The sequence below is a fragment of the Streptomyces sp. NPDC127100 genome (assembly GCF_042724095.1).
In the GTDB taxonomy this organism is placed as follows: domain Bacteria; phylum Actinomycetota; class Actinomycetes; order Streptomycetales; family Streptomycetaceae; genus Streptomyces.
This window is the reverse complement of the sequence record NZ_JBHXFL010000022.1, coordinates 1-108,664: the sequence shown is the minus strand read 5'-3', so window position 1 is coordinate 108,664 and position 108,664 is coordinate 1. Positions and strand designations below refer to the sequence as shown.

At 69.6% G+C, this 108,664-nt stretch carries 93 protein-coding genes and 7 pseudogenes; 58 read left to right on the top strand and 42 right to left on the bottom strand.

Annotation, left to right across the window (positions count from 1 at the left end; all coding sequences use genetic code 11):
* Window positions 1-151 precede the first annotated feature (151 nt).
* The 4 genes and pseudogenes from ACFWJB_RS20880 to ACFWJB_RS20865 all read left to right on the top strand — a co-directional run bounded on the left by ACFWJB_RS20880 (window position 152) and on the right by ACFWJB_RS20865 (window position 3,674).
* Window positions 152-1,750, top strand: coding sequence for a family 20 glycosylhydrolase (locus tag ACFWJB_RS20880; protein WP_386923914.1), 1,599 nt, complete (start codon window positions 152-154; stop codon window positions 1,748-1,750).
* 28 nt (window positions 1,751-1,778) lie between these two features.
* Window positions 1,779-2,141, top strand: a pseudogene (locus ACFWJB_RS20875) (GNAT family N-acetyltransferase); the annotation flags it as partial.
* A 483-nt stretch (window positions 2,142-2,624) separates the two neighbouring features.
* Window positions 2,625-2,831, top strand: coding sequence for a hypothetical protein (locus tag ACFWJB_RS20870; protein ID WP_386923912.1), 207 nt, complete (start codon window positions 2,625-2,627; stop codon window positions 2,829-2,831).
* Between the two features lie 54 nt (window positions 2,832-2,885).
* On the top strand, window positions 2,886-3,674 hold the full coding sequence (locus ACFWJB_RS20865; RefSeq protein WP_386923910.1) for a hypothetical protein: 789 nt from the start codon (window positions 2,886-2,888) through the stop codon (window positions 3,672-3,674).
* A gap of 54 nt (window positions 3,675-3,728) precedes the next feature.
* Here ACFWJB_RS20865 and ACFWJB_RS20860 read toward each other — a convergent pair whose 3' ends face one another.
* The 5 genes from ACFWJB_RS20860 to ACFWJB_RS20840 all read right to left on the bottom strand — a co-directional run bounded on the left by ACFWJB_RS20860 (window position 3,729) and on the right by ACFWJB_RS20840 (window position 12,069).
* Entirely contained in the window at window positions 3,729-5,891 is a 2,163-nt protein-coding gene (locus tag ACFWJB_RS20860) for a cellulose binding domain-containing protein (protein WP_386923908.1), read from the bottom strand.
* A gap of 282 nt (window positions 5,892-6,173) precedes the next feature.
* Window positions 6,174-7,376 carry a cellulose-binding domain-containing protein gene (locus ACFWJB_RS20855; RefSeq protein WP_386923906.1) on the bottom strand — a complete coding sequence of 401 codons (1,203 nt, stop codon included), beginning with the start codon at window positions 7,374-7,376 and terminating at the stop codon, window positions 6,174-6,176.
* 122 nt (window positions 7,377-7,498) lie between these two features.
* Entirely contained in the window at window positions 7,499-8,887 is a 1,389-nt protein-coding gene (locus ACFWJB_RS20850) for a cellulase family glycosylhydrolase (protein WP_386923904.1), read from the bottom strand.
* A gap of 465 nt (window positions 8,888-9,352) precedes the next feature.
* Entirely contained in the window at window positions 9,353-9,481 is a 129-nt protein-coding gene (locus tag ACFWJB_RS20845) for a hypothetical protein (RefSeq protein ID WP_386923926.1), read from the bottom strand.
* A 137-nt stretch (window positions 9,482-9,618) separates the two neighbouring features.
* Window positions 9,619-12,069 (bottom strand): Hsp70 family protein, encoded by a 2,451-nt coding sequence (locus tag ACFWJB_RS20840; protein WP_386923902.1) that lies wholly within the window; start codon window positions 12,067-12,069, stop codon window positions 9,619-9,621.
* Window positions 12,070-12,473: 404 nt separating this feature from the next.
* Here ACFWJB_RS20840 and ACFWJB_RS20835 point away from each other — a divergent pair, with 404 nt between their 5' ends.
* Window positions 12,474-12,977: a hypothetical protein gene (locus ACFWJB_RS20835; RefSeq protein WP_386923900.1), complete on the top strand. Its 504-nt coding sequence runs from the start codon at window positions 12,474-12,476 to the stop codon at window positions 12,975-12,977.
* Window positions 12,978-13,132: 155 nt separating this feature from the next.
* Complete coding sequence (locus tag ACFWJB_RS20830; protein ID WP_385464543.1) at window positions 13,133-13,507, top strand: hypothetical protein; 375 nt, start codon at window positions 13,133-13,135, stop codon at window positions 13,505-13,507.
* A gap of 161 nt (window positions 13,508-13,668) precedes the next feature.
* On the opposite strand, the gene ACFWJB_RS20825 is transcribed toward ACFWJB_RS20830, so the two are convergent.
* A complete protein-coding gene (locus ACFWJB_RS20825) occupies window positions 13,669-14,175 on the bottom strand; it encodes a hypothetical protein (protein WP_386923898.1) in 507 nt (168 codons plus the stop codon).
* Between the two features lie 102 nt (window positions 14,176-14,277).
* On the opposite strand from ACFWJB_RS20825, the gene ACFWJB_RS20820 reads away from it, so the two are divergent.
* On the top strand, window positions 14,278-14,412 hold the full coding sequence (locus ACFWJB_RS20820; protein ID WP_386923896.1) for a hypothetical protein: 135 nt from the start codon (window positions 14,278-14,280) through the stop codon (window positions 14,410-14,412).
* Window positions 14,409-15,437, top strand: coding sequence for a hypothetical protein (locus ACFWJB_RS20815; RefSeq protein ID WP_386923894.1), 1,029 nt, complete (start codon window positions 14,409-14,411; stop codon window positions 15,435-15,437). The genes ACFWJB_RS20820 and ACFWJB_RS20815 overlap by 4 nt, the downstream gene beginning before the upstream one ends.
* Window positions 15,438-16,152: 715 nt before the next feature.
* Here ACFWJB_RS20815 and ACFWJB_RS20810 read toward each other — a convergent pair.
* Window positions 16,153-16,596 (bottom strand): Rrf2 family transcriptional regulator, encoded by a 444-nt coding sequence (locus tag ACFWJB_RS20810; protein WP_385464552.1) that lies wholly within the window; start codon window positions 16,594-16,596, stop codon window positions 16,153-16,155.
* A gap of 161 nt (window positions 16,597-16,757) precedes the next feature.
* On the opposite strand from ACFWJB_RS20810, the gene ACFWJB_RS20805 reads away from it, so the two are divergent.
* Window positions 16,758-17,222, top strand: coding sequence for a nuclear transport factor 2 family protein (locus ACFWJB_RS20805; protein ID WP_385464555.1), 465 nt, complete (start codon window positions 16,758-16,760; stop codon window positions 17,220-17,222).
* A 134-nt stretch (window positions 17,223-17,356) separates the two neighbouring features.
* On the opposite strand, the pseudogene ACFWJB_RS20800 reads toward ACFWJB_RS20805, so the two are convergent.
* Window positions 17,357-18,512 (bottom strand): annotated as a pseudogene (locus tag ACFWJB_RS20800) (ISAzo13 family transposase); the annotation flags it as partial.
* On the opposite strand from ACFWJB_RS20800, the gene ACFWJB_RS20795 reads away from it, so the two are divergent.
* The 3 genes and pseudogenes from ACFWJB_RS20795 to ACFWJB_RS20785 all read left to right on the top strand — a co-directional run.
* Entirely contained in the window at window positions 18,423-18,611 is a 189-nt protein-coding gene (locus ACFWJB_RS20795) for a hypothetical protein (RefSeq protein WP_383146762.1), read from the top strand. The pseudogene ACFWJB_RS20800 and the gene ACFWJB_RS20795 sit on opposite strands and share 90 nt — an antisense overlap.
* 106 nt (window positions 18,612-18,717) lie before the next feature.
* On the top strand, window positions 18,718-19,281 hold the full coding sequence (locus ACFWJB_RS20790) for a hypothetical protein (RefSeq protein WP_385464558.1): 564 nt from the start codon (window positions 18,718-18,720) through the stop codon (window positions 19,279-19,281).
* Between the two features lie 201 nt (window positions 19,282-19,482).
* A pseudogene (locus ACFWJB_RS20785) lies at window positions 19,483-19,800 on the top strand (IS5/IS1182 family transposase); the annotation flags it as partial.
* Here ACFWJB_RS20785 and ACFWJB_RS20780 read toward each other — a convergent pair.
* Window positions 19,797-20,942: an FAD-dependent oxidoreductase gene (locus ACFWJB_RS20780; protein WP_386923891.1), complete on the bottom strand. Its 1,146-nt coding sequence runs from the start codon at window positions 20,940-20,942 to the stop codon at window positions 19,797-19,799. The pseudogene ACFWJB_RS20785 and the gene ACFWJB_RS20780 overlap by 4 nt on opposite strands.
* 241 nt (window positions 20,943-21,183) lie before the next feature.
* Here ACFWJB_RS20780 and ACFWJB_RS20775 point away from each other — a divergent pair, with 241 nt between their 5' ends.
* Both ACFWJB_RS20775 and ACFWJB_RS20770 read left to right on the top strand, forming a co-directional pair.
* Complete coding sequence (locus ACFWJB_RS20775) at window positions 21,184-21,777, top strand: TetR/AcrR family transcriptional regulator (protein WP_386923889.1); 594 nt, start codon at window positions 21,184-21,186, stop codon at window positions 21,775-21,777.
* 317 nt (window positions 21,778-22,094) lie between these two features.
* A complete protein-coding gene (locus tag ACFWJB_RS20770; RefSeq protein WP_386923887.1) occupies window positions 22,095-22,421 on the top strand; it encodes a hypothetical protein in 327 nt (108 codons plus the stop codon).
* Window positions 22,422-22,468: 47 nt separating this feature from the next.
* Here ACFWJB_RS20770 and ACFWJB_RS20765 read toward each other — a convergent pair whose 3' ends face one another.
* The 3 genes and pseudogenes from ACFWJB_RS20765 to ACFWJB_RS20755 form a co-directional block, all read right to left on the bottom strand.
* Entirely contained in the window at window positions 22,469-22,885 is a 417-nt protein-coding gene (locus ACFWJB_RS20765; protein WP_386923924.1) for an HIT family protein, read from the bottom strand.
* A gap of 339 nt (window positions 22,886-23,224) precedes the next feature.
* A pseudogene (locus ACFWJB_RS20760) lies at window positions 23,225-23,719 on the bottom strand (DUF6228 family protein); the annotation flags it as partial.
* Window positions 23,720-23,909: 190 nt separating this feature from the next.
* Entirely contained in the window at window positions 23,910-24,575 is a 666-nt protein-coding gene (locus ACFWJB_RS20755) for a maleylpyruvate isomerase family mycothiol-dependent enzyme (RefSeq protein WP_386923922.1), read from the bottom strand.
* Window positions 24,576-24,994: 419 nt separating this feature from the next.
* On the opposite strand from ACFWJB_RS20755, the gene ACFWJB_RS20750 reads away from it, so the two are divergent.
* On the top strand, window positions 24,995-25,585 hold the full coding sequence (locus ACFWJB_RS20750; protein ID WP_385464579.1) for an SMI1/KNR4 family protein: 591 nt from the start codon (window positions 24,995-24,997) through the stop codon (window positions 25,583-25,585).
* A gap of 70 nt (window positions 25,586-25,655) precedes the next feature.
* Here the strand turns inward: ACFWJB_RS20750 and ACFWJB_RS20745 are convergent, their stop codons facing one another.
* Window positions 25,656-26,426 (bottom strand): SDR family NAD(P)-dependent oxidoreductase, encoded by a 771-nt coding sequence (locus ACFWJB_RS20745; protein ID WP_386923885.1) that lies wholly within the window; start codon window positions 26,424-26,426, stop codon window positions 25,656-25,658.
* Window positions 26,423-26,845 (bottom strand): VOC family protein, encoded by a 423-nt coding sequence (locus tag ACFWJB_RS20740; RefSeq protein ID WP_385464585.1) that lies wholly within the window; start codon window positions 26,843-26,845, stop codon window positions 26,423-26,425. The genes ACFWJB_RS20745 and ACFWJB_RS20740 overlap by 4 nt, the downstream gene beginning before the upstream one ends.
* Window positions 26,846-26,982: 137 nt before the next feature.
* Between ACFWJB_RS20740 and ACFWJB_RS20735 the strand changes: the two genes are divergently transcribed.
* The 8 genes from ACFWJB_RS20735 to ACFWJB_RS20700 all read left to right on the top strand — a co-directional run bounded on the left by ACFWJB_RS20735 (window position 26,983) and on the right by ACFWJB_RS20700 (window position 42,483).
* Window positions 26,983-27,660, top strand: a complete 678-nt coding sequence (locus tag ACFWJB_RS20735) for a GntR family transcriptional regulator (protein WP_385464588.1) — start codon at window positions 26,983-26,985, stop codon at window positions 27,658-27,660.
* Between the two features lie 499 nt (window positions 27,661-28,159).
* Window positions 28,160-31,561, top strand: coding sequence for a CARDB domain-containing protein (locus ACFWJB_RS20730; protein ID WP_386923883.1), 3,402 nt, complete (start codon window positions 28,160-28,162; stop codon window positions 31,559-31,561).
* 228 nt (window positions 31,562-31,789) lie between these two features.
* The gene (locus tag ACFWJB_RS20725; RefSeq protein WP_386923881.1) at window positions 31,790-36,073 is read left to right on the top strand and encodes a discoidin domain-containing protein; all 4,284 of its coding nucleotides are present in this window, start codon (window positions 31,790-31,792) and stop codon (window positions 36,071-36,073) included.
* Window positions 36,074-36,146: 73 nt separating this feature from the next.
* Complete coding sequence (locus tag ACFWJB_RS20720) at window positions 36,147-37,193, top strand: LacI family DNA-binding transcriptional regulator (protein WP_385464597.1); 1,047 nt, start codon at window positions 36,147-36,149, stop codon at window positions 37,191-37,193.
* Window positions 37,194-37,370: 177 nt separating this feature from the next.
* Window positions 37,371-38,783 (top strand): ABC transporter substrate-binding protein, encoded by a 1,413-nt coding sequence (locus ACFWJB_RS20715; RefSeq protein ID WP_386923879.1) that lies wholly within the window; start codon window positions 37,371-37,373, stop codon window positions 38,781-38,783.
* Window positions 38,784-38,897: 114 nt separating this feature from the next.
* Window positions 38,898-39,857 (top strand): carbohydrate ABC transporter permease, encoded by a 960-nt coding sequence (locus ACFWJB_RS20710; RefSeq protein WP_385457721.1) that lies wholly within the window; start codon window positions 38,898-38,900, stop codon window positions 39,855-39,857.
* 16 nt (window positions 39,858-39,873) lie between these two features.
* Window positions 39,874-40,749 carry a carbohydrate ABC transporter permease gene (locus ACFWJB_RS20705; RefSeq protein ID WP_385457719.1) on the top strand — a complete coding sequence of 292 codons (876 nt, stop codon included), beginning with the start codon at window positions 39,874-39,876 and terminating at the stop codon, window positions 40,747-40,749.
* 111 nt (window positions 40,750-40,860) lie between these two features.
* A complete protein-coding gene (locus ACFWJB_RS20700) occupies window positions 40,861-42,483 on the top strand; it encodes an alpha-amylase family glycosyl hydrolase (RefSeq protein WP_385457717.1) in 1,623 nt (540 codons plus the stop codon).
* Between the two features lie 67 nt (window positions 42,484-42,550).
* Here the strand turns inward: ACFWJB_RS20700 and ACFWJB_RS20695 are convergent, their stop codons facing one another.
* The 4 genes and pseudogenes from ACFWJB_RS20695 to ACFWJB_RS20680 all read right to left on the bottom strand — a co-directional run bounded on the left by ACFWJB_RS20695 (window position 42,551) and on the right by ACFWJB_RS20680 (window position 45,467).
* Window positions 42,551-43,759 (bottom strand): DUF2235 domain-containing protein, encoded by a 1,209-nt coding sequence (locus tag ACFWJB_RS20695; RefSeq protein ID WP_385457715.1) that lies wholly within the window; start codon window positions 43,757-43,759, stop codon window positions 42,551-42,553.
* A gap of 114 nt (window positions 43,760-43,873) precedes the next feature.
* Window positions 43,874-44,476: pseudogene (locus ACFWJB_RS20690) on the bottom strand (N-acetylmuramoyl-L-alanine amidase); the annotation flags it as partial.
* Between the two features lie 162 nt (window positions 44,477-44,638).
* A complete protein-coding gene (locus tag ACFWJB_RS20685; RefSeq protein WP_385457713.1) occupies window positions 44,639-44,842 on the bottom strand; it encodes a hypothetical protein in 204 nt (67 codons plus the stop codon).
* A gap of 4 nt (window positions 44,843-44,846) precedes the next feature.
* Window positions 44,847-45,467: a BTAD domain-containing putative transcriptional regulator gene (locus tag ACFWJB_RS20680; protein ID WP_386923875.1), complete on the bottom strand. Its 621-nt coding sequence runs from the start codon at window positions 45,465-45,467 to the stop codon at window positions 44,847-44,849.
* Between the two features lie 563 nt (window positions 45,468-46,030).
* Here ACFWJB_RS20680 and ACFWJB_RS20675 point away from each other — a divergent pair.
* Window positions 46,031-46,570 (top strand): EF-hand domain-containing protein, encoded by a 540-nt coding sequence (locus tag ACFWJB_RS20675; protein ID WP_386923873.1) that lies wholly within the window; start codon window positions 46,031-46,033, stop codon window positions 46,568-46,570.
* A 7-nt stretch (window positions 46,571-46,577) separates the two neighbouring features.
* Here ACFWJB_RS20675 and ACFWJB_RS20670 read toward each other — a convergent pair whose 3' ends face one another.
* Window positions 46,578-47,519, bottom strand: coding sequence for a TIGR01777 family oxidoreductase (locus tag ACFWJB_RS20670; RefSeq protein ID WP_385457707.1), 942 nt, complete (start codon window positions 47,517-47,519; stop codon window positions 46,578-46,580).
* 235 nt (window positions 47,520-47,754) lie between these two features.
* Between ACFWJB_RS20670 and ACFWJB_RS20665 the strand changes: the two genes are divergently transcribed.
* Entirely contained in the window at window positions 47,755-48,240 is a 486-nt protein-coding gene (locus ACFWJB_RS20665) for a hypothetical protein (protein ID WP_386923871.1), read from the top strand.
* A 77-nt stretch (window positions 48,241-48,317) separates the two neighbouring features.
* Here ACFWJB_RS20665 and ACFWJB_RS20660 read toward each other — a convergent pair whose 3' ends face one another.
* The 6 genes from ACFWJB_RS20660 to ACFWJB_RS20635 all read right to left on the bottom strand — a co-directional run bounded on the left by ACFWJB_RS20660 (window position 48,318) and on the right by ACFWJB_RS20635 (window position 55,033).
* Window positions 48,318-50,054: an Imm49 family immunity protein gene (locus ACFWJB_RS20660; RefSeq protein ID WP_386923920.1), complete on the bottom strand. Its 1,737-nt coding sequence runs from the start codon at window positions 50,052-50,054 to the stop codon at window positions 48,318-48,320.
* Window positions 50,055-50,238: 184 nt separating this feature from the next.
* Window positions 50,239-51,201: an NEW3 domain-containing protein gene (locus ACFWJB_RS20655; RefSeq protein ID WP_386923918.1), complete on the bottom strand. Its 963-nt coding sequence runs from the start codon at window positions 51,199-51,201 to the stop codon at window positions 50,239-50,241.
* Window positions 51,202-51,272: 71 nt separating this feature from the next.
* A complete protein-coding gene (locus ACFWJB_RS20650) occupies window positions 51,273-52,709 on the bottom strand; it encodes a Gfo/Idh/MocA family protein (RefSeq protein WP_386923869.1) in 1,437 nt (478 codons plus the stop codon).
* Window positions 52,710-53,026: 317 nt separating this feature from the next.
* A complete protein-coding gene (locus ACFWJB_RS20645) occupies window positions 53,027-53,446 on the bottom strand; it encodes a TspO/MBR family protein (RefSeq protein WP_386923867.1) in 420 nt (139 codons plus the stop codon).
* Window positions 53,447-53,669: 223 nt separating this feature from the next.
* Complete coding sequence (locus ACFWJB_RS20640; RefSeq protein WP_386923865.1) at window positions 53,670-54,254, bottom strand: hypothetical protein; 585 nt, start codon at window positions 54,252-54,254, stop codon at window positions 53,670-53,672.
* 200 nt (window positions 54,255-54,454) lie between these two features.
* Window positions 54,455-55,033, bottom strand: a complete 579-nt coding sequence (locus ACFWJB_RS20635; protein WP_386923863.1) for a 1,4-alpha-glucan branching protein — start codon at window positions 55,031-55,033, stop codon at window positions 54,455-54,457.
* A 496-nt stretch (window positions 55,034-55,529) separates the two neighbouring features.
* Between ACFWJB_RS20635 and ACFWJB_RS20630 the strand changes: the two genes are divergently transcribed.
* Window positions 55,530-56,402, top strand: coding sequence for a trypsin-like serine protease (locus ACFWJB_RS20630; RefSeq protein ID WP_385457691.1), 873 nt, complete (start codon window positions 55,530-55,532; stop codon window positions 56,400-56,402).
* A gap of 243 nt (window positions 56,403-56,645) precedes the next feature.
* The gene (locus tag ACFWJB_RS20625; protein WP_386923860.1) at window positions 56,646-57,218 is read left to right on the top strand and encodes a S1 RNA-binding domain-containing protein; all 573 of its coding nucleotides are present in this window, start codon (window positions 56,646-56,648) and stop codon (window positions 57,216-57,218) included.
* A 197-nt stretch (window positions 57,219-57,415) separates the two neighbouring features.
* Here ACFWJB_RS20625 and ACFWJB_RS20620 read toward each other — a convergent pair whose 3' ends face one another.
* Window positions 57,416-58,036: a TetR/AcrR family transcriptional regulator gene (locus ACFWJB_RS20620; protein ID WP_386923858.1), complete on the bottom strand. Its 621-nt coding sequence runs from the start codon at window positions 58,034-58,036 to the stop codon at window positions 57,416-57,418.
* Window positions 58,037-58,087: 51 nt separating this feature from the next.
* Here ACFWJB_RS20620 and ACFWJB_RS20615 point away from each other — a divergent pair, with 51 nt between their 5' ends.
* Window positions 58,088-59,059 carry a GNAT family N-acetyltransferase gene (locus tag ACFWJB_RS20615; RefSeq protein ID WP_386923856.1) on the top strand — a complete coding sequence of 324 codons (972 nt, stop codon included), beginning with the start codon at window positions 58,088-58,090 and terminating at the stop codon, window positions 59,057-59,059.
* A gap of 77 nt (window positions 59,060-59,136) precedes the next feature.
* Here the strand turns inward: ACFWJB_RS20615 and ACFWJB_RS20610 are convergent, their stop codons facing one another.
* The gene (locus ACFWJB_RS20610) at window positions 59,137-60,405 is read right to left on the bottom strand and encodes a PP2C family protein-serine/threonine phosphatase (RefSeq protein WP_386923854.1); all 1,269 of its coding nucleotides are present in this window, start codon (window positions 60,403-60,405) and stop codon (window positions 59,137-59,139) included.
* A 181-nt stretch (window positions 60,406-60,586) separates the two neighbouring features.
* On the opposite strand from ACFWJB_RS20610, the gene ACFWJB_RS20605 reads away from it, so the two are divergent.
* Window positions 60,587-61,003, top strand: coding sequence for an ASCH domain-containing protein (locus ACFWJB_RS20605; RefSeq protein WP_386923852.1), 417 nt, complete (start codon window positions 60,587-60,589; stop codon window positions 61,001-61,003).
* Between the two features lie 108 nt (window positions 61,004-61,111).
* Window positions 61,112-61,471 (top strand): helix-turn-helix transcriptional regulator, encoded by a 360-nt coding sequence (locus tag ACFWJB_RS20600; protein WP_385457680.1) that lies wholly within the window; start codon window positions 61,112-61,114, stop codon window positions 61,469-61,471.
* 145 nt (window positions 61,472-61,616) lie between these two features.
* On the opposite strand, the gene ACFWJB_RS20595 is transcribed toward ACFWJB_RS20600, so the two are convergent.
* Entirely contained in the window at window positions 61,617-62,255 is a 639-nt protein-coding gene (locus ACFWJB_RS20595) for a DUF998 domain-containing protein (protein ID WP_385457678.1), read from the bottom strand.
* Between the two features lie 186 nt (window positions 62,256-62,441).
* Entirely contained in the window at window positions 62,442-62,894 is a 453-nt protein-coding gene (locus ACFWJB_RS20590) for a DUF5959 family protein (protein ID WP_386923849.1), read from the bottom strand.
* A 454-nt stretch (window positions 62,895-63,348) separates the two neighbouring features.
* On the opposite strand from ACFWJB_RS20590, the gene ACFWJB_RS20585 reads away from it, so the two are divergent.
* Window positions 63,349-63,921 carry a hypothetical protein gene (locus tag ACFWJB_RS20585; RefSeq protein WP_385457672.1) on the top strand — a complete coding sequence of 191 codons (573 nt, stop codon included), beginning with the start codon at window positions 63,349-63,351 and terminating at the stop codon, window positions 63,919-63,921.
* A 137-nt stretch (window positions 63,922-64,058) separates the two neighbouring features.
* On the opposite strand, the gene ACFWJB_RS20580 is transcribed toward ACFWJB_RS20585, so the two are convergent.
* Window positions 64,059-65,156, bottom strand: coding sequence for a LacI family DNA-binding transcriptional regulator (locus ACFWJB_RS20580; protein WP_386923847.1), 1,098 nt, complete (start codon window positions 65,154-65,156; stop codon window positions 64,059-64,061).
* 232 nt (window positions 65,157-65,388) lie between these two features.
* On the opposite strand from ACFWJB_RS20580, the gene ACFWJB_RS20575 reads away from it, so the two are divergent.
* The 10 genes from ACFWJB_RS20575 to ACFWJB_RS20530 all read left to right on the top strand — a co-directional run bounded on the left by ACFWJB_RS20575 (window position 65,389) and on the right by ACFWJB_RS20530 (window position 77,082).
* Complete coding sequence (locus ACFWJB_RS20575; protein WP_385457668.1) at window positions 65,389-66,561, top strand: ABC transporter ATP-binding protein; 1,173 nt, start codon at window positions 65,389-65,391, stop codon at window positions 66,559-66,561.
* A 16-nt stretch (window positions 66,562-66,577) separates the two neighbouring features.
* Window positions 66,578-67,849: a spermidine/putrescine ABC transporter substrate-binding protein gene (locus tag ACFWJB_RS20570; RefSeq protein WP_386923844.1), complete on the top strand. Its 1,272-nt coding sequence runs from the start codon at window positions 66,578-66,580 to the stop codon at window positions 67,847-67,849.
* 50 nt (window positions 67,850-67,899) lie between these two features.
* Window positions 67,900-68,727, top strand: coding sequence for an ABC transporter permease (locus ACFWJB_RS20565; protein WP_385457727.1), 828 nt, complete (start codon window positions 67,900-67,902; stop codon window positions 68,725-68,727).
* Complete coding sequence (locus ACFWJB_RS20560) at window positions 68,724-69,569, top strand: ABC transporter permease (RefSeq protein WP_386923842.1); 846 nt, start codon at window positions 68,724-68,726, stop codon at window positions 69,567-69,569. The genes ACFWJB_RS20565 and ACFWJB_RS20560 overlap by 4 nt, the downstream gene beginning before the upstream one ends.
* An 89-nt stretch (window positions 69,570-69,658) precedes the next feature.
* Window positions 69,659-70,660 (top strand): SIS domain-containing protein, encoded by a 1,002-nt coding sequence (locus ACFWJB_RS20555; RefSeq protein WP_385457663.1) that lies wholly within the window; start codon window positions 69,659-69,661, stop codon window positions 70,658-70,660.
* Window positions 70,661-70,775: 115 nt separating this feature from the next.
* Window positions 70,776-71,660 carry a PfkB family carbohydrate kinase gene (locus ACFWJB_RS20550; protein ID WP_386923840.1) on the top strand — a complete coding sequence of 295 codons (885 nt, stop codon included), beginning with the start codon at window positions 70,776-70,778 and terminating at the stop codon, window positions 71,658-71,660.
* Between the two features lie 178 nt (window positions 71,661-71,838).
* Window positions 71,839-72,633, top strand: a complete 795-nt coding sequence (locus ACFWJB_RS20545) for a nucleotidyltransferase domain-containing protein (protein WP_386923838.1) — start codon at window positions 71,839-71,841, stop codon at window positions 72,631-72,633.
* A gap of 257 nt (window positions 72,634-72,890) precedes the next feature.
* On the top strand, window positions 72,891-75,107 hold the full coding sequence (locus tag ACFWJB_RS20540; protein ID WP_386923836.1) for an MMPL family transporter: 2,217 nt from the start codon (window positions 72,891-72,893) through the stop codon (window positions 75,105-75,107).
* A gap of 95 nt (window positions 75,108-75,202) precedes the next feature.
* Window positions 75,203-76,402: a sensor histidine kinase gene (locus ACFWJB_RS20535; protein ID WP_386923834.1), complete on the top strand. Its 1,200-nt coding sequence runs from the start codon at window positions 75,203-75,205 to the stop codon at window positions 76,400-76,402.
* Window positions 76,399-77,082, top strand: coding sequence for a response regulator (locus ACFWJB_RS20530; RefSeq protein ID WP_386923832.1), 684 nt, complete (start codon window positions 76,399-76,401; stop codon window positions 77,080-77,082). The genes ACFWJB_RS20535 and ACFWJB_RS20530 overlap by 4 nt, the downstream gene beginning before the upstream one ends.
* 51 nt (window positions 77,083-77,133) lie before the next feature.
* Here the strand turns inward: ACFWJB_RS20530 and ACFWJB_RS20525 are convergent, their stop codons facing one another.
* Complete coding sequence (locus tag ACFWJB_RS20525; protein WP_386923830.1) at window positions 77,134-77,772, bottom strand: TetR/AcrR family transcriptional regulator; 639 nt, start codon at window positions 77,770-77,772, stop codon at window positions 77,134-77,136.
* Window positions 77,773-77,913: 141 nt separating this feature from the next.
* Between ACFWJB_RS20525 and ACFWJB_RS20520 the strand changes: the two genes are divergently transcribed.
* Together ACFWJB_RS20520 and ACFWJB_RS20515 are read left to right on the top strand one after the other, a co-directional pair.
* Entirely contained in the window at window positions 77,914-79,416 is a 1,503-nt protein-coding gene (locus ACFWJB_RS20520; protein ID WP_386923828.1) for an aldehyde dehydrogenase family protein, read from the top strand.
* A gap of 332 nt (window positions 79,417-79,748) precedes the next feature.
* Window positions 79,749-80,600, top strand: coding sequence for an NmrA/HSCARG family protein (locus tag ACFWJB_RS20515; RefSeq protein WP_386923826.1), 852 nt, complete (start codon window positions 79,749-79,751; stop codon window positions 80,598-80,600).
* Window positions 80,601-80,687: 87 nt separating this feature from the next.
* Here the strand turns inward: ACFWJB_RS20515 and ACFWJB_RS20510 are convergent, their stop codons facing one another.
* On the bottom strand, window positions 80,688-81,329 hold the full coding sequence (locus ACFWJB_RS20510; protein WP_385457644.1) for an MBL fold metallo-hydrolase: 642 nt from the start codon (window positions 81,327-81,329) through the stop codon (window positions 80,688-80,690).
* Between the two features lie 85 nt (window positions 81,330-81,414).
* Here ACFWJB_RS20510 and ACFWJB_RS20505 point away from each other — a divergent pair, with 85 nt between their 5' ends.
* Window positions 81,415-81,840 carry a MarR family winged helix-turn-helix transcriptional regulator gene (locus tag ACFWJB_RS20505; RefSeq protein WP_386923823.1) on the top strand — a complete coding sequence of 142 codons (426 nt, stop codon included), beginning with the start codon at window positions 81,415-81,417 and terminating at the stop codon, window positions 81,838-81,840.
* A 129-nt stretch (window positions 81,841-81,969) separates the two neighbouring features.
* Here ACFWJB_RS20505 and ACFWJB_RS20500 read toward each other — a convergent pair whose 3' ends face one another.
* Window positions 81,970-83,211, bottom strand: coding sequence for an MFS transporter (locus ACFWJB_RS20500; RefSeq protein ID WP_386923821.1), 1,242 nt, complete (start codon window positions 83,209-83,211; stop codon window positions 81,970-81,972).
* A 475-nt stretch (window positions 83,212-83,686) separates the two neighbouring features.
* On the opposite strand from ACFWJB_RS20500, the gene ACFWJB_RS20495 reads away from it, so the two are divergent.
* From ACFWJB_RS20495 to ACFWJB_RS20465, 7 genes and pseudogenes are all read left to right on the top strand, one after another.
* Complete coding sequence (locus ACFWJB_RS20495) at window positions 83,687-84,691, top strand: FecCD family ABC transporter permease (RefSeq protein ID WP_386923819.1); 1,005 nt, start codon at window positions 83,687-83,689, stop codon at window positions 84,689-84,691.
* A gap of 1 nt (window position 84,692) precedes the next feature.
* Entirely contained in the window at window positions 84,693-85,466 is a 774-nt protein-coding gene (locus ACFWJB_RS20490) for an ABC transporter ATP-binding protein (protein WP_385457636.1), read from the top strand.
* A 14-nt stretch (window positions 85,467-85,480) separates the two neighbouring features.
* Window positions 85,481-86,491, top strand: a complete 1,011-nt coding sequence (locus tag ACFWJB_RS20485; RefSeq protein WP_386923816.1) for an ABC transporter substrate-binding protein — start codon at window positions 85,481-85,483, stop codon at window positions 86,489-86,491.
* 105 nt (window positions 86,492-86,596) lie between these two features.
* Complete coding sequence (locus ACFWJB_RS20480) at window positions 86,597-87,349, top strand: methyltransferase (RefSeq protein WP_386923814.1); 753 nt, start codon at window positions 86,597-86,599, stop codon at window positions 87,347-87,349.
* Window positions 87,346-88,149 (top strand): annotated as a pseudogene (locus tag ACFWJB_RS20475) (Rossmann-like domain-containing protein); the annotation flags it as partial. The gene ACFWJB_RS20480 and the pseudogene ACFWJB_RS20475, both read left to right, overlap by 4 nt.
* A gap of 212 nt (window positions 88,150-88,361) precedes the next feature.
* Complete coding sequence (locus ACFWJB_RS20470; protein WP_386923812.1) at window positions 88,362-89,156, top strand: GHMP kinase; 795 nt, start codon at window positions 88,362-88,364, stop codon at window positions 89,154-89,156.
* On the top strand, window positions 89,114-90,217 hold the full coding sequence (locus ACFWJB_RS20465) for a pyridoxal-phosphate dependent enzyme (protein ID WP_386923810.1): 1,104 nt from the start codon (window positions 89,114-89,116) through the stop codon (window positions 90,215-90,217). Before ACFWJB_RS20470 ends, ACFWJB_RS20465 begins: the two co-directional genes overlap by 43 nt.
* A 150-nt stretch (window positions 90,218-90,367) precedes the next feature.
* Here the strand turns inward: ACFWJB_RS20465 and ACFWJB_RS20460 are convergent, their stop codons facing one another.
* Both ACFWJB_RS20460 and rsgA read right to left on the bottom strand, forming a co-directional pair.
* Window positions 90,368-91,114: an SAM-dependent methyltransferase gene (locus ACFWJB_RS20460; RefSeq protein ID WP_386923808.1), complete on the bottom strand. Its 747-nt coding sequence runs from the start codon at window positions 91,112-91,114 to the stop codon at window positions 90,368-90,370.
* A 17-nt stretch (window positions 91,115-91,131) separates the two neighbouring features.
* Window positions 91,132-92,040, bottom strand: coding sequence for a GTPase RsgA (gene rsgA, locus ACFWJB_RS20455; RefSeq protein WP_386923806.1), 909 nt, complete (start codon window positions 92,038-92,040; stop codon window positions 91,132-91,134).
* Window positions 92,041-92,657: 617 nt separating this feature from the next.
* Here rsgA and ACFWJB_RS20450 point away from each other — a divergent pair.
* From ACFWJB_RS20450 to ACFWJB_RS20440, 3 genes are all read left to right on the top strand, one after another.
* The gene (locus tag ACFWJB_RS20450; protein WP_386923804.1) at window positions 92,658-93,038 is read left to right on the top strand and encodes an RNHCP domain-containing protein; all 381 of its coding nucleotides are present in this window, start codon (window positions 92,658-92,660) and stop codon (window positions 93,036-93,038) included.
* A gap of 19 nt (window positions 93,039-93,057) precedes the next feature.
* Window positions 93,058-93,483: an RNHCP domain-containing protein gene (locus ACFWJB_RS20445; RefSeq protein ID WP_386923802.1), complete on the top strand. Its 426-nt coding sequence runs from the start codon at window positions 93,058-93,060 to the stop codon at window positions 93,481-93,483.
* Between the two features lie 545 nt (window positions 93,484-94,028).
* A complete protein-coding gene (locus ACFWJB_RS20440) occupies window positions 94,029-94,805 on the top strand; it encodes a hypothetical protein (RefSeq protein WP_386923800.1) in 777 nt (258 codons plus the stop codon).
* Window positions 94,806-95,099: 294 nt separating this feature from the next.
* Here the strand turns inward: ACFWJB_RS20440 and ACFWJB_RS20435 are convergent.
* Window positions 95,100-95,252 (bottom strand): annotated as a pseudogene (locus tag ACFWJB_RS20435) (IS110 family transposase); the annotation flags it as partial.
* A gap of 156 nt (window positions 95,253-95,408) precedes the next feature.
* Here ACFWJB_RS20435 and ACFWJB_RS20430 point away from each other — a divergent pair.
* The gene (locus ACFWJB_RS20430; protein WP_386923798.1) at window positions 95,409-95,978 is read left to right on the top strand and encodes a hypothetical protein; all 570 of its coding nucleotides are present in this window, start codon (window positions 95,409-95,411) and stop codon (window positions 95,976-95,978) included.
* 94 nt (window positions 95,979-96,072) lie between these two features.
* Here ACFWJB_RS20430 and ACFWJB_RS20425 read toward each other — a convergent pair whose 3' ends face one another.
* From ACFWJB_RS20425 to ACFWJB_RS20410, 4 genes are all read right to left on the bottom strand, one after another.
* Window positions 96,073-96,897: a DUF1963 domain-containing protein gene (locus ACFWJB_RS20425; protein WP_386923796.1), complete on the bottom strand. Its 825-nt coding sequence runs from the start codon at window positions 96,895-96,897 to the stop codon at window positions 96,073-96,075.
* A 1,076-nt stretch (window positions 96,898-97,973) separates the two neighbouring features.
* Complete coding sequence (locus ACFWJB_RS20420; protein WP_386923794.1) at window positions 97,974-99,149, bottom strand: zinc-dependent alcohol dehydrogenase; 1,176 nt, start codon at window positions 99,147-99,149, stop codon at window positions 97,974-97,976.
* Window positions 99,146-100,084 (bottom strand): SRPBCC family protein, encoded by a 939-nt coding sequence (locus ACFWJB_RS20415; RefSeq protein ID WP_386923792.1) that lies wholly within the window; start codon window positions 100,082-100,084, stop codon window positions 99,146-99,148. Before ACFWJB_RS20415 ends, ACFWJB_RS20420 begins: the two co-directional genes overlap by 4 nt.
* Before the next feature lie 285 nt (window positions 100,085-100,369).
* Window positions 100,370-101,542, bottom strand: coding sequence for a glutathione-independent formaldehyde dehydrogenase (locus ACFWJB_RS20410; RefSeq protein ID WP_386923790.1), 1,173 nt, complete (start codon window positions 101,540-101,542; stop codon window positions 100,370-100,372).
* 611 nt (window positions 101,543-102,153) lie between these two features.
* Here ACFWJB_RS20410 and uvrA point away from each other — a divergent pair.
* Together uvrA and ACFWJB_RS20400 are read left to right on the top strand one after the other, a co-directional pair.
* Window positions 102,154-104,622, top strand: a complete 2,469-nt coding sequence (gene uvrA, locus ACFWJB_RS20405; protein WP_386923789.1) for an excinuclease ABC subunit UvrA — start codon at window positions 102,154-102,156, stop codon at window positions 104,620-104,622.
* A gap of 174 nt (window positions 104,623-104,796) precedes the next feature.
* Complete coding sequence (locus ACFWJB_RS20400; RefSeq protein WP_386923788.1) at window positions 104,797-105,459, top strand: SDR family oxidoreductase; 663 nt, start codon at window positions 104,797-104,799, stop codon at window positions 105,457-105,459.
* A gap of 617 nt (window positions 105,460-106,076) precedes the next feature.
* Here the strand turns inward: ACFWJB_RS20400 and ACFWJB_RS20395 are convergent.
* Window positions 106,077-107,501 (bottom strand): NAD-dependent succinate-semialdehyde dehydrogenase, encoded by a 1,425-nt coding sequence (locus ACFWJB_RS20395; RefSeq protein WP_386923786.1) that lies wholly within the window; start codon window positions 107,499-107,501, stop codon window positions 106,077-106,079.
* A gap of 380 nt (window positions 107,502-107,881) precedes the next feature.
* A complete protein-coding gene (locus ACFWJB_RS20390; RefSeq protein WP_386923916.1) occupies window positions 107,882-108,013 on the bottom strand; it encodes a hypothetical protein in 132 nt (43 codons plus the stop codon).
* Between the two features lie 83 nt (window positions 108,014-108,096).
* On the opposite strand from ACFWJB_RS20390, the gene ACFWJB_RS20385 reads away from it, so the two are divergent.
* On the top strand, window positions 108,097-108,486 hold the full coding sequence (locus ACFWJB_RS20385; protein ID WP_386923784.1) for a hypothetical protein: 390 nt from the start codon (window positions 108,097-108,099) through the stop codon (window positions 108,484-108,486).
* Window positions 108,487-108,664: the final 178 nt, after the last annotated feature.

Genomic DNA, 108,664 nt, shown 5'->3' with positions numbered 1-108,664 from the left:
TGGCGGGCCGCCCTACGCTCCCTGGGAAGTGACCGGCGCCGGGGGCCCGCCCCCATCTGGCGGGGGGGGGGGCCCGGGCGGGGGGGGCGCAACGCCGCACCCGGCTCCGCGGGCGGCACCGACAACGGCACCAGTCGCGTGGAGGAGAACCATGGACGTCGTCATTCCGGGACTCGCGGGGCCGACGGCCGCCACCGCCGGCGGGGTACTGAGCCTCGCCGGAACCTGGCGTGTCGCCGGTACGGACCCGCGGCTCACCGCGGTCGCCCGGACGGTCCGCGCGCTGCTCGCCCCGCACCTGGGCGACCGCCTGCTGCCCCCCGAGGAGGCCGGCACCGACACACGCACGCTCGAACTCGTCCTCGACAGCGCCCCACCGGCCCCGCCACGGCCGCCTGTCGGCGTGTCGCCGCGCGGGGCCGCGGCACCGGGTGACGAGTCGTACCGCCTCACGGTCACCGAACGCGGCATCAGCTGCCGGGCGGCCACGCCGGAGGGCGTGTTCCGCGCCGCCACCACGGCGCTTCAGACGATCGCGACGGCCGCGGACCACATCCGCTGCGGGGAGGTGACGGACGCACCGCACTACGCATGGCGCGGGCTGATGGTCGACCCGGCACGCGCCTACCTCACACCTGCCGAACTGCGCCGCGTCGTCGACCTGGCGGCCCTGTACAAGCTGAACGTCCTGCACCTGCACCTCACCGACAACGAGGGCTGGCGTCTGCCGCTGCCCGCAGCGGCCGCCGAGCGCGCGGACGGCACCGCCCGGCAGCACTACACGACCGAGGACTACCGCGACCTCCAGGACTACGCGGCCGAACGCTTCGTCACGGTCGTCCCCGAGATCGACCTGCCGGGGCACTGCGCAGCCCTGCGCGAGGCCGTACCCGGGCTGCCCGCCGCGCCCGCGCCGGAGGGCCTGGCGGGCCGATTTCCGTACGTCCCGCCGCTCGACCTCGCCGACCCCGCCACCCGGTCCCTGGTCGCGTCCGTCCTCACCGAGGTGTGCGACTCGACGGACGGTCCCTACGTACACATCGGCGGCGACGAGGCGCTCGGCATGACCGCGGACAGCTTCGCCCTCGCCGTACGCGAACTGCGCGCCCTGGTGCGGTCCGCCGGCAAACGCCCCCTGGCCTGGCAGGAGGCGTCACGCGCCGGGATGACATCGGACGACATCGCACAGTTCTGGGTGGACGTGCCGATGATGGACCTGCCCGACACACAGGAGGAACTCGCCCGCCGCCCCGAACTGCTCGCGGCCGGCTACACCGGCGACGTCGTCAAGGCCCTCAAGCGGTTCTTTGCCCCCACCGACCACGACCTCGCCCGTGTCCTGGACGGTGGCGGACGCGTGCTGCTCTCCCCGCAGTCCCACCTCTACCTCGACCGCCCCTACGCGCCCGACGTCGCTCCGCCCGACCAGGCCGAGACCGCCGCCCGCCTCGGATTCCCCGCCTACCGGCCACGCGACGTGCGGCACACCGCCGGCTGGGACCCGGCCGCCCACGGGATCCCCGAGGAGAGGATCGCCGGGATCGCGGCGACCGTGTTCGGGGAGTCGATCGACGGGTTCGACGACCTGGCAACCTTGATGCTGCCGCGCCTGCCCTCCGTCGCGCACACCGCGTGGACCGGCCGGGCACCGGACTGGAACGCCCACCGCGACCGCCTCGCCCACCACGGCCGGCTCTGGCGCGATCGCGGCCTTCGGTACCTGGCCTCCACCGAGATCCCGTGGAGCTGACGGCACCGCCGGTTGCCCTGACCAGACCGGCTTCGACCCCGCGAACAGCCTCCTGCCCGACCCGAGTCAACTGCGCCCGCCGCGCGGCCTGTTCCTCGTCGCCCGGCTGCACGGCGAGCCGGTGGGCCGCGGCGGGGTCAAGCTGCCGGCCGGAGCCCCCGCGGAGATCAAACGGCTCTGGGTCTCGCCCCGCCTCCGAGGGCTCGGCCTGGCCCGCCGCCTCCTGGCCGAACTCGAGGAACGCGCCGCCCAGTACGGCAGCGATCTGATCCGGCTCGACACCAACAAGGCCCTGGAAGCAGCCACCCGCCTCTACCGCAACAGCGCGTCCTGGCGCCTTCCGCACCCATTTTCCACGGCGGCGAGCATAGGGCCACACCATTCGGCGTAAGGTCCGGCGTGCACTTTTGCCCAGTGACCCCCTCGGGTACACCATTGGACGTCGAGGTCAACTCCTCATGCGGCAAAGCCCCTTGCTCCGCGGATGGCTGGACACCGAGCGGCGCAAGGGGCTTCTGACGGAAGGACGAAATATGTCGATCCAGATCCACGATCCCATACGACTGGGTACAACGCCACGCGGTGGCGGCTCGTCTGCAGTCGTGGTCGTGGTGATCGTAGCGATGACCACTCTCCTGAGTGCCGATCAGGTCACGGCTGTTGCCGCCCTGATCACAGCTGCAACCACTGCTGTGACGACCCACAACTGGGGCAAACACCTTCTCCCGCCCGCTGTGAGGCTGCACCGGCAACACAGCTAGCGCACCGCTTGCTGATTCCCGGGGCCTGGCCGCCACAGCGGCCAGGCCCTTCGTCGCCCAGGTAGTTCGGAGAATGCGAAGATGTCGCAGACCTCACAACGAAGAGGTGTGCGGTGGTAGAACCGTCCGACTTCGAGCCCACCGGGCCGAGGCGCGAGTTCATCGCCCTCATTCGGATCGATGGCCAACGGGAGAAGGCGCAGCCGCTCCGGCTGATGGGAACGTCGGCGCCAGAAGCCCGGGCCCTGGCCATCGAGCAGTACGGCGAGGGGCACGTCATCTCGGTGTGGAACGAGGAAGACGCCAGACGCCCCAGGTAGACGTCACCGCGGCCTCCTCGGGGTTTTCCCGACGGCGCGACTGAACCGCTGCGGGTGGCACAACCGACGGTGCGGCGTACGGCCCATGCGCCGGCGTCCGCGCCGCACGTCCTGACCCGGCGCCGTGCCGTCCCCCGCCTGACGCCTGCACAGTTTCGGCGGCTACCAGCCTCACCACCCGCTGGCCGCCGCTACTACGCCGTCGACTACCGCGCCCTGCGCAACCTCGCGATCGTCGAGGCCGGTGAGGCGGCCCGGAGTTCGTCCGGGGTGCGTACGTCACCGGGGTTCGCCGAGCTGTGCAAGCGGCGGGCGGCGCAGCTCCAGCCGGGCGTGGACAGCGGCGCGCGGAACCGCTCGGGCGGCGGCTCCTGGGTCGCCGCGAACGGCACGGTGATCGAGCAGGCACAGATCCTTACCACGCACAACCTGGCCACCTTGGTGCACCGGGTGGGCATCGCCCCCGAGGCTGGCTGGGACGACCTGGCCCGGCGGTCCTTCACGACCGTGTGTCGGCTGACCGCGCGCCTGCACCACAACCCGCGGCCGCTGGGCGGGATCAAGGACGTCGCCTACGCCTGGCGGCAGATGCTGTTTCATCTGTCGCTGTGCACGCCGGGTGGGCGGTCCCGCCTCCTGGCATGGCTGCCGGAGGAGGCGGCCCGCCACCCGTGGCATGTCGCGGCCCGGCTCGTCCCCGCGCTCGCCGGCCTGCGCCAGGTCGCGGAGGGCGGCTCGGCGCGCGAGGGCGAGGGACGGATGCTGCTGGGCTGGAGCACCGGCGGTCACTGGCTGCGGCCGGACCCGGTGCTTCCGGCGCAGGTGCCGGTCAGGTCCAGGTGATCAGAGGCCTGGGCTGCCCCAGAACCGGAATGCGGGCCGGGCCGCGGGTGGTGGTCAGAGGGTGCGGCAGACCGTCCCGTTGAGGGTGAACGTCGTCGGCGTGGGGTTGGCGCCGTCGTTGGCTCCGACGAAGCCGAAGGTGGCGGTGGAGCCACCGCGCGGAGCCAGCTCGGCGTTGGCGCCGTTGTCGGTCACATGGACGCGCGTGCCCGAGCTGGTGACGTTCGCGTTCCAGGAGCTCTGCACGGACTGGCCGGTGGACGGCCAGGAGAAGTCCAGGGTCCAGCCGTTGATCGGGGCGTCACCGACGTTGGAGACCGTGACGGTGGCGACGAATCCGCTGCCCCAGCCGCTGTCCACCCGGTAGTTGACCAGGCAGCTGCTGTCGTGCGGAGACGTGGTGGCGAAGGTCAGCGGCTCGGAGGGGCGCGAGAGGCGGCCGTCGGTGTCCCGGGCGAGGACGTTGACCGTGTGCTCGGAGCCCGGCGGCAGGTTGTGCAGCGTCGCCGAGGTGGAGGTCGAGGTGGCGAGCAACTGGGAGTTCGCCCCCAGGCGTTCGTACACCTCGTAGCGCACCGCCTTGCCGTTCGCGGGAGCCGTCCAGCTCACCGTGGCGGTTGAGCTGCCCACGGCGGTGGTCTTCGGTGTGCCGGGTGCGCCGACCGAGGCCGTGGCGGCGTGTGGAGCGACGGTGATCGTGGTGATCGAGTACGGCGGCAGGACCTGATTGCCCCCGGCGGTGGCGGGCACCCGGGTGACATCGGTGTCGCCGCGGCCGTAACGGTGCACGATCGGTGCCTGGGCATTGGGCGCGTATCCGCTGTAACTGATGTCCGCAGTAAGGGAGTTCAGCGGGTCCTTGTTGATCAGCATGACGCTCAGGGTGCCGTCGGCCCGGTGCACGGCGTGCGCGGAGACCTGGTCGCTGTCGGTGGAGGAGGCGACCATCGTGTCACCGGGACGACCCAGCTTCGTCAGCGACTTGATGCCGAAGTACGGGTGGAACGGCGTGTTCACGGCCGGCTGGCAGACGTCGCCGACGCAGCCGCCGCTGGAGAGCAGGCCGAAGTCGTTGAAGTCGGTGTCGCCGTCCACCGTCTCCACCTTGGTGGGCCCGTTGTGGACGTTCCACCAGTCGACGTTGAAGACGCCGTTCTCCAGCGCCGTCATGTAGGTGTCCGCGGCGAACAGGCCGTTGGGGCGACTGTTCATCTGGACATTGGAGTTGACCTCGGTGAGCGCGATGCCGATCTCCGACGAGCGGTCGCCGGCGTACCGGTCGATCTGCCGACGGACCTCGCGGAGCTGCCCGGGCAGCCGGGCGGTCCGGTCCAGGGCCTCGTCGGCGGTGGCGCCGCCCGGGTAGGAGTGCACGATGGCGAAGTCGATCGTCCCGGCGACCGCGGACAGCACGGTGTGGTTCCAGTCGGCCGAGTCACCCGGGCCGACGATGCCGTCCGGCCAGTCGCCCGGCGTGGTCAGCACGGCGCCGATCTTGATCGTCGGGTCGACTGCCTTCATCGCCTCGGCGTAGGCGAGGACGTTGCGGGCGTACTCGCGCGGGTTCTTGTCCGGGTGGTCGTCGGCCTCCCAGCCGCTGCCGTAGTGGCCGTTGCCGTAGATCTCGTTGCCGATCTCCCAGTACTTCGCCGCGTAGCCGCGGGTGACGTTGGCGTACCGGACCCAGTCGGCGGCCTCCTGTGGGGTGCCGGTGCCGTAGTTGGCGATGATCATCGGCTGGGAGCCGGAGGCGCGGACGCTGCCCATGAACTCGTCGAAGGTGGTGCCGGGCGCCACGTAACCGCCGGGGGCGGTGTGGTCCTTCCAGTGGTAGATGTCGCCGTAGGAGCCGCCCGGGTAGCGCATCATGCCGACGCCCGCCTGGCCCAGCAGGCCGGTCACCTCGGGGTCGTTCATATGCGAGTCCCAAAGCGCGTGGTTGACGCCGAACGCCGCCTTGTCGATGGTGCCGAGCCCCACCCCGGCATTGACGGCAACCTTGACGGTCGACGCCTCGCCGGCGGCCGTTGCCGTGGCGGCCGGGTCCGCGGCGGTCCGGCCGGTCGCGGCAACGGCCGCCGGGGGAGCGGCGGCGAGGGCGGCGGCGGTGGCCAGGGCGCAGACGAGCGCGGCGGCGGGGCGTCTGTCCGCGGTTCTTCCGGCTCTGCGAGGCGATCGGATCAACCGGCCGGTGGCGGGTAGGTGTGCGAGCGGCATGAGGTGTCCTCCTCGGGCGAGCGCCGCGTCGGTCGGCAGGCCGCCCGGTGTGAGTGGTCGGTGGGGTGCCTTCGGCGGAACATGTATGGGAGCGCTCCCATGATGATGCGAGGGAGGCATGACCACGTCAATGGTGCGGACGAGGGTGTTCTGATCCCCCGTCACCCCTGCCGCCGTGAGCCATCGGCCTGCGCGCTTCGAAGTCTCGGCCGGGCCCTTCCTGCATCGGATCTTGGGGGAGCCGTCCGTGGTCGGATCGGCTCCCCCTTCCGGTTGGTCGTGTCAGCAGCCGATCGGTGACGAGCCGACGGCCACGTCGTCGAACCACAGGGTGTCGTCGCCCGTGCCGTAGCTCTCCCAGCCCAGGCGGAAGGCGGTCGGACGGGGCGGGGCGGTGCGGGCGAGCCACTGCTGGTCGATGTCCTGGTCGGGGACGCCGTCGGCGTGCAGGCCCGGGACCTGTTCGTCGCCGAGCCACGTGTCGAGCCTGGGTGCGGACGTGTCGATCGCGAACCGCAGACACTGCCAACTGCCGGTCGGCAGCGGCCTGCTCAGCGCCACGCCTGCCGGGCTCTGCGCGGGCAGGGTGGCGTCGTCCGTCTCCCGGTTCCACTGCAGGGCGCCGTTCTGGCCCCCGACGCGCAGGCTCCGCCCGCCCTGGGAGGAGTCGGGCATGGAGACGAACGTGACGTGGGCGGCCGGTAGCGCGGTGGTGTGCCGTACCCACAACCGTACGTACATCACCGGGCCGACGGAGGACAGATCGGCGGTGGCCGCCACGAGAGCGTGGTTGCAATAGCCCGCCCTGCCGTCGACCCGCAGCGACCGGCCGCCGCTGTGCGCGACCGCGGTGTCGACGGCGGCCGTGCCCGTGCCCTGGCAGTCGGGTGCGGTGAAGCGCCATGCGCCGGACGGGGTGGGGCCGGTCTGGTCCTCGAAGCCCGAGCAGATCACGGCCGCGCCGCAGTCCCCGGTCGGCGGCGGGGTGGTGGGCGCCGGTGTCGTCGGGGGCGGGGTGCTCGTCGGTGGGGTGGTGGGCGGAGGGGTGCCGGTGCCGCCGCACGATACGCCGTTGAGGGCGAAGTCTCCTGGTGCGGGGATGGAGGAGCGCCAGGTGCCCTGGAGACCGAAGTCGGCGGTGCCGCCCGTGGCCAGCGAGCCGTTCCAGTTCGTGTTCTCGGCGACGACGGTGTTGCCGGTCTGGGTGACGATGGCGTTCCAGGCTGCGGTCACCTGCTGGTCACCGGCGTAGCTCCAAGTCAGACGCCAACTCGCGACGGTGGGGCCGAGGTTGGTGATCTTGATTTGTGCCGTGTAGCCGCCCGTCCACTGGTTCACGGTGTAGTCGACCCGGCAGCCGGATTCCGCGCCGCTCGCGGACAGGACGGTGAAGCCGGACGCGAGGAGCGCCACGGTCATGAGGAACACCGCGGCGGTCCAGGGACGGCGCGGGCGGCGCAGTATGCGACGGAGAAGGGTGGGCATGGGTACCTCCGGTGGGGCGAAGGGAGGGGAGCGCCCCATCTCGGTTGCGCTCTCCGTATGTCGGTGCCTCGCTGCCTCGGTGCGTGAGCGCCGAGTACCGGTCTCCCGGTACTCGGGCGGGGTCAGTTGGTCGGGAAGTTGTCGGCGGTGCTGATCCGGTTCTTGACCAGCGCACCGGACTCGGTCAGCACGCCACTGCCGCTGTAGTCGCCGCCGTCGCAGGTGCCCGGCTTGAACGCCGCGCTGTTCTCGTCGGCGTCCGAGTACGTCCAGTTGGCGTAGCTGATCTTCAGTTGGTCAAGGAGGTCCAGCCAGGCCGTGGTGCTCGTCCGGTCCAGCGCTCCGTTACCGGTGGCGCTCACCGTGCCGAACTCCGTGACGAACAGTGGCAGTTTGGCGGCCGCCCGGCTCACCGTGGCGCGGTAGTTGTCCTTGTGGCTCGCGGCGTAGAAGTGGAACGCGTACATGATGTTGGAGGCGTTGACCGGGTTGTTGACGACCTCGGTCTCGTTGGAGCCGTCCGAGACGCCCAGTGAGGACCAGCCGCGTGTGCCGACGATGACTACGGCGTCGGGGTCGGCGGCCCGGATGACCGGGATGACCTGCTCGGCGTAGTTCTTGATGGCTGTCCAGCTCACGCCGTTGGGTTCGTTGGCGATCTCGTAGATCACGTTCTTCTTGGCGGCGTTGCGGGCGGCGACGGACGCGAAGAACGTCTTGGCCCGGTCGATGTTGAAGTTCGGGTCACCCGGGGTGAGGGTGTGGAAGTCGATCAGCGCGTACATGCCGCGGGCCTCGGCCATGTCGACGTAGCTGTTCACGCGGCTGGTGAAGCCGGCCGGGTCGGTCTCATAGCCCTGCTCCTGCACGTACATGGCGATGCGCAACAGGTCCGCCTTCCAGTTGGTCGCCAGGGCGTCCAGGGAGGCGCTGTTGTAGCACTTGCTGAACCACTGGATGCCGTGCGTGCTCATGCCGCGGAGCTGGATGGGACGGTTGTACTGGTTGCACAGGTTCACACCGCAGACCTTGAGCTGCCCGTTGACGTCCACGGGGGCGCCGGCGCCCGGGTCGCCCGGGTCGGGCGGGGGCTCGTCGCCGCCGCCGACGGAGCCCGTGCAGGCCACGCCGTTGAGAGTGAAGGTGGCGGGCTTGGGGTTGCTGCCCGTGAAGGTGCCGGTGAAGCCGAGGTCGGCACTGCCGCCAGTGGCCAGTGTGCGGTTCCAGTCCAGGTTGGTGGCACTGACAGCCGAACCCGACTGCGACCAGGTGCCGTTCCATCCCTGGGTGACCTTCTGGCCGGCGTCCGACCAGGTCCACTTGAGTGTCCAGCCGTTGACCGGGTCGCCCCGGTTGGTGACCTTCACCCCGGCCTGGAAGCCGCCATGCCACTGGCTGGTGATCGTGTAGTCGACCTTGCAGCCGGTGGCGGCCACCGCCTGGGGGCCGGCCAGAGTCATCAGGCCCAGGGCCGTCGCGGTGGTGGCCAAGAGGGCCAAAGTGCGTTTCAACGTTCCTCCTTGTGCTCGTACGAAGCGAAGCGAACCGGAGACGTCACGAGGGAGCTCTATGGGAGCGCTCCCATAGCGCGTCGGCGTGAGAACGTACACCGGTGCGTCGATCGCGTACAGGGATTGGACCGTCGAACGGTTTCGACTTCTGGCCGGCCGATCCCACCCGGGGTGGGGCGAGCGGATGCGCGCGGTGCCGTGCGGGCGGTCAGCGAGATCCTCGTCAGCCTCATCGACGAGTTTTCTCGCCGTGCGGGACGGCAAGCCGGCCTGGGGCTATGGCGGCACCGCCGACGTTGTCGCCTACGCGACACGGCAGGGCATTCCCGTGCGGATCGTGAGGCCCGAAGGAGCCGGCGGTGGCCCTGTTCGTCACGGCGGGATGTGCCCGGACCGGCACAGGGAGACCTTCGCAGTCCGAGACGAGCGGGAACAGGCCCCTCGACGGGGGTGGCTTCGCCGCGTTCAGCGCATACGGCAAGCACAGCCACAGCCTCCTGCTGGGCCCGCGGCCGCCCAAGGACTCGCACCCCGCAGATGGTGATCCTCAGCTACGGCGTGGTGCAGAAGGCGGTCGAGGATCGCGGTGGCCAGGATCTCGTCTCCGATGACTTGGTGTGCTGGTGGTGAAGGGGTGGGTGCCGGTCAGCTCGTCATAGACCGACAGAGGTCGGCGACCGCCCATCGACGTTCGCCGCCACCGACCACCCAAGCGGATTGAGAACAGCCAGTCAGGAAGCCGAGTGGGTCGCGGGGGTGAGAGCGCGTAGGCCGGCCCAGCGGGGAGAGCGAAGGAGGGCGGCAGCCCGTTCCATCGTCGCCTGGTCGACGGTGGCGACCGTCTTGTTGCCCGTACCTAGGTCCTTGGCCGTGATGTGGACGATGTTGTTGGGATCGCAGTCGGCCGTCACCTCGACCTGCGGCACGCCGCGGGGAGCGGGCGGCAGGGTGAGTTCGAGGATCGCAAGGGTCCGGTCGCGCGCCGGGTCCTCCCGCTCGCCCTCAACGACGTGGAGCACCACCGTGGTCTGGTCGTCCGTGTGTGTGGTGAAGATCTCGGAGCGCTTCGTGGGGATCGTCGTGTTCCGCTCGATCAGCTTCGTAGTGATCCCCCCGTCGGTGTCTATGCCGATCGAGTAGGGGGTGAGATCGAGGAGCAGAACGTCTTTTATGTCGCCGGTCATGATGCCCGCCTGAAGAACGGCGCCGCTTGCGACGGCTCCGGGGAGCAGGCCCCGGTAGGGCTCACGGCCGTCCGTGAGCCGGCGGATCAGGTCGCCAACCACGGGCATCCGGGCGGCGCCGCCCGCCAGGACGACCCGGTCGATGTCGGCCGACGTGCGGTCGGCGTCGGCGAGGACGCGTTCGACGGGCGTGCGGCAGCGTTCCAGCAGATCCCTGGTGAGCGCCTCGAACTCCTCGCGGGTCAGTTCCTCTTCGAGGTGGACCGGGCCATTCGGTCCGGTGGCGAGGTAGGGCAGGCGGAGGGTCGTGGTGCGCACCGCCGAGAGTTCGATCTTCGCGGCCTCCGCCGCCTCGCGCAGCCGCTGGGCTGCCACGACGTCGGCGGTGAGATCCACGCCGTGCCGCAGTCGTACGCGGTCGGTCAGGTGCTCGACGATCCGCTGGTCCCAGTCGTCGCCGCCGAGCCGGCTGTCGCCGGCGGTGGCCCAGGTCAGCACGGTGCCGTCGTCAAGGTCAATGAGGGAGACATCGAGGGTGCCCGCGCCGAGATCGAAGATCAGGACGGTGCAGTCGTCCCGGTGCGGGCCGTAGGCCATCGCCACCGCCGAGGGCTCGTTGATCAGCCGCATGACCGGGAGCCCGGCCCGTTCGCCGGCCCGGAGCAGGGCGGCCCGCTGGTTGCGACGGAAGCCGGCGGGCACCGCCAGCACCGCGGCGGTGAGCGGCCGGCCGAGGTGGGCCTCGGCGTCCTCGCGCAGGCGGGCGAGGATCAGCTCGGCGACGTCCTCGGCGGCCAGCCAGACGCCGCCCCGCGTGACATGCCAGCCGCTACCCAGCTCCAGCTTGGCGGCGCGCGGGGTGTGCCCGGGGTTGGTGAGGGCCTGCCGCTCGGCGGCCGTGCCGACGAGGACGTCCCCCTCGGCGGTGAGGGCCACCAGGCTGGGAGTGGTATGCGTGCCCTGGGCGTTGGGTATCAGCCGGACTCTGCCGGCTTCCAGGACGGCCACGGCCGAGTTTCTCGTGCCGAAGTCGATGCCGACGACGGCCGGACGCACCGCGTCCGGTTCGCCGTCCGGCGGCGCCATGGCCTCGGTGGCTTCGGTGTACGGGGCGGTCGGGGGCGTGGCATGCCGCTGGATGAGGGTGGTGACGGCATCCGGCCAGGGGGAGACGCCGGGGAAGTCGTCCGCCGGCTCCCAGTGTGCGCTGACCTGCTCCAGCAACGCTGTGAGCGTGGGCCGTTCACCGGGGGCCTTCGCCAGGCACCCGTCGACCAGTTCGCGCAGCGCTCCCGTGAGCCCGTCCAGCCGTGGCCGTCCGCTGACCACCCGGTGGAGCACCGCCAGCGGCGGACCCTCCCCGAAGGGCCCGGCCCCCGTGGCGGCGAAGGCGATCACCGCCCCGAGCGCGAACACATCGCCGGCCGGGCCGACTTCGCCGCCCTCGGCCTGCTCGGGCGCCATGAACCCCGCCGTCCCCACCACCAGACCGGTCGCCGTCAGTGCGGTGTCCTCCAGCGTCCGCGCGATCCCGAAATCGATGACCCGCGGCCCGTCGGCGGCCACCAGCACGTTCGACGGCTTCAGATCCCGGTGCAGCACCCCCACCGCGTGAATGGCCTGCAAAGCCTCCACGAGCCCTGCCGCCAGCCGCCACACCGCGCCCTCGGGTAACGGCCCCGCCGCACCGACCGCTTCCGCCAGATCGGGCCCCGGAATGTAGACAGTCGCGATCCACGGCAGGTCGTCCTCAGGCCCGGCGGCCAGCACCGGAGCCGTGAACGCCCCGCCCACCGCCCGCGCCGCCGCCACCTCCCGCGCGAACCGCCGCCGGAACTCCCCCTGCCGCGCCAGATGCGGATGCACCACCTTCACCGCCACCGCCCGCCCACCCGGTGACCGACCCAGGAACACCTCGCCCATCCCGCCGGCACCCAGCCGGCCCCGCAACCTGAACCCACCCACCTTCTCCGGGTCCCCGGCCCTCAGCGGCTCCACCCCGGCCCCCTTCCCCACCCCGGCGCCGACGACCGGCGCCCTCACGCAGGTTACGTGCTCCCGGCCCCACACCATCACCGCACCGAGAACGGTGCACGTTCCTCCGTGCGAAGTGACGCACCTGCACTTGTACGCCGACATCCCCGGCCGCCGCGCCCCCCAGGCAGCCGGGGCCGTCCCATGCCCACACCCCACCGCGAACACGCCCGCTCACCCCGACCACGCCCCGCCCGCACCCGGCGCCCCGCCCCTCCCCGCACGCAGACGCCACGCCCGCCAGGACAACGGCCCTCGAGGAAGCGCGCGGCCCAGATGAACCCGATGTAGCCATCGAAGGCAGCAGGATCGATCTGACCCGATGCCGCCGACCCCTCCACGCGTCGCCGCCCGACGCTCCCGCCACGGTGCTGATCGACGCGGCCCTCACCCACCTCGACACCTCACTACCCTCCGGCCCCCTGCCCGACCACCCGGCTCCCCGCGACCCGTTCGGCGTCACACCCCTGGCCTACGGAGCCCTCGACGCACGCCTCGCCCGCCGCGCCCTGGCCGCCGTCCTCTCCGGCGAACCGCTGCCCGATGCGTGGATGGAAGAGATCACCGCACCCGGCGAGGACGACGAGGATGAGCAGCGCACCCGGCTCCTGACCGTCATCGGCGACTACCGGCGCCGCCACCATCGCGCCGGCCCCGACATCCTCGGACCATGCCCCGCAGGCCTCGACGCCGACGAGTGGGACCACCTCACCGACGCCATCGACCTCTACACCCACGTCCGTGTCGCCCGCCGCCTGGAACAAATCAGGGCCCGCACCGAAGCCGAACGCGCTGCGGTGCTGCCGCCCATCTCACCGCTGCGCCGGCAGCCGTCCCCGGCGCCCCGGTCCCGGTGGCCTCCGGCCCGCTGACCTGCCCGGCACGGCTCGATGCGACGACGGAGCAAGCCGGGCGCCGCATCCCAGCAAGGGCAGCTCTGGTGAGTGGGGGGTTCCGCTTGATGGCCGTGACATGTGAGTAGCTGTACTCAGGCGGGCGGCTGTCCGTGCGTTTCAGCATGGTGAACATGCTGAAGTGGGTGCTGGATCTTGGCGTGGCGGTCCTGTTGTCAGGACTTGAGGTGGCGGCACTGGCTGCTTTCGTATTTGCCGAAGGCATGAAGAAGTGGGCGCGCAATGGAGGTTCGGTCCCGGGTGAGACGCGTCGGTTCCTCCTGGTCCTGGGCGGAGGCTCGGCTTCCTCGGCGCTGATCAGCTGGGGCTTTTTCCGACTTGATCTGCCGGTGGCCTGCGGGACTCAAGCCGTTGTGTCCGCGCTTCTGGCAGCGCTGCTGATCCTCGGAGCGGGGACTGAGGGTGCCAGGCGGATCAGTCGATACCGATATCGGCGCCGCCTTCGTCGAGAGCGTCGTCGGTGGCACGGTGCCCAGCACGAAAGCTAGGCCCTGTCCGGCTGGCGCCGCACGGCGTTGTGGTGACGGTCGGGGCTGTGGCCGGGTCCGTGAATCTCAGCGCGGACATGGAGCACGGGTACCGGAGCCGGCGGCACGACCGTGCCGACGACAAGCGAAAGCCTGCGTTTCTTCCACGCCGCGCACTGGGTTCAGGTGTGATGCAGTGCGGTGTGGATGCGGTCGATGGCCCGCAGTACCTCGTCGCGGTTCTTGGCGTGCTGCATCCATGCGGGCAGGCGGGCCACCACGGTCATCTTCCGGCCGTGGTCGTGCCAGGGAATCCCCTCACGTAGCGATGCCTGCACGAAGCGCTTGATCAGGTCGAGGTGTTCCAGGTTGTAGGCCCATACCCATCCGTGCCGGGTCTCGGTCTGCAGCCACAAGGGGAGGCCGAAGTACGGGTCGGTGGCCGGCGCGTGCCGGTCACGGTGAAGGGCCACACCTCGACCGCTCCATTGCTTCGCCGTCCCGCAGCTGCGGCAGACGAGACGTCTTGGAGTGAAGAGGCCGATGTCGTGCCCTGCTTCCGGGGCCGGGGCAGTGACGACGTGCGCGGTCTTCGCGCAGCCGGGACAGCGCACGAGGACCGAGACGAGGAAGTCGTACTTCGTGCTGCGCGGATCCCGGAACCGATGGCGCGTGGAGAGCGGACGCATCGGACCAGTATGCGAGCCAGGCACCGAAGGCTCCCACGGGATAAAACTCTGGCTGGCATCCGGCCACCGATGCAGCGCCAGCGAGAATGCCGCCTATGGGTGATGGGGCTGCGGCGAAACGTCCTGTGGGCGCTCGTGGGAGAAGCAGAGACCGAGGCGCTCGCGGGAGGCCCGGACGACGTGCAGCGTTTCACCGTCGGTGGTGCGACCGTGGTGCTGGGCACGTCGGGAGCGTGATCATCACGGCGGCGGGTGACGCGCTGGGCGGCAGCGGCGTGTGGAGCGCGGAGGAAGTCCGTCTGATCGGTGAGGCGCCCGCGCCGGTGACCAAGCGGCTGCTGGGCGACCTGGAGGCGTGGGGCGCCGACGAGTCCTCGCTGCCGATCCACCTGGCCGTCCGCGTCGCCGAGGGACTGCTGTATCTGGGCACGGGCCGACGTGGGCGCGCGCACATCATGCAACCGCCGGACGGCGGCGAGCCCGCACTCACGAGCTGTGGGTTGCGGCTCGACACACGACTGAGCAGACCTGTCCTGGACAGGGTTCGCCCCACCGCGTCCGCACCGGGCCTGCCGGGCCTGGGGTGGCTGGAGCACGTCGACGGGGACCGGGCCGTAGCGCTCGAGCAGTTCGTCACCGGCTGGTACCCGGCCGCCGACCAGCCCCAGCCCCAGCCCCGGCACCCGTCATCCGCGCCGGCCGGGTCGCGGTCGACGCCCGGCCGCTTGCAGCAGCTGTACCTGCTGGCCGAACAACGGCCCGGCGTGCTCGGACACCACAACCACATCCTGCCCTGGCACGAGGTCTCCACCGACCCCCTTGGAGAGCTGCTGGTCTTCGGCGCCGAGAACCAGGGATCCTTCTACTGGAGTCTGCCCTGGACCCTGGACGAGCCAGAAGACGATCCGGACGTCTGGTTCTGCGTGTTCGACGAGACGCCGATAGCCGAGCAGGAGCCGCTCAGCGGATTCCTCCTCCAGTTCTCCCTCTTCGAAGCCGCCATGAGCGCCGACTACGTAGGCCTCCTCCACAGCCTCAGCGACCGACGAATAGCCCAGCTCACCGCACCCCTGCAGCACGTCCCCCTACGACCCTTCCGGCCCCGGGCCCCCACATGCTTCTACGTCGCGCCAGGACTCGTCCTGTACGTAGCCGATTCCCTGGACGACGGCAAGTTCGACCTGTGGGCCGGCGCCACACACCGCAGCGCTCTGCAGACCCTCCCGGAGTCCGACGTCGAGTGGATCAGCTTCGACGGCTGACAGCCGCGCCGCTGCACCGGCAGCCGCCGTCCCGGCGCCCCGGTCCCGGCGGCCTGCGGCCCGCTGAACCGGAGGCGAGAGGCTACCTACCGGCCCGGGCGGCTGTCCCTGGCGCAGGACTGCTTGCTCCCTCCGGCGTACTGAGCACCAGCGGATCGGTCTGCCAGACCGGCTCGAAGCCCCGCTGAACAGGGCGGAGCAGACGAGGTCAACGCCAGCGAGGGGGAGTGTTGGCGAGTTGACGCAACACGTCCCAGTAGGCCGGCCGCGCCTCCGGCTCGTGCCACGGAGCACCGCTGGCGACCACCGTCCTCCTCCGGCCGCCCATGCCGACGCCGGCCGAGCCGCCGACGTCACCTGAGGAACCCGGGGCCTGAGAAAGTGCGGCAGCAGATGGTCTGTCCGGCTGTCCGGCTGGGTGGGCGGTCGCAGCCTTTTGGGCCTGGCGGGGGACGGTCTGGGCTTGTCGAGGTGCCCGTGCACCGTTAAACGGGGCACGCCGAATCTGTCGGGGATCTGCTGGACGGTCTTCTCCCGCTCGTCGTCGTAAAGCCGCTGGACGAGCACGGCCTGGTCCGCGGGTGAGCTCGGCCTGCGCCCGCCGTCTGTTCCGGCGGCGGATCCAACGCGTTCGGCGCGGGATTCCAGCTCCACGCTGACGTCACTCCGCCCCGGTGGGCGGAACCCATGCCGAACCCTACGGTCGCCCAGCTGATCAGAGAGGCTGGCGAGGTGCCGCGAGTACGTCCCTGAGTACCTTCTCGAGCGTGACGCGGGCCAGTTCGTGTCTCAGGGTCTCCTCGATGTCCTGGTAGATGCCCCGCATTGCCGGCTGGATGCCGTGACCCACCACGCATCCCTGGTTCGGGGTGGTGCGGTGCATCGCGAACAGCGGGCCGGGTTCCACTGCCTCGTACACGTCGAGCAGGGTGATCGAGCCCAGCTCGCGCGCCAGCGACCAGCCCGCGCCCGCGCCCCGCCGGGACTCCACGAGCCCGGCCCTGCCCAGCTCGCCGAGCAGCCGCCTGATCACCACGGGGTTGGTGTTCGCGCTGGCTGCGATCTTCTCGGAGGTGGCGACCTCGTGGCCCTGGCGCTGGTAGAGACCGATCCAGGCCAGCGCATGGGCGGCAATGGTCAGCCTGCTGTTGGCGCTCATGATCCCTCCTCCGGTCGCAACGCTCCATGTTACGACAGCACAGTCGTAACAGTGCAGGTTGCGACAAGCTGTCGTAACGATTATTGTTACGTCAGCCGTTAAGGGTCAATCAAAGACAAGCGCGGACCGTGAGCGTGTTGCGAACTCAAAGGAGAACAGGAATGGAAGCTAACGAAAAGACCATTCGCGAGGCTTACCGGCTCGCGGAAGGGGACGTTCTCGACGGTGACGGTTTCCTGGCCTTGTTCACCGAGGACGGGTCGTTCAACGACATGTCGACCTCACAGAGCTTCCGCGGAGAGCAGATTCCTCAGGTGATCGCGGGCCTCGCCCGCTCGTTCCCCGATGTACACCGTGAGCTGCTCGAGGTGCATGCGTTCGGTGATGTCGTCGCCGTCGAGTTGCGAATTCAGGGCACGCATCTCGGAGGGTTTCCGACTCCGGTCGGCGAGATTCCACCGACCGGGAACCGGATCGACGTGCCGGCGGCGGACCTCTGGTACCTCCGTGACGGAAAGATCGAAAGGTTCAATTGTTACAACTTGATGAGTGTGTGGCTTGATCAAATCGGGGTCCACCCCGACTTCAAGTCAGCAGTCGAAGCCGCCGAGACAGCGACGGCGTAACTCTTCCGGTCAGCGCCGAGTATGCGACAAGACACTCCCTTCTTCGAGCCGCATACCCGGCGCTGCTTCTTGAATGAAGTTGTCGTTCGCACCCACCCGCCGACACGACGTTGTTGACAGCCGTCGTGTCCCGTGGGTGCTGGGGTGTAGTTCCAGTCGCCGTGGAAGCGGTGCGGGTGATCGGGAGGGCGGCAAGTTCGTCACCGCTGACCTGGATGCCGGTGGGGTAGGGGTTGGTGTCGAGTTCGGCGTGAACGGTCAAGCCGGTCTTCGTGGTGGTCGCGGCGACGCTCTGGACGATGACTTCGTGGCTGGTCAGGGGCCTGCCTCGCCAGTTCATGGTGATATGGGAGAACAGCCGGTGCTCGATCCGGTTCCACTTCGATGTGCCGGGAGGCAGGTGGCAGACGGTGATCGTCAGCCCGGTCTCGGCGGCGAACCGGGCAAGTTCAGTCTTCCAGGTGCGGGAGCCGCCCGCATCGGCGGTGATCAATAGCCTGCCGGCTGTCGGATAGGTGGCTCGTCCGGCGCCGTTCCACCAGCGGCGGATGGATTCGACGGCGAACGCGGCGGTGTCGTGGTCGGTGCCCACGTTGACCCAGCCGGTGTTCGCGACGACGACGTAGATGCCGTAGGGCACCGCCCTGCCCAGCTCAGGGTCGGGGAAGTTGTGGGTATCGACCCGCACCGGCTCGCCTCGCGGCTCCCACTCACGGCCATTCTTCTTGAACGGGCCGACCAGTTCCTTCTTTCTCGTGTCGACGCTGATCACCGGAGACCCGTCGTCCTGATGATCGCGGGACTGTTCATTGAGGTGGTGGAACTGTGCGTCCCGGTCGGAGTGCTGCCTGACTTCAAGGGTCTTGGCGTTGCTCTGCAGGCTGAAGCCCTCCTCGCGCAGAAGGTTGCCCACCGTATCCGTACAGATCCTGTGGCCCTGCCGGGTCAGCTGCTCGGCGAGCTTGCGGGTGGATTTGGTGGTCCAGCGCAGCGGCGACATGGGATCTCCGCGGACGTCGGGCTCGACCAGTGTGAGCAGTGCCTCCCGCACGGCTGGGTTTGGTCTACGACGCGTTTGCGGCCGGCACCGGGCCGGAGGATGCGTCTCAATGGAATCTCTCCGGAGTCGAGTTCCCGCACTCCGGCAGGCGCAGTGGCCTCACGGACACCGGCGGCACGGGCGACCGCTCTGATCCCGCCGTGGCCGAGGGACTGGGCCTCCACCCGTATCAGCAGGCGACGCTGCCGCTCGTCGAGGTGCGGCAGAATCGCCTCGAACTTGGTGGCCAACACAACCCGCTGCCCATCCAAACCGTGATCTGCACGCTCAGGGCTTGTCCGGCCGATCATGTCCGGAGCGGGATGACCCAATCGCTGCGATGGTGGTAGGAACGCATAGCCGCGTCTGCCGTGACGGGCGGCAACGGCCCAGGCTCGAACCCCAAGCACCGCCCTGCCCCGCGTGCTGATCAGCGAAGACTGAATGATGGGGTCTATGAAGTCTCTCACCGCGGCGGGGCTGCGCATCGTGGAGGAGTGGACCGCGCCCGACGGGCTCGTTCCGCCAACCGTTACCGGACAGGCGCCGAGCGTCCCGTTCGAGGACGGGCGCGTCGAGGTCTTGAGGGACTTCCTCGATCCGCTCCTCCAGGAGAAGGCGAACGCCGACTGGTACCGGCTGGCGGTCGAAGGAGGACTCTTCTCCGAGACCGACCGCAGGTTCCTGATCGCCCTCAGCCCCGGCCGCGACCGCCTCTCGCGATGGCACTGCGTCGAACTGCAGAGCGAGTGGGACATCATGGGCAAGGGCGCCGACGGGCTGCTCGGCAGCGCCCCCTACCGGCCCGAGTTCAGCATGCTGTCGCTCGACGGGGACGTGCTGTGCTTCGCCACGACGTGGGAGTACGCGATCAGCACCTCGGTGCTGAAGGCGCCGCACCGTTCGCATGTCCTCCGCCACTGGGCGGAGGGGCTGACGGACGGCTCCATGGATGACATGGGCGATCCGAACGACCTGCCGCTGAGCGTGGCGGCACGCCGCTGGCTCGACCACCACTAGGAATTCAGTTGCGTGACCTGCCCGGCCGAAGAAGGGGAACACCAGGACGAGACGCGTGGCAGAGCCTCGTCGGCCGCCTGGTGGAGGTGGTGCTGGAAGTGAGGGTCTGGGCCGCTCGCGCGGCGGGTTCACCAGCAAGCTCCACCTGAGCGCGGACGGCCGCTGCCGTCCGCTGTCCCTGATCGTCACTCCAGGTCAGCGCCGCCGATCCGTGGCAGGAGCGGCCGACCCCTGCGCCGCCCCCGCCGGGTCTACGCGGACCGCGGCTATGACCACGATGTCTACCGCGACAAGGTCCGCCGGCTCGAGATCACCCCGGTCATCGCCAGACGCGGCGCCGAACACGGCTCTTGCCTTGGCGTCCACCACTGGGTCGTAGAGGGCGCCATCGCGCTGCTGCACTGGTTCCGGCGCCTGCGCATCCGCTGGGAGATTCGCGACGACATCCACCAAGCCTTCATCACCCTCGGCTGCACCATCATCTGCTGGCGACGGCTGAAGACCTCGGTCAGTCCCTAGTGCTGGGCGTCGTTGTCGCTGCCGAAGCCGGGTGCGTCGGTGGACAGCAGGTGTTGGGCGCCGCCTTCGAGGGCCTTGGCCGTCTCGGTGGAGCGGGGGAGCATGGTCTTCTCGTAGGTGCGGATCGCGTCGGCGACGGTGGTGGCGTTCGCGAGAGCGAGGGCGATCTCGCTGGCGTCGAGCATGGCGAGGTTGACGCCGACGCCGAGCGGGGGCATGAGGTGGGCGGCATCTCCGAGCAGGGTCACCGTCGGGTTGTGTCCCCACGTGTGCGGGACCGGCAGGGCGAAGATGGGACGGTCGACGTAGGGGCCGTCGTTCTCGGTGATCATCCGGCGTAGGCGGGGCGACCAGTGGGCGTACTCGCCCAGGAGCAGGGCGCGGATGCCGTCGGTGTCCTCGACTGTCAGGCCGCTCGTGCTGATCCAGTCGACCGGGACGCGTTGGATGATGTAGACGCGGATGTGGTTTCCGCTGTTGCGCTGGGCGAACAGGCCGCGCTCGCCGTCGGCTGCGTGGGCGCTGCCCTGGCCGACCAACTCGGCCAGGTCCGGGTGTCGGTTCTCGACGTCTGAGAACCATGCTTCCAGGAAGCTCACCCCGGTGTATTCGGGGACGGCGGGGGACACGGCCGGGCGGACGCGGGAGAAGGCGCCGTCGGCGCCGATGACCAGATCGGTCTGGATGGTCGTGCCGTCGGTGAAGTGCAATTGCCGCGGACCGTCGTCGGGTCCACTGACCTTGTCGATGGCGCGGCCCCAGCGCACGGTTCCCGGTTGCAGGGAGTCGAGTAGCAGGTTGCGCAGCTGGCCACGGTCGATTTCCGGCTTGAAGAGTTCGTCGGGCGCCGGGACTTCATGGGACGTGATCGTGCCGGTCGGGTCCATCTGGCGCATTTCCTGCCCTTCGGGGCGGGCGAGCTTGAAGAACTCGTCGAGCAGACCGGCTTCGCGCAGGGCGATCTGGCCGCTGTCGGCGTGCAGGTCGAGGGTGCCGCCCTGGTTGCGGGCGTCGGGGCCCCGGTCGCGGTCGTAGACGGTGACCGCTATGCCGTGCTGCTGGAGGATGCGGGCGCAGGTCAGTCCGCCGGGGCCGGCACCGATGACGCTGATGCGTGCCCGGGTGGGTTCTGAGGAGTTCATGGTTGTCCCTTTCAGTCGGCGAAGAGAGGCGAGCAGGCCGGGCGTTGTCGACCTCGGCACCAACACCGGATGTGCCCCGTGGAAGGTCTTTCAGGTGAACAGGTCGGCGCGGTGCAGACGATGACCAGGCCGACGAGGGTGTGCCGCTCAGGTGCTCGCGCATATTCATAGAATCAGAGCCAGTCGAAAAGTGCAACGACTCTACTTAACGACTGATTCGACTATCGAGTACGCTGTAGTCATGACCGAGCCCTCTGTCAGCCGCCGCGACCGCAAGAAGGCGGCCACCCGGCAGGCGATCGCCGACGCCGCACTGCGACTCTTCCTGGAGCGCGGCTACGATCAGGTGAGCATCCGTGACATCGCCGACGCCGCCGACGTGTCGACCGCTACGGTGTTCAAGCACTTCAGCGGCAAGGAAGCACTGGTATTCGACCAGGACGAAGACCGGGAGTCACAGCTGATCGCCGCGGTGCGGCAGCGCCGCTCCGATCAGAGCATCCTCGATGCCCTTCGACAGCACGTCCTGGACACCTGGCCGTCGATCGAGGCGCATCCTCAGGCTGCCGAGTTCACCAACCTGGTGAACTCAACGCCGGTGCTGCGCGCCTACGCCGAACGCATGTGGACCCGGTACACCGACAGCCTCAGCGCAGTCATCGCCGACGAGTTCGGCGTGGGGCACGACAACCTCGCATGTGTGGCTCTTGCCCGATTCGTACTCGAGGTCCCGGTGCTCGCTCGCGGCCGGCAGGACCGCCGGGCCGCCATCGAGGCAATCTTCGACATCCTCATCCACGGCTGGGAGCCACCGAGCAAGCCGCCCGCGCCGTAGCACCTGGACCGCTTCCCGGGCCCGTCCTCGACCAGCCTCGGCTTGACTCACTACACCTATCGGTCGCACTCACCCCCTGCCTGGCAAACGAGATCTGACGCCCCGTTGTTCCAAAACGGCAAGCACCTCATTTCTGATCCCCGTCCTTAGGGCCTGCAGATCAAGGCGGGCCGCGGGGGAGAGCGGCCACCGGTCGCCTTCAGCGGCGTTCACTCCTCCCTGCCCGCGTGGACGGGCGCCCGTGCTGGAGACGAGGTGTACGCGCTGCATGTCAACCGGCGCGAGGTTTTTTGGTGAGTCGGCTGCGGGTGATCGACATGGATCGACGCGACTGCCGCGGTGCGGCACCCGCAACCTGGGAGGGTCCTGCGTATCCCGGGCACGGTGACTGGTCGATGCTCGGCGCCGGCGGCTGTGGCGCCATGGCGGTGCACGTGGACGCGACGCCCGTACGCTTCGACGTGGCCATCCCCGGTGAACTGCTTGCCAGACTCACCTGGCGCAACCGCCGAGGTCAGACCCGCGGTCTGAAGTACGTGGTGGAGGGCCGTCCTGAGAGCTCGGTCAGCCTCCAGGGGTTCTACCGTCTGACCCCCGAGGCAGCGTGCGAGTTGGCGGAAGTCGTCGGCAGCTCCGCCCCCTGAGACTGAGGGACGAGCGAGGCATGAGCGTCCGGCAGCGTCGCGCCCCCCTACCGCTGAGCACGAGTGAGTGCGGTTGCCAGTTGCGTGCCTGGATCGCCGGTGAAGCAGCGGCGGGAGTGACCGGTCGGCCATGTCGAGATCCCGTCGTCCACCCACCGAGGAACGACGTGGAAGTGCAGGTGAGGGACGGACTGTTCCGATCCCGGTCCGCTGGCGCTCAGGATGTTGACGCCCGAGGCGTCCAGGGCCGTGCGCATGGCCGCTGCCACGCGCTGGACCAGCATCATCGACGCAGTCAGGACATCGGGCGGGGTGTCGAACACGTCCGTGAAGTGGCTGGTGGGGATAACCAGTGTGTGCCCCGGCGCGAGCGGGTTCAGTGGGGTGAATGCACAGGTCTCAGCCTCGCGGGCTACCCAGCGTGCGGTGCCCTCACGGATGAGTTGGCAGAAGACGCAGTCCACGCCGCCTACCCTGTCACAGTCCGCCCGGGGCTCCGGTCCCGGCGGGCGTGATTTACCGGTCTTGGACCTGCCTTCCTGTGGGTTGATTACACAGAAGTTGAGCCAGAGCCCGTTCTCATGGACAAAGCCATCCCGGCCCGGCCGGCCTCTCAACCCGCCTCCCGGGCCTCCACGCCGCCGGCAAGCCACGACACTCGCCGCCGTCCCAGGCGCCCGCGGGCGGGCGGCCTTGGGCCCGCTGAACCCGAGGCGAGAGGCTGCCGGCCCAGGCGGCTGTCCCTGGTGCAGGAATGCGCGCAGGTCTTCAGCGACTGCCGTCATCCCTTCCCCGGCCTCGATCATGGTCGTCACCGTGCACGTCCAGTCTGCGGATAGGGGGTCGGGCCGAAGCGTCCAGCCCAAAGACACGTGACCACCCGAGCCGAAGACCGCGGTCACGACCAGGTGATTGTTGCTCCAGACGCGTTCGCCTTCCCAGCCGCGGAAGTCCCGTGCGAGGCCGTCGAAGAACGCACTCATGTCGTCCCAGACGGTGACGGTCACGGTCTCGAGCCGAGCCCGCATGCCGTCAGCAACGGCCTCGACCGCGAAGGCCGACTCGTACTCATCCGCCCGCGCCCAGTCGAACAACCGGACACGGGGCGCCAGCGCCCCGCCCTCACCGCGGTGATGCTGCCCGGCGCGTTGTTCGTCCCGGTGCTGACGGTGGCCGGTCTGACGGTCACAGCGCTGGCCCCGCCGGGGACGACGACCGAGGCGGTCGGCTGGATGTTCGGCGCGATCCGTCTCGGGCTGGCCGCATGAACGGCTCTGGCCGGTCCCCTCGGCGGCCACTTCGCGCTGCCGCTCATGGCCGCCGCCCTGGGCGTGCTCATACTCACCGCCTGCACCCACACCCGCGCGCCTGCCACCGCGTGAGCACCGTAGTAGGGCCCGCCATCACCAAGATGAATACTCACCCCGGGTCAGCCCTGGCGCACGTTGGCTGCTGCTCCGGAGCCGGGCTGGAGGTCACGACACCGTGTCACGCTGTTCCGCAGCGACTGCGAAGCAGTTCCACACCGTCGCCTTCGAGATCGTCCAGGTACGTGGCGCGCCCCGTCATGGCCATGATCAAGGCTACGGTTCGGCCGGACACGAGGGGCCCCGAACCGCTGGTGAACGGGCTGTCGTCGGCCACGAGTCGCAGGCCGCTGACGCGGCCTTTGGCGACGACTACAAGGTCTGATCCCTGGTAGTACCCGGCCGCCTTCGCCACGGCATCGATCGGATAGTCACGGCGGATGCCCAGTGGGCGCCGGATGTCTTCTGCGTGCACGATCGCCTCGCCCAGCATGGCGATGGCAGGCAGGGGAGGCTTGGTCGTGCTCGGGACGGTTCGACGGAAACGTTCAAGAGTCGCGCCCGGGGTCGTGCCGAGTTGCTGGGCCAGCCGCATGGCCACCTGTTTGTCGAAGTCGAACCGGCAGCGGATCACACCTGCCAGCCAGCGCATCGTGTTGAGGCTCGCGCCCGCGGTCAGGTGCGCCAGCACCTCACGCACTGTCAGGCCAGTGCAAAGCGATGGCGTCGCCCACTGCTCGTCCGTCAGATCTGCCAGATCGGCTGCCAGCGCCGCTCGCTCAGCGTGGATCAAGGGCCACACCCCGGCCTCACGCCTGCGGTTCGCTGTCAGTGCCGCATTACTCATATGGGCTGTACTCCTGTCCAGAATCGTGAACTGCGTGCCCCGGCGCAGGACTCCGACAGGGGTATTCATGAAAGAGACTGTTGCTCCCGAGGAATGTCATCGCCGTTGAGTAATCTTTCTGCCGCCTGAATCCGGATGGCACCCGCACGGCGGCTACCACAACTTCCTCCGCCATCCGCTGGGCGGTCGGAAGCCGCCGGGGACTCGGCGACGGCTACCTCCAGCTCGACTGGGACAACGACGGCAAGGGCCACCGCTCCTACCGCTTCACCGCATCCCCCGCCGTCTGGGCCAGGCCGTCAGTGGGGGCCGAGCCGGGCACGGCACGCTCCGCTGGTAGCCTTCCAGGCCGCTACCGCACGGAGCAGCAGAGCGTCAGGAACCCAACGTCTGGATGCAGCACAGTCAAAGGAGTGGACGTGGGCGGGAACCCTCGGACAGCGGCACTGGAGCAGGTCGTGCCGACGGCGCACGGAGTGGATGAGCGGATCGACTGGAGTGAGCTCGAGGAGATCTGGGGGACCCGGTTTCCCGCCGACTACGTCGCCTTCATGCAGGTGTACGGGGCAGGGCGGCTCAGTGGAGAAGTCGGCATCGTGTTGCCGGTTCCGCGGCCCGACGCCTATTCGGACGGCACCGGCCTGCGGCAGGAGACGGCGAACGCCCGGGGTACCTGGGAGATGCTCGGCGGCAGAGCGGCCCTGGACGTGGACCAGGATTCCATCCTGGCCTGGGGCGTCACCAGTGGCGCGGACATCTACTGCTGGCTGACCACGGGCGACGATCCCGACCTGTGGCCCGTGCTCGTGTGCGGGCGGCACACGAATCCCCACCTCCAGGTCCACCCGTTCGGAATGGCCGAGTTCCTGCGCAGACTGCTCACCGACGAAGAATTCCAGGAGGAGACGATCAGCGTCGGCCTCCCCGACGAGCCCTCCTTCGTCAACTGGCGTGAGGAGCAACGCCGTTTTGATGCGGGCCTCGACCCCTCCACAGGTGAGCCCTGGTAGGGAGCAGGCCCTTCGGAGCGGCCGATGGACGCGAGGCCTTGGGTGTGGCCGTCCTTGCCCGGTTCGTGCGTCAGGTGCGCAGATACGACGCGCCGTTGAGGTCGACGACACTTCCCGAGGCCCACGCCGCCGCCGGGGAGGCGAGGAAATGCACAGCGGCGGCGATCTCTTCCGGGGTGCCGACCCGCCCGAAGGGACTCTCCCCGCGCAGGCGCTCGCCCTCCGGGCCGGACAGCTTGGCCGTCTGCCGTTCCGTGGCCACGAATCCAGGTGCGACGGACGTGACCGTGATGCCGTGCGGGGCCAGCGCCACGGCCAGCGACTGGCCGAGAGCGTGCAGAGCTGCTTTGGTCGCCCCGTAGGCGGGGAAGTCCGGTTCGCCGCGGAACGCGCCGCGCGAGCCGACGTTCACGATGGCACCATAGGCGCCCCGGTCGACGAGGTGGCGGGCCACGGCCCAGCTCAGGTCGGCCGCGCCCAGCAGGTTGACGTCCACCATGCGCCGCCAGACCTGCTGCCAGTGGTCCAGCGGGGTCTGTGCGATCGGATGCCGGGTGTCCGCCGCGGGCGCCACGGCCGCGTTGTTCACGAGTACGTCCACGGTGCCGAGCGCGGCCACCGCCTCGGTCACCACTCGCTCGGCCGCTCCGGGTTCGCCCAGGTCGGCCTGGAGCAGCGTGTGCCCGGTGCCGGGCAGTTCCCGCAGAGTCCGTTCGGCGTCCGCACGACGGGCGGCGTACTGCACCGCGACTCGGTCGCCGCCGGCGGCGAAGGCCATCGCGACGGCGCGGCCGATGCCGCGCGATGCGCCGGTGACCAGTACGCCCCTCACCTGGCTCATCGGGCGAACACCATCGACTCGTCGCGGAAGGCCTTGAACTCCAGGGCGTTGCCCGCGGGGTCACGGAAGAACATGGTCCACTGCTCACCGGGCTCGCCTGGAAAGCGACGGTGCGGCTCGATGTCGAAGGACACGCCGGCGGCTCGCAGCCGCTCGGCGAGCTCGTGGAACTGCTCCTCCTCCAGCAGGAGACCGTAGTGCGGGATCGGCACCCGGTGCTGTCCGACCAGGCTGGTACCGGCCGGTTGCGGCGCGGTCGGCACGAGGTGGGTCACCAGCTGGTGCCCCTCGAGGTTCCAGTCGACCCAGTGGTCGGTGCTGCGTCCCTCCGGCAGGCCCAGCACCTGCCCGTAGAAGCCGCGGGCGGCGGCCAGGTCGTCGACCGGAATGGCCAGGTGGACAGCGGGTCGATGAGACATCGGGGGTCCTCTCCGGCGGGCTCGGCGTCCCGGGCAGCGTGTCCCGGCCGTGCCCCAATGTCAACATCAGGACAAGGAGGTGCCCAAGGCGGGGACGGGGGCTGGCGCCAGAGTTGTCCGGATGTCAGCATCGGGGGATGTCCTCTGCACTGCCGAAGGCGGCCCGGCGCGGTCTGGCCGACGAAGCCGCCGACTTGGTGCGGGCGGCCATCTTCTCGGGTCATTTCCCGCCTGGAGCCGCACTGCGGGAAGTGGAGCTGGCCGAGCGCCTCGGGGTCAGCCGTGGCTCGGTCCGGGAAGGGCTGGCCCGGCTGGCGCAGGAAGGCCTGGTTCGCGGCGGCTGGCACCGCGGCACCACCGTCATCGAGGTGACGGCCGAGGACGTGCAGGAGGTCTACGCGCTGAGGGCCGCGCTGGACCGTCTGGCCGCGACCACCGCGCGGCGGACCGCGACGGCGGAGCAACTGGCCGGCCTCGATCGGCTGGTGGCCGAGATGGCGACCGGGATCGCCGGAGGCAGCGAAGCTCGCCGACTGGTGGCACTGGACATCGCCTTCCACGACCAGATCTACGCAGCCGCCGGAAACGGCCGGCTCACCACCGCCTGGCAGGCGATCCGCTCCCAGCTGCACCTGTTCCAACTACGTCGCGTCGACGCGGATTACGACCATTACCGTGCGCGTGTGGTCGACGAGCATCGTGAACTCGCCGTTCTTCTGCGCTCCGGCGACAGCCGCACCCTGGCCCGCCGGGCCGAAGAGCACGTGGAGTCCGCACGGCGCAGCCTGCTGACCAGCTTGCCGGCCCGCGCGTGACGGAGGGCGCCGAGGTCTCAGGCCATCGGGTCCGCATCGGCTGAGGTCGGATGCCGGCCCGGGAAGAGAGGCCGGCGCTCCGGACGTACTCCATGGGCGAACTCCGTCGCGCCGAGGCGGCGTTCCTTTCCTGTCGCAGACGGGCAGGTGGGTGACCTCTGTGACCGAAGTGCCACCGGCCGCGACGGCCCGTCGGTGCCGGTAACCAACTGCTGTGCCGTCCCGAGCCGTTGACAAAGTCGATACGCGGTAGAAACCTGTCACCTCAGCGCTGCAAAAGATTGACGAAATCACTCAACTTTTGGATTTGAGAGCGGGCCTGGCTTCTCCTCGGCTTCTTCCGGGCCTGCCGACCACCACCGCCCACCAGGCGCACCGGCCCCTACTGCCCGACGCTCACCGCCGCTCGGCGCTCCCGTGCCTCGGCGTGCGGTGTGCGCCGGGCCACGCGCGGCGGGCCGGTGGCCCGGGCACTCAGGGAAAGGAACGAGAGAGCCTCATGAGAGGAAGACATCCGGGCCGGCGGGTATCCGTCGGCCTCGTGACGGCGGGTCTGCTCACGGCGGGCGCGCTCCCCGTGACCGCCCACGCGGCCACGGCGGAGGGCCCGAACCTGGCGCTGGGCCGACCGGTGACGACAGGCGGGGCCCTCGGCGGCTACCCGGCGAGCAATGTCACCGACGGCAGCCAGGCCTCGTACTGGGAGGGGCCCACGGGCTCGTTCCCGCAGTGGGTGCAGATCGACCTCGGGACCAGATCCGAGCTCGACGACGTCGTACTGAAACTCCCCGCCTCCTGGGAGGCCCGCACCGAGACCATCAGCGTCCAGGGCAGCACCGACGGCCAGGCGTTCTCCACCCTCTCGGCGGGCGCCGCGAGGAACTTCTCCCCGAACGCCGCGGGCACCGTGGCCGTCGGCGTCGACGGGGAGGCCCGGTACGTCAGGGTCCAGGTGACCGGCAACACGGGCTGGAACGCGGCCCAGTTGTCCGAGGTGGAGGTCCACGGCGACGCCGGGGGAGGGGATCCCGGGACCCCGCCCGCCGGCACCAACCTCGCCCTGCGCAAGCCGATGGAGGCCTCGTCGACCACCCAGAACTACGTCGCCGCCAACGCCAACGACGGCAGCACATCCACCTACTGGGAGGCGAGCGGCCAGCCGTCGACACTGACCACCCGGCTCGGTGCGGACGCCGACCTGAGCGGGGTCGTCGTCAAGCTCAACCCCGACCCGGTCTGGAGCACCCGCACGCAGAGCATCCAGGTACTCGGCCGACGGGCAGGCGCCACCGATTTCACCTCCCTGAAGAGCCGTGCCGACTACACCTTCAGCCCGGCGCAGAACAACAACACGGTGACCATCCCCGTCTCCGGCCGGTACGCGGACGTGCGCCTGGAGTTCTCCGGCAACACCGGCGCCGGCGGGGGACAGGTCGCGGAGTTCGAGGTCATCGGCGCGGCCGCTCCCGCACCCGACCTGACCGTGACCTCCCTCACCTGGTCACCCGCGGCGCCCTCCGAGTCGGACTCGGTCACCGTCGAGGCCACGGTCCGCAACGACGGCAGTGCCGCCTCGCCCGCGACCACGGTGGACGTCAGCCTCGAGGGCACCGTCGCCGGCAGCGCCGCTGTCGGCGCGCTCGCCCCAGGCACGTCGGTGAAGGTGCCCGTGCACGTCGGCAAGCGGCCCATGGGCAGCTACACCGTCTCCGCGGTCGTCGATCCCTCCGACTCCGTCGCCGAACTCGACAACAGCAACAACAGCCGCAACGCCGGCTCGAAACTGGTCGTCGGCCAGGCACCGGGCCCGGACCTCGAGGTCACGGGCATCACCACCAACCCGCCCAGCCCCGCCGTCGGAGCCAAGGTCGGCTTCACCGTCGCCGTGCGCAACCGGGGCACGAGCCCCGTGCCCGCCGGATCGGTCACCCGGCTCACCGTCGGCGGCACCACCCTGAACGGCACCACCGGCGCCATCGCGGCCGGTGCCACCACGAACGTGGCCATCAGCGGCGACTGGACCGCGACCAGCGGGGGAGCGACACTCACCGCCACCGCGGACGCCACCTCCGTCGTCCAGGAGACCAACGAGGACAACAACACCTTCGCCCGCTCGCTCGTCGTCGGCCGCGGCGCCGCCGTGCCGTACGTCGAGTACGAGGCGGAGGGCGGCCGTTACAACGGCACCCTGCTCAAGGCGGACGCCAAGCGGACCTTCGGGCACACCAACTTCGCCACCGAGTCCTCCGGACGCCGGGCGGTCCGGCTCGACTCGGGCGGACAGTACGTGGAGTTCACCTCCACCACGCCGTCCAACTCGGTCGTCGTGCGCAACTCGATCCCGGACGCGGCCGGCGGCGGCGGACAGGAGGCGACGATCAGCCTCTACGCGAACGGCGAGTTCGTCCGCAAGCTCAACCTGTCGTCCAAGCACAGCTGGCTCTACGGCACCACCGACGACCCGGAGGGCCTGACCAACCGCCCCGGCGGTGACGCCCGGCGCCTGTTCGACGAGTCCCACGCCCTGCTCACCGAGACCTACCCGGCGGGCACCACGTTCCGCCTCCAGCGCGACGCCGGCGACAACGCCGCCTTCTACGTCATCGACCTCGTCGACCTGGAGCAGGTCGCCCCCGCGGCCGCCAAGCCCGCGGAATGCGTCTCCATCACCGACTACGGAGCCGTGCCCAACGACGGCCTCGACGACGCGGACGCCATCCAGCGTGCCGTCACGGCGGACCAGAAGGGGGAGATCCCCTGCGTCTGGATCCCGGCGGGCCAATGGCGCCAGGAGAAGAAGATCCTCACCGACGACCCGCAGAACCGGGGCCAGTACAACCAGGTCGGCATCCGCGACGTCACCCTGCGCGGCGCCGGCATGTGGCACTCCCAGCTGTACTCGCTGATCCAGCCGCAGGACGCGGGCGGCATCAACCACCCGCACGAGGGCAACTTCGGGTTCGACATCGACGACAACACCAAGATCTCCGACATCGCCGTCTTCGGCTCCGGCACCATCCGCGGCGGAGACGGCGGTGCCGAGGGCGGCGTTGCGCTCAACGGCCGCTTCGGCAGGAACACCAGGATCACCAACGTGTGGATCGAGCACTCCAACGTCGGAGCCTGGGTCGGCAGGGACTACTCAAACATCCCCGAGCTCTGGGGCCCCGCCGACGGCCTGGAGTTCAACGGCGTACGCATCCGCAACACCTACGCCGACGGCGTCAACTTCTCCAACGGAACCCGCAACTCGACCGTCTACAACTCCTCCTTCCGCAACACCGGCGACGACGCGCTGGCCGTGTGGGCCAACAAGTACGTGAAGGACACCTCCGTCGACGTCGGCCACGACAACCATTTCCGGAACAACACCGTCCAGCTGCCCTGGCGGGCCAACGGCGTGGCGATCTACGGCGGTCATGGCAACACCGTGGAGAACAACCTGATCTCCGACACCATGAACTACCCGGGGATCATGCTGGCCACCGACCACGACCCCCTGCCCTTCTCCGGTCAGACCCTCCTCGCCAATAACGGCCTGTACCGCACGGGCGGGGCGTTCTGGGGCGAGGCCCAGGAGTTCGGCGCGATCACCCTCTTCGCCCAGGGTCAGGACATCCCCGGCGTGACGATCCGCGACACCGACATCCACGACTCCACCTACGACGGCATCCAGTTCAAGACGGGCGGCGGCGCCATGCCCGACGTGCAGATCAGGAACGTCACCATCGCCAAGTCCAACAACGGGTCCGGAATCCTCGCGATGGGCGGGGCGCGCGGCAGCGCCACCCTGGCCAACGTGACGATCACCGACTCGGCCCAGGGCGACCTGGTGAAGGAACCCGGATCACAGTTCACGTTCAACGGCTCGGCCGACGGATCCGCCGCCTCGCGCGGCTGACCACGGCATCACCGAGGTGGGGGGGGGGCCGCCCCCGCCCCCCCCCCCCCCCCCCCCCCCCCCCCCCCCCCCCCCCCCCCCCCCCCCTGGGTGCGCCGGGGGACCGCCCGGGGGCGCTGGAAGGACCGGACCACGCCCGGCGGCGCCCCCCCCGCCCCCCCCCACCGCACCCCCCACCCATCCCACCGCCGTGCCCCGCCGCCCCGGCGGGGCCGAGATCGGGGACGCATGACAACCCGCAGACGACCGTCACGGAGCCTGTGCGCCGTGGTGACCACCGGCCTCCTGCTCCTGGGCGGCCCCCTGGTGACCTCCGCGTCGGCGGCCGGCGGCCCCAATGTCGCCGCCGGCGACCCCACCGCCGCGAGCAGCTCGCACAGCGAGTACGGGGCCGCGAACATCACCGACGGCAACCAGGGCACCTACTGGCAGAGCGCCGGCAGCGAACTCCCCCAGTGGGTCCAGACGGACCTCGGCACCACCACCCGTATCGACGAGGTGGTCCTCAGACTGCCCGCCTCCTGGGAACGGCGCAGCCAGACCCTGGCGGTGCAGGGCAGCGCCGACGGCATCAGCTTCACCACCCTCAAGGCGTCCGCCGCCTACTCCTTCGAACCCGGCTCGGGCAACACCGTCACGGTGAGCTTCCCCGCCACCCGGACCCGGTTCGTGCGGGTGGCCGTCACCGCCAACACCGGCTGGCAGGCCGCCCAGTTGTCCGAGCTGGAGGTGCACTCCGCCGGGGAGTCATCCGTCAACCTGGCCCGCGGACGCACCTTCACGGCCAGCAGCCGGACGGAGGTCTACAGCCCCGCCAACGCCGGCGACGGCAACAAGGCCACCTACTGGGAGAGCCGCAACAACGACCTCCCCCAGTGGCTGCAGACCGACCTGGGTTCCGCCGTGCGCGTCGACCGCGTCGTCCTGCGCCTCCCCGACGGCTGGGGCGCGCGCACCCAGACCCTGAAGATCCAGGGCAGCACCAACGGATCGGACTTCACCGACCTGACCGCGAGCGCGACCCACACGTTCGCGCCGTCGGAGGGCAACTCGACGACCATCTCCTTCGACGCCGTCACCACTCGCCACGTCCGCGTCCTGGTCACCGCCAACAGCGTCCAGCCCGGCGCCCAGGTGTCCGAGCTGGAGGTCTACGGGCCCACGACCGGCGACACCCAGGCGCCCTCCGCGCCGCCGCGCCTGACGCTCACCGAACCAGGCACCGGCCAGATCCGCCTGACCTGGGACGCGGCCACGGACGACACCGGCGTGACCGCCTACGACGTCTACGCCGACGGCGACCTGCTGACCTCGGTCGGCGGGAACGTCACGACGTACACCGACACCCGGCCCGCGGGCACCCGTGTCAGCTACTTCGTGCGTGCCAGGGACGCGGCGGGCAACCAGTCCGCGAACAGCGACACCGTGACCCGCGCGGCCGACGACGGCGACACCGAGGCCCCCACCGCCCCCGTGAACCTGTCCCTCACCGAGCCCGAGGCCGGCCGGATCCGGCTCACCTGGGGCGCCTCCGCCGACAACAGGGCCGTGACCGGCTACGACATCTACGCCAACAACATCCGGCGCGCCTCCGTCGCCGGTGACGTGACCACCTGGACGGACACCCAGCCCGCCTCCGCGACCGTCACCTACACCGTGCGCGCCAGGGACGCGGCGGGCAACCAGTCACCGCCCGGCAACCAGGTGACCCGCAACGGCAGCGGAGCCGACGCCGACCTGGCGGTGGGCAAGCCCATCGAGGCCTCCTCCGTGATCCACACGTACGTCGCGGCCAACGCCAACGACAACAACACGGCGACGTACTGGGAGGGCGGCGCGGGAACCTACCCGAACACCCTCACCGTCAAGCTGGGCGCCAACGCGGACGTCGACCGGCTGGTGCTGCGCCTCGACCCCGACTGGGGCGGCCGCACCCAGACCATCGAGATCCAGGGCCGGGAGCAGAGCGCGACCGGCTTCACCCCGCTGGTCGCCGCCAAGGACTACGCGTTCACCCCGGCCGGGCGGAACACCGTCACCGTCCCGGTGGGCAAGCGCACCGCCGACGTGCGGCTGCGCTTCACCGCCAACAGCGGCGCGACGGCCGGACAGATCGCCGAGTTCCAGGTCATGGGCGTCGCCGCGCCCAACCCCGACCTGGAGGTGACGAAGCTGACCACGTCACCGGCGGCGCCCGTGGAGTCGGACCACATCACCGTCTCCGCGACCGTCCGCAACAGCGGGGCGGCCGACGCCCCGGCCAGCAGGCTCGCCGTGCGGCTCGGCGGCTCCACCGTGGCCACCGCGCAGGTAGGGGCGCTGGGAGCGGGGGAGCAGACCACGGTCACCGCGTCCCTCGGCAACCGCGAGGCGGGGACCTATCCGCTGAGCGCCGTGGCCGACGACGGCGACGCGGTGATCGAACAGAACGAGACCAACAACACCTACACCGGCCCGGACGCGCTGGTCGTCAAACCGGTCGCCAGCTCCGACCTGGTCGTCGCGGCGGTGAGCACGTCTCCGTCGTCCCCGGCCGCCGGGGACGACGTCACCTTCCGCGTCGCCCTGAAGAACCAGGGCACGGTGGCCTCCGCGGGTGGCGACCACCGGATCACCCTCACCCTGACCGACAGCAAGGGCGCGATCGTCAGAACCCTGACAGGCACCCACACCGGCGTCATCGCTTCCGGCGCCACCACCACCGCCGTCACCCTCGGCTCGTGGAAGGCCGTCAACGGGTCGTACAGCGCCAAGGCCGTGGTCGACCCCGACGCGGCGGAGATACCGGCCAAGCGGGACAACAACACCTCCACCAAGCCCCTGTTCGTCGGGCGCGGCGCCAACATGCCGTACGACATGTACGAGGCCGAGGACGGCTCGCTCGGTGGCGGCGCCAGGGTCGTCGGGCCCAACCGGACCGTCGGCGATCTCGCCGGCGAGGCCTCGGGCCGCAAGGCGGTCACCCTGACCGGCACCGGTCAGTACGTCGAGTTCACGACCCGGGCCACCACCAACACCCTGGTCACCCGCTTCTCGATCCCGGACGCGCCGGGCGGCGGCGGCATCGACTCGACGATCAGCGTCTACGTGGACGGCGTCAAGAAGAAGACGCTGCCGCTCACGTCCCGCTACGCCTGGCTGTACGGGGCGGAGGCCGCGCCCGGGAACTCGCCCGGCTCCGGGGCGCCGCGCCACATCTACGACGAGGCGCACCTCATGTTCGACCAGACCGTGCCCGCGGGGTCGAGGATCCGGCTCCAGAAGGACGCCTCGGACTCCACCACGTACGCCTTCGACTTCGTGAACCTGGAGCAGGTGGCGCCCGTAGCCAACCCGGACCCGGCCACGTACGCCGTACCCGCCGGACTCACCCACCAGGACGTGCAGAACGCCCTGGACCGGGTGCGCATGGACACCTCGGGCAAGCTCGTCGGCGTGTACCTGCCGTCCGGGGACTACCAGACGTCCAGCAAGTTCCAGGTGTACGGCAAGGCGGTCGAGGTCGTCGGCGCCGGGCCGTGGTACACCCGGTTCCACGCTCCCGAGGGGCAGTCGAACACCGACATCGGCTTCCGGACCGAGGCCACCGCCAAGGGCTCGTCCTTCGCCAACTTCGCCTACTTCGGCAACTACACCTCGCGCATCGACGGGCCGGGCAAGGTCTTCGACTTCCAGAACGTGTCGGACATCGTCATCGACAACATCTGGAGCGAGCACATGGTGTGCCTGTACTGGGGTGCCAACACCGACCGGATGACGATCAAGAACTCCCGCATCCGCAACACGTTCGCCGACGGCGTCAACATGACCAACGGGTCGACGGACAACCTGGTCTCCAACAACGACGCCCGGGCGACCGGCGACGACAGTTTCGCGCTGTTCTCGGCGATCGACGCCGGCGGCGCGGACATGAAGAACAATCTCTACGAGAACCTGACGACCACGCTGACCTGGCGTGCCGCCGGTGTCGCCGTGTACGGCGGCTACGACAACACCTTCCGCAACATCCGTATCGCGGACACCCTGGTGTACTCCGGCATCACCATCTCGTCGCTGGACTTCGGCTATCCGATGAACGGCTTCGGGACCGCCCCGACCACCTTCGAGAACATCTCGGTCGAACGGGCCGGCGGGCACTTCTGGGGCGCGCAGACCTTCCCCGGCATCTGGGTCTTCTCCGCCTCGAAGGTCTTCCAGGGCATCCGCGTCAACCACGTGGACATCGTCGACCCCACCTACAGCGGCATCATGTTCCAGACGAACTATGTGGGCGGGCAGCCGCAGTACCCCGTCAAGGACACCGTCTTCACGGACGTCACCATCACGGGGGCGCACAAGAGCGGTGACGCCTACGACGCCAGGTCCGGTTTCGGCCTGTGGGCCAACGAGATGCCGGAGCAGGGGCAGGGCCCGGCGGTCGGCGAGGTCACCTTCAACGGGCTGAAGCTCGAGGACAACGCCGTGGACGTCCGCAACACGACCTCGACCTTCAAAATCAACATCAACACTTAGCCGAGCCGTCCCCGTCGCAGATCGGCCATGTGTAGCGCAAACCCTTGCGGGGGTTTGCGCTACGCTTGCGTGTATGACGCGACGACTTGCTCAAGTGGCGAAGAAGGTGGGAGTCAGTGAGGCCACGGTCAGCCGGGTCCTCAACGGCAAGCCGGGGGTGTCGGAGGCGACACGGCAGTCGGTGCTGACGGCGCTGGACGTCCTGGGGTACGAACGTCCGACGCAACTGCGGGGGGAGCGGGCCCGCCTGGTGGGGCTGGTGCTGCCGGAGCTGCAGAACCCCATCTTCCCGGCGTTCGCCGAGGTGATCGGCAGCGCGCTGGCGCAGCAGGGGCTGACGCCGGTGTTGTGCACGCAGACGAAGGGGGGTGTGTCCGAGGCCGACTACGTGGAGCTGCTGCTCCAGCAGCAGGTCTCGGGCGTGATCTTCGCGGGTGGGCTGTTCGCGCAGGCGGACGCGCCGCACGAGCACTACCGGCTGCTGGCCCGGCGGCGCATCCCCGTCGTCCTGATGAACGCGGCCATCAAAGGGCTCGACTTCCCCAGCGTCGCGTGCGACGACGTGGTGGCGACCGAGCAGTCCTGGCGCCATCTCGTGTCGCTCGGCCACGAGCGGATCGGGCTGGTGCTCGGCCCTTCGGACCACATCCCCTCCCGTCGCAGGCTCCGGGCCGCCGCCCGGGCCGCCGGCGGCTTCCTGGCCGACGAGTTCGTGCAACGGTCGATGTTCTCCCTGGAGGGCGGCCAGGCGGCCGCCTCGCGGCTGCTGGACGAGGGGGTGACGGGCATCGTGTGCGCCAGCGACCCCCTGGCCCTCGGAGCGGTCCGGGCCGCCCGCAGGCGGGGTCTGAGGGTGCCGGAGGACGTGTCCGTGGTGGGGTACGACGACTCCGCGTTCATGACGTGCACCGAGCCGCCGCTGACCACGGTGCGCCAGCCGATCGAGGCGATGGGGCGCGCCGCGGTCGAGTTGCTGGCCACTCGGATCCAGGGCGGCGACGTGCCCCACGACGAGTTGCTGTTCGAACCGGAACTGGTGGTTCGTGCGTCGACCGCCCAGGCCGCGGGTCTGCGGGCCGCCACCACCCCTGCCGTCGTCGACCTGGTGGCCGGTGACTGACGGGCTTTTCGTCCGGTTGAGCGTCCGTTCTGTCTCGGTGCACCGAGGTCTTGTCAAACAATTACGACATCAGCGTGAGATCTTGCGTTCACTTGTTCGTGGTGGTTGAGTGAGCGGCGCCCCGCAACGCATCGGCGACGGGGCGCCTTCCTCGTTCATGCCCGAAGGGGTCCACCCATGAGAAGTGCTCGGCTGTCCGGTGTCCGCAGTGTCGGCGCCATGACCCTTGTCTCCACGCTCATGCTCACCGCGCTCGCCGCCTGCGGAACGAGCAGCAGCGACGACGGCAACGGTTCCTCGAGCGGAGGGTCCTCGGACCCGGCAGCTCCGCTGGACCCGAAGACCAAGGTCACGCTCACCATCGACTGCATGCCCCCGACGGCCAAGGCGGCCGAGCTCAAGGAGTGGAAGGAGGACGTCGAGGAGTTCAACAAGACCTACCCCAACGTCACCATCCAGGGCCGCTCCACCCCGGGCCAGTGCCTGGAACCCCCGCGGTTCACGGCCATGCTGAAGGCCAAGTCGCAGCCGGACGTCTTCTACACCTACTTCACCGACCTGCCGCAGGTGCTGGACAACGACGGAGCGGAGGACATCACCGCGTACGTCAACGACAGGACGGTGCCGCTGCTGAAGGACATCGACCCGGACGTCCTCGCCTCGCTCAAGAGCGACGGCAAGCTCTACGGCCTGCCCACCAGCAACTACACCATGGGCCTGCTGATCAACCGCAAGCTCTTCGAGCAGGCCGGCCTCGACCCCGACACACCTCCGCGCACCTGGGAGCAGGTCCGCACCGCGGCCGGGAAGATCGCCGGCCTCGGCAACGGCATCGCCGGCTTCGGCGAGTACAGCGCCGGAAACACCGGCGGCTGGCACTTCACGGCGCACATGTACAGCCTGGGCGGCGACGTCGTCGACGCGAGCGGCAGGAAGGCGGCCTTCAACGACGCCCTGGGGCACCAGGTCGCGCAGAACCTGCACGACATGCGCTGGCAGGACGACAGCATGGGCAAGACGCAGCTGCTGAAGTGGGGCGACCTGCAGAAGCAGATCGCCACCGACAAGCTCGGCATGTTCCTCGCGGCGCCCGACGACATCGCCTACATGGTCCAGCAACTCGGCGCCAAGTACGAGAACTTCGGCATGGGCCCGATCCCCGGTGAGAAGAACACCCTCGCCGGCGGCAACAGCTACATGATCAAGAAGGGCATCTCCGGCGACAAGGTCAAGGCCGCGATCGCCTGGCTGAACTTCAAGAACCTCTCCGTCGGCAAGGGCCAGTTCGACTGGGAGCGCACCAAGGCCGACAATCTGCCGGTGGGCATCCCGCAGCCCAACTTCTGGACGGGTGAGTCGAAGACCAAGGACGACGCCGCCCGCAAGCAGAACGCCACCATGCCGGTCGCCAACTTCAAGTCCTTCATGGACAACCCGGTCGCGGGCAAGGCCGAGCCGCCGAAGGCCCAGGAGATCTACAAGGTCCTCGACAACGTGATGTCCGGGATCCTCACCAACGAGGACGCCGACATCGACAAGCTGCTGGACACCGCCGAGAGCCAGGTCAACCAGGTGCTCGCCCACCAGTGAGCGCACCCCGGCGGGGCGGCGCGACCGCCCCGCCGGACGCCGCCCCCAGGGGCGCGGACCCGACCACCTGTGGCATCCGGGGCGACGCCCCGGCGGACCAGTCAAGGAGCGACGATGTCGGCCCCCAGCATGACCCCGAGCAAGGCGGCCAGTCACCGCCGCACCCCGCCGCACGCGGCGGCCCCAGAGCCACCGGGCGGCCGCTTCGCCAAGAGCCTGCGGCGCAACCTCACGGCCCACGGCTTCCTGATCGGCGCGGTGCTCTGCTTCGCCGTGTTCTCGTGGTACCCGATGATCCGCGAGTTCTTCCTCGCCTTCCAGAAGACGGACAACGGCGACGTCAGCTGGGTGGGGCTGGACAACCTCACCACGGTGTTCAACGACCCCGCGTTCTGGCAGGCGTGGCGCAACACCCTGCTCTTCACACTCCTCGCCCTGGTCTTCGGCTTCGCCGTACCGTTCGTCGTCGCCGTCGTGATCAACGAGTTCCGGCACGGCAAGGGATACCTGCGGCTGCTCGTCTACCTGCCGGTGATGCTCCCGCCCGTCGCCTCGGTCCTGCTGTTCAAGTACCTGTACGACCCGGGGTACGGGCTGCTCAACGAGGTGTTCGGCTTCCTCGGTCTGCCCGCGCAGCAGTGGCTCCAGGACCCGGACACCTCGATGCTCTCGATCGTCATCGCCTCCACCTGGATGAACATGGGCGGTGCCGCCCTCATCTACCTCGCAGCCCTCCAGGGAATTCCCGGGGAGCTCTACGAGGCGGCGGAGCTGGACGGGGCCGGGGTGCTGCGCAAGATCTGGCACGTGACCATTCCGCAGACGCGGCTGATCCTCTCCCTGATGCTGCTGATGCAGGTCATCTCCACCATGCAGGTCTTCGTCGAGCCCTTCCTGCTCACCGGCGGAGCCGGCCCCGAGGGGTCCACCACCACCGTCGTCTACCTCATCTACCAGTACGCCTTCAACTTCAACGACTACGGCGCCGCGGCAGCCCTGGGGCTGCTCCTGCTCGTCATCCTCGCCGGCTTCTCTGCGGCATACGTCAAGCTCAACCGCGCCGAGAACGAGTAGGAACCGGAGCCCCGGCATGTCCACACGCACGCTCATCTCACCGGCCCAGCTCGCCAGGCCCCGCGGCAAGGCCGTCTACTGGGTGACGTTCACCGTCGTCGTCGCCGGCTTCACCCTCGTGTTCCTCGGACCGCTGTACTGGATGATCTCCAGCGGCTTCAAGGACACGCAGGAGGTGATCCAGACCCCGCCGACACTCGTCCCCGGCTCCTTCGAGCCGGACAACTACTCCAGGGCCTGGGAGGTCATGGACCTGGCCAAGCTGCTGTTCAACACCCTTTACTACGCGTTCGGCGCCCTGGCCTTCCAACTGGTCCTCGACGTCGCCGCGGCGTACTCGCTCTCCAAGCTCCGTCCCGTCTTCGGCAAGGCCGTCCTCGGGGCGATGCTGGCGACGCTGATGATCCCCGCGACCGTCCTGGTCGTCCCCCAGTACCTCACCGTGCTCGACGTGCCCGTCGTCGAACGCAACCTCCTCAACACCCCCTGGGCCATCTGGCTCCCGTCGGTCACCAACGCGTTCAACATCTTCCTGCTGAAGCGGTTCTTCGACTCGATCCCCAAGGAACTGCTGGACGCGGCCGCCATGGACGGCGCGAGCCCGATGCGCACGCTCCGGTCGATCGTCCTGCCGATCTCCCGCCCGATCCTCGGCGTGGTCTCCATCTTCGCGATCGTCGGCGTCTGGAAGGACTTCCTCTGGCCGATGCTCACCCTGCCCGACCCGGCCATGCAGACCCTGAACGTCGGCATCTACTCGCTCTCCAACGGCGTACCGATGAACGTGCTGATCGCCGCGCTCACCATCGCCTCACTGCCGACGCTCCTGATCTTCCTGATCTTCCAGCGCAACATCATGAGCGGCCTCACCGCCGGCGGGCTCAAGGGCTGACCCATCCGGAGCCCCGCACCCCGCCTCTCCCAAGCCTTCGCCGCCGACCCGTCCGCCGCCCCGCTTCCGGGCCGGCGGCGAAGACCCACCCTGCCCGAAAGGACCGCACCCGTGGCAGCCCCTCTTCCGCCCCGCACCGACGACTGGTGGCGCGACGCCGTCATCTACCAGGTGTACCCACGCAGCTTCGCCGACGGCGACGGCGACGGCACCGGGGACCTCGCGGGCGTCCGGGCGAGACTGCCCTACCTCGCCGGTCTCGGCATCGACGCCGTGTGGTTCACCCCCTGGTACGCCTCCCCCCTGGTCGACGGCGGCTACGACGTGGCCGACTACCGCACCATCGACCCCGCCTTCGGCACCCTGGACGAGGCGGAGAAACTCATCGCCGACGCCGCCGAACTCGGCATCCGCGTCATCGTCGACATCGTCCCCAACCACGTCTCCGACCAGCACGCCTGGTTCCGCGCCGCCCTCGCCGCCGGCCCCGGCAGCCCGGAGCGGGAGCGCTTCCACTTCCGGCCAGGCCGGGGTGAGAACGGCGAACTCCCGCCCAACGACTGGCCCTCGCAGTTCTCCGGCGCCACCTGGACGCGGGTGCCCGACGGCGAGTGGTACCTGCACCTGTTCACCCCCGAGCAGCCCGACCTGAACTGGGCCCACCCCGACGTCCGCCGCGAGCACGAGGACATCCTCCGCTTCTGGTTCGCCCGGGGCGTCGCCGGCGTGCGCATCGACTCGGCGGCCCTGCTCGTGAAGGACCCCGCGCTCGCCGACTTCGAGGAGGGCGTCGACCCCCACCCGTACATCGACCAGGACGAGATCCACGACATCTACCGTTCCTGGCGGTCGATCGCCGACGAGTACGGCGCCGTGTTCGTCGGCGAGGTCTGGCTGCCCGACGCCGAGCGCTTCGCCCGGTACCTGCGCCCCGACGAACTGCACACCGCCTTCAACTTCAACCTCCTCACCTGCCCGTGGGACCCCGACCGGCTGCGCGCCACCATCGACGCGACCCTCGCCGAGCACGCTCCCGTCGGCGCCCCCGCCACCTGGGTCCTCGCCAACCACGACGTCACCCGGACGGTCACCCGCTACGGCCGCGCCGACACCGCGTTCGACTTCGCGACCAAGGCGTTCGGCACCCCGACCGACCTGGCGCTCGGCACCCGCAGGGCACGCGCCGCCGCCCTGCTGACCCTGGCCCTTCCCGGCTCGGTCTACCTCTACCAGGGGGAGGAACTGGGGCTGCCGGAAGCCGACATCCCCCTGGACCGCATCCAGGACCCCATGCACTTCCGCTCCGGTGGCACCGACCCGGGACGCGACGGCTGCCGGGTGCCGTTGCCGTGGACGGCCACGGCACCCTGGTGGGGATTCGGTTCGGCGACGGAACCGTGGCTGCCGCAGCCCGGTGACTGGGCCCGCTACGCCGTCGACCGGCAGCTCGACGACCCGGGGTCGATGCTCACGCTGTACCGGGAGGCCCTGGTGCTGCGCCGGACCGGCAAGGGCTTCGGAGACGGCCCCATGACCTGGCTGCCCGCCCCGGAGGGCGTCCTGGCCTTCAGCCGGACGGACGGCCTGGTCTGCGTGGTCAACCTGTCCGGCGAACCGGCCGGCCTGCCCCCGCACGAGCGGATACTGCTCTCCAGCGCCCCGCTCGCCCCCGACGGCCTCCTGCCGTGCGACACGGCGGTGTGGCTGCGGACCGGGCGCCGTGCACGGACATGAGGGCACCGCGCGAGGGCACCGCGCACCGCCCGGCCGGCCTCCGGCCGGGTCGCCTGCGGGTACGGCGTCATGTGGAGCGGTCGAGTCCGTCGTGCGCGTCGGCCGCCGCTCCCCGGCCGGACACGGCCGACGGCATGGGCGGCAGGCCCGCGGAGAGGCCCGGCAACAGGACGGGTTCCAGCCGTACCCGCTCCTGCCTGCGCAGGTAGCGTTCCAGCTCCGGTGGCCGGTAGTCCGCGTTCCGGTCGTGACGCTCCTTAGCGGGCACCGAGAGGAACTCGTTGCCGTCGGGCTGGCCGTCCTCGCCCACCGCCTCCCCGAGGGGCCGGTGCAGCGGCTCGGCCAGTCGGTACATACCCGTCCGCGAGACGTGGAGAGTGTCCGAACCGTCCGGCCGCACGCGGAAGTCGACGCATTCCGAAGGCCGCATCACCCGCGGCCCGTCCGTGCTCAGCGCCTCGGTGTCGAACTCCAGCCCATGCCTGCGGGCCTGGTCGACCATCCACAGCAGGGCGACGTCGGACAGTCCCGTCTCCCGGTAACCGCCACCGACGTCGCAGTGCACTCCGGCGAACCACACCTGCTTCAGCTCCTGACCCGAGGCGGCGGCACCGGACTTCTGATGCCACAGCGTCGGCCGGAACGCCGAGCGCTGCTCGTCGACGGCCAGCGCGTGGAAGGCCGCCTTGACCCAGCCGCTCAGTTCGGTGTTGTGGAACGCCCAGCGGTGGTTGAAGCGCTCCGCCGCCGGCTGGAGCCATGCCGCGTCCGGAACCGGGACGCCCAGGGCGCCGACCGTGTCCCACACCCCGACGAAACCGATCTCCGTCTCGCGCGCGTACGAGCGGCGGAACAAGGTGGCGGCCGCGCCGTTCGGTTGCTCGATCCGGTCACGGTACAGAGCCCAGGCCTCAGGAATCCGGTCCGCGTGGTCCCGACGCACGATGCCGCTGTTGCGTACCAGCCCCGCGAGGCTGCGGGCCGTGAACGCGCCGCGGCTGAAGCCGAACAGGAACAGTTCGTCGTCGGGCTCGTACGTCTCGACAAGGAACCGGTAGGCGTCGAGGATGTTCCGGGACAACCCCACACCGAACGCGCCGCCCCGCAGGCGCTCTCCCCGCCGGCTGCCGACACCACTGTGGTAGTAGACGCGTTGCTCCGTCCCGGCGACGGGCCCGGGGAGCACGGACAGGGCGACCTTGGCGACGTTCGTCTTGCTCGGCTGGTCGGCGACATTCCATGTCCCGTCGCAGCAGACGACCAGACGCTTGGCCATGACCATCCCTCCTCGCGAAAGCTCGGAACGGCACACAACGCAGCCCCCGTCACGCGTTGTGCGCCGCCTGGTTGTTGCCGTCTCAGGGCCCCGGCCCTACCGCATCACATGGGTCCCGGCCAGAGCGGCGCTCAGACGGTTCTTGATCCGGCCCCGCATCGAGGCCATGGTGAAGCCCTTGGGGTCGATCTTGCCGGGCTGCCATTCCAGGTGGCCGATCACGCTGCGCTCGGTCCAGTGGTGAGCCCGGCAGATGGCGGCGGCCGCCTTCTCGATCGCCTCCAGCTGCTCCTGGGGCCAGGGGTCGACGCCGTCGCCGAGGTTGATCGCCTCGAAGCCGTAGAAGTGCTGGTTGCCGTCGGTGTTGGCCTCGTTGTCGGGCGGCAGGGCGACCTCGTCGATCACCGCGCGCAGTACGTCGTCGTCACCGAGCCCGGCGTGGTTGGCGCGGCCGTTGCCGACCATGTGCACGGTGCCGTCCTTGGCGATGACTCCGTGGCACAACGGCCCGGGCAGGGCGGCGTGGCCGTCGTAGCAGAGCTGGACGCTGCCCGTCGTGCCACTGGTGACCGTGTGATGGATCATCACCCCGTTCACCGGGCCCCAGGGCCCCTTGTGATTGCGGTTGTGGGTGCGCCACGACCGGTGCTCGACGACGGTGAGTCCTTCGGCGCGCAGCGCGTCGAGGAGCCGATCTGCTGACATTGGGGTGGCCATGGCTGTCCTCCTCGGGTTGCCGTGCACAGGAGATCTCCTCGACGGACGGCTCCGCGAGGAGCCCCCGTGACATGAGAGGGTTCCTGTCGACCCCCTGATGGTTCGAGTGTCCCGGCCGAGGCGTCACCGACGTGTGACGGCCGCGTGGCCCGCCGCCGATCGTCACCCTCCGTCGGGGTCGACCAGCATCTCCTCCAGCCATTCCCGGACCACCCGGCACACGGCGTCGACCCGGGTGAGCGTCATGTCGCGCTCGACGCCCGAGGCGATGTCGGCGGTCGCGCGGACGTGCGCGCGCAGGGGGCGGGCGGAGCCTTCCTCCACCCAGACCCGGAGGATCATCACGCCGGTGCTCGAACGTGTCATGCCTTCACCGTGCGGGCCGGCCGTCACCGCGGCGTGACGGGGTGAGACCGGCGACCAGCCGGTGCAGCCGCTCGGTCGGCTCCAGCCCCAGCTCGTCGTGCAGACGGCGTCCGTAGCGTTCGAACGCGTGCAGGGCCTCGGACGGGTTGCCCTGCGCCAGGTGGGCGCGGACCAGACACACCTGGCCGCTCTCGCGCAGCGGATCGGCGTGCACGGCGGCCTGCGCGGCGGTGACGGCGTCGGCATGACGTCGTGCCGTGATCAGCCGTTCGGCCAGCGTCTCCAGGGCGTGCAGTCGCAACTGCCGCCAGTCCTCCGCCTCCAGCAACGCCCAGTCGTCGTACCAGCCGGGCAGCAGGTCCGCCGAGAGGGCTTCGATCGCTTCCAGGACGGAACAGCCGGGGAGCCGGCCGGCCTCGGCGGAGGCAAGGATGTGGAGGGCGGTCCGGCGGGCTCCGTGGAGGTCGACGGTGGTCTCGGGGGCCAGACGTACCTTGGCCGTGCCGATCTCCAGGGCCTGCCGGCCGGCCTGGTGCAGGCGTGCCAGGGCCGATCGGAGATTGGCGTGCGCACTGTGCTCGGGCGACGCCGGCCACAGAGTGCCCGCGATGAGAGGGCGGGGCACTGCCGCACGGGCGCACAGGGCGACGAATGCCAGGACGCGCTCCGACCCCGCCGGGACGGCAGCCGGCTCCCCGCCGACCCAGAGACCGAAGCCGCCCAGGACACCGATGCACGCTCCGGGCCCGGCTCGCCCGGACGGCTCGGCAGCCGCGGCGGGAGCCGGGGAGGACGGAACCGGGAGGACTCGCCGCGGTGCCCGCCGGTCGACCGAGCCGCGATCATCCCGGTGCCCGTTGCCCATAACCTTCCTCTGCCGGAACACAGTTCCGGCACCGCCGGAACGACTGGCGGAGGGCACACCCGCACCGGGTCGGGCGAGGCCCGGGCCTCCGGGCCGAACGTCCCCCGGTCCACGGGCTAGCCCGCGGGTCATAGGTCCAGTCTCCGCTCGGCCAGGGGGCGCGGCAACTCGGGCCCGGGGCGCACGCCTGATCAAACCGGCGCTCGGTGCGTTCGTACGGGGCGTGGTGTCACACGTCGGGCCTGATGCGCTCGAGAGCGCTGTTGGGTGGCGGGTGGAACTGGACAGCCTGTACCCGAAACAGTGCGTCGAGGGGGTTCGTGGTGGCCAGTGGGTTCCAGAGGACGAAGATCAAGCCGATGTTCGACGTCTTCGACGTGGACGGCAACGGCTGTCTGGAGGAGGGGGACTTCGAGGCGCTGGCGGCGCGATGGGGCCGGTTGCCACGGGTGACGGCGGATCCCGAGCTGGCCGCGCGTGTGCGTGAAGTGATCATGGGGTGGTGGCAGCATCTGTCGGTCGCCGCGCACCGGGGCGAGCAGGTCGGCATGGACGAGCTGATGACCGTGGTCGACCGGCTGCCGTCGATGCCGGAGGCCGTCATGGCGACGGCCGACACCATTTTCGACGCGGTGGACGAGAACGGTGACGGGCTTATCTCCCGTGCCGAGCACCAGCGGCTCATCGACACCTGGCACGGCCGCAGGATGGCGACGGGGGATGTGTTCGACCGTCTCGACCAGGACGGCGACGGTTACCTCGGGCGCGCGGAGTTCGCGCTGCTGTGGACGCAGTTCTGGATCAGTGACGATCCGTCCGAACCCGGCAACGTGATGTGCGGGCCCCTGACGCCGGTCGCCTGAGGGCGACTCACCGTCCCCCGGCGCGGCGCCGTACGAGGGACCTCGCCGCCCCCCGCCACTCTGGATGGGCGAAGGTGAACCCGGCGGCGCGCAGCCGACCCGGCACCACCCGACGGCTCTTGAGGAGCAGCTCCGTGTCCGAGCGCAGCGCGAGCGCCCCCAGCTCGGCCATCCAGCGCGTCGCCGGGAGTCCCACCGGCATCCCCCACGCCGTGCGCAGTGCCCGCATGAACGCGCGCTGGGGGAGGGGCCCGGGCGAGGCTAGGTTCACCGGCCCCTCGAGGTCGTCCCGGTCGATCAGGAACTCCACTGCGCGTACGAAGTCCTCGTCGTGGATCCAGGACACGTACTGCGCGCCGCCGGCGACCGGGCCGCCCAGCCCGAGGCGGGCCAGCCACGACAGCACGTCGAAGACGCCGCCCCGGTCGGGGCTCATGACCATCGCCGAGCGCAGCGCCACCTTGCGGGTCGCGGGAGTCGGCGCCTCGGTCTGCGCGCGCTCCCAGTTCCTGGCGATCTCGACGCTGTACGCCCAGTAGTCCGGCACCCCGGCTTCCGAGCCACCGATCACCCCGGCCTCGTCGTGTGCCGTGCCGTAGGTGTGGGCGTAGACCGTCGCCGTACTCATCTGCAGCCAGACGCGCGGTGGCCGCGTGGCGGCGGCGATCGCCTCGCCCACGACCCGCGTCGAATCGACCCGCGAGCCCATCATGGTCCGCAGGTTCTCGGCGGTGTAACGGCACGAGACGCTGCGTCCGGCCAGGTTGATGACGGCATCGCAGCCGTCGATCGCCGCGGCCCAGCGGCCGAGCGTGGCCCCGTCCCAGCCGACGTCACGCGCTCGCGCAGGGCGCCGGGTCAGTACCGTCACGTCGTGACCGGCGGCCGTCAGCGCACGGTCGAGAACCGTGCCCACCTGTCCGGTTCCTCCGGGCAGCACTACCTTCATCGGACCCCCTCGGCTTTCGCTCGGCCTCAGCGTAGCCCTCAATTTTGAACATGTTCAACTCGACGCCCGGCATGCGTGTCGAGCCGACCGGCTCGGGATGCCTCCCCGGCGCGCCGCCGGTCCGATTCGGCGGAGATTTCGTGAAAAGGCGGATACCGGGTTCCCGAAAAGTGGAGCATTCCATGTGCTGCCGGTCATGTGCCGGATCAGCGACATCTCCCCACAGGAGTAGCGGATGAAGCGATTGCGGAGAACACGGCTGCTGGGCCTCGGAGTCATGGCGCTGCTGCTCGGCCTGGTGGCCGCGCCCACCGCGCAGGCGGCGCCGGCCGAGGCGGTGGGGGCACACGCCGCTGCCCCCTCGGCCGTCGAGTGCAGTGGCAGCTGGGACGGCAAGACGTACTGGGCGAAGAGCCCCGCGGGGCGCAGCGGGGGCGGCTACGCGCGCACCTACTGGGACGCCTCGACCAAGCGCAACTGCGCGAAGTTCTGGTCCAGCCCCTACGACGGCCTGGCGTCGAACATCACGCTGTACCTCCACGACGAGAGCGGCGACTATGCCGCCGACCCGCCTCCGGAGCACCCGCAGAACTACCACTACTACGCAGGGCCGCTCTACACCTGGTTCAACGCGACCGGTCACTGCATCCACCTGAGCGGCTCGCTCGTCCGGGGCGGGGCGACCTACCGCCTCAGCACCCCGGACATCCGTTGCGGCTGACGGACCGTCGGTGACGGGCGGCCCGCCGGCCTCGCTCGTCGCATCGGCTGCGGGCCCCCGATCCCTCGGACCAGGCCCTAGAAGGGCTCGGCGGCCCGCAGAAGGCTCTGCGGCAGGTAGGGGGACTCGACGCGGACGGCCCAGCCGCGGCGGCGGGCGTGGCAGGCCAGGGCGAGAACGTCGAGGTCGACGGAGGCATCGGGATCGTCCGCGCGGTCGGCGACCTGGTAGTAGGCGCGGTGGCTCTCGAGGGCGTCGGCCAAGGCCAGGTTGAAACTCTCCTCGTCGCCTTCCACGAGCTGCGACAGCAGCACGGCCGGGGGCATGGCGAAACCCCAGTCCTCGGCCTTCTCGTCCTGCTCCAGCGCGCGCCGCGCGGCCTGCTCGGTGTCGGTGCCGGTCAAGTAGGCATGGAGGGCCTCGCGGTACGCGGTGAAGGCGGATCCGTCCGGGCGGGCGAAGGCGGGTCCGGTGAGTACCAGCGGAGCCAGGTCCTCGCGTGCGCCCGTGATGAGGGCGAAGGCGGTTGCCGTATGCCAGTTGTGGGCGCCGGCTTCTTCGCCCCGCCCGGCCGGGTAGCGCAGCGTGCGGCCGCCGATGGTCACCTCCGCCTCTGTGCCCGGCTCCGCCAGGGCGATACGGAACAGGGCCGCCCCCATCCCGGAGGCCAGCCGAGCGCTGGCGAGCAGGGCGTCCGTGCCCCCGACGGGGTCACCCGCGTGCCACTTGAAGAGCCGCTCCTGATCGCCCATGACCCAGCCGAGCCGCGAAACGGAAAGAGGCTTTCCGTCGGCCGAGGTGAACGCCTTGCGGAGGGCCTCCTCGTACCCGGCCCCGGTCTGCGGGTGCACGGTCCACCGGCAGTCCGGCCGCTCCACCACCAGTGGGCCCGCGGCGAGTGCGGCGACCGCGTCCGGCCGCCGCTTCCGGCCGAACCCCGCGACCCGTGGGCCCCGGGTCGCGAAGCCGGTGATCAAGGCGTGCGGGAGGTAGTCGGTCCGAACGGCCGGCGCCCAGCCCAGAGTCCGGTACGCCAGCACGGCGAGGGCGATGGGGACCAGCGGAAGAAGGCTGCTGGGGGAGGCCGAGGCACTGTGCAGGGCGGAGTGCCCGACCAGGAGGTCGGACATGGCGGCATCGAAGGCATCCCGGTCCTCCGCGGCCAGGGCACGCAGTGTACGCAGCGCCACGCTGTCCGGCCGCTCCGGCAGCGGCTCGCCCGTCTCCTCCGCGCGGGACCGGACCCGGTCCAGGGCCGCGTCGACAGCGGCGAGCTTGTCCCGCGCGCTCGGCGGATACTGCTCGTCGTCGCCGGTGTCGTCCAGGACCACCGCCATCAGTCCGGTGGCCAGCTCGCCGACGGGTGTTCCCTGCACCCGTCCGGCGAACTTCTGCCGGGCGAAGTGGAATGCCTCGCCGTGCACCTTGGCCCTGTCCCGGAGGATCGACAGGCACAGCGCGTCGATCCACACCCCGGGCGTGACGCTCTCCTCGGGGGCGTCCTCGCCGGGGTCGTAGCTCATGCCGAAGTTCACGTACTCCAGGAAGACCTGGAAGCTGCAGTGCGGGTGGTACGCGGCGTAGGCGACGGCACCGGCGGCGGCCTCGGAGGCGTCCTTGAGCGCGGCTCTCGCCTCCGGGGTGTCGAGGTCGGGCGTCTCCACGGAGAGGGCGCCCAGATAGTCGAGGAACTCCTCGGCGATCGACTGCCATTCGTAGGTGGTCATCCGGTCGGCCCGCGACATGGACCGCACCAGCCCCCCGATACGGTTCGTGAAGTCCTCGCGTGCGGCCGACACGACCGCCTCGCCCACCTGATGACGCTCTATCCGCACTGCCCTGCTCCTTGATCGGATCGTGTGGCCAGCGTAGATGCAGGGTCCGACAGCGGACCGGAACCGAGGAAGCCGGGAGCAGCGGCCCGGATGCCGGCCGGACATGCGGACGGCCCGCCGCGAAGCGCGCCGAGCCGTCTGCGTGCGGTGGGGTGCCGTGCCGTCAGGGGGCTATGGCCATGTCGAAGATGTGGACGTTGCCGTTGGACGGGAGCACCACGAACTGGACCTGCTTCGTGGCGTCCAGCGGGACGGAGTGGGCGAAGATCCGGTAGGCGATGCCCGCGTTCCCGTAGCCGTCCTGCCGGTTGCGGCCGTCGGCGGAGGCCACCAGCGTCGCGCCGTGGGCGTCGGCAGGGTCGAAGGACCAGTTGGGGAAGCCGAACGAGCCGCGGCTGCTGGTGCCGTCGGTGTAGTACACCGTGGCTGTACCGGTGGCTCCGCCGGTCACGCCGGAGCCGAGGAAGACCAGCTTGCCGCCCTTGCCGCTCAGTGCGATCGCCTGGCCCGCACTGGAGACGTTGCCCTTGGTGCCGGGAGCCGCCGCCGGCCAGGTCAGTTCGGCACCCAGCGCCTCGACCCGGCCGCCCGGAGTAAGTCCGGCGGCGGCCAGCTTCTGCGCGGAGAAGCTGTTGCCGCCCCCGTCGTAGTTGCCGGGCCCGGTGTTGCTCTCATCCGTAACCCCCACGTTGTTGTAGGCGGCCGAGAGGTCGGAAAGAGGAACGCCGGTGGTCTGGGTACGGGTGGCGGTGGCCGAGCCCAGGCCGTCGCCGCCGGCGTAGGTGGCCGTGGCGGTGAAGCTGCGCAGAGTGAAACCGCCGCGCTGCTCGGGAACCTGGATCCGGAACTCCGTGGAGGCCGAGGCTCCCTGCGCGAACGTTCCGGTGACACCGGCGACGCCCGGCTGGACGGCCCAGCCGACCGGACCCGTGAAGGACACCTTCAGCGACCGCATCTTCCCCGGTCCGGCGTTCTTCACGGTCACCTTCACCGTCGAGATGGCCGGACCGTCCAGGTCGACGGGCGAGATCGACACCTCGGTCCGCGCGGCCGCGGGCTCGGGCGGTGGTTCGGCGGCGGTGGCGGCGGGCGCGAAGGCGAGTGTCACCGCCGCCGCCACCGCCATGGCTCTGAGCGAACTGATCAAGCGGGTCAACTTCACTGACTGCTCCTTCTGTCGGTCGTCCGGGAAGGCGCTCAGGCCACGGGAGGCATGCTCGATTCACGGGAGTCCAGGCCCAGGCGCAGGTTCACCCAGGAGCCGCGGGTGAAGTCCGGGATCGCCACCGGACGGCCGCCCATCGCAAGCGACTTGACGCTCAGCGGGACGGGGGAGCACCAGGCCGCCGAGTCGTAGACGTCGATGTCGGGGACGAGACCGGCTCGCATCAGCTGGACGGTGCGCCACTGCAGCACGTAGTCCATGCCGCCGTGGCCGCCGTTGTTCGCCGCGTCGTCGCCGATCTTCTTCCAGAGCCAGTGGTCGAACTCCTTCCGGTACGCGTCGAAGTCGCGCCAGGAGTGCCCACTGTGGTCGGGCTCGACGTAGATCCGCCCGCCGGTCGACGACGTGCCCGCGTAGTCCTCGAAGATGCCGCGGCTGCCGGCCAGGCTGTTGATGCGGCTGTAGGGCCGGGGTGAGCTGACGTCGTGCTCGGCCCGGATGACGCGGCCCTTGGCGGTGTCGATCAGACAGGTGACCAGGTCACCGTTGATGTAGGTCTCCTTCCACGAGGGATGGGACCTGTCCATGAACCGTTCCCGGTAGTCGGCCAGCCCCTTGGGCTCGGTGGCGGTGGCCCTCAGTACGGTCATGCGGTCGCCGCGGTTGATGTCCATCGCGGCGGCGATCGGTGCGAGGCCGTGCATCGCATAGAAGGAGGCGGTGCTGCGGGTGTGCCACAGGCGCCGCCATGAGTCGGTGTAGTACGTGTCGGAGAACAGCAGTTCACGCAGGTCGTGCAGGTAGCCCCCGTGGCCGTTGGTGACGTCGCCGAACAGCCCGTCGTGGGCCATCTTCAGCATCGCCAGTTCGTTGCGGCCGTAGCAGCAGTTCTCCGAGAGGATCAGATGCCGGCGAGTACGTTCCGAGGTGTCGACGAGGTCCCAGAGCTCGTCGAGTTCGGTGGCGATGGGGAGTTCGACGACGACGTGCTTGCCGGCCTCCAGCGAGGCCTTGCCGTGCTCGTAGTGGAACTCCCAGGGCGTGGCGATGTACACGAGGTCGATGTCGTCCCGCCGCAGCATCTGCGCGTAGGCGTCCTCGGTGCCGCCGTACTCGGCAGGGCGGGGCTTGCCCTGCGCGACGAGGCGGTCGGCGAGCGCCTTGGCACGGTTGGCACGGATGTCGCAGACGGCGGTGACCCGGCAGCCGGGGACGGCTGCCCACCCCTCGCCCATGCCGGACCCGCGGTTGCCGATCCCGATCAGGCCGACGCGGACGGTGCCGTAGGCGTCGAAGGGCACGTTGATCATCGACTTCTGGGCACTGCCGCGCCGGGGCGAGGCGGCCGGAAGCGGCGCGGCGGGATCACCGGGTGCCGCGTGCGCGGCCCCGGCACCGGCCACCATCGCCCCGGTGGCCAACGCACCTCCCAGGAGCAAGCGGCGTGAGACTGCGGGGATTTCGGGCATGGGGACGCTCCTTCGGTCCGCGACCGGGCATCACTGGCGGCAACGACTCTGACGGGACCGACGGAGGCGTGTCAATAGTTGCTCGAAGAGGCGTCACTTCGAACAGAAACAAGCAAGTACCGGTGCGTCAGCACACACGGGTGGTCCGTGGGTCGGCACCGTCACTGTGCGTAGGCGGAATGACGCATCACGACTGCTTTGTCGACTCCGACGGCGTCATCCGTTTTCCGTACGACCCGCGGAGCGACGACAGCGTGACGCATTGGGCGGAGCTGCCCACCCTGCCCGAGGCGATCTTTCCTTGCGGTCAGTTGCGGTCAGTTGCGGCGGGCGAGGGAGGCGCTGAGTGCGGTGGCGAACAGGCACCAGCCCGTATACGGGGCCAGTGCCGCGGCGGCCTTGGGATCGCCGCGCCACACCTGGCGGACGAGCTGGAGGTTGCTCGCGTCCAGCAGCACGGTGCCCCAGACGCCGGCGGTCGGACTGCGGCGGCCGAAGAACAGCCATGTCCACGACGCGTTGAGAGCCAGATTCGCACCGAAGCCGATCATCAGGGCGCGCCGCCGGCGTCCGTCGGCACGGCTCACGGCGTGTCCGGCACTCCACGCGATCGAGGCGTAGAACGGCGTCCACACGGCGGGAAACGCCCAGGCAGGTGGCTGCCAGCCCGGCTTGTCCAGCGATGCGTACCAGGTGTCCGACCGGCCGGCCGCCCGCGCACCTGTCCAGGCGCTCACGGACACCGCGGCGCCGGACACCACGTACGGCCAGCGGCCGGCTGAGAGACGGGAAACGAGTGTGCGCTTCGGTTTCATGCCGTCCGTGTACCCATGCGCTGTGGTTATGGCTGTGAGGGTCCTTGACCGGGCCGGACCCGGCTGCGGCGACGCACCCGGAGGAAGAACGCCCGCACCGGCCGGTCGGTACGTCGAAACCGCGACGGTCGGTCGTCTCCGGATCTCAGCCGAAAATGTCCAGGAGATCCGGCCAGGAGCCGTCGCCGGCGGGGCGGGGCCGCATCGGGACCGGATCCGGATAGGTCTCTGCCGCGACCCGCGCGCGGACGATGTCGGGCCCGCCGCACGCCGCGACCGCGAAGTCGCCGAAAACCCCGGCGAATGCGGCGGGGTCACGAAACTCCACGCCGAACGCTCGGCCGTCCTGCAGGGGCACCCACACCACCCGGTCGAAGCGCCGCCATTCCCGCACCGGCTGGTCGTCCGCGGTCGACCGCTCTTCCAGCCACAGCCGGGCCACGTGCAGCAGGTTGATCCTCTCCATCGGCAGCCGTTTGCGTCGCACCCGCAGTTCCTGCGTCGTCAGCTCGACGCGCTGGTCCTTCTTCGGGTACCAGACGACGCCGATCCCGAACGGCACCCACAGCAGGATCCCGATCAACGGCCAGGCCAGAGCGTCGTCCCACGACCGGAGCAGCCCGCCGTCCAGAAGGTAGAGGGCCCCGAAGACCAGGACCCACTTCGCCGTCATCCGCCAGAACCCCGTGCCCTGCCGGTACAGGACCCGTCGCTTCCCCGTCATCGTCATGCCGGCACGCTATCCGCCGCCCCCACAGCTCACCGTAGGCGCCCTCGACACGTCTCCCACCTCGGAGGCGACACGCTCCGCAGCCACCACACGAGGTGGAACCGGACGCTCTGCCGAGAACACGAATTCCCCTTCACCCAGCGTGCACCTGCCGGCGCTGCCGCGAGAGTGCTTCCCGACCGCCGCCCCAATGCGGTCTCTTACCGCGGCACGACGGCCGCCAGTACGCCCCGCGCGGCCGTACCGTTCGGCCACGTCCACCCGCCGACGAGGTGTCCGGACGACTCCTGAGCAGCCTCCGCCGGCCGCAGGACGCGGGTGACCCGAACGTCGAACCCGCCGTCAGAGCCAGTGCCGTGCACGGTGACGGTCGGGTCGGGGGTGTCGCTCTTGCTCTGGTGCTGCGGCGTCGCCTCACCGCACAGGAGCGCACGCAGCTGCGCCATCACCACCGGGTCGTGGACGCCGTCGTAGACCCATCGGGTGCCGAGGACGCCGTGCTCGGAGGTGCCGATCAGCGCCTCGCCGGGGACGCCCTCCAGCGCCGCGTCGCGGTAGCCCATCGGCACCAGGTACGCCACCGGATCCTGCTCGCCGGTGTGCGCCACGATCATGAACTCGATCCCGACCGCGCCTCGCGGATCGTCCAGACGGAACCCACCGGCGTTGACCAGATCCGCCGTTCCCGCCTTGCCCACGTACCAGCTCTGCTTCGGCAGCCACTCGGCCAGCAACTCCAGCTTGGTGGGCGTCATGGTGGTGCGGTGGATGGAGGCCATGCGAGCTCCCTCACGCGTAGGTCTGGGCCCCGTCCGCCGACGGGGCGTGATCAACCTATAGGAAACGGCAACCTGCTTCCCGAGCGACACCAAGTGGTCGCGCAAACAGCCCCGTTGGCCTCGCGGTCTCACACAGTCGCCTCCCCGTGGCCGACCGCTGAGACACTGGCCCGTTCGGCGACAGCCTATGGATGATGCGTGGACCCGCACGGCGCAATGGGTGCGCCGAGCCGCCACCCAGGGGGCTGGGCGGTGGCCCAGGTGTTTCGACACGCGGTCGAGCGCGGTGCGGCTGCGCGCCTGGTGGACAGCGCCTTCGGCGGCCGGTTGGAGTGGCTCACGCCATCTCCTGCCCACCGTCCGGCCGGAGAGGTCCGATCGGCCCGCTGGTCCGGATGAACCCGCAGACTGTCTTGCCGTAGACGATCACAAGCGCTTCAATGCCCCCACCGTCCACAGAAGGAAACCCGATTCATACCCAGCGAAGGGCTTCTTCTTGACCGCCATACGCGCCACCGCCATCACTGCGGCCGCCTGCGCCACCGTGCTCGCCATTGCGTCGCCCTCGTCCGCGATCAACTCCTACAACGCGACCCCCGCCCCCGAGCGCACCGAGGTCGGCGCCCTCGTGGCCACCTGGGACGACGACGGTGACCCGGCCACCCCGGACCGCGTCGACTGGGTCTGTTCGGGCACGATGATCGACGCGGACACATTCCTGACGGCCGCTCACTGCACAACCGATTGGCCGGACAACGTACGATTCCACGTCTCTCTCAGCCAGGACGTCCAGGCCGACCTGGACGCCGCGGCGAAGAAGTACCCCGGTGACCCCGCCGCACAGGCGAGAGCCGTCGCCGTTCAGGGCACGGCCCACAGCCACTCCGACTACCCGGGACCCGCCGCCGACACGCACGACATCTCGGTCGTCGAGCTCCCGGCCGCGCAGATGAAGGCACGCTGGTCCTTCACCCCGGCCGCGTTGCCGACCGCCAACCAGCTCGCAGCGCTCGGGTCCAAGAAGCTCAACTCCACCGACTGGGTCGTCGCCGGATACGGCACCCAGGAGGCAGTGAACGGACCGGGCGGCCACACTCACCCGGGTGGCGGTGTCAGGATGAAGGCGCCAGTGAGCTTCAACGCCCTCAACGATGCCTGGGTGCGCCTCGCCATGACGGCCCCGCAGGGTAACGGAGGCGCCTGCTACGGCGATTCGGGCGGACCCAACTTCGCCGTCATCGGCGGGAAGCGCATCCTCGCGGCGACGACCATCACCGGCGACAGCCCGTGCTACGCCACCAATGTCACATACCGGCTGGACACTCCGGGAGCGCGCGCTTTCCTGTCGCCGTTCGTGCAACTGCCGTAACCCTCGAAACGCACAGGGCCGGGTGGTGCCGGTGGCATGCCGCGCTGGCGCCCGCCGGCCCACCTCGGCCCCGTCCCCGCCGACAGGCATGAACAGGTGCCGGCCACTTGCCACCGCACCCCCCAAGGTGCGCTACTTCCACGACTGCTACTCGGTCGGCGATGAACGCCTGTAAGGCGTGGGATCCTGGACGGCCTGTCCGCACCTCCCGCCCGACACAGCTCCTCGTGAAATGCTGGGAGCATGATGGGCGGACGGTCTGAGAACCCAGACCTCTGGACGTTTCTGGAATCACTGCACTGTGGTGAGCTCATTTCCGGCACTGTCGCAGCAACCGAACGGTTCGGCGTATTCGTAGCGCTGGACGACGGCCCCGACCACCCGGTCTTTCCCGGCGTCGGGTTCATCACCATCCCCGAACTGTCCTGGCGGCGCATCGAAGCAGCCTCCGACGTCGTGCAGGTCGGACAGCGGGTCTCATGCGAGTTTCTCCAGTTCGACACATGGAACCTGGAGGCCAGACTGTCCTTGCGCGCGACACGGCCAGACCCCTTCCAGACATTCGCCGACGGCATCGCGGTAGGGCAGAAGCTGCACGGCCACGTCACCAAGCTGGTCCCATTCGGTGCCTTCGTCCAGGTCGTCGACGGAATCGAGGGACTGGTCCACTTGCGAGAGCTCACACGGGTGCCCGTGCGAACTCCGTCGGATGCCGTCCAGGTCGGCGACGAAGTCACGGTGGTCGTCACCGAGATCGACCGAGAGCGACGCAGGCTGGCCCTCTCCCGACGACAAGCCTCATCCGAGCAGCAGTGACCCTTCCGTGCAGCCCAGGTCAGACACAGCCGGTGATCTTGGTGAGGAAGTCGGCGTTCGCCCCGAACACGTCGCGGTAGCGGCCCTCGGTTGCCCCGCTCGTGTGGTCCGCAGCGAGGTCCTCAAAGCCGCTCCGGATTCCAACACCGGCTCCTGTTGCCCGCAGTACTGGCACATCAACGGCGGACCGCCGACGACTACGGCCAAAGCGGGGTGGGCGGGTCCTGGCGGCGGGCGAGTGAGGAGAGGAAGGAGTCGACCATTGCGGTCTGCACGTCCAAGGGAAAGCGGTCGGGGTCGAAGAGGGCCTGAACGACGAGGCCGTGGGTGAAGGCGACGGCGGTTGCGGCGAGTTGTTCCGGGTCGGCGGTCGGGGGGAGCTCGCCCGTGTCGCGTGCGGCTTCCAGGTGGGGGCGGATCGTCGAGCGCAGTCGGGTGTAACGGCCGGCCTGCTCCGCGGCGAGGGCGTCGTCGGCGAGGGAGAGGTCCCAGGAGCTGACCCAGATGCGGTTGCGTGCGGTGTCGCCCGAGGTCAGCGGCAGGATGTCAAGGAGCATCGCGCGCACCGTGGCCAGCCCCGGCGCCGGGCGCGCTCGGCGGGGCCGTTGCGCGGTGTCCTTCTCCAGCAGGTCCAGGGCGTGCGTGACGAGGGCCCGCTTGGTCGGGAAGTAGTGCATGAGCATGCCGGTCGAGACGCCCATCGCGGCGGCGACGGCGCGCAGGGTCAGCCCGCCGAACCCCTTGTCGGCGAGGACACGCCACACCGCCTCGGATACGTCCTTGCGGCGGGCTTCACGGTCTCCAGGCGCGGGTGGCATGCTGCTAGCTTACGTACCGAACGCTTGTTACGTACCTGGAGTGTGAGGCCCATGTTCACCCTGCCGCTCGGCGACCGCGCTCAACTCCGCCCCCTGGAACCCTGGCAGGCGCCGGAGTTCCTGGCTCACATCGACCGGGCCCGGGCCACCGTCGACCCGTGGATACCCTGGGCCTCCTTCAGCACCGACCTCGCCTCCGCCACGGCCACCCTTCAGCGCTACGCCGACCGGCAAGCCGCGGACGGCGCCCGGATCCACGGCATCTGGCTGGACGGCAGGCTGGTCGGCGGCGTCATGTTCACCCGTTTCGAGCGCGACTCCGGGGTGTGCGAGATCGGATGCTGGCTGGAGCAGGCGGGCGAGGGGCAGGGGCTGGTCACACGGGCATGCCGGGGCTTGATCGACTGGGCTTTCGAGCACCGCGGGATGTGCCGGGCCGAATGGTGGGCCGCCTCGGGCAATGTCCGCAGCATCGCTGTCGCCCGCAGGCTCGGTATGAGCCGCGACGGTGTGCTGCGGCGGCACTCCGTCCACCAGGGCGAACGGCGCGACATTGAGGTGTGGTCGGTCCTCGCCGAGGAGTGGCCGGCCATCGTCGACGCGTCCGAGGCCGCTGTCCGCGCCGAACTGGACCGGCTGATGGGCGTGTTCGTGGGCGCCTTCGACAACACCGGCGGTAGGCGGCCAGACCTCGGCGTCATCCGTGGCATCTTCGTACAGCAGGGGCGGATCACCGCGAACGTCGGCGAGGAACCCGTGATCTACGACCTCGACGGGTTCATCGCACCACGCCAGAAGATGCTCACCGACGGGACACTTACGGAGTTCTCCGAGTGGGAGGTGGCTGAGCGCACCGAGGTTTTCGGGTCGATCGCCCACCGATTCAGTGAGTACCGCAAGTCCGGGTACCACGACGGCGAGTGGTTCGAAGGGCGCGGCCACAAGACCACCCAGTTCCTGCGCACCCCTGAGGGCTGGAGGATGTCCTCCCTGGCCTGGGACGACGCCCCTGCAAGACCCTGAAACCTGCCCCAGGGTCGGGGTCTCAGGGTGAGGTGCGGCGGGCTTTCAGGGCGGGCATCGTCGGCGGTGGCAAAACACTACGGTGACGTGAGGCCGGCCTGGTTCTTGGCCTCGGTGGTGTCGCCGGGGTCGGGGCCGATCCATTCGCAGACCAGTACGGTGGCATCGTCGTCCAGCTGACCCTTGTGGTACTCCAAGACGGCACGGACGAGCCGATGCAGTGTCTCGGGCACGGGCAGGCCGTCGGCGTTGTGGCGGATGAGGAAGTCGATGAACCGCCGCAGGCCGAACTCCGCATCGCCCGGGCCTCGGGCTTCGGTGATCCCGTCGGTGTAGAGCACGATCCGGTCGCCGGGCTCCAGCTGCTCACGGCACAGGATGGTCTCCAGTCCCAGGCCGGTGCCCATGGGGTGGGCCGGCTGGCAGCGCAGCTCGCTGGTCCACCGTCCCCCGCGGATGATCACCGGCGGGTGGTGGCCACGGTTGACCCAGGTCAGGATGCCGGTGCGGGTGTCCAGGTCGGCGACGACCCCGGTCGTGTAGCGAGTCTGCTTGTACTGCTCGAGCAGGGCCTGCTCAATCTGCTCGGTGATCTCCATGAGACCGGCGTTCTGGCGGCGGGAGTTGCGGCAGGTGGCCATGGCGAGGTTCGCGGTCAGTCCGGCGGCGGTGTCGTGCCCCATCGCGTCGAAGATCGACAGGTGCACGACCGGTCCGGCCGTCGCGTAGTCGAAGGCGTCGCCGCTGATGCGGTAGGCCGGTTCCATCGCCGCGGAGATCACCACCCGGCCATCGGCGTAGGTGCGCGGTGGCATCAGGTGCCACTGCATCTCGGCGGCGATGTTCATCGGCTCCGTACGGGTCAGCCGCGCGTAGGAGTCGCTGTGCCCGCGTTTGCTGACCAGGATCAGCGCCACCAAGGACGCCAGCGCCACCATGTCCTGCCGCACGTGTGCGGTGTCGGCGGCGGGCGTGACGCGCAACACCCCGATCCGCTCGGTGCCGTCCAGCAGCGGCACCCACCAGTGATGCTCCCGCGCGTCGGAGGACCTGTCGGCCAGTACCTCGACGTACTGGTAGGACCGTCCGGGCAGCGTCCCCTCGATCTTCAGCTCGGCTTCCTCATGATCCGCGGCCTGGCCGGCGTCCTCACCGCGCCCGGTGAGCAACCGCAGGGCATGGCGTTGCACGTCCGCGATGTAGATCAGCACCTCGTTCAAGCCCGCTGTTGCCGCGTGCTCGGTGACCCGGGCCGGCAAGAGTTCCAGAGGCATCAGGTGGCTGGCAGCCAGCAGTCCTTCCAGCATTCCCCGGCCATCACGGTTCCGGTCCTCCATAGCCGGCACCCTCTTTCCTCGGCACGGCGTCACTACCAGTCTGCCCGGGGCCAGGTGCCGGGTGCTCGTAATCCACGCTGTGCAAGGGGACGCCTACTCTGAGCAAGGCCGCAAGGCATCGAGCGCTTGCTGTGGGTACCGGGAGCGGTGGTTCTTGAACAGCACGGCCGGGCTTTCGTACCCTCGCTCGATGCGACCCGACGACCTTCCGACCGTTGAACTCGCCTTCCCCGGTCCCGAACGCGACCGTGGTGTGGCGGCGATCCTGAGCGGTCGGAAGACCGCGCTCACGGGTCTCCTGGAGATCTACGAGCACGACGGTGAGACAGTCCCGATGACCGGTCAGCGATTCTCGGTGCTTGATTCCGAAGGGCGTCCCGTCGTCACGATCGAGCTCGTCGACGTGCGCGTCGTCCCCATGAAGGAGATCGACGACGATTTCGCGCGAGCCGAGGGACGCGGCTACTCCAATGTGGCCCAGTGGCGGGCAGCCCACGAAGAGTTCTTCCGCAGCGACGGCGTGAGCGAGTACCTGGGACACACCCCAGTCATTGATCACAACACCCTTGTCGTTGCGGAACGCTTCCGAGTGGTCGAGCCCGAATGACCCGGGTCGTCCGTGACCCGCGTCCGTCCGACTCGAGAAACCTCGGGTCTCGCGAATAGTGCGTTATCTATTCGGCGTCATGCAAAAGCGGTCTCTGCAATGCTGTGCATGGTTGAAGTGCCTGGATCTCACACCGGATGGACGTTCGTCACCAACCATGCGCGTGTGCTGGCGGCCATCGCCGACAATCCGAACGTCCGGATCCGCGACATCGCCGCCCACTGCCGGCTCACCGAGCGCGCCGTCCAGCGGATCATCTCCGACCTCGAGCAGGACGGATACCTCTCCCACATCCGCGACGGCCGCACCAACACCTACCGCATCGAGCCGGACAAGGTGCTGAGGCACCCGGCAGAGGCGGGACTGTCGGTCGCCGCGCTGCTCTCTCTCCTCGTGGAGGACGAGAGCGACCGCGTCCGGGAGCCCGACAGCCACGCGTCCGGCCTGACCGATGTCGGCCACGCGTAAGTGCGGGAAGCCCAGACGCTGGTTCGCGGCACCCGCCTGCCCTCAACCAGCATCACCAGCCGTGACATCGGCATAGGAGGGGGCGAGGGAGGCCCGATCCGCACCCGATGCCGCGAGGGAGGCCACCGGGGCCTGACCAGAGCTGTCAACCAGCGCGGCTGAGACGCTCCGCCGGCACCGCCTCCCGCATACGACCTGCCCGATGGACGAGGCCACGAACGCTGACAGGCAGCGCCCAGCACAGGAGAGGGAAAGCGGCGACCCGTTCCATGCCTCCCATCCCGAGGCCGAAGTAGTGGTGGGAAAGAAACAGCCCGAATGCCGTGATCGCGGTGACTCCCAGCAGGCTGGTGCCCCACCGCAGGGGGGCCGGAGTTCCTTCTGCCAGGCCGACCCCCGCCACGACGAGACCGATGTTGCCCGCTGCCATGATGAAGAGGGCACCCAGGAGATGCTGGTTCTCATTGACGTCCGCAGGAGCCAGCCCAGCCAACACAAAACCCATGCCGGCACTGGCGAACAGAAGCCGGGCCACGACGGCGGCCCCGCTTCTGCGCCAAAGGACACCACCGGTCAGCGCGACGCCAACAACGAGCAGCACTCCCAAGATGACGAAAGAGACGTTCATCAGACCGTGCTCGGGGGAACAGACATACCGCGGCTCAGGGTCTTGCTGCAGAGCGCAGTGAGCGTTGCCCAAGTCGCTGATGTTGTTTCGCGCCCAGCTGTACGGTCTCGCCCAAGCAGACTCGGCGATCGCGTGGATGGCGAGGAACTGCACCACACCCGCGATCCATGCCGAGTACCCGATCCGAACCCTCACCTGTCCACCTTCCGACGCGTGAATCCCGTGCCAACAGACGATCACGCGATGCTGGAGTCAGGCACTCCGACAAGCCCCCTGGGGCAGGGGGGCAGACCCTACTGCGGCCTGGCTCAGGAAATTCCCTGGGGGCCGGCTGGCCGCAGTTCAGCGTCGCCACTCAAAGGCACCCGGTGAAGACTCCAGAACTTCGCTCGGCCACTCCTGCCGCACCTTCCCGAGCAGCTTCCGCTGCTCGTCGATCCAGCCCTCTTCAAGACTCATGGGAAGGAAGACGGAAACGCACGAGCTGCCCAGATCTTCTACACGGACAGCGACAGTCCCATGCTCCTCGTTGTACGGCTGGATCTTGATCTCGGGGCTGTGGTCGTCATCCCTCCAGCAGATGTCCTGACCGGCAGCAAGCAGGTCCAGAGCACGCGACCACTCCTCAAGGTCGGAAGGGAACAGGGACATGGCCAAGCGACCGCCGACGAAGCTGCTGGCCACAATGACCTCTGCGTCGAGCTGGTCGTGAAGGTGCAGCACGCCCGGCGACCTACGCCCCAGCACACGCACCCGGAAGCTGTTGTCGCCATCCGAGAGACTGATCAGTTCCACCGTGCACCCTCTGCCCTGCCCGATCGCATCTGCCAGAGCTCAGGGTCTCTGAACCAGATCAACGGGCACAAGCAGGTTGTCCCCGCCTCATTCCGTCAGGAGTTCTCAGAGGCCATAACAGAAGTGTTGATCACGTGACCGTCGGCTTGTGTGCTCGTTGGCCGGGTCGTGAGGAAGCGTCAGGCGCGGCCGTGGATAGCGTCGGACGAACTGCGGTCGCTCATCGAGCCGTTGCTGCCCGAGCTTGGACCGAGCGGGTGGCGGCCCGACCAGCGGTGATCCAGGACGGCGCCGGCAAGCACCTTCACGTATCCGCTCACCAAGCACCTGGAGGCCTACACGGCGAGCATCCCCCCTGCGGGGGACGCTGATCAGTGCAGCGTCCCTCGCGCGGGGTAGCGATCCGGCCCGCCGGGATGATCCCTGGTTGTGCAGGCTTCACGAGGATGAAGCCATGAAGCTGAGGATCCTTCACACGCCTCCGTCCGACAGCGACACAGAGCGGCCCGTTCCCCGCTGGGCCATGCGCCTGGCCTACGCGCTTCCGCTGCTTCTGCTGCCCTCGTGCCTGTGGCGATTGCCCTTCGCTCTGCACTTCGAGATGGGGCAGGTTCAGGAGCTCGGCATGCCGCCCTATTGGGTGAGCATCCCGTACGTCCTCGGGCTCAGCGTATTGTCGGAAGCGATCGCGATCTTGACCATCGGGCTGGTCCGGGGCTGGGGAGAGGTGGCGCCCACCTGGATCCCGATCATCGGCGGCAGACCTATCCGGCCGATGGCGGCCGTCGTCCCCGCGGTCCTCGGCGGCCTGATTCTCACCCTGCTGTTCACCGACGTCCCGATCGGCGACGGTCGCCGGCTCACCCCGTACGGCATCGTTGACACCGTCGGATACACCAACGACGCCTGGCAGGCGCTGGCGACGGTGTGCATCACCCCGATCGCCGCATGGGGGCCTGTCACCATCGCTCTCGGGATCGCCTACTACCGCCGCCGAACCGCGCCGTCACCGGGTCAGAGATCCTGACACAGGCCGTCGGACGTGGCGGTGGGGGATGAGACCGGTGGCGAGGCCGTGGAAGGCTCCGTGGACAGAACGAACCCCTCGCTCGATCCGGCGCGGGACGCCGGTCACCCGCGACCGTGCAGCGCTTGTCGACGCAGTCACTCCTCTGGCGCCCGCAGTCCCCGCACCTGGGCCGGAGCGGGTCCGGTCGACTCGCGCGCGACGTAGGTGGTGCGCAGGGTGTGGCGGCGTGGTCGGGCCGTGGAGCCGTTGATGCGGCGGACCAGGATGTCCGCCGCGAGGCCCCCCAGTTCCTGAACCGGCTGGCTGATCACACTCAGTCGTGGTCGGACGAGCGTGGTCCACTCCGCGTCGTCGAACCCGATGACCGAGACGTCGTCGGGGATGCGGGCGTTGAGGTCGAGCAGGGCGTCCAGCGTTCCGAGTGTGGCCACGTTGTCGGTGGTGAAGAGCGCCGTGGGCCGGTCGTCCGAGGTCATCAGGTCCAGTACGGCGGAGCGCGCCCACGTCCGGTCGTATCCGGTGTGGCGGATGAGTTCGGCCTCGCGTGGGACACCGGTGGCTCGCAGGGCCTGGCGGTAGCCGGTGAGTCGCTCGGTCGTGGTCCAGATGTCCGCGCCCGGCGCCAGCTGCCCGGCGACCTCATCACCGGATGCCGAGGTGATGACCGCGATGCGCCGGTGCCCCGCGTCGGTGAACCTGGCCACCGCGGCCTTGGCGGCACCGCGGTTGTCGACTACGACCGTGTCCAGTTCGGCGCCGGCGAGTACCCGGTCCAGGAGGACCACGGGGATGCCCGAGGCGACGGCCTTGTCGAGATGCCCGTGCTCGGCGGCTGCGGGTGCCACGACCAGGCCGTCCACGCGCCGCTCGATGAACATCTGTACTGCGGACTTCTCTGTTTCGCCGTTCTCGTCGCTGTTGGCGAGGACGACCTGGAGGCCGGCCTTGGCGGCGACGTCGGTGACGCCGCGCACGGCACGGGCGAAGTAGGGGTTCTCCACGTCCGCGACCACCACGCCCAGCGTGTGGGTGCGTCCGCTGATCATGCTCCGGGCCACCGCATTGGTGCTGTAGCCCAGTTCGGTGGCGGCGGCCAGGACGCGTTCTCGGGTGGCGGCGCTCGCCGACCCGTACCCGCCCAGGACCCGTGCGGCGGTGGCCTGTCCCACTCCGGCGTGCCGGGCGACGTCGGGAATGGTGACGCGGCGCGGAGGTCGTGGGGGACTCGGCATGGGTGGTCTCTTCGTCGGTGAGGGCTCGGCGGACGCCGGGGAACGGGTTGATGAAATCCAGCGCCATTCAACCATTGACGGACGGCGCCTGCCGGTGGGTAAGGTACGAGCCCGTTGGTAACGTTATCAAAATCCACCGGCCACCGCCCGTCTGCCTTTCCCCGGGCGACCACGGCATGCCCTCGTGCACGGTCGCCCCGATCCCACGCCCCGAACACCGGAGGTATCACGGATGGCACCCGAAACCCTCTCGCCGCCACCGGCCGCAGGCCCGGCCATCACCCTCGTCGACGTGGTCAAGGACTTCGGCGGCGCCCGGGACGCGGCGGCCGTCCGCGGCGTCGACCTCACCATCGGCGAGGGCGAGTTCTTCTCGCTGCTGGGGCCCTCCGGCTGCGGCAAGACCACCACCCTGCGGATGATCGCCGGCTTCGAAGAACCCACCGGCGGGCGAATTCTCCTGCACGGCCGCGACATGGTCGGCGTGCCGGCCAACAAGCGCGACATCAACATGGTCTTCCAGTCCTACGCCCTCTTCCCGCACCTGAGCGTCGCCGACAACGTGGCGTTCGGACTGCGCCGCAAGCGCGTCCCGAAGGACGAGATCCGCGACCGCGTCGACAGGATCCTGCACACCGTCGAACTCGCCGACAAGGCCGACCGCCGCCCCCGCCAGCTCTCCGGCGGACAGCAGCAACGCGTCGCACTCGCCCGCGCCCTGGTCAACCGCCCCCGTGCGCTGCTGCTGGACGAACCCCTCGGCGCCCTCGACCTCAAGCTCCGGCAGTCCATGCAACTGGAACTCAAGCGGATCCAGCGCGAGGTCGGCATCACCTTCATCTACGTCACGCACGACCAGGCCGAGGCGCTGACCATGTCCGACCGGATCGCGGTGATGAACCACGGACTGGTCGAACAGGTGGGCCCGCCGCAGGAGGTCTACGAACGGCCGGCGACCGCGTTCGTCGCCGGGTTCATCGGCACCTCGAACCTGATCGGCGGGCGTCTGACCTCAACGGACGCGGAGACCGGAGTGGTCGACCTCGGCGACGGCGAGCGCATCACGGTCCCCTTGCGCGGCTCCCTCGGTCCCGGAACGGACATCGAGGTCACCGTGCGGCCCGAGAAGATCAGACTGACCACCGTGCCGGCCGACAGCGCCAGCCGAGTCCGCGGCACCGTCCGGGAAGTGGTCTACCTCGGTACCTCCACCAGTTACACGGTGGAGACCCGGGGCGGCGTGGAGATGACGGTCTTCCAGCCCAACGACGGCACTGCCCCCGTCGACCCGGCCCGCGGCGACACCGTGTGGCTCTCCTGGGCCACTGCCCACTCCTACCTGCTCACCACCGCACCCAGCCCCCCGGCGACCGCCGCCGGCCCGGTTCCCCTCACCTCGCGCTGACGACAGGCAGACCACCATGCCCGAGCACTCCATACCCTTCCCGCCCCGGCGGCGCCGACCGATCCCGCCCAGCCTCTCCCGGCGCGGTCTGCTGCGCGCCGCGTTCGGCGCCGCCGCGCTGGCCCCGCTCGCCGCGTGCAGCGTTCCCGGCGCCCGCGTGCACGTTCCCACCGGCAAGGCCGAGATCGCCGCGGCCGTCAGCGACTTCTGGACCGGCAGGGACAGGTCCGGGAAGCTGGACTTCGCCAACTACACGCAGTACATCGACGTCGACCCCGCCGACCAGGGCAAGCATCCCACCCTGGACGCCTTCACCCGCGAAAACGGCATCGAGGTCTCCTACAACGAGCTGATCGACGACAGCGCCTCCTGGTTCGGCAAGATCCAGCCCGAGTTCGCCTCCGGCCAGGGAATCGGCTACGACCTCATGGTCGTCGGCGGCGACAGCTACCTCACCAAGTACATCCAACTGGGCTGCCTCGCCCCGCTCGACCACAGCCGGCTGCCCCACTTCGCCCAGCACGGCGGGGCCGCGTTCAAGAACTCCTCCTTCGACCCCGGCAACGTCTACACCATCCCCTGGCAGTCCGGCATGACCGGCATCGGCTACGACCCGGCCCAGGTCGGCCGCAAGATCACCAGCTGGCAGGACCTGCTCGATCCGAAGCTGAAGGGCCGGGTCGGCATGTGGAACGACGCAGTCCAGATGGGCAACGTCGCCCTGCTGGCCATCGGCGTCGATCCGGAGACCTCCACCGTCGCCGACTGGCGCAAGGCGGCGGCCTGGCTGCGCAAGCAGCGCGACGCCGGCATGGTCCGCTCCTACTCCACCGCGACCTACCAGTCCTCGCTCCAGCGTGGCGACCTGGCGGCCTCGCTCGTGTACTCGGGCGATGTGTTCCAGGCCAATCAGAGCGGCTCGGCTCTTGAATTCGTCATTCCCGAAGAGGGCGGTCTGCTGTGGACCGACAACCTCTGCATCCCGTCGACGGCCGCCCACCCCGTCGACGCACTGACCTACATGGACTACGTCTACCGCCCCGAGGTCGCCGCGAAGATCAGCGAGACCGTGCAGTTCGTCTGCCCCGTCCCCGCCGCGCAGCAGGTCGTCGCCCGGGACGCGGCCGCCGCCACCGGCAAGCGGCGCACCGTGCTCAACGCCCTGAGCACCAGTCCTCTGGTCTTCCCGACCGAGGCCGACGAAGCCAGGCTGCGCCACCTGCGGGTGCTCGACCAAGAGGAGGAGAAGCAGTGGAACGCACTGTTCGAACCGATCTACCAGGCGTGACCCGCAGGCGACGGCCGCGGCGTCCCGGGCCCGCGCTGGCGCCCTACTGGATGATCCTCCCGGGCTGGCTGTGGCTTGCCGCCTTCTTCGTCACCCCCGTGATCGTGATGGTGTCGCTGTCGCTGCAGACCGGCGACTTCATCGACGGCTTCCGCCAGACCTGGCACTTCAGTACCTACGCCGACGCGATCGGCACCTATCACGTTCAGCTGGTCCGGTCCCTGGTCTACGGCGCCGCGGCCACCGTTGCCTGTGCCCTCATCGGCTACCCGGTGGCGTACTGGATCGCATTCCGGGCCGGCCGGCACAAGTCGGTCTTCCTCTTCGTGCTCCTGCTGCCGTTCTTCGTCTCCTTCGTCATCCGCACCCAGTCCTGGAACGTGGTGCTCGCCGACCGCGGCGTCCTGCTCGGGCCGCTGAAGGACATGGGCCTGCTCTCCGACAACTTCCACCTGCTGGCTACGCCGTACGCGGTGATCGGCGGACTGACCTACAACTTCCTGCCGTTCATGGTGCTGCCGATCTACGTCGCCCTGGAACGGGTGGACCCCAAGGTCATCGAGGCCTCCACCGACCTGTACGCCTCCAAGGCGGGAACGTTCCTGCGCGTGGTGCTGCCGCTGTCGCTGCCCGGCGTGTTCGCCGGCGTGCTGCTGACCTTCGTGCCCGCCTCCGCCGACTACGTCAACGCCGGCATCCTCGGCGGCCCCTCCACCACGATGATCGGCAACATCATCCAGACCGAGTACTTCACCAACCTCGACTACCCCGGTGCCGCCGCCCTGTCCTTCGTCCTCATGGGCGCGCTGCTGCTGGCCGTGTTCACCTACGCCCGCGCCCTGGGCACCGACGAGGTCCTGGAGGTGGCGGCGCGATGACCGCACAGACCGTCGTGCCCGCCACCGACGTACCCGCCGCTGCGCGACCGCGCCCCGTCCGGCGTGTGCGACGCCGACCCGCCCTCACCCTGTACACCGGGCTGGTCCTGGCCTGGCTGCTGCTGCCGATCGCCGTCATGATTCTGTTCGGCTTCAACAACACGGGCAGCAAGGTGAACTTCACCTGGCAGGGCTTCACCCTGGACTGGTACCGGAACCTGTTCGCCATCCCCAACCTGACCGCCGCCCTGGTCAACAGCCTCACCATCGCTGTGGTCGTCGCCGTGGTCGCCACGCTGCTGGGCACCCCGATCGGGCTGGCGCTCGGCCGCTACCGCTTCCGTGGCCGGGGCTCCGTGGACCTGCTGATGTTCGCCGCCATCGCCGCACCCGAGATCGCCCTCGGCGCCGCTCTGCTGTCGCTGTTCATCGTCATGGGTGTGCCCCGCGGCTACTGGACGGTCGTCATCGCCCATGTGGTGTTCTGCATCCCCTACGTCGCCATCACCGTACGGGCACGGATGGCCGGGTACGACCCGACCCTGGAGGAGGCCGCCCGCGACCTGGGGGCGGGCCCCTGGACGGCGTTCCGGCTGGTCACCCTGCCGATGTTGCTGCCGGGTGTGGCCTCCGGCGCGCTGCTGTGCTTCGCACTGTCCGTCGACGACTACGTCATCACCAGCTTCAACGCCGGCCGTACGGTCACCTTCCCGCTGTGGGTGTACAGCGCCAGCCGAACCGGCGTACCCCCGCAGGTCAACGTCATGGGAACGCTCATCTTCGTCGGCGGCCTCGTCATCGCCGGGGCGAACGTGCTGTTCTCCCGGCGCCGCGCGGTCTGACCCGATCCGGTCCCCGCGCCCACTTTTGTCACCGGCTCACCGGCACTCGCCGGGCCGGTGCGGAACAACCCACAAAGGAACCAGTCACCGTGCTCTCTTTCAACGAATCCGAGTTCGTCGCCCAGACGGAAAGCCTCGTCGCGTTGCGCCCCCAGATCGAGAAGGTCGCAGACCGGCTGATCGACGACGGGTACGACAATGTCCTCCTCGTAGGTGCGGGAGGGACGTACGCGCAGATGTGGCCCTACGAGCACCTCGCCCGGCGCACCTCGCTGCTGCCGGTCCGAGCCGCCGTCGCCGCCGAGCTCGTCGCTTCCGGCGACGCCCGACTCGGTGAGCGAACCGTCGCCGTCTTCACTTCCGTCTCCGGCACCACCGAGGACAGCCTCCGCGCCATCGACTACTGCAAGTCCCGGGGCGCTCTCACGATCGGCTTCACCGGCATCGCGGACTCGCCCGTCGCGCAGAACGTGGACACGGCGATGGTCTCCGCGCCCAAGGCCTGGCCGTTCGACGTCCAGTTGCTGCTGCTCATGGGCCGACTGCTGTCCCGGCGGGGCGAGTTCGAGGGCTACGAGCGGCTGGCCGACGAGCTGGCGGGACTGCCCCGCATCCTGGTGGACGTCGCCCGGCAGGCCGAGCCGGTGGCTGCGGCCTTCGCCGAGGCTCACAAGGACAACGACTACCACTTCCTCATCGGCGGCGGAAACCTGTGGGGATTCACCTACCTGTACTCCATGTGCATCCTCGAGGAGATGCAGTGGCTGCGCACGACCCGAGTGCACAGCGCGGAGTTCTTCCACGGCTCGCTGGAGCTCTTGGAGGAGGACACCAGCGTGATCGTCTTCCAGGGTGAGGACGAGACGCGCGGGCTCACTGACCGGGCCGAGGCCTTCGCCAAGCGCGTCTCCAAGGACGTCACCGTCTTCGACACCCGCGACTACCCCCTGGAGGGCATCAGCCCGGAGTTCCGCGGACTGCTCGCGCCGCTGGTGCTGGACACGGTGATGGACCGGGTCAGCAAGCACCTGGAACGGGTGCGGGACCACTCGCTCGACCTGCGCCGTTACTACCGCGTCATGGACTACTGACCGCCGGGCCGGTTCCCCTCGTACATCCACCCCGCGCGCTGGTGCCCCGGCACCGGCGCGCCCATGGCGGGCACCGCGTTCCCCGCACGCCGTGCCCGCGCCTCGGGAGAGCTTGATGAACGTGCTCGGCTTCGGAGACAACACCGTCGACCGCTTCGTGGACCGCGGCACCGACTACCCCGGCGGCAACTGCGTCAACGTCGCCGTCTACGCCCGTCGGCTCGGTCTGGACGCCGCCTACCTGGGAGTCTTCGGTGACGACGACCTCGGCACCTTCCTTCGTACGGCCGTGACGGCGCAGGGCGTTGCCGTGGACCACAGCCCGGTACGCGCGGGCGGGACATCGGTCTCCACCCTGCATGTGCGGGACGGCGACCGGGTGTTCCTCACATACGACGAAGGCGGTGAGGCCGTGCGCGCACCACTCGTCCTGAACCCCGGCCTGCTGTCCTACGCGGCATCCTTCACTCTCGTGCACTCCAGCGTCTACTCCCGCACCGAAGCCGAACTGCCCGGGCTCGCCGCCGCCGGTCCGCTGATCAGCTTCGACCTTTCCGACGAGGAGGAATTCCGTACTCCCGCCTACCTCGACCGGGTCTGTCCTCACGTGGACCTTGCGCTGCTGTCGTGCTCGCACCTGGACGAGTCCGCGACGCGCGGGCTGCTCACGGAGGTGGTGGGACGGGGTGCCGGGATGGCGCTCGCCACGCGTGGCCTCGAGGGAGCGATCGCGCACGACGGACGTGTCACGGCCACCGCGCCGGCCCGCTTCGCGGACCCTGGGACGATGCGCGACACGATGGGCTGCGGAGACGCCTTCCTCGCCGGGTTCGTCGTGAGCCTCCTCCGTAACGGCTGGTCCCGGCGGGTCCCGCCGGGACCGGAAGCGTTGGATCACGCACTGCGCCAGGGTGCACAGGCGGCCTACCAACAGTGCTTCGTGGAGGCGGCCTTCGGCTGCGGCCGCCCGACGGCGGACACCGATGCGGCTGCCGTCTAGCTGGATGCCGCCGCTCACTCCGAGCCCCGCGCCGAGGTCGGAGTCGCGGCTGACGGTGACGTCGGCGGCTTCGAGGGACCTTGTGTGCGTGACGGGTCGGTTGTGATGAATTGGGATTGCGACTCCCGTCCGGTTGGGTTTACGTTGCTCTGCTTTGCTCCGATCGGAAGGAAAGCGGATGGACGTTCCCTCCTTGCACAGCCAGTTCCTCGGCGACGTGCTTCCTCGGATCCGGCAGGATGCGCGAGTGGCCGGCGTGGCGATCACCGGGTCCTTCGCGGAAGGCCGCCCCGATGTCTACTCGGACCTGGACCTGATCCTGGTCGTCGATGACGAGGCGTACGACATGGTCATGGGGGAGCGGCTCGTGCTGATCGGCTCCTGGGCCCCTCTGGTGGCCGGATTCACCGGGGAGCATGTCGGCGAGCCGCGCCTGATCATCACGCTCGTCGGGCCGCCCCTCCTGCACGTCGACTTCAAGTTCGTCAGAGCCTCCGACTTCGCCGAGCGGACCGAGGACCCGGAGATCCTGTGGGACCGGGACGGCCTCCTAGCCGGCGCCCTCGCCCAGCAGCCGCCGGTCACTCCGGCTTTTGACCTGCAGTGGATCGAGGACCGGTTCTGGATCTGGGTGCACTACGGTGCGACGAAGCTCGGCCGCGGAGAGCTGTTCGAGACCATCAGCTTCCTCACCTACCTGCGCGAGACCGTACTCGGCCCCCTCGCTGCCTACCGGAGGGGAGCGATCCCCCGTGGTGTACGCCACCTGGAGACCATCGCGCCCGAAGAGGCTCGCGACCTTCGGGCAACTCTGTGCGGCTATGACCGCCACGAAGCCGGACGGGCGCTACTCGCCACCGTTGATCTCTACCGCCGATGGTCCGATGCCGCTGGAGCGATCGTCGAACGGCGCCACCACGCCGAGAAGCTCGCCATGCAGTACCTCCACGACGTCACCGACCACGGCTGCTGACGCAGTCGCGATCTCAGGGGCTTGATCTCGACGGTAGCCACAGGGTTCGAAGGGCAGCGAACCCGACGCCGGCTGACATGGCATGCACGCAACTCATACGTGGGGAGGAGCGGGCACTGATACCCCAGGTGGAGGTGAGTCGTCCCGTCTGGTGCTGAGCGACCAGCACGCAATGACGGCAGACGCACGATGACGCGGGTACCGCGCGGGAGCGATCTTGGGTACTCACCCGAGTTCCGACCTGGAGTACCTTCTTCGTGGCTACCTTCTTGTATCGAGTGGGCCGTACGGCCTTCCGGCGGCGATGGCTCGTCGTACTGCTGTGGGCCGTGCTGCTCGGCGGCCTCGGTGCCGGCGCCGCCACGGCGCCGGGCGCCGGCGACGACGACAGCTCCTTCATGCCGGGTATCGAGGCCCAGAAGGCCTTCGATCTGATCAGCGAGCGCTTCCCCGGGGGCGCCGACGCGAACGGGGCCAGCGCCCGCATCGTGTTCATTGCCCCCGCCGGGGAGAAGGTCACCGAGGGGGACAACCGGGCCGCCATCGACAAGCTGGTCGACGAGGCCGCCGGCGGCAGCCAGGTCGCCGTCGCCACGAGCCCCTTCCGGGCGAACGCCGTCAGTGAGGACGCCTCCACGGCGTACGCCACGGTCGGCTTCAAGGTCGCGTCCGGTGACCTCACCGACGCGAGCAAGAGCGCGTTGAAGAAGACCATTGACGAGGCCCGCGACGCGGGCCTGACCGTCGAGGTGGGCGGTGACGCGCTGGCCTCACCTCCTTCGGCGGGCGGCTCCGCGGAAGCCATCGGCTTCGGGCTGGCCGCAGTGGTGCTGCTGATCACCTTCGGCTCGCTGGCCGCAGCCGGACTTCCGCTGCTGACCGCCCTCGTCGGGGTCGGTGTCACCATGGCCGCGATCCTCGCCCTGGGCAGCACCTTCGGCCTGACCGCCACCACCGGGACGCTCGCCTCGATGCTCGGTATCGCCGTCGGCATCGACTACGCCCTGTTCGTCGTCTCCCGTTACCGGGAGGAGCGGACGAAGGGCCACGAGGCACGTGAGGCCGCCGCGCTCGCTGTCGGCACGGCCGGCTCCGCCGTCGTCTTCGCCGGTCTGACGGTCGTGATCGCCCTGGTCGGGCTGTCGGTGATCAAGGTTCCGATGCTGACCAAAATGGGCGTGAGCGCAGCGGGCGCCGTCGCGGTGGCCGTGCTGGTGGCCCTGACCTTGGTCCCGGCGCTGCTCGGCATGTGGCCGAACGCGGTGCTGTCCCGCCGGACACGCAAGGAGGGCCGTGCCGGGTGCTCTCCGGAGCTGGACAACGCGGGCACGCGGTGGGCGCGCTTCGTGCTGCGTCGGCCCGTCGCGGTGCTGCTGGTCTGTGTGGCGGGCCTCGGGGCACTCGCCCTGCCCGCCGCCCAGCTCGAGATGGGCATGCCGGGCGCGGAGGCCAAGCCGACTTCGTCGACCGAACGGCGGGCCTACGACGCCCTCGCCGAAGGGTTCGGCGCGGGCTTCAACGGACCGCTGACGATCGTCGTGGACGCCAGGGGCGCCGACGGCCCCGGGACGGCGGTGGCTGCCGTCGTCGACAGGATCAAGGCGACCGATGACGTCGTCTCCGTTTCCCCTGCGAGCTTCAACGACAGGGGTGACACTGCGCTGGTCTCGGCCGTCCCCTCCACCGGTCCGAACGACGAACGGACGAAGAATCTGGTGCAGGCCATCCGCGGGGAACGGACCGCTCTGGAGGCCGATACCGGTGCAACCTTCGAGGTGACCGGCTCCACCGCGATGAACATCGACGTGGCCCAGGCTCTGCAGGACGCTCTGGTGCCGTACCTGACCGTCATCGTCGGCCTGGCCCTCGTGCTGCTGCTGGTGGTCTTCCGTTCGGTCCTCGTCCCCGTCAAGGCGGCCTTCGGGTTTCTGCTGTCGGTCCTGGCGGCCCTCGGGGCGGTGGTGGCCGTCTTCCAGTGGGGCTGGGGAGCGGAGTTGCTGGGTGTGGAGCAGACCGGCCCGATCATGAGCCTGATGCCGATCTTCCTGGTGGGCATCGTCTTCGGACTGGCCATGGATTACGAGGTGTTTCTCGTGTCGCGCATGCGGGAGGCGTACGCCCACGGGGAAAGCCCCACCCAGGCCGTCGTTTCCGGCTTCCGGCACAGTGCCCGCGTGGTCACTGCCGCCGCAGTGATCATGATCGCGGTCTTCTCCGGCTTCATCGGGTCCGGCGAGTCCATGATCAAGACGATCGGCTTCGGTCTGGCCATAGCAGTGCTCTTCGACGCCTTCGTGGTCCGGATGGCCCTGGTGCCGGCGGTGCTTGCCCTCCTCGGCGACAAGGCGTGGTGGCTGCCGCGCCGGCTCGACAAGGTGCTCCCCGACGTGGACATCGAGGGAAGCGGCCTCACCGTCCGGCCACACGCGTCCGACGGTGACGCGACGCACCCGCGGGAAACGGTCCGCGTCTGACGCGGGGGGCGTACCGGGCCGGCGTGCCGAGCGGTGCGGCGGCCTGGTCTGTCACCCTGGTCGGACCGCACGTACAGCACCAGGAGGAAGGCACGATGGAAACGGCCTGGCGGCACCGGCCCGGGTACCGGTCCCGGACCCTCGGCACGGCCGTGCCCGCCGGACTCGTCCTGGTCACGGCCGCCGGCTGTCTCGCCACCGGCTGGCTGGTCTCCGCACCCCTGGCCCAGTGGCCAGGTTTCCTGCTGAGCCTCGTCGCCGGAACGGCGCTGCACTGGCGGCACCGCCATCCGCTGCCGGTGCTGGCCGTGACCACCCTGTGCACCGTGGCGATGGGAGCCGTGGGATTCCTGCTGACCCCGATCATCATGGGACCACTGCTGGTCGCGCAGTACTCCGTCACCCTGCGCCGCCACCGGCGCACCGCCTGGCTCAGCGCGTCGATCACGGCGGCGAGCATGATCGTCGCCGGGCTGGGGATCGGACTCGGCGCCGGTCTCCGGCACTCGCTGATCATCGCCTTCATCAACCCGGCGGGGTGGGTGCTGCTGACAGCGGCCTTCGGCAGTTACGTCCGGGTGCGCCGGGAGTACGCCGCCGCCCGGGCCGAGCACATGGAGCGTGAGCGGGAGGAACTGGCCCGTCACCGGGTCGTCCAGGAACGCATGCGCATCGCCCGGGAACTGCACGATGTCGTCGCCCACCACCTGGCGCTGGCGAACGCGCAGGCAGGCACGGCCGCACACCTGGCCCGGTCGAACCCGGACCGGGCCGTGGAGATGCTGGAGAACCTCTCCGGCACCACCGCCGAGGCGCTGCGCGAGATGAAACGCACCGTGGGCCTGCTCCGCCAGGACACCGACACTTCCGAGGAACTGGGTCCGGCTCCCGGCCTCGACCAGCTCCCCGACCTGGTCACCACCTGTTCCGAAGCGGGCCTGGACGTCCGTGTCGAGGTACGGGGAGAGCCGCGCGCCCTGCACCCCGGCCTCGACCTGACCGCGTACCGGATCGTCCAGGAGGCGTTGACCAACGTCGCCAAACACGCCGCCACTTCGCGCGCACGCGTGCGGCTGGCCTATACGGCACACGACCTGACGGTCGCCGTCACCAACGACGCCGATCCTCGAGCAGGCGCGGCCCCACGCCGTGCGGAGCGGGGTTTCGGACTGGCCGGCATGCGCGAACGGGTCCTCGCCGCAGGGGGGAGCTTCCGGGCCGGACCGCGTGCGCGTGGCGGCTTCGAAGTCCTCTGCTCCCTTCCGCTGAACGACGACGAACGGTCCGCCGCATGACCATCCGTGTGCTGCTCGCCGACGACCAGACCCTGCTCAGGGCCACCTTCCGCATCCTGATCGAGTCCGAACCGGACCTGACGGTCGTCGCGGAGGCCGCGGACGGCCGGGAAGCGGTCGAGCTCGCGCGCACCCACCGTCCGGACGTGGTCCTCATGGACATCCGGATGCCCTCGACCGACGGGCTGGCCGCTACCGCCGACATCTGCGGACGCGAGGAGCTGTCCGGCACCCGGGTTCTGGTGCTCACGACCTTCGAGAACGACGAGAACGTCGCCCGTGCCCTGCGCGCCGGGGCGAGCGGTTTCCTCGGCAAGGACGTCAGCGCGGACGCTCTCCTTGCGGGCATCCGCACCGTGGCCGTGGGCGACGCGCTGCTGTCGCCCACGGCCACCAAGGCCCTGATCGCCCGCTTCCTCGCCGCGCCGGAGACCGACGGCCCCCTGGCCGTGCCCGGACGCGTCGCCGCGCTCACCGCCCGCGAACGCGAGGTCGTGACCCTCGCCGCACTGGGCCGGTCCAACGGCGAGATCGCCGACGAGCTGTTCCTGAGTCCCCTGACCGTCCGCAGCCACATCCAGCGTTCCATGACCAAGCTCGGTGCCCGTGACCGTGCCCAGCTGGTGGTGACCGCCTACCAGGCTGGACTGGTGCGGGCGCACCCCCCGGCGGACGACTGACCGTGGACTCCGGACCAGCCGGTCCATTTACGGGGAGACGGACGCCAATCCCTAGCTCCTTCTCGTGGTCGTGGGGATGTCCATGCCTTCACCGGCAGTCGGCGATCCGCCCGTGGTGTGCGGATGCGGATGCAGACCGTCGAGCAGGACGCGGATCAGGGCGCCGGGGAAGTCAGGGCCGTTGTCGATGCCGGCGAGCGCGACGAGGCCGTCGAGGATCTGTCCGAGAGAGACGTCGTCGCGTACTTCTCCGCTGCGTTGGGCGGCGCGGAAAAGGGGTTCGCCGGCCGCGATCGTGCGGGAGCGGCTGGCGCGGAGGATGGGAGTGCCATTGGCGGATTCGGAGAGGAGGACGGAGGCGAGAGGTCCCTTGCGGGCGCCGATGGCGTGGAAGCGCATGAGCCAGGCGAAGAAGGCCTCGCCAGGCGTGTCGCCACTGACGGATTCGGCGGCTTGGCACATGTCGTCGACGGTGTGACGGAAGAGTTCCTCAACCAGTTCGAGTCTGCCGGGGAAGTTGCGGTAGAGCGTGGCCATGCCGACGCCGGCACGTCGGGCGATCTCGGCCATCGACGGTGCGGCACCGGGTTCGGCGAAGGCCTCGCGGGCGACCGCGATGATCTTCGACCGGTTGCGCTCGGCGTCGGCACGTCGGGCAGGGGCGGGCTCAGCGCTCACGGCGGGATGCATCCTTCCTTCGGCGTCGGAACCAGCGTACCGGACACCCTTCCCACTTCCCCTTGTAAACGGATAGCCTGTCCGTTAAGTTAAGTGGACAGGCAATCCGTTTGGTGTGGATCTGCCTGTCAGGACACCAGGAGAGGAACAACCATGACCGCAACTGTGAGCGTCCCGCCCGTCGCCGAAACCGCCCGCCGTGACCTCCCCGCGTTCGTACGGGCCGGGGAGCGGATGATGTGGGTCGGAGGCCGAGAGGTCGCCGCGGTCTCCGGACGAACGCTGCCGAACACCGACCCGGCCACCGAGGAGACGCTGGCCAGTGTGCCGCGCGGCGAGGCAGCCGACGTCGACGCCGCGGTCCACGCCGCGCGCGCGGCGTTCACCGATCCCGCCTGGGCGGAAATGGGCCCTGACCGGCGCGGCCGGATCCTGAACCAGATCGCCGACGTCATCGAGGAGCACGCCGACGAACTGGCCACCATCGACTCGGTCAACATGGGCGCACCCCGCATGCTGACCGCGCACATGCTGGCCGAGGCGAGTGAGGTCTTCCGCTACTACGCGGGCTGGCCTACCAAGCTGTCCGGCGTGAGCGTTCCCGCAGGCAAGGACCGCATGGCCTACACCCGCAAGGAGCCCCTCGGTGTCGTCGGCATCATCTGGGGCTGGAACGGTCCGATGGGCCAACTGCCCGGCAAGCTCGCCCCGGCCCTGGCCGCCGGCAACACCGTCGTGCTCAAGCCGGCCGAGACCGCCTCGCTGAGCACGCTGCGCCTGGCCGAGCTGCTGGCCGGCACCGACCTGCCGGCCGGTGTCGTGAACGTCGTCACCGGCCTGGGTGCCGAGGCGGGACAGGCGCTGGTCACGCACCCCCATGTCGCGAAGATCGCCTTCACCGGGTCGACCGCGACCGGCAAGCTGGTCCAGCGCCAGGCCACCGACACGCTCAAGCGCGTAACGCTCGAACTGGGCGGCAAGTCGCCGTCGGTAGTCTTCGCCGACGCCGACCTCGACGTCGCGGTCCGCGGCGTGGCGGCCGGCTTCCTGGGCAACGCGGGACAGGTCTGCGTCGCCGGATCACGGGTGTTGGTCGACGAGAGCATCCGCGAGGAGTTCGTCGAGAGGTTGCTGAAGACGATGGAGGCATTCACCCCGGGCGACCCGCTGACCCAGGGCACGCTGGTGGGACCGCTCTCCACCAAGGCGCAGTTCGACCGCGTCAGCTCCTACCTCGACATCGCCCGCGAGGAGGGCGCGAACGTGGTGACCGGCGGCGGGCGTTTCGGTGACCACGGATACTTCTTCACCCCCACCCTCCTCGACGACGTCCGCCCCGACATGCGCGTCGTCCGCGAGGAGATCTTCGGCCCCGTCGGCGTGATCACCACCTTCACCGACATCGACGACGCCGTCGCCCAGGCCAACGACACCGACTACGGACTGGCCGCCTCCGTGTGGACCACCGACCTCACCACCGCACACCGCATGGCCGCAGCGATCGAGGCCGGCACCGTCTGGATCAACACCTGGGCCGAGATGAGCACCGGCAACCTCCCCTTCGGCGGTTACAAGCAGTCCGGCCTGGGCCGCGAAGGCGGCCTGGAAGGACTCGACACCTACACCCAGGTCAAGACCGTCCGCATCGCGCTGTGACCACGCCACCTGGCACTGCTCCGCGAGGCGGCCGACGCCCACGCAGAGCCCGCTCCGTCGTCTCGACCACCACCTCGTGAGGCAGGGCCGGAGGGTTCTCGAAGCTCGGACGAGAATGCATCCGGTACTGCTGGGCGTCGGCATCGCCCCTCGGCCGGACGTGTGCACACCCCGGCCCCTGGGATGGCAGGTTCTCTGCCGTGCCCGAGCGCGCACAGCTTGTGCCTCCGAGTGCCCTGTTGCCAGCCGTCGGGCACGCCGTCCAGGTAGACAGTGGTCACGGACCGATGATGGGCGAGCGGAAGTCGAAGCGAGTGAAACGAGGATCCCTCATGACCGATGAACCGATTCTGGTGCTCGCGGCCACCGGTGGACAGGGTGGTGCGGTGACGAGGGCGTTGGTCGGCCGCGGAGCCCGTGTCCGGGCGGTGGTACGCGACCCCGCCCGGCAAGCGGCACGGAAGCTCGCCGCAGCCGGGGCCGAGGTCGTCACCGGGTCGCTGAGCGACGCCGACTCTCTCACTGTGGCCATGGCCGGAGTGAGGGCGGTCTTCGCCTACACCACTCCGTTCGAGGCCGGCCTCGAAGCCGAAGTCGCACAGGGACGGTCGATCATCGCTGCCGCAACGCGGGCGTGCGTCCCGCACCTCGTGTTCAGTTCGGTGGCTGGAGCCAATCAGGACAGCGGGGTGCCGCACTTCGAGAGCAAGGCACTGATCGAAGCGGAGTTGGCCTCGGGAGACGTCCCGCATACGGTGCTGGGACCCACGTACTTCTTCGACAACGCACTTGGCGGAGCCGAGCGCATCCTCGATGGTCTCCTGGATCTGCCGCTGCCGGGGGACCGTCCGTTGCAGCAGCTCGACCGCGCAGATCTCGGGGCGTTCGCCGCGAAAGTACTGCTCGATCCGGTCGGGTACGCCGGTCAGCGCATCGAACTCGCCAGTGACGCGCCCACTCCCGTGCAGATGGCCGACGCACTGGGGGACGCCTTGGGGCGGGAGGTTCGGCACGAGCGCTTTCCGCTCTCGGCGGTGAAGGATCCTGACATGCATGCCATGTGGGCCTTCTTCAACAAGGGGGGATACCGCGTCGACATCCCAGCGCTCCACGGGGATCACCCCGAGATCAACTGGACCCGGTACGCGGACTGGGCCGGCCGTGCGTGGACAGCCGCCCGCTGAGCCCGCCCATCTCTGGTGCCGTGCATCGACTTCCTGAGCCGCGACGACCACCTGCGCCGGGCTCAGGCTCCGCCCCCCCCCCGGGCCTCAGTCGATCCCGATGCTCGCGCCCGGGACCAACCGGCGGTAGCGGGCCGGTACTCCAGGGCCCCGCTCTCCGAGGAAGCCCTCGACCATCGTGGTACCGATGTCGTTGAGGGCGCCGTCATGCACGGCGAAGGCTTCGCGAGGGGCGATCTCGCGCACGTAGTCGATCAGATCGCCGACCGTGGACCAGGGGGCGTGTACGGGCAGCAGAAGCGTGCTGACGGGAGTGCCGGGGACGGTCAGGGCGTCGCCGGGGTGGAAGAGGGTCTCCTCCACCAGGAAGCCGATGTTGGGAATGCGCGGGACATCCGGGTGGATGGGCGCGTGCCAGGTGCCGTGCACCTGGATGTCGAAGCCCGCAACACTGAAGGCGTCTCCGTCCCCGACGGCGGCTACCTGCGTGCCGAGGCCGTCCAGTCGCTTCGCGACGGAGGAGGTGGTCCAGATGCTCAGCCCTGGTCGCGCCGCGGCCGCCCGACGCAACACCTCCTCCGAGAAGTGGTCGAAGTGCTCGTGCGTGACGAGGACGGCGTCCGCGCCTTCCAGTGCCGCCGGGTCACTCAGACCGCCAGGGTCGATGACCAGGCGGCGCCCCTCCTTCTCGAGCCGCACACACGCATGACCGAACTTGGTGAGCTCCATGACTGCGATGTCCTTCCGTCTTCGCCACCAAAATATACAACCCAACTGTACAACTAGGTAGCGAAGCTCCGGCTACGATGGCTTCATGGACGAAGACGCGCTGGCCGAGGATCTGCGGCGAGAACTCGGAGAACTGGTACGGGCGGTACGAACCGTCGACACCATGCCGACCGGCGAGGCCGCCATCCTCGGATTCCTCGACCGCCGCGGCCCCCTGACCACAGCCGACCTGGCCCGACTGCGCGGCGTCACCCACCAGTCGGCCGCCAAGTCGGTCAAAGCACTCTCCGGCGATGGCCTGGTCCGGCCGGAGCCGCACGCCGACGACGGCCGCAAGTCCGTGCTGCACCTCACCGACGCCGGCCGCTCCCGCCTCCGACGGGAACGCGCACTCCGCGCGGGCGCCCTCGGCGCCGCCATCCGTGAGACCTTCGACCCCGACGAAATACAGCTGCTCAGCGAGTCCGTCTCCCTGCTGTCCCGGCTGACGGCCCGCCTTACCGGACACTGACCGAGCATGGCGTGACCACGGCGTCGAAGCCAGGCCGAGTGCCCGCGATATCGGTCGACCCCGTACCGGTGGGCGCGTACGACCGTGTAGGACCCCCGGGTGAGTGTGCGGTCGTCCAGGCCGCCCTCGTCAGGGGCGCCGTCGTGTGGTCGAGAAGGTACGGGCGCTGGGGGCGAGGGCGGCGATGGCAGGTGCCGCGAAGCAGATGAGCGCGCAGCCCGTGAGGACCGCTGTGGCGCCGAAGGCGTCGATGGCGGGGGCGATGACGGCGAGTCCGGCCGGAGCGAGGCCGTAGGAGAGCAGGAAGTCCAGTGAGGAGACACGGGCCAGCTTGTCCGGGGCGACCTCGCGTTGGGCGGCGGTGAACCACGGCACGTTGAACAATTCGACGCCGAGGCCCGCCATGGCGTAGGCGGCCATCACGAGGGCCGGGTGCACGGGGAGCACCAGGCTGAGCGGGGCGAAGCCGTAGGAGGCCAGGCCGGCGAGGGCGGCCCAGCCGGGGGAGCGTGGGCGCCACCGCGCGATGAGCAGTGCGCCGCCCAGCGCTCCGGCGGTGTAGGCGGTCATCGCGCCCGCGAGGACGACCTCGGTCCCGTACTCGTCGCGGCTGACCATGGGGAGGGCGACGCCGGTCGCGGAGTAGCCGGTGGCTATGACGGCTGTCAACGCGCCCAGACCGGCGAGGAACCAGGGGTGCCTGCGCGCCTCGCGGACACCCTCCGTGAACTCCGCGAGGAAGGACGACCGGCCCGTCCCGGCCGAAGGCTCCGACGCGTCTTTCGCAGCCCCCGGCCGCGCGCCGCGTCCGGGAACGCAGGCCGCGACGAGCCAGAGCAGGCCGATGCCCACCAGCAGGGCCCAGGTCTCCAGGAAGGCGGCGAGGAGCGCGGCCAGGGAGGGGCCCACGAGTGTGGTGACCCGTACCGCCAGGGTCATCGCGGCGTTGGCCTGCTGCCTGCGACCGGTGTCGACCACCTCGGCGGTGAGGGCCTGGTAGGCGGGTCGGCAGGCGCCCTGGCCGGCTCCCGCTGCCGCGGCGGCCGCTGCCATCAGCACCACTGAGCGTTCCAGCCCGGCGGCGATCACCGGGGCTGCGGCTCCGGCGGTAAGTCCCGCCCACAGTACGACGCCGCGGCGGGAGTGCCGGTCGGCGAGCACTCCGGCCACGGGCACCGCTGCGAGGAACCCGACGGTGCGTGCGGCGAGCAGCAGGCCGAGGTCGGTGGCTGCCAGGGTCCGGTCGTAGACGGCGAGGCCGAGGACGAAGGGCAGGGCCCAAGTGGCCAGGCCCGAGGCGGTGGCGCCTGTCCAGAGGCGGAGGAAAGGGAGGTCGAGCAGGATCGAGCGCTGCTTCGTGGGAGGGGACACTGCGGCGGTCGGAGGGGCGGATGGGGTGGGCACGGGGGAGTACTCCTGTCCTGTTTGCGGCAACGGACTGCATGTGATCCGGCTACAACTTCCCTGCTCGGCCAGTGAAGTTGAGCAATGGGGGCGGCTGGCGCACGGCGGGCAGCGCGGCGGGAGCAACACACTATCGCACTGATAATCATTTCCATTAGAGTCCTACCTGACGCCCCGTCGTGACGGATGTCGCGACTCCGTGCCACCCGCTGGCCTGGATTGCCTGCCGGGGCAGGGGGCGTGTTAGGTTCCTGCACATGAACATGATTTTCATTAGTGAGGGAAAGTGAAGCTATCGCACAGGCCTCCGCCCGCGGGCTCTGTGTCCTCGGCTGACGCTGGCGCGGACGTGGTCGTCCCCGCAGAGGCGTTGGCGCCCCGTCCCACGGAGGCTGTACGAGCTCGACTCGCGTCCCGGCGGGTACTGCTACTCAGCTGCGCGGTGTTGGCCGGAATCCTGCTCATTTCCGTCGTCGTTGCCATCGGGCTCGGCCCCGCGGTCGTCACCCCGGGGGAGACCGCCCATCATCTGTGGGCGGCTCTCAGCGGAGGGCGCATCACCGCGGACGAGGTGACGACGTACCAGATCATCTGGCAGATCCGTACGCCGCGAGTGCTGCTGGCGGCGCTGGTGGGGGCCGGGCTGAGCGCGGTCGGTGTGGCGATCCAGGCCATGGTGCGCAACGCTCTGGCCGACCCCTTCGTCCTCGGCGTCTCCTCGGGCGCCTCCGTCGGTGCCGTCGGCGTCACCGTCACCGGGGGGCTCGCCGCACTCGGCGTCTACGCCGTCTCCGCCGGCGCCTTCGTCGGCGCGCTTGTCGCCTCGCTCCTGGTGTACTCGGCCTCCTCCAGCAGGGGCGCGCTGTCACCGCTGCGCCTCGTGCTGACGGGCGTGGCCATGTCGCTGGGCTTCCAGGCTGTCATGAGCCTGACCATCTACTTCGCGCCGGACAGCGAGGCGACGAGCATGGTCCTGTACTGGACCATGGGCAGTTTCGGCGCCGCGACCTGGGGCGCGTTGTCCGTCGTCTCCGTCGTGGTGCTGGCCGGACTCGCGGCCCTGCACCGCCACGGGCGGGCACTGGACGTCCTCTCCCTGGGCGACGAGACCGCCGCGAGCCTCGGCTTCGAGCCCGACCGGTACCGCAAGGTGCTGCTGGTGCTCGTCTCGCTCGTCACGGGCGTCATGGTCGCCGTCAGCGGCGCCGTCGCCTTCGTCGGTCTCGTCATGCCGCACGTGGTGCGGATGGTCGTCGGTGCCACGCACGCCCGCGTGCTCGCCGTGGCTCCTCTGGTCGGAGCGATCTTCATGGTGTGGGTGGATCTGGCGGCACGGACCCTGGTCGCCCCGCGCGAGCTGCCGCTCGGGGTCATCACCGCGCTCGTGGGGGTGCCCGTCTTCGTCGCCCTGATGCGCCGCAGGGGCTACACGTTCGGAGGGCGCTGACATGGACCTGAGACTCGACGCGCTCTCCGTGGTGACCGACGGCAAGAGCCTCGTGCACGAACTGTCCCTGGAGGTGGCGGACGGTCAGGTCGTGGGCCTGGTCGGCCCCAACGGAAGCGGCAAGTCCACCGCACTGCGGTGCGTGTACCGAGCCCTGCGGCCCAGCTCGGGAACCGTTCGGGTGGGCGAGCGGGACCTGACCCGGCTGCCGATGCGCCACAGTGCGCGGACCATCGCGGCGATGACGCAGGACGGTGGCGTCGACTTCGATTTCACGGTCGAGGAGGTCGTCGCACTCGGACGGGCGCCCCACCTCCGCGGCAACCAGGCGCTCAGTGACCGGGAACGCGGCCTGTGCGAGCGGGCGATGGACCAGCTCGACATCGGACACCTCGCGCACCGGGGCGTTCTGACGCTGTCGGGCGGCGAGCGCCAGCGCGTCCTGCTGGCCCGCGCGCTCGTGCAGGAACCGGAGATCCTCGTCCTGGACGAGCCGACCAATCACCTGGACGTCCGTCACCAAGTGGACCTGCTCTCGCTCCTGCGCGGGTCGGGACTCACCGTGCTGGTCGTCCTGCACGACCTGAACCTCGCCGCGGCGGCCTGCGACCGGATCGGCATGCTCTCCCGGGGCCGCCTGGTCGCCTCCGGCACGCCCGTGGAAGTGCTCACGACAGAGCTCGTCGGTGACGTCTTCGGCGTCAGGACCAGCGTCGTCTCCCACCCGCTGACGGGCGATCCCCAGCTCCTGTACTCGATCGACTCCACCCGCTGAAAGGCTGCCCACACATGCGTACATCCCTAACCCTCGCCACGGGTCGCAGGCCTGCCGCTCTCGGCTCCGCCCTGGCGGCGGCCCTGCTGCTCGGCGGATGTGGTGCCGAGGTCGAATCGAAGGCAGAGGAGTCCGGCAAGGTCACCGTCAAGCGCTGCGGTGAAGCGGTGGAGTACACGGTGCCCGAGCGGGCCGTCGCCTACGAAGGCGGCAGTGCGGACAAGCTGTTCGCCCTCGGTCTGACCGAGCACGTGTACGGCTATGTGATGCCTCCCGCGAACCCGCCGGTGAGCGAGTCCCCGTGGGCGTCCGACTACGCGAAGGTGAAGATGCTCAGCGACGACCTCCTGAACAAGGAGGTCGTGGTCAAGGCCAAGTCGGACTTCGTCGTGGCCGGCTGGAACTCCGGCTTCAAGGACGAGCGGGGCATCACGCCCGAGATCCTGGACAAGCTCGGCATCCAGAGCTTCATGCACACCGAGAGCTGCTTCAACTACCCCGGCCACCCCGAGAGGATGACCCCCTTCGAGGCGCTCTACACCGACCTCGAACGGCTGGGCAGGATCTTCCGGGTCGAGGAGAAGGCCACGGAAGTCGTCGGCGGGTTGAAGAAGCGCGTGGCGGAGGTCAAGGCCCAAGCCCCGGCGGGCGACCCGGTGCCCGTCTTCCTCTACGACTCCGGCACGGACCAGCCGTTCACCGCGGGCAATCAGGTGCCCCCCAACGACATCATCAAGACGGCAGGGGGCCGGAACGTCTTCGACGGCCTCGACGAGCGCTGGACCCAGGTCAACTGGGAATCCGTGGCCGAGGCCGAGCCCGAGGTCGTCGTCATCCTCGACTACGGCGACCTGCCCGCCGAAAAGAAGATCGACTTCCTGAAGAAGTCCCCTCACACCAGGGAACTCCCGGCCGTGAGGAAGAACAACTTCTTCGTCCTCGACTACAACGAGGGCATCAGCGGGCCCCGCAACATCGACGGCCTGGAGAAGTTCGCCACCTACCTGCGCGAACTCGAGGGCTGAGTCACCACGCGCCACGGTCTGCCCGACAGGCACGAACATCTGCCCGGCGGACCGGACTTCGGTGTGAACGCGCACCGCCCCGTCATACCTCGAGGAAAGGAACCCATGGACCGCCACGTGATCGGCCAGGCTCTCCTGGAGCAGTTGCCCCCACCGCTGCCCGCCGACCGGATCATCGCCCTCAACCAGCCCAGGGCCGACCTGCACACCACTCGTTCCTACGGGTGGAACGGCTGGACGTTCGACGTTCCGCCCGGCGTCTTCACACCCGGCTGGACCAGCCGCCTGATCCACGAACGGGTGCTCAACGGCCGTATCGAGACCCGTGGCCGCCGCTACGCCGCCATGGGCGTCGGCCTGGGAGTCGAGGCCGTCGCGGCGGGCGTCAGGGGCGCACGGGAGATCCACGCGCTCGATGTCCACCCGGAGAGCGTGGCCGCCGCCACCGGTCACTACCGGCGCCTGGTCGGCGCGCGGCCGGACACCGCGTTCCTCCCCGCGGTGAGTGACGTCTTCGACGCACTCCCGGAGGATGTCCGGCTGGACGTGGTCACCTTCAACCCGCCCGCCGTCAGCCAGACCGTCAGCGACGACCCCGACGTCGTACGCAACGTCTGCGTGGGCGCGCCGCTGCTGGCGAAGTTCTTCGCCCAGATCACGGAGAAGGACCTGCTGGCCCCCGGAGGCGAGATCTACGTCATCGCCTCCAACACCGCTGATCTGCGGGCCCTGGTCCAGCACGCCCTGGACCACGGGCTCAGCCCTCGGATCGACCATCTCCACGACTGGCAGGACGGCGTGCTGACCTTCCTCTTCCGCATCACCCACGACACGCCCCGCACCGGAGGAGAGCGATGAAGCACACCGAGGAACTCCTGGCCGCCGTCCTGGCGGGCGAGTACGGATCACGCCCCGCCGACCTCGTCGCCACCAGCGTGTTCTGGGTGCACCACGGCACCCGGCTGGCCGGCGGGAACACCACTTACCTCAACCAGTACGTCCTCGTCCGCCTGGGCGATTCCTTCGGCGGCTGCGCCTTCGAGACGGGCGAGGTCGACGCGTCCATATGCCGCGACGCCTCCGGTACCCCCATCGACACGCTGCTGCGCGAGGCGCCGACGCCGCTGCGTATCGCCGCGCTCGATGCCTACCTCAGCGCCGCCCACCCGCACCGGGAGGCGGCGGAGGCGGAACCGGTCACCCTGCCCGCCGGGACACCCGAGACCCGGGCGCTGGCCAGGGACGCGGCCGTCGCCGGGCTCCTCGACATCGACGCCGGGGCCAGGGTCGGCCTGATCGGGGTGGTGAACCCGCTCGTCGCGGCCATCCGCGAGCGCGGAGGCGATCCCCTGCTCTGCGACTTCAACCTGCGCACCACGCAGTGGGGCGACCCGGTCACCGACGACATGCACGAGATGCTCGACACGGCCGACGCGGTCGTGGCCACCGGGATGACCCTCAGCAACGGAAGCTTCGACACCGTCCTGGGACGCTGCCGCGAACGCGGCGTGCCTCTGGTGGTCTACGCCCAGACCGGCAGCGCGGTGGCGCGAGCCTTCCTCGGACGGGGTGTGACCGCCCTGGCCGCGGAGCCCTTCCCCTTTTCCCAGTTCAGCGCCGAACCCACCACGCTGTACCGCTACCGGGTGGCGGCAGACGCACGACGGCCGCCACCCGCCGGCCGCCACCCGCCGCCCGTCCCGCGCTGGGCACCGGAAGCGCGGCCTGCCATCACGGCGAGATCCTGCAGGGCGTCTTCCTCGACGAGCGGCGTCACCCCGTCCACGCGCTGGTCACGCTGCCTCTGTACGGACCGGGCAGCAACGCCCGGTTCGCGCACCGGCCCGGCAGCCCGCCGGAGGAGATGACGGTGACGCCCGCCGGCCGGACCAAGGCACGGGCGGCGGCCGTCCTCGCGGAACGGGTGTGCGCCGCCCTCCACGACACGGAGCCGTGCGGCGGGGAGCTGACCCTCACCGGGGACATCCCCGTCGGCCTCGGGATGGGCTCCTCCACCAGCGACGTCATCGCCACGGTGAGGGCGGTCGCCGACGCCTGGGGCGTGCTGCTGCCGTCGGAGACGATCGCCCGGATCGCGGTGCGGGCCGAAGGCGCCAGCGACCCCCTGATGCACACGTCACGTCCCCTGCTCTTCGCGCAGCGCGAGGGCCGTGTCCTGGAAGTCCTGGGCTCGGCGCTGCCGCCCGCCGTGGTGGTCGGGTGCGCGCTCGCCGGAGGCGCACCGGTCGACACCCTCTCCCTGCCTGCCCTCCACCACGACGACGACCTCGCCGCCTACGAACACCTGCGCCGTATGCTCCGCCGCGCGGTGAGCGCCGCCGACTCGGCACTGCTCGGCCGGGTCAGCACCGCCAGCGCCGGCCTGCGTCAACGCGTCCTGCACCACCAGGAGTTCCCCGCCCTCACCGGCATAGCGGACAGCACGGGCGCCGTCGGCGTGCAGATCGCCCACAGCGGCAACGTCGCCGGCATCCTCTTCGACCCCCGCACTCCCGGCCTGCGGCACAGACTGCGCCGCTGCACCCGTGCCCTGGACCGCGAGGGCATCGCACCGACCCGCACCTTCACCACCTTCGCGTCCCACACCAGCGAGGAGTTCCCGTGGACGAACACATCTCGGAAGCCATCGGCCGCCCGGACCTGATACGCCTCGACGACGGCCTCCTCTGCCTCCGCTTCGAAACCATGAAGGTCGTCTCCGCTCTCGCCGCCGTGAGCCACCTGCTCGACACCGGGGTCGTACGACGCGGCGACACCCTCGTCGACAGCTCCAGCGGCATCTACGCGTACGCGCTCGCCCTGGCCTGCCACCGCTACGGCATGCGCTGCCACATCGTCGGTTCCACCACCGTCGACCACACCCTGCGCACCCAGCTCGACATACTCGGCGCCCACCTGGAGCAGATGCCGCCCAGCAGCAGCCTCAAGCTCGACCAGAACCGCCGCGTCGACCGCGTCCGCGAGATCCTGCGGGAGAACCCGGACTACCACTGGATGCGCCAGTACCACGACGACGTCCACTACCTCGGCTACGAAGCCGTCGCCGAGCGGATACACGCCCGGACCGGCGGCGGCTCCCTCACCCTCGTCGGCGGAGTGGGCTCCGGAGCCTCCACCGGCGCCCTCACCCACTACCTCGGCAAACGCTCCGTCGACGTACGACTCGTGGGCGTCCAGCCGTACGGGAGCGTCACCTTCGGCAGCGGACACGTCGCCGACCCGGAGATCATCATCGCCGGCATCGGCAGCTCCATCCCCTTCGGCAACGTCCGTCACGACCTCTACGACGTCCTGCACTGGCTCGCCTTCGACGCCGCCCTCGCCGGGAGCGTCGACCTGCTGCGCCGGCACGCCGTGTTCGCGGGTCTGTCCACCGGCGCCGCCTACCTCGCGGCTCGATGGGAGCGGCGCGAGGAGCCCGGCCGTACGGTGCTGTTCGTCGCCGCGGACACCGGCCACCGCTACGTCGACACCGTGTTCGCGCGGCACCAGGAGGCCGCGCGTGTCCAGGACCTGGCCCCCCGGCCGGTCCGCGGCACGCACGAACTGACACTCCCCTGGTCGCGTATGAGCTGGGACGGGTCACCCGCACCCGAGGGAGCGCTGCTCAGGTCGGCCGCCGCAGGGGCGGGGCCGGGTGATGGCCGGAGAGCGTCGAAGTGTCAGCGTTCTCGCGCCGCCGGTGAAGGCGCGACGTCGATGTAGCGGACACCGGGAGCGGTCGCGGCCAGATGGCCTGCACGGAGGCGGAGGGTGTCGGCTCGCCCTTGCCGTCGGCTTGATCACCGTGCTGATGAAGTGTCCCGGGTGGGGCCCGGACGGTTCGACGTCTGGGCCCCACAGGGCGGGGGAGTGTCAGCGCTTCATGAGAGCGAAGACACCCCAGCTGAGGTACTCACGTCCGTAACGGGCGTAGTGGGCGGGCTCGGTGGTGAGTTCTTCCCGTACTTCGGGGGCGAGTTCGTCGTCCGGGTTCTCATCGAGCCAGCGGCGCATGCTGAGCCACTGGGCTGCGGCGTAGCGGTCCCAGCTGTTCTGGTCGGCCAGCATCATCTCCACGACGTCGTACCCGAGTTCCTGGAACTGCTCGATCAGAGCGGGGAGGAGCAGGAAGTCAGCGACGGAGGTGGCGTGGCATGCCTTGGCGGTCTCCTCGTCCGGAGGGGTATGCCGCCAGAACGGTTCGCCGATCAGCATCATTCCTCCCGGGCGGAGGCTGCGCTGGAGCAGTTGGGCCGTTCCGGCGACGCCGTTGCCGATCCAGGTGGCCCCGACGCAGGCGGCCAGATCGACCGGCTGGTCGGCGACGTGGCCGACGGCGTCACCGTGGATGAACTCGACCCGGTCGGCGACGCCGAGTTCGGCGGCGCGGGCTTGGGCCTGCTCGGTGAAGAGCGTGCTGATGTCGACGCCGGTGCCCGTGAAACCCAGGTCGCGGGCCCAGGTGCAGAGCATTTCGCCCGAGCCGCTGGCCAGGTCGAGCACCCGGGTCCCAGCGGGGAGGCGGAGGGATTGGCCCAGGGCGGCCAACTTGTCCTCGGTCAGCGGGTTGTGGATGCGGTGGCCGCTCTCGCGGATGGTGAAGATGCGGGGAAGGTCCATGACCGGATTCCTTTCTGTCATGCCTTGAAGTGGGGGGACTGCATGAGGGCGCGCGCCTGGCGCGAGATCTGCTTCATCGGCCGTTCCAGTTCGGCGCGCAGCCGCGCGTCGGTGCGGGAGGCGGCGTAGATGTTCTCGCGCTGCAGCCGCTGGTAACTGTCGAGGCGCCGCCGGGTGAGACGGCCGTCCTCAACGGCGGCCAGTACCGCGCAGCCTGGCTCGGTGGCGTGTGCGCAGTTGGCGAAGCGGCAGTCGCGGGCCAGCTCGTCGACCTTGGCGAAGGTGTGCTCCAGGCCGTCGTCGGCGTCGTGCAGGCCGCTGCCGCGTAGGCCCGGGGGGTCCAGCAGGACTCCGCCGTGGGGCAGCGGCACCAGTTCGCGCCAGGCGGTGGTGTGCCGGCCCTTGCCGTCACTGCCGCGTACCGCGCCGGTGGCCAGGAGGTCCTCGCCGAGCACGCGGTTGCCGAGGGTGGACTTGCCCGCGCCCGAGGGCCCGAGCAGGACGACCGTGCCCGACAGGACGGCGGTCAGGGAGGTGCGCGAGGAGGTGGAGCGGACCACGGAGGGCCGGCGTTCCAGTACCTCCACCACGGTGGTGGAGGTGGCCGGGCCAGCCGGACGGACGGCCACCCAGTCGCCGGTGCAAGGCGTCAGCCGATCACCGGTGCCAGAGGAGGGGAGGACCATCGCGCGGACGGGGCCGGTCTCGGCGACGACGTTGCACAGACCGCGCTCGGCCCGCACGACACGGCCCGGAACCAGTCCCTCGCCCCTCGATGGAGCGAAGGATCGCTCACGCACCGTGTCCCAGCCGTGGTCGGCCGGAGTCAGGACGCGCGAAGGATGGGAGAGAGCAGACGGGTGTGAAGCGTGTTGGTGAAACAAAGTGGAGACCCTTGGGAGGGGGTCTCGCCGGACGGCAGACATGCCGGAACCATTCCCGCGGAGGGGAGAACTGGCAGAGGAAAGGTCAGGCCGAGACCCGGGAGATGCGAACGAGTCGGGCACCGCACACAGCGGTGGTCACCACGACCGTCATCACGCATCTCCTCCGATCTCCATGAGTGGCATGGTCGCCACTGTCGCTGGAACCGTAGCATCTTCTGTGAATGTCCGAGCGCCTTCCCTTCGATGGCGCGACGATCTCGCGCAGGAGATCAGGGGCAGGCGTCGCCAGCTAGTGTTCCGCCAGTCGTCTTCGCTGATCATGGCGGTGGCGGGTCCGATAATCCGTTGGCGCCCGCTCATGGTCCATGGCTACTGTTCGGGCGTTCCGTCGAACCAGTCGGGCCTGCTGTGCCCCGGAGGGAGTGAGTTTTGTGCCCCGGCCTTTGCCGCGCGCGCCTCGCTGCACGGCTCCAGCCGTCACGTCCTCCTGCCTCCCGTCCTGCTCGGACGGCTACCGGACGCGGCTTTCCGGTGCTCTGACCTGCCCACTCACCCCGTAGCCCTCGCGCGCTGCGGCATACAGGGGCGCGTTTTTGGCGAGGCCGCTCGGCCTGCTCTTGCTGTCATGACCGACTTCTCAGCAAGGAGCCCTCCGGGTGTCCAGTACAAACAAGACTCTCTCCAGCGGCCCGAACTCCGTTCTGACCGGCACTTTCACCTGTTCGTGGTGCGGCCTGACGGTGTCCGCCGCCACTGGCGACGGCACACGGCGAAACCACTGCCCGTCGTGCCTGCACTCCCAGCACGTCCTCGACCATGTCGATGGTGGCCTCAGCGAATGCCAGGGCCGGATGTCGCCGATATCCGTCGCCGTGCTGCGTACCGGCGACTGGATGGTCATCCACCGTTGCGTACGCTGCGACGAGCTGACCTCCAACCCGATCTGCACCGACGACAACCAGCTCGTCCTGATGCGCATGGCCGTGCGTCCGCTGGCGCAACCACCGTTCCCGCTCGAAGCTTTCGGCGACCTGTGAACCGGAAGGAGAAGAAACCATGCCGAGACGAGCGAACAAACCCAGCACGCAGAGAACACGGCGGCCACAGCGGCACAAGGACGTCCTGCACCGTCAGGGAGGGCACCGGCGACACGATTTCCGGTGCGTGGGCTGCCGACTGGACGTGTCCTTGGACGCGCCCGGTACCACACACCGCAATCACTGCCCGAACTGCCTGGCCAGCCTGCACGTCGACCGCCGGATCCCGGGTGACCGGGCAGCAACCTGCCGTGGACGGATGGAAGCACTGAGCATGTCCGTGCGGCCCGACGGTGAGTGGATGATCATCCACCAGTGCCAGTCCTGCGGTGAGCTCAGCGCCAACCGGATCGCTGGCGACGACAATGCACTGGCCCTGGTGCGCCTCGCGCTGAAACCGCTGAGAGACAGCCGCATCGCCCACCGCGCGCTGCTTCAGCTGTGACCTGAGCCGCACCTCGCGGCGTCGCGCCGCAAGAACCGGGCAGAACGCCGACCGTTTCGGCGGCGTTCTGAACCCTGCTCTCGCCGGTGGTGCAGCGAGACCACACGAAGGGGCGAAGTGTCCATGTGCGGACGTGCTCGGACGCTTCGCCCCTTCTCGGCGTACTCCAACGGCCAGGGTCGCGGGCAACTGCCGCTGTCAGACCCAGGTGGCAGTATCACCGAAGTGAACGCCCTGAGGCGTCATCAACTCACCTCCGTAGCAACGAAGAGGAGCATTCCCCTTGCGACTGCAGTCGGCAGGTACCAGGTCGCCTGACCGGTACGCCGCCGCATCACAGCGCGTCGCCCGGGCGGCACCCTCTGCCGCACGCCCGGTCGCCGGAACGCCGAGAATCCGGGCGACGCTGCCTGCACCGCTGTGTGCCGGCGACCCAGCCCGGCAGGCCCTACGCCGGCTCGGCGCCCTCAGCAGAGCTCTGTGGTTTCGCCGCCCGGTGCGGTATGGGCCACTGACACCTCCGACAGCAGAAAGCGCGTTCTTCGATGACCGCACGACCCCCACGCACCGAGCGCAGCGGTCCGCAGACCGCTTCCGTCATGACCGACCTGCCGTTCAAGCCTCAGCTCGTCAGAGCGGTGTTCAGGGACGTGACCTCGTTGCACGTCTCCCGGCCGGCCGCGTGGGCCGCCGCGTCGGTGACACGGACCGTGCTGACGGAAATCATCGACGGCGCGAGAAGCGCGGCGGCCGAGGAGACCAGGAAGAGGCTGATTCCTAAGGACCTCATCTCGGCGATCGACCGGAACGTCGAGGTGGAGGTGGGATCGGCGTGGTACCTGCACAGCCCGACCTTCCACGGCCTGATGGGCGAGTTGCGCAACGCCGATGGTGCGCTCGTGTCTCTTCGTGAGCGCCGCGGGGCGCGTACACCGAGTGGTGTGGCTGGTGCCCACCGGTTCGAGGCCGGGGTGAGAAGGCTGCTGGGGATCCGGGGGGTGAGGGCGGTCCCGGTGCTGGTCCGCGACCTGGACGGAATCGCGAGCGTGTTCCTGACGGCCCTGGCCAGTGACGCGGCCAAGGTCGTCCGTGAGGGCGGGGTCAAGCGGTTCGGGACGGTCAGTCTGGTGGTGCCGGGCGAGCCAGCCCCAGCCTCGCTGCTCAACGACCCCCTCCTCGCCCTGTCCACCCGTCGCGGGGACGGGCGGACTGTCGGCGGGGACGACGTCCTGGCTGCCGTCACGATGCAGCTGTTCGGCGATCTCAGGCAACGGGCCCTAACCGAGGCAGCAGAGATGACACGGAAGACGTCGGCCAACTGATCGGCCCGCCCCTGCGTGTGCGGTCGCCAGAAAGGCGGCAGTAGTGACGGATCTTCCAGGCCTTCATCCGGGTACTCGAAGCGGGCACGGACCTTAGGTGAATCGCGCAGCTCATTACAAGCCCGGGACCGAAGCGTTGGTCGGGTACATAGCCTGCGACTCCGTCATTTCGATCATGATGCGAAGGCGCATGTGTCTGGTCGAGCGAGGTGGCCGCGGAGAACGGCGGTGCAGGCCGGGACGATGAGACACACGACCGGGTGGTCGTCGCACTGCGGCAGCCTTACACCTAGCGACGATCTGTTCATCGAGCGCCTCGAAGATGTCTGCGGCGAGCCGTTCGGCCATGCGCGGTGCCTTGGGCCGCAGCATGGATATCAGCCGTCGTCTGCCGGCTTTCCGCAACTGTGCTGGAGATTCCTGGCGTTCGAGCAGGAACAGGACGGCCGGGCGACCCATGGATCTTCGTAGGCCCCCGCCTCAGGCAAGGGCCTACGGCCCTGTTTGATCACTCCGGACAACCCGATCTGGGTGCGCTTGCTCAGACCGGATGAGTAGCTGAGCGCTGCCCCGCCTCCCGCCCGGGCGGCTTTGATCGACAGCATGAAGGCGAAGATCGTGGCCCCCGTGCTCGGGGTCGCCCTAGTGGCTCTTTTCGGGCTGACGGCCAAGGCGTGCGAGACGTTGCAGGGCGGGCCCGTGCACAGCACCGAGGAGTTCCGTGACCATGTCCGGGCCACCACCCGGGCTGGCGAGGATGCCTACCGCGCGCTGTCCCCGGCGCCGGCCAAGGAGCCGTACCCCTCTCGGCAGGGCAGCACCTCGTGCGTGGACGACTTCGGCTTCGACGACACCGGCGTCAGCCGGGATGAGCCCATCATCACCTGGGACCTGGACTTCGCCAGCGATGACGACTACCGCGCGGCGCTGGCATCCCTGCGGGCCACCTGGCGCGAGAACGGCCGCACCGTCGAGAACGTCGACAACGGCATCACCGCCACCCTCGATGACGGCATCCGGGTCACCCTCCACCTCGACTACTACAACGGCGAGCCCGAACTGCGCGCCGAGGGCACGTGTATGCGCTACCGGCACAACTACGGCGATGCATACGACTACATGTACGACGACAACGGAGACGGGACGATCGACGAATACGAGCGGCCGAACTGAGCGCGCGGCCGACACCGGCAACATCTTCAGAGAACAGCGGCCGAAGCCGCGACCTGGATCCCTGTACAAGCGTCAGCCAGAATCGGACAGCAGCTCAAGGGCCTTCGAAGCACCCCAGGACGGTCACCTGGTCGAAGCAGCGCGCCTGCACGTCCTTCCTCGCGATCGTCCAGAAGACGTCACCGCCGATGTGGTAGTTACCGAAGTCCAAGACGCCGCCATACCATTGAGCGAGAAGCGCCCAGTCGTCGGGACGAGGCCGTGCCCATGGGCTGGCCCGCGTGCCCTCCGGCTTTCCTGCCCTTCGTGCCGCCATGGCGGCGGACGCGGTGATGGGGTCGTCCTCGCCGTAGGAGTCCCTGGAGTATCCGTCGATCTGCAGGTGAGTCTCGTCGCGATGGTGCCTGCCCTCGTAAAGCACGGCTGACCAGGCCTGGCGCAGTTCTTTGGCGTGCGGGTGCTCGACGGGGTCGATAAGCACCTCGTTGTCCGGCAGGGAGAGGTCGTACTTCAGCCGTAGCTCTGCTCGGTCATAGCCGTCGTCCCCAGGGCGTTCATCGAGAGGTGTGCCGGCGGGGACGTACATCACTCGGCCGGAAGCGTCAAGGTCGTCGGGATGGAGTCGGGCGAAGAAGAGGAGCCGGCCGTCGGGGGGCAATACCAGAGTCGTTGCGTCGTCGGGCAGCGCGGCGAGGTCCAGCATCGCGATCAGGCTCAGCCCTGCCGGGAGTTGGGGAGCGTCGGCGGGGAGCAGGTTGGGCCCGCCGAAGTGGCCCACGACCGGCCCGTCCACGGTGGATGCCAGGGTGGCACAGGGGCGTGCGGCCTCGAGCCACCTCTCCACCTCGCCGGACGGGACGCCGCCCGCGAGCGCCTTCTCACGGAACCGGTTCATCTTGTCGAGCATCTCGGGTTTCATACGGTGAACATAGTGGCGAGCACTGACCCGTGGGCCGGACCATGACGTACACCGGGAAACTGCCGGTTCCCCCGGGGCAGCGGCCGCCGACGCAGACCCGCAGTGGGCGGTTCGTAAGGTGATGTCCGCTTCTGCTCGAGGCTGGATCGAGGCCGCTGAAGGGCTCTGTCGCCCGTTGCTTTCCGGCGAAGTTGCCCGTGTCGGCTTCGACGAAAATCCCGAGTTGACCAGGCGTTTTGGGCTTGGCGCGGGTGCGGGCGAGTTGGCTTGCTGGTGGTGTCGGCTGGAGAAGGGGATGCGGTGGGGGGCGTCAGGCCTGAGGGGCGAAGGCGCGCGCTGTTGATGAGTGGCGGGACGTTCATGACCTGCTGGATGCCGTTCGGCAGCGGCCGAGCGCATGGGTGTGTAACGGCTCGTTGCAGGAACTGGCGGTAATGATGTTCGGCTACCACCTCGCTCTTCAGGTCCACGATGTCGATGAGGAGTTCGTGTTTCATCGTGCAACTCGGGCACGCCCGCCGGCGCGCCTCCAGCCGGCAAGGGCAAGGGCAGGGGCAGGGGTAGGGGCGATCCGTCGGCGTCGAAGTGCACCCACCCCCCACCGCAGCCGCCGGACACCAACTTCGCGGTGCAGGAGGGGGGGGAGTAGGGTGGCAAGGGCGCGCGGTCTACCAGGCGAGCTGCCCAGAGACCGGCGGAGCCGGCGTTACCTAGATCCCCGACGGCGCCGACCCGGCCGCGCCCGTGCCCGATCCGAAGGTCCTCGCACAGCGTGCGGTCGACTCGATGAAGCTCACCGGCTCGGACATCGCCCCTCCACGCCCGGCGGGGCGGTACACGGTGGGGGTACCGATGCAACTGTGGGTCCGCCAGGGTGAGACCACCCACGGACCGGCCACCGCGACGGCCTCCGCAGGCGCGGTCACCGTGACCGCCACCGCACAGGTCACCTCGATCCGTTGTTGGACCACGGGCGACGGCACCCCCATCACCTGCACCGGCCTCATGCCCCCGTTCCTCGTGACCGGCTCGGCTTGTCGGCGTTAGCGAGACATAGTGCCGCAACCCATCGCGGCTCACGGCTTGAGGACGACCTTCTCACAGTGGTCCTTCTTGTTCTTGAACAGGTCGTAGCCGGTCGGAGCCTCGGTCAGGGGCAGCCGGTGGGTGATGATCCGGGTGGGGTCGATCTTGCCCTGCTCGATCAGGCCCAGCAACGGCTTCATGTACTTCTGCACGTGGCACTGGCCGGTCCGCAGGGTCAGTGACCTGTTCATCCAGGCACCCGCAGGGAACTTGTCGATCATCCCGCCGTAGACGCCGATGACCGAGACCACACCGCCGCTCCGGCAGGACATGATGGCCTGGCGCAGGGCGTGCGGCCGGTCGGTCTCGGAGCGGACTGCCTGCTTGGCACGGTCGTAGAGGTGGACGTGGGAGGCGCCGTGCGTGGCCTCCAAGCCGACCGCGTCGATGCACTTGTCAGGGCCACGGCCGCCGGTGAGTTCGAGCAGGGCGGACCGTACGTCGGTGTCCTCGAAGTTGATGGTGGTGTAGCCCTGGGCGGCGGCCATGTCGAGGCGGTAGGTCTCCTTGTCGATGGCGATGACCCTTTCTGCGCCCAGGACCCGGGCGCTGTCCATGGCGAACTGGCCGACCGGCCCGGCGCCCCAGACGGCGACGACGTCACCTTGCTTGATGTCGCACATGTCGGCGCCCATGTAACCGGTCGGCAGGATGTCGGACAGGAAGAGCACCTGCTCGTCGGTCAGGTCCGACTCGATCTTGAGGGCGTTGGCGTCGGCGAGCACCACCCGCGCGTACTCGGCCTGGCCGCCGGCGAAGCCGCCGGTGAGGTGTGAGTATCCGTAGATGCCGCAGGTGGGATGACCGAACATCTTCTCCGAGATGCCGGCGTTGGGGTTGCTGTTCTCGCAGCACGAGTACAGCTCCGCGCGGCAGGACGCACAAGCGCCGCAGGCGATGGGGAAGGGCACCACGACCCGGTCGCCGACTCGCAGCGTGCCGTCGCTGATGCCGGGGCCGACCTCGACGACTTCTCCCATGAACTCATGGCCCAGGATGTCGCCCTTCTCCATGGTGGGCACATAGCCGTCGACCAGATGGAGGTCGGAGCCGCAGATCGCCGTCGAGGTGATCTTCACGACGGCGTCGCGGCGGTTCAGGATCGAGGGGTCGGGGACATCCTGCACCTCGATCGAGTTGCGTCCCGTCCAGCAGGTGGCCTTCATGCCAGGGCCTCCTTCAGTTCGTCCTCGGTCAGCGGCCGGGCAGGGTGCTGCGGAAACTCGCCCCGGGCCCGCTTGCCGCCGGGTGCGCCCTCGGAGCGGACGACCTCACCGGTTTCCGCGATCTGTTTGAAGCGGCGTAGGTCGTCGTCCAGCTGCTGGTGAGGCTCCTCGCCGAAGTAGCGCGCCGCCGCCTTGCCCAGCGCTCCGCAGGGAAGTTCGTAGCGCAGGGTCACCCGTATCTCCGTGCCCTGGCTGCCGGGAGCCGGCACGAAACGGGCTTCGCCGGAGTTGTCGACGTCGGCACTGTCCACCGACCGCCACGCTATTAGCCGGCCGGGGATGTCCCGGATGATCTCGGCGTCCCATTCGACTGTCTTGCCGAACGGCGCGCTGGCCTTCCAGTGACTGGTGCGCGGGCCGGTCACCTGCACCTCGTCCAGGTGGACCATGAAATCCGGCAGTTGCTCCAGGTCCTTCCAGAGGGTGTACGCCTCGTCCGGGGATCGGGTGACGGTGGTGGATGCGGTCAGTTCCATGGGCGTGCTCCAACGAGTGCGGGTCACGGCCGCGTAGACGTCCGTGGCTGTGATGGCGGTGACCGCGGCCGTCGCAGCGACGGTGCGTCCCAGGCCGCGACCGTCATGGTTCTTCAAGGCCCGGGCGAGCAGGGTCAGATCCAGGAGGTCGCCACCGACGCGGCCCCACAGCCAGATGGGATGCGGCCGTCCCAGCAGCCCGGTCGCCGCCGCCAGTTCGCGGACGCCGACGGCTGCCGTGGCCGATCGGTGCCGGGGGGCGTCGTCCACGCCCAGGGCCCGCGCGAAGTCCGCCGGGGCGACGACCTGGGGCACGCCCAGGAGCGCGCTGGCCCAGCCGAGGCCCCGCACGAGCGGATCGTGTCGCAGGCGGGAGGCAGAACGGGTGTCTGTTGTCATCAGTGCTCCTCACGTGCGGCGAGGTGAACGCCAAGCCGCTTCCACGGCCCGTCTCATAGCTCCGGAAGGGCTCAGGGCTCGGCCTGCCACTACTCATGACTCGGGCCGGGCTGCGGTAGACCGCCGTCCGTGCCGCAATGCCGGAAGCAGCCGACCGCCGGTGCCCGGCATTGCGGGAGATGCTGGCGAGGAAGGCCCGTATGGCCCCGGCCGAAACCGGAGCCGGCCGCCGGTCGTCGTCCGCGCAGTGTGGTGCTGGAGCGGCTGACGGCCCTAGTCTCCTCACTACTTGTGACCGTTGCTGTGGCCGTTGGGATGCAGCACTACCTTCGTCCAGCCCTCGTCACGGGCGTCGAAGTGCTCGTAGGCAGTGGGGGCCTCGTCCAGGCTGAGCTCGTGGGAGACGACGAAGCTCGGTGTCGCCTTCCCGCCGACGATCAGGTCCCGCAGCGCCCGGTTGTACCTCTTCACCGGTGCCTGGCCGGTCCCCATGTGCTGGCCCTTGAACCACATCATCCCGAAGTCGATGGGCACTTTGCCCTGGGCCTCCAGTTCCCCCTGAGCCTCCGTGCCGCCGGGATCCTCGGGCAGGAAAACGCCCACTACGCCGATGTCACCCGTGAACCTGACCGAGTCGATCAGGCTGTTCAGCGTGAGGCTGGCGTCCTCATGTCCCTCGGGGTCGTGTGCCTGGTAGCCGACGCACTCACAGCCGTTGTCGGCGCCCAGACCGAGGGTGGCTTCCTTGACGACCTCCGCCGGGTCCTGCTCGGCGGTGTTGATCGGGATGGCCCCGATCTCCTCCGCCTTGCGCAGCCGGTCGGGCTGGTGGTCGGCCACCCAGACGCGGTCGGTGCCCTTGAGTACGGCGGAGTAGGCCGCCATCAGCCCGACGGGACCGGCCCCGAAGACGATCGTCTGGTCGCCCGGCTTGACGTTGGCCATCTCGGTGGCGGGGTAACCGGTGGGGAAGATGTCGGCGAGCATCACGTAGTCCGTCTGCCGCTCGGCGGCGTCCTCACCCAGGCGCAGCGCGTTGAAGTCGCCGTAGGGCACACGCAACAGCTCGGCCTGGCCGCCCTGGTAGGGACCCATCTCGGCGAACCCGTAAGCCGCTCCCGCGAGGGCCGGTTCCGGCTGCATGGTCAGGCAGTAGTTGGTCAGCCCCCGCTCGCACTGCTTGCAGAAGCCGCAGGCGATGTTGAAGGGCAGAACTACGTACTCGCCAACCTGGACCTTGCGCACGGCCGAGCCGACCTCCACGACCTGGCCCATGTTCTCGTGCCCCAGCGTGCGGCCGGACTCGAACGAGGTGCGGCCCTCGTACATGTGCAGGTCCGAACCGCAGATGTTGGTGGTAGTGATCTTGACGATGATGTCGCAGGGGTGCTCGATCTTCGCGTCCGGTACGTCCTTCACCTCGACCGTTCGCGGTCCTTCGTATACCGCTGCCTTCATGATGACTTCCCTGGATGTCGCTGCATGGCGGTGATGGAGACGGCGTAAGGAGCCTGGCTCTCGACCCTGCGAGGACGGAGTCTGTGGTTCGCCACGCCTGTGCGAGCCGTTCATCTGGATCAGGGAGAACGGTCGTTTCACCCGGTCCGCCGGGCGGAGCCTCGGTGCTCCGGTGGCTGCAGTGCGGGTCCCCGTCAACCTACGGCCGAAACAGTTGTTTATAATATGAATTGGTGGCATTTTTTGCCAGGACGATCACCAATCAGAGCTGGCACCTCCGGCTCTCATCACCTGCTAGTCGCCGTCATTCCCGAGCAAGTGACGATGTTCCTGTTCACGCCGGGATAGGCGGCCGCTCGGATCGCCTCGTCGCCCACCAGGCCGACGCGCCGGCGCACCAGCAGCCGTGGCAGCCGAAGCAACTGACCAGGCCGGCGTCCAGTAATCCGAGACAGCTTCCCCCCGAAGGGCCTCTTCCGAACAGCTCATCTGTACCAGGCCTTGAGTTCCACTGGGAGCGGCTCATACCGGGACGACCCGGATGCTCGTGTAAGCGGGCGGGCGACGGTGCCTGTCGCGCGGTTCCCGGCGCGATCAGGTACTCAGGAACGGTGAACAAGGACGCGACCGACCCCTTCGTGCATGTCCGGGGCGCCCGTGAGAACAACCTGCGGAACATCGATGTCGACGTTCCGCGGGACGCGATGGTCGCCTTCACCGGCGTCTCCGGTTCGGGCAAGTCCTCGCTAGCCTTCGGTACGCTCTACGCGGAGGCCCAGCGGCGCTACTTCGAGTCCGTAGCGCCGTACGCCCGAAGGCTGTTGCAACAGGTCGGCGCACCGCACGTGCAGGAAATCACCGGACTGCCACCGGCCGTGGCCCTGCAGCAGCGACGCGGGTCGCCAAGCGCGCGCTCGACGGTCGGCACCATCACCACGCTGTCCAATCTGCTGCGTATGCTGTACTCCCGCGCGGGCACCTACCCGCCTCGGGCCACACGGCTGGAAGCCGAGTCGTTCTCCCCCAACACCGCGGCGGGCGCCTGCCCGGAGTGCCACGGACTGGGCGTCGTGCACGACGTCGCCGAGGACCTGCTTGTCCCGGATCCCTCGCTGAGCATCCGCGAGGGGGCGATCGCCGCCTGGCCGGGCGCCTGGCAGGGCGCCAACCTGCGCAGTGTCGTGAGCGGCCTGGGGATCGACATCGACCGACCGTGGCGCAGGCTCAGGAAGAAGGACCGGGACTGGCTGCTGTACACGGACGAACAGCCCTCCGTGTACATCGAGCCGGAGGAGGACCGCGTCGACTACGGCTACCAGGGCAAGTTCTGGAGCGCCCGCAAGCACGTCATGCACGTCCTGGCCGACTCGAAGAGCGAGAAGATGCGCGAACGGGCGCTCCGGTTCGTCAGGGGTGTGCCCTGCCCCGCCTGTCACGGCAGCGGACTGCGGCCCGAGGCGCTCGCCGTGACCTTCGCCGGGCATTCCATCGCCGAGATCAACGCGATGCCGCTCACTGAGGTCTTGGCGCTGCTGCGGCCCGTCGCGGGACGGTCCGAGGCCGACGCCACCACAACGACCGCCCGATCCGGTGAGACGACCGAGGTCGCGGTCCGGATCTGCGGCGATCTGGTCGCGCGGGTCGACGTACTGCTCGACCTGGGCCTCGGATACCTCAGCCTCGGGCGCCGCTCGACGACCCTGTCGCCAGGCGAGGCGCAGCGCCTGCGGATCGCCACCCAGCTGCGCTCGGGGCTGTTCGGCGTCGTCTACGTCCTCGACGAACCCTCCGCGGGCCTGCACCCGGCTGACGCGGAACCGCTGCTGGATGTGCTGGACCGCCTCAAGACGGCGGGCAACTCGCTGTTCGTCGTGGAACACGACATGGACGTCGTACGGCGGGCCGACTGGGTGGTCGACATCGGCCCCGGTGCAGGTGAGGGCGGCGGACGCGTGCTGTACAGCGGTCCGGTCGCCGGCCTTGAGCGGGTCGGGGAGTCCGCCACGAGCCAGTACCTGTTCGGACGCGCCCAGCCGCTCGATCACCGCCCGCGCGCACCGCACGGCTGGCTGCACCTGCGCGGAGTCTCCCGCCACAATCTGCACGACGTGTCCGTCGACGTACCGCTCTGCGTACTGACGGCGGTGACGGGCGTGTCCGGTTCCGGGAAGTCGACGCTGGTGACGCAGGTGCTCGCCGAGGTCGTCCGCGGCCACCTCGGACTCGTACCCGAGGGACCCGACGACGCGCAGTTGGAGGTCGACGTCCAGGACGCGTCGGGGGTCGAGTCGTTCGACCGGCTGGTCCGGGTCGACCAACGGCCCATCGGCCGAACACCCCGGTCCAACCTGGCCACGTACACCGGAATGTTTGACGCGGTGCGCAAATTGTACGCGGCAACGGACGAAGCCAGAGCGCGCGGCTACACGGCCGGGCGGTTCTCCTTCAACGTGCCCGAGGGGCGGTGCGAGACCTGCCGGGGCGAAGGGTTCGTCGCGGTGGAACTGCTGTTCCTGCCCGGCACCTACGCGCCGTGCCCGACCTGCGACGGCGCCCGATACAACGCCGAAACGCTGGAAGTCAGCTACCGCGGCATGAACATCGCGGAAGTACTGGCGCTGTCCGTCGACGCCGCAGCCAAGTTCCTGTCCGCCGTCCCGGCCGCATCCCGCAGTCTGGAGACGTTGCGCGAGGTGGGACTGGGGTACCTGAGGCTGGGCCAGCCCGCGACGGAACTGAGTGGCGGTGAGGCGCAGCGCATCAAACTGGCCACGGAACTGCAGCGAGCCCGCCGTGGGCACGCGCTCTACCTGCTCGACGAGCCGACGGCGGGGCTCCACCCCTCGGACATCGCGCTGCTGCTGCGACAGCTGCACCGGCTCGTCGATGCCGGCAACACGGTCGTCCTCGTCGAACACGACCTGGCCACCATCGCCACCGCCGACTGGGTCATCGACCTCGGACCGGGCGGCGGCGACGCGGGCGGACAGGTGGTCGCGGCGGGCCCGCCGGTCAAGGTGGCGAAGGCCCGCCGCAGCACCACCGCACCCTATCTCGCGGCCCGGATCGCGCGCTCCTGACGACAGGAACGTGATCGCGAATCCCCAAGCACCCGCGGTGCGACCCGGTGGCCGGGTGGTCTCGCGCACCAGCGCGGTGCGCGAGCACGCCGACCTCTCGGCAATAGCTGGACCCGACCCGCCGTGGCAGTTCCGCAGCCAGGCGTGAGCGGTCGCGTGTGGCAAGAATGACCCATGCACATTGCGATCGCAGGTGGACACGGAAAGATCGCGCGCCGGCTGACCCGGCTGCTCTCGGCGCGCGGAGACAACGTCACAGGGCTGATCCGCAACCCAGACCACGCCGACGACCTGCGCGCGGACGGCGCGGAACCGGTGGTGTGCGACCTGGAGCACGCCTCGGTGGACGAGGTGGCCGGCCGCCTTGGCGGCGCGGACGCGGCATTGTTCGCCGCGGGCGCTGGACCGGGCAGCGGCGCGGCCCGCAAGCAGACAGTGGACCGGAACGCGGCCATCCTCCTCGCCGACGCGACCGAGCGCGCCGGGGTGCGCCGCTTCCTGGTGATCTCCGCGATGGGCGTGGACCGCCCGCCGCCGCCCGGCACCGACCCGGTGTTTGCCGCCTACCTGAAGGCCAAGGGCGAGGCGGACGCCGACATCGCCTCCCGTCCGGGACTGGACTGGACGATTCTGCGCCCGGGGATGCTGACCGACGACCCCGGCAGCGGGCGCGTCACGCTCGCCGAGCACACCGACCGAGGCCAGGTTCCGCGCGATGACGTGGCTGCGGTGCTCGCCGCCCTGCTCCACGAGCCCGGGACCGCCGGGCGCATCCTCGAGCTCATCAGCGGGTCCACTCCGGTCGAGGATGCGGTGCGCGCCGTCGCCGGCGGCTGACGCCGCACTCCGCCCTCGCCGGGTGAGTCCGCTGCCGATGCCCGGAACTCGCTCCGGGCTTGTCCAGCAGGGACATGAGCTGGGTGATGCCGTTGCGGTTGCCGCCGGTCAGCGAGACTGCGAGCGGGATGCCCTGGCCGTCGGTGAGGACGTGGTGCTTGCTGCCCGGCCCGTGCGCGGTCGACCGGGCTGGGTCCGTTTTTGGGCCGCGCCGAGCGGCCCGCACGTGGGAGGAATCGATCACCGCCCTCGAACATTCCAGCTTCTTCGCTGACCGCAGCTTCTTCGAAAACACCAGGTGCAGCTCGTCCCGCACGCCGGCCTCGTTCCACGCGGCCTGCCGGTCCGGGACCCGCGGCTGGCCCTTCACCGGCTTCGGACCGGCTCGGGCAGCAACGACTTGATGAGCGACCACAGTTCGTCCGACACGATCCACGGCCGAGACTGTCGTTTCCCCACGAACAGCCCAACGACCACCCAAGCCGACGGTCACTTGATCGACAACTTCTGTTAGGACCTCCAAGGAGCAGCGCGGCAGGCTACGGAGGTGTACAGACATGGAACGAGCGGCAATCCGGTCGGTCCCCGTCAGGACGAGTCGGCCCGCTCGTAAGAGGTCAGCCCAGCACTTCTTCGATCGGGGCGTCGGCGTCCACGTAGCGCACGAGCTTGCGGTTCGCGAATTCCACGATGCCCACGTCGCCGAGTTCGCGCCCGTAGCCGGAACGCTTGATGCCGCCGAAGGGCAGCTCCGGTCGGGACGCGGTCGGGTGGTTGATCCATACCATGCCCGCCTCCAGCCGGTCCGCGACCCCGCGAGCACGTTCCGGGTCGGCGGCGAAGACAGCGCCTGCCAGGCCATAGGAGGAGGTGTTGGCCAGTGCCACGGCTTCGTCCTCGTCGGCGACCCGGTAGACCGTTGCTACGGGCCCGAAGAGCTCTTCCCGGTAGGCCCGCATGTCCGGTGTGACGTCGGTGAGAAGGGTCGGCTCGACAAAGGCGCCCGGCAGGTCGGGCCGCCCGCCGCCCAGCACCACCGTGGCTCCCTTGTCCACCGCGTCACGAACCTGCTCCATCAGGAGGTCGGCCGCGGCCTCGGAGGACAGCGGGCCGAGCGTGGTGGCGGGGTCGGCCGGATCTCCCGGTTGCACCTCGCTCATCCGGTCACGCAGCCCGGTGACGAAGGCGTCGAAGACGTCGGCAAGAACGATGAAGCGCTTGGCCGCCACGCAGCACTGCCCGGTGTTGCCCATCCGGCCGAGAAACGCGGCGTACACGGTGCGCTCGAGGTTGTGGTCGTCCAGTACGACGAAGGGATCACTGCCACCCAGCTCGAGGACGGACTTCTTGACATTGCGGCCGGCGATCTCGCCCAAGCTCACGCCCGCCCGCTCGCTTCCGGTCAGTGACGCTCCCTGTACTCGAGAATCATCGATGATCTTCCCGACGTCTCTGCCCTGCACAAAAAGATTGGTGTAGACCCCGGTCGGCACACCCGCATCCGTGAACAGCTCCTCGAGTGCCAATGCGGACTGGGGGCAGCTACTCGCGTGCTTGAGCAGGATCGTGTTGCCGAGGACGAGGTTCGGACCCGCGAAGCGGACGACCTGGTACAGCGGGAAGTTCCACGGCATCACACCGAGAAGGACGCCGAGCGGCTCGTTCACCAGCACGGCCTTGCCGTCGGGCACCGGCAGGCGTCGTTCTTCCAGCAGCTCGGGACCGTGCTCGCCGTAGTAGGTGAGGATGTCGGACGCGAGGTCGACCTCAGCACGACTCGAGTCGATCAGCTTGCCGACCTCAAGGGTCAGAAGGTGCGCCAGTTCCTCCTTGCGCTCCCTCATGAGCCGGCCGGCGAGTTGCACGAGGGCCCCCCGGTCGGCCGTCGACCGGGCACGCCAGTTCGGGAAGCTACAGTGCGCCGCGTCGATCGCGCGCCCCACGTCCTCCGCGCTCAGCGCCGGGAACTCACGAACCCTTTCACCGGTGTACGGGTTGACCGTGGCGATGGGGCTTCCCTGGGCAGTGACATGGGCGTCCATGACGCCTCCCTGGAGTCGGGCCACCTCGGGTTTCCACGCCAGGACCCGCTCACACGTACTGATTCGTCCCATGCCACGGCAAGCTGTGGCACCCGGGTCCTCTCTGGTTCGCGTCACATGCGCGGAGTCGCCGCCCGAGCTCGGCTACATCGTGGGCGCATTGACGTGCCCGAGACTTCGACCGGCAGATCCGTGCGTGTCGTGGTGTCGGGCGATCCCGGTCTGCCGTCCGAGATCGCCCGAGCTTTCGCCCCCCGGTTGCCCGACCATTTCCGCCGGGCAGTCCGTCAGCGGATGCTGCGGCAGATGTCGTGGCCGGATCGAGGCGACGCAGGGGGCCGGACACCACCGACCCTGCGACGCCGGGCCGCGGCCCGGCATCACAGGGCGATGACGTGGAGGTCGACCAGGTCCAGCAGCGCCCGCAGGGCCGAGCTGGGCCGCCGGGTCGACGACGTGCCGAGATACATGCTCCAGCGGAGCATGGTGCCGTCGACGTCCAGGACGTGCAGGCCGGGGGTGCGGGCAACGGCGAACGCGGGCAGGAAGGCGATGCCCAGACCGTGCCGGCATCGTCGCGTCGGTCGTACTGATCGTGTGGCGGGACCTGCCGGGGCTGATCGCCGGCAGGATTCTGAACGGTGTCGGGCTGGGGCTGATGGCCTCGACCGCGACGACGTACCTGCATGACCTCCACCACGAGGCGCGTCCGGAACGGACGGGTTCGGTGCTGCCCGGCATCGTGGCCACCGCCGCCAACCTCGGCGGCCTCGCCTCAGGGCCCCTGGTCGCCGGAGCCGCCGCCGAGTGGCTTCCCACGCCCCTGATCACCACTCAGGCGATCTTCACCCTCGCCATGGCGGGATGCCTGGCACTGGTGCTGTCCACCCCGGAGACCGTGGACCTGAAGCTGCCCGCGGCCCAGGTTCGTCCTGCGCCCCGGCGGCCGGCGGCCGGCGGACGTTCGGCGCGGCCGGCGCGCTAGGTGCCTTCGCCTTCGCGATACTCGGCCTGATCTCCTCCTTGGGAGCGAGCGTGCTCCACGGCACTTTGCACACCGACTCGCACCTCGTGGTCGGCCTGGCGGCCTTCCTCATGTTCGGTTCCGCGGCGGGGGGGCGCCCCTGTGGGGGGGCCCCCCCCCCCACCCCCCCGCCAGGCGC

Bases quoted from the DNA above. Each gene is read 5' to 3' on its own strand.
- ACFWJB_RS20770 (WP_386923887.1), top strand. From the start codon at position 22,095: ATGGATCGACGCGACTGCCGCGGTGCGGCACCCGCAACCTGGGAGGGT.
- ACFWJB_RS20545 (WP_386923838.1), top strand. From the start codon at position 71,839: ATGGACGTTCCCTCCTTGCACAGCCAGTTCCTCGGCGACGTGCTTCCT.
- ACFWJB_RS20530 (WP_386923832.1), top strand. From the start codon at position 76,399: ATGACCATCCGTGTGCTGCTCGCCGACGACCAGACCCTGCTCAGGGCC.
- ACFWJB_RS20735 (WP_385464588.1), top strand. From the start codon at position 26,983: ATGTCCTCTGCACTGCCGAAGGCGGCCCGGCGCGGTCTGGCCGACGAA.
- ACFWJB_RS20725 (WP_386923881.1), top strand. From the start codon at position 31,790: ATGACAACCCGCAGACGACCGTCACGGAGCCTGTGCGCCGTGGTGACC.
- ACFWJB_RS20755 (WP_386923922.1), bottom strand. From the start codon at position 24,575: ATGAGTAATGCGGCACTGACAGCGAACCGCAGGCGTGAGGCCGGGGTG.
- ACFWJB_RS20855 (WP_386923906.1), bottom strand. From the start codon at position 7,376: ATGCCCACCCTTCTCCGTCGCATACTGCGCCGCCCGCGCCGTCCCTGG.
- ACFWJB_RS20810 (WP_385464552.1), bottom strand. From the start codon at position 16,596: ATGAGCGCCAACAGCAGGCTGACCATTGCCGCCCATGCGCTGGCCTGG.
- ACFWJB_RS20625 (WP_386923860.1), top strand. From the start codon at position 56,646: ATGATGGGCGGACGGTCTGAGAACCCAGACCTCTGGACGTTTCTGGAA.
- ACFWJB_RS20825 (WP_386923898.1), bottom strand. From the start codon at position 14,175: ATGCGTCCGCTCTCCACGCGCCATCGGTTCCGGGATCCGCGCAGCACG.
- ACFWJB_RS20805 (WP_385464555.1), top strand. From the start codon at position 16,758: ATGGAAGCTAACGAAAAGACCATTCGCGAGGCTTACCGGCTCGCGGAA.
- ACFWJB_RS20635 (WP_386923863.1), bottom strand. From the start codon at position 55,033: ATGGCCTCCATCCACCGCACCACCATGACGCCCACCAAGCTGGAGTTG.
- ACFWJB_RS20720 (WP_385464597.1), top strand. From the start codon at position 36,147: ATGACGCGACGACTTGCTCAAGTGGCGAAGAAGGTGGGAGTCAGTGAG.
- ACFWJB_RS20820 (WP_386923896.1), top strand. From the start codon at position 14,278: ATGGGGCTGCGGCGAAACGTCCTGTGGGCGCTCGTGGGAGAAGCAGAG.
- ACFWJB_RS20745 (WP_386923885.1), bottom strand. From the start codon at position 26,426: ATGAGCCAGGTGAGGGGCGTACTGGTCACCGGCGCATCGCGCGGCATC.
- ACFWJB_RS20605 (WP_386923852.1), top strand. From the start codon at position 60,587: ATGCGACCCGACGACCTTCCGACCGTTGAACTCGCCTTCCCCGGTCCC.
- ACFWJB_RS20505 (WP_386923823.1), top strand. From the start codon at position 81,415: ATGGACGAAGACGCGCTGGCCGAGGATCTGCGGCGAGAACTCGGAGAA.
- ACFWJB_RS20730 (WP_386923883.1), top strand. From the start codon at position 28,160: ATGAGAGGAAGACATCCGGGCCGGCGGGTATCCGTCGGCCTCGTGACG.
- ACFWJB_RS20445 (WP_386923802.1), top strand. From the start codon at position 93,058: ATGCCGAGACGAGCGAACAAACCCAGCACGCAGAGAACACGGCGGCCA.
- ACFWJB_RS20705 (WP_385457719.1), top strand. From the start codon at position 39,874: ATGTCCACACGCACGCTCATCTCACCGGCCCAGCTCGCCAGGCCCCGC.
- ACFWJB_RS20480 (WP_386923814.1), top strand. From the start codon at position 86,597: ATGGACCGCCACGTGATCGGCCAGGCTCTCCTGGAGCAGTTGCCCCCA.
- ACFWJB_RS20415 (WP_386923792.1), bottom strand. From the start codon at position 100,084: ATGACAACAGACACCCGTTCTGCCTCCCGCCTGCGACACGATCCGCTC.
- ACFWJB_RS20615 (WP_386923856.1), top strand. From the start codon at position 58,088: ATGTTCACCCTGCCGCTCGGCGACCGCGCTCAACTCCGCCCCCTGGAA.
- ACFWJB_RS20410 (WP_386923790.1), bottom strand. From the start codon at position 101,542: ATGAAGGCAGCGGTATACGAAGGACCGCGAACGGTCGAGGTGAAGGAC.
- ACFWJB_RS20420 (WP_386923794.1), bottom strand. From the start codon at position 99,149: ATGAAGGCCACCTGCTGGACGGGACGCAACTCGATCGAGGTGCAGGAT.
- ACFWJB_RS20670 (WP_385457707.1), bottom strand. From the start codon at position 47,519: ATGAAGGTAGTGCTGCCCGGAGGAACCGGACAGGTGGGCACGGTTCTC.
- ACFWJB_RS20550 (WP_386923840.1), top strand. From the start codon at position 70,776: ATGAACGTGCTCGGCTTCGGAGACAACACCGTCGACCGCTTCGTGGAC.
- ACFWJB_RS20655 (WP_386923918.1), bottom strand. From the start codon at position 51,201: ATGGCGGTGGCGGCGGCGGTGACACTCGCCTTCGCGCCCGCCGCCACC.
- ACFWJB_RS20775 (WP_386923889.1), top strand. From the start codon at position 21,184: ATGACCGAGCCCTCTGTCAGCCGCCGCGACCGCAAGAAGGCGGCCACC.
- ACFWJB_RS20640 (WP_386923865.1), bottom strand. From the start codon at position 54,254: ATGACGATGACGGGGAAGCGACGGGTCCTGTACCGGCAGGGCACGGGG.
- ACFWJB_RS20395 (WP_386923786.1), bottom strand. From the start codon at position 107,501: ATGGACGCCCATGTCACTGCCCAGGGAAGCCCCATCGCCACGGTCAAC.
- rsgA (WP_386923806.1), bottom strand. From the start codon at position 92,040: ATGTCTGCCGTCCGGCGAGACCCCCTCCCAAGGGTCTCCACTTTGTTT.
- ACFWJB_RS20400 (WP_386923788.1), top strand. From the start codon at position 104,797: ATGCACATTGCGATCGCAGGTGGACACGGAAAGATCGCGCGCCGGCTG.
- ACFWJB_RS20710 (WP_385457721.1), top strand. From the start codon at position 38,898: ATGTCGGCCCCCAGCATGACCCCGAGCAAGGCGGCCAGTCACCGCCGC.
- ACFWJB_RS20650 (WP_386923869.1), bottom strand. From the start codon at position 52,709: ATGCCCGAAATCCCCGCAGTCTCACGCCGCTTGCTCCTGGGAGGTGCG.
- ACFWJB_RS20715 (WP_386923879.1), top strand. From the start codon at position 37,371: ATGAGAAGTGCTCGGCTGTCCGGTGTCCGCAGTGTCGGCGCCATGACC.
- ACFWJB_RS20570 (WP_386923844.1), top strand. From the start codon at position 66,578: ATGCCCGAGCACTCCATACCCTTCCCGCCCCGGCGGCGCCGACCGATC.
- ACFWJB_RS20490 (WP_385457636.1), top strand. From the start codon at position 84,693: ATGGACCTGAGACTCGACGCGCTCTCCGTGGTGACCGACGGCAAGAGC.
- ACFWJB_RS20830 (WP_385464543.1), top strand. From the start codon at position 13,133: ATGCTGAAGTGGGTGCTGGATCTTGGCGTGGCGGTCCTGTTGTCAGGA.
- ACFWJB_RS20740 (WP_385464585.1), bottom strand. From the start codon at position 26,845: ATGTCTCATCGACCCGCTGTCCACCTGGCCATTCCGGTCGACGACCTG.
- ACFWJB_RS20535 (WP_386923834.1), top strand. From the start codon at position 75,203: ATGGAAACGGCCTGGCGGCACCGGCCCGGGTACCGGTCCCGGACCCTC.
- ACFWJB_RS20585 (WP_385457672.1), top strand. From the start codon at position 63,349: ATGAAGCTGAGGATCCTTCACACGCCTCCGTCCGACAGCGACACAGAG.
- ACFWJB_RS20685 (WP_385457713.1), bottom strand. From the start codon at position 44,842: ATGACACGTTCGAGCACCGGCGTGATGATCCTCCGGGTCTGGGTGGAG.
- ACFWJB_RS20460 (WP_386923808.1), bottom strand. From the start codon at position 91,114: ATGGACCTTCCCCGCATCTTCACCATCCGCGAGAGCGGCCACCGCATC.
- ACFWJB_RS20665 (WP_386923871.1), top strand. From the start codon at position 47,755: ATGAAGCGATTGCGGAGAACACGGCTGCTGGGCCTCGGAGTCATGGCG.
- ACFWJB_RS20430 (WP_386923798.1), top strand. From the start codon at position 95,409: ATGAAGGCGAAGATCGTGGCCCCCGTGCTCGGGGTCGCCCTAGTGGCT.
- ACFWJB_RS20440 (WP_386923800.1), top strand. From the start codon at position 94,029: ATGACCGCACGACCCCCACGCACCGAGCGCAGCGGTCCGCAGACCGCT.
- ACFWJB_RS20600 (WP_385457680.1), top strand. From the start codon at position 61,112: ATGGTTGAAGTGCCTGGATCTCACACCGGATGGACGTTCGTCACCAAC.
- ACFWJB_RS20575 (WP_385457668.1), top strand. From the start codon at position 65,389: ATGGCACCCGAAACCCTCTCGCCGCCACCGGCCGCAGGCCCGGCCATC.
- ACFWJB_RS20525 (WP_386923830.1), bottom strand. From the start codon at position 77,772: ATGCATCCCGCCGTGAGCGCTGAGCCCGCCCCTGCCCGACGTGCCGAC.
- ACFWJB_RS20620 (WP_386923858.1), bottom strand. From the start codon at position 58,036: ATGCCACCCGCGCCTGGAGACCGTGAAGCCCGCCGCAAGGACGTATCC.
- ACFWJB_RS20510 (WP_385457644.1), bottom strand. From the start codon at position 81,329: ATGGAGCTCACCAAGTTCGGTCATGCGTGTGTGCGGCTCGAGAAGGAG.
- ACFWJB_RS20580 (WP_386923847.1), bottom strand. From the start codon at position 65,156: ATGCCGAGTCCCCCACGACCTCCGCGCCGCGTCACCATTCCCGACGTC.
- ACFWJB_RS20790 (WP_385464558.1), top strand. From the start codon at position 18,718: ATGAAGTCTCTCACCGCGGCGGGGCTGCGCATCGTGGAGGAGTGGACC.
- ACFWJB_RS20565 (WP_385457727.1), top strand. From the start codon at position 67,900: ATGATCCTCCCGGGCTGGCTGTGGCTTGCCGCCTTCTTCGTCACCCCC.
- ACFWJB_RS20485 (WP_386923816.1), top strand. From the start codon at position 85,481: ATGCGTACATCCCTAACCCTCGCCACGGGTCGCAGGCCTGCCGCTCTC.
- ACFWJB_RS20520 (WP_386923828.1), top strand. From the start codon at position 77,914: ATGACCGCAACTGTGAGCGTCCCGCCCGTCGCCGAAACCGCCCGCCGT.
- ACFWJB_RS20780 (WP_386923891.1), bottom strand. From the start codon at position 20,942: ATGAACTCCTCAGAACCCACCCGGGCACGCATCAGCGTCATCGGTGCC.
- ACFWJB_RS20880 (WP_386923914.1), top strand. From the start codon at position 152: ATGGACGTCGTCATTCCGGGACTCGCGGGGCCGACGGCCGCCACCGCC.
- ACFWJB_RS20425 (WP_386923796.1), bottom strand. From the start codon at position 96,897: ATGAAACCCGAGATGCTCGACAAGATGAACCGGTTCCGTGAGAAGGCG.
- ACFWJB_RS20695 (WP_385457715.1), bottom strand. From the start codon at position 43,759: ATGGCCAAGCGTCTGGTCGTCTGCTGCGACGGGACATGGAATGTCGCC.
- ACFWJB_RS20860 (WP_386923908.1), bottom strand. From the start codon at position 5,891: ATGCCGCTCGCACACCTACCCGCCACCGGCCGGTTGATCCGATCGCCT.
- ACFWJB_RS20515 (WP_386923826.1), top strand. From the start codon at position 79,749: ATGACCGATGAACCGATTCTGGTGCTCGCGGCCACCGGTGGACAGGGT.
- ACFWJB_RS20560 (WP_386923842.1), top strand. From the start codon at position 68,724: ATGACCGCACAGACCGTCGTGCCCGCCACCGACGTACCCGCCGCTGCG.